Source organism: Xanthomonas sp. NCPPB 1067, from assembly GCF_020783795.1.
Classification (GTDB): Bacteria; Pseudomonadota; Gammaproteobacteria; order Xanthomonadales; family Xanthomonadaceae; genus Xanthomonas; species Xanthomonas melonis.
In genome coordinates, this window is the sequence record NZ_JAJGQG010000012.1 from 1 (window position 1) to 114,008 (window position 114,008).

The window sequence follows — 114,008 nt, forward strand, 5'->3', positions numbered from 1 at the left end:
ATCACCTCAATCCGCCGTAGCGTCTTTCCGTGTTGCGAGCCGCCCATCATAGCCGGCTTTTGCGTTTCGTCAACACCCTGGATCAGGGAATTTCCGAACCCTTCTGCGCTGTCACCGCGTTTGCGGGTCCGTTGCGTCGGGGGAGGCGAACTATAGGCCCCTAAAACCGTTTTGGGAAGAGCTTTGTGAAAGAAAAATCACCGCTGCCGCCAGAATCTTGCGCCACGCCTCAGACGCGCAGCCATCCGTGGCTTCAGCAGGCTTCTGAAGCCGCCACACGACATATAGATGTGGCGACATCCATCTGCGATTGCCGCTGCGCATCAGCCTTGCGCGCGTCAGCCGTTGACCAGCATCACCCGAGCGAAATTGCGCTTGCCGACCTGGATCACGCCCTCGAAACCTGGCGCGAACACACGCGCCGCGTCCTCGATGACCTCCCCATCGATCTTGACGGCGCGCTCCTTGAGCTTGCGCGTGGCTTCCGAGTTGCTCGGCGTGAGGCCGGCTGCGGTCAGCAGACCGGCGATACGCAGGCCCTCGGCCGGCACTGCAACCTCCTGCAACGGCAGCAGGCTGGTGTCGCCCTGCCCTGTCACCACGGCATGCCAGCCGGCAATCGCCTGCTCGGCGGTGGCCGCATCGTGAAACCGGGTGGCCAGTTCGCGCGCCAGCCGCAGTTTGACCTCACGCGGATGCAGCTCGCCGGCGGCGACCTGCTCCTTTAGACGCACCGCTTCGGCCACACCGATGTCGAAGGACAACAGATCGATCCAGCGCCAGGTCAGCTCATCGCCGATCTTCATGGTCTTGGTGACGATGTCGATGGCCGGCTCGTTGATGCCGATATAGTTGCCCAGCGATTTGGACATCTTGGCCACGCCATCCAGGCCTTCCAGCAGCGGCATGGTCAGCACGATCTGCGGGGCCTGACCGTAGTGCTCCTGCAGCCCTCGGCCCATCAGCAGGTTGAACTTCTGATCGGTCCCACCCAGTTCGACGTCCGCTTTCAAAGCCACCGAGTCGTAGCCTTGCACCAGGGGATAAAGGAATTCATGGATGGCGATCGGCTGCTGCCCGGCGAAGCGCTTGGCGAAGTCGTCGCGCTCGAGCATGCGAGCCACCGTGTGCTGGGCTGAGAGCTTGATCATGTCGGCGGCCGTCATCTGGCCGAACCACTCGGAGTTGAAACGCACTTCGGTGCGCTCGCGGTCCAGGATCTTGAAGACCTGCTCTTCATAGGTCCGCGCATTGGCCAGCACGTCCTCGCGGCTGAGCGGCTTACGGGTGACATTCTTGCCGCTGGGGTCGCCGATCATGCCGGTGAAGTCGCCGATCAGGAAAATGACCTGGTGCCCGAGCTGCTGGAACTGCCGCATCTTGTTCAGCAACACGGTGTGGCCCAGGTGCAGATCCGGCGCGGTGGGATCGAAGCCGGCTTTCACCCGTAGCGGCACACCCGATGTGAGCCGGGTTTCCAGCTGATCGAGCTTGAGGATCTCGTCGGCGCCGCGGCCGATGAGGGCGAGGGATTCTTCGATAGTGGCCAACCACGGACTCCAGCGGCGCTTGCCGTCAATAACGTGAATGATGTTAAACGCGGGTTAATTCCGCGCCAGGTGAAAATAATGAACAGGCTCAATGGTTTGACGCGCTGTTACAGCCTGTCTATGGTACCGGCGATTGGGCTCGCACTTCGAGCCAGCGAGGATATGGAACGATGCAGAACTCAGAGCAGGGCCGTGCACGCAAGCGGCGCTTTCACGAACGCCTCCACGTTCTCCACGACACTGCCCTGCATCGCAAGCTCAAGGCGCATCTTCCGGCGGCTTTCAACGACCGCTGGACGCGCCGCCACTGGATCCACGCCAGTCTGTTCGCCACCATCGGTGCGATGGTAGCGACCATCGTGCCAGGCTTCTCCAACGCGATCGATGCTCCGCTGTCCAGCCATTCCACGCTGGCGCTGCCGCTGCCACCGCTGGTACCCAGCCGCAAGCAACTGGCGCCGAGTACGGAATGGGAAATCCTGCAGGTCAAATCCGGGCAGACACTGAGCACCTTGTTCGGCGAGCTGGGAATTCCGACCGCGGTGATGTACCAGGTGCTGGCGCATCCCGGCACCAAGGAGGCGCTGACCAGGCTGCATCCGGGCGCTGAAATCGCCTTCGACATGCCCACGCCCGGCCAGTTGCGGGCGCTGCGCTTCGATCGTGACGACAGCCACCGGGTGGAACTGCGCCTGCTGGGCGACAGCGTGCGCGAGAAGGTGACCGAGCGCGCAACGACCACGCGCACCGTGGTGGCCAGTGGTGAAATCACCAGTTCGCTGTCTGCTTCGGCCGGCAAGTCGGGATTGTCGCCTGCGGCGGTGGCGATCATGACCGACGAGATCTTCAAGTACGACATCGACTTCGACAAGGATCTGCAGCCCGGCGACCGCTTCAGCGTGGTGCTGGACGAAACCTGGCGCGAAGGCGAGCGGATCGGTACCGGCGATATCCTGGCGGCCACCTTCACCACCGGCGGCAAGACCTATACCGGTTTTCGCTTCGAGCGCGCCGGCAAGCCCGCCGAGTATTACGACATCACCGGCCGGCCCTTGAAGAAGAGCTTCATCCGCATGCCGGTGGCGTATAGCCGGATCAGCTCCACCTTCGGCGCACGCCGGCATCCGGTGCTGGGCACGATGCGCATGCACAAGGGCGTGGACTACGCGGCGGCCTCGGGAACGCCGATCATGGCAGCCGGCGATGCACGGGTGGTGTTCGTCGGCACCCAACGCGGCTACGGCAATGTGGTCATCCTGGACCACGGCAAGAGCTACAGCACGCTGTACGGCCACATGTCGCGCTTCGGCAAGATCAAGGCCGGCCAGCGCATCAACCAGGGCACGGTGATCGGCTATGTCGGCATGACTGGTCTGGCGACCGGCCCCCATCTGCACTATGAATTCCGCGTGGGCGGGCAGCAGCGCAACCCGATGTCGGTGACCATGCCGCCGCCGGAGCCGTTGCAGGGCACCGAACTGGCCGCCTTCCGTGCGCAGACCGCACCGGCCATGGCGCGCATCGAGGGCATGGAAAAGCTGATCTACGCCGATGCCAGCAAGCCTGCCAAGGGCAAGTCGCGCGGCTGAGTCCGCGCAGCGGTGCGACGGTGGAAGCGGCGACGCGGGATAGATCCAGCCGAACGCCGACCCTGCATTCCGGCCACGCCGCTTGGCCGGGCAGCGGCGCAGCCGCGTGACACCGTCTGCTGCGCGCGATGCGGGTCGACACGTTGCACTCCCTGGGGTCGGAATCGCCCGCGTCCATGTTGGCGAACTGGGCGTCCTTGCTGGAGATGTCCGCCACCTGCGGAGCGCGGGGCGTCCCCAGCCGGCAACGGCACCTGTCCAGGCATTCGGCCTGACGGCGATGCGGGTCTCGCTCATCGGTGTCGAGCGTCAGACCGGTTGACGGGCACGGCCCGGCTGCACAAGCTGGCCGACCGTGCATTTCTGGCTTCGGCATGTCCGTCTTGGAACCCATTGACTCCCCGCTGTACCTGGGCCTGATGTCGGGCACCAGCGCCGATGGCATCGATGCTGCACTGGTGCGCTTTGCCGACGCCAACCATCGCCGCTGCGAACTGGTGGCGGGCACCACGGTGCCGTGGGCGCCGGCACTGCGCGATCGGCTGGTCGCGTTGGGACAGGGGGCGGAAACGGTCTGCATCGATGCGCTTGGGCGATTGGACGCCGAGGTCGGGCTGGCATTCGCCGCTGCCGCCAACCAGCTCATTGCCGAGACCGGGGTGCCACGTGAGCGTATCCGCGCGATCGGCTCGCACGGGCAGACCATTCGCCACCGACCCAACGGGAATCCGGCGTTCACCTGGCAGATCGGCGATGCCAGCCGGATCGCCGAGCACACCGGCATCACCACCGCGGCCGATTTCCGCCGGCGCGACGTCGCGGCCGGCGGCCAGGGCGCACCGCTGATGCCGGCCTTCCATCTGGCCATGCTGGGCACGGCCAACGAGGACCGTGCCGTCCTCAACCTGGGCGGCATCGGCAATCTGACCCTGATCCCACGCGACGGCACGGTGCTCGGCTTCGATACCGGACCTGCCAATGCCTTGCTGGACAGCTGGTGCCAGCAGCAGCACGGTACCGCGTTCGATGCGGAGGGCGCATTCGCCGCCAGCGGCCGGGTGGATGCCGCTCTGCTGCAGGCATTGCTGGCCGACCCGTGGTTTGCGCTGGCGCCTCCGAAGAGTACCGGGCGCGAACAGTTCCATCTGGCCTGGGTGATGCAGGCGATGGGCGAGGCCCGCCTGCGCCCGGCCGATGTGCAGGCGACCTTGCTCGAACTCACCGTTGTCACCGTGGCCGACGCCTTGCTGCGGCTGCAACCGCAGACCCGCCGGGTGCTGGTTTGTGGCGGCGGCGTGCGCAATCCGGTGCTGATGGCGCGCCTGGCGGCACGGCTGCCGGACGTGGTGGTGGAATCCAGCGCTCGCCATGGGCTGGATCCGGATTATCTGGAAGCGATGGGGTTTGCCTGGCTGGCAGCCGAGCTGCTGGCCGCGCGCCCGGCGAATCTGCCGGCGGTCACCGGGGCGGCGGGACCGCGGTTGCTGGGGGCGATCCATCCAGCCTGAGCAGCGACACGGGGAGAACGGTCGCGCTGTTTTCTCATGGTGGCCGCGTGTGCAGGTGCACGCCTGAGTTGTCGACCGACGCTGCCGCAGAACAGGAACAGGAGGACGCGCAAACCGCTGGCGATGACCTGTGCGGCCGAGCGGCCCGGGCGTCCTGGCAGGCGAGCCCTGTCAGCGCAATCGATGAGGTGTGTCTTCCGGGCCGGCACCGAACGCCCAGCGCCCGGACTGCCGCCGCCCGCTCAAGGGTTGTTCCCCGCCGGCAGCGCCTTGAGCGCAGCGATCGCCTCGGCCAGGGCATCGACTTCCGGGTGCTGCAGGCCGCCGGTGACCTCGTATTCGCTGGCGAACAGGCCCTGTTCGAGCAGATGCATGACGGTCTGGTGCTGCGTCCACCCGCGTGCGACGGAAATGCGGCGGATACGGTCCACCAGCAGCGGATCGATGTCACGCAACACCAGATCGGTCATGCCCTTCCTCGTGCACTACGCTGCCCCGCCTGCATCATCGACAACCTGGGCGGCCGTTTCAATCCGGGCGCCCATCGCGGGCATCCAGCCGCGGCCACAGCCAGGCAAGCAGGGCCAGCGTGGGAACCACGGTCAGGGCGCTGAGGATGAAGAAGGTGCTGTAGGAGGTGGCCTCGACCAGGAACCCGGACACACCGCCGGCGAATTTACCCGGCAAATTGGCCAGCGACACCAGCAAGGCGTACTGGGTGGCGGTGAAATTGCGATTTGTCAGCGATGACATGAAGGCCACCAGCACGGTGGCTGCGAAGCCCTGGAACAGGTTATCGGCGCTGAGCGCCGCATAGAACGCCCACAGCTTGGCCGGGTTGTGCGCCATCAGCAGGAACGCCAGGTTGGACAACGCCACACCCAGCGCAGCTACCAGCAACATGCGACGGAAGCCGAATGCCGCCACCGCCGCGCCACCGGCAAAGGCACCGACAATCCCGATCCACACGCCGAACAACTTGGACACGGTGGCGATGTCGGCCTTGGTGTAGCCGGAATCCAGATAGAAAGGTCCGGCCATCACGCCGATCACTTGGTCGGGGAATTTGTACAGGCCGACAAACAGCAACAGCACGATCCCCAGCGCCAGACCATTGCTGGAAAAGAAACTGGAGATGGGCTGCCAGAACGCCCCGGCCACATCGACGCGGCGGACCACCGTGGCTTCGGGTCGGTCGGGCTCGCGACACACCAGCGTGGTGATGATCGGCAGCAACATCAGCGCCGACATGCCCAGGTACGCCCAGGTCCAGTCGAGGTATTCGGCCATGTACAGCGCACCGGCGCCGCCCAGGATCAGGCCGATGCGGTACCCCAGGGTGTAGGTCGCGGCCAGCGCCGCCTGCGCGGTCTCCGGCGCGATTTCGATCCGATAGGCATCCACCACTGAATCCTGGGTGGCACCCCAGAACGAGGCGAACAGCACCCAGCTCACCAGCCCCGTCACGCTCAGGTCCGGGCGCGAGAACGCCAGCGCAACCAAACCAAGCGTGACGCCGATCTGCGCGACCAGCAGCCAGGAGCGGCGGCGGCCGAGGAAGGCCGTGAGCGGAAACGCATAGCGGTCGATCAGTGGCGCCCACAGGAACTTGAGCAGATAGAAGAAGCTGGCCAGGCTGATCAGGCCGATGCTGCCCAGGTCCAACCCGACATCGCGCAACCGTGTCGACAGCGTTTGCGAGGCGATCAGCAAGAACGGCAGGCCGCTGCCGAAACCGAGCAGTGCCATGGTCGCCGCCGATGGCGTGGCGAAGGCTTGCCGGATGCCGCGCAGGCCCTTGTACTTGGGTGCGGGCTTGCTCATGCGTGCGGCCGGTGGGATCGGATGCTGGTCGATGCAATGTGGGCAGTGTTAGCGACCGCAGCGCGGGCCGGTCTACCGTCAACGCACAATCGGCCCCCTGAGGGGTCTACGGCCATTGCGCTGCGGCGGGCTACCGCGCTCCCGCGCGCGATGCTCTCCTGCACCGCGCCAACAAAAGCACGCCAATCGTGGGTAGCGACACCCGCACTCAGTCTCGCGCCGACCAATTGCGCGCGCTCACTCACAGCGTGTAGTCCACGACGTACGGTGCGTGGTCGGAGAAGCGCTGCTCGCGGTAGATCGCGCAGGCCTGCAGGGCCTCGCGCAGGCCGGGGGTGACCAGCTGATAGTCGATGCGCCACCCCACGTTGTTGGCGCGCGCGGCGCCGCGGTTGCTCCACCAGGTGTAGTCCTGGCCCTGCGGATGCAGCACGCGATAACTGTCGACCCAGCCGCGGCCGTCGGCAGGACTGGCATCGCTGGCCACATCGGCGCACAGCCCGTTGAGCCAGTCGCGCTCGGGCGGCAGGCAGCCGGAATTCTTCTGGTTGGATTTCCAGTTCTTGATGTCCAGGGCGGTGCGCACGATGTTCCAGTCGCCGCACAGCACGTACTGCCGGCCGCTGGCCAGCCACTGGTCCAGGATCGGCCGCAGCCACTGCATCACCTGGAATTTGTAGTCCTGGCGCAATTCGCCCGACGAGCCGGACGGGATGTAGAAGGACACCACACTGAGGTTGCCGAAGCGCGCCTCGATATAGCGCCCTTCCTCGTCGAACTCGGGCCAGCCCAGCGCGGTGCGCACTTCGTCGGGTTCGCGCCTGGCGTAGATCGCGACGCCGCTATAGCCCTTCTTGGTGCTGGCGTCGCGAAACCAGGCCTTGTAGCCGGCCGGCAGGAACTCCGGGCCGGCCAGTTGGTGTTCCTGCGCCTTGGTCTCCTGGATGCACAGCACGTCCGCATCCTGGCCGACGAACCAGTCGAAGAAGCCCTTGCTGGCGGCCGAGCGTAGGCCGTTGGCGTTGAAACTGATGATGCGCATAGGTGAAGAGCTGGGATTCGGGAATGGGAATTGGAGTTCGTGAAAGCGTACCGCATCGGCGGATGCCGCAAGGCGCGACCGGCTATGCTTTCCAATCCCGAATCCCCACTCCCCGATCTCGTCACCATGACCGACCACCGCACCCGATTCCTGCAGCTGGCCCTGGCCGCCGACGCCCTGCGCTTTGGCGAGTTCACGCTCAAGTCGGGGCGGCTGAGCCCGTATTTCTTCAATGCCGGGCGCTTCGATTCGGGCGCCAAGACCGCGCAGCTGGCACAGTGCTATGCCGATGCGATCGATGCGGCCGGGGTGGACTTCGACCTGGTGTTCGGTCCGGCCTACAAGGGCATCCCGTTGGCGACCGCGGTGGCCTGCGCCTACGCCGCACGCGGCCGCGACCTGCCGCTGGCGTTCAACCGCAAGGAAGCCAAGGACCATGGCGAGGGCGGCAGCCTGATCGGTGCGCCGCTGGCTGGCCGCAAGGTGCTGATCGTCGATGACGTGATCACTGCCGGCACCGCGATCCGCGAGGCGCTGGGCATCATCCGTGCCGCCGGCGGTACCCCGGCCGGCATCGTGGTGGCGTTGGACCGGCAGGAGATCGCCTCCGAGCAGGACCGCCGCTCGGCGGCGCAGGCGGTGGCGGCCGAGGCCGGCATCGCGGTGATCGCGGTGGCCAACCTCGCCGATCTGCTTGCTTTTGCGGCGGGAAACGCCGACCTTGTCGGCTACCGGGAACCGCTGCTGGCCTATCGTGGCCGCTACGGCACCGACACCACGGGCTGACGGCAGGCGACAGGGGGCTGCGATGATGCCGAGACACCTCTCTTTGGCAGTGTTCGCCGTCGTCGTGGCGATGTTCGCCGTCGCGCCCGCCGGGGCGCAGGACAAGGCGGCGGCGAAGAAGCTGTATTGCTGGAACCAGAACGGTGCCAGGATCTGCAGCGACACCTTGCCGCCGGAAGCGGTGAACCAGGCGCGCGACGAATTCAACGCCAAGAGTGGCTTGCGCAGCGCCGAGGTGCAGCGCGCCATGAGCAGCGACGAGCGGGCGGCGGCGGCGGCCAGCGAGCAACAGCGCCAGGCCGACCTGGCTGCCGAGCAGATGCGCAAGCGCACCGATCAGGCGATGCTGATGTCGTATCAGAGCGAGGACGACCTGCGCCGGGTGTTCAACGAGCGTATCGCCATCGTCGACAACAACATCCATACCGCCCGCTTCAATGTGACCAGCCTGCGCGAGGGCCTGGCCAGCCTGCTGCGTGCGGCCGGCGACCGCGAACTGGCCGGCCAGGCGGTGGCCGACAAGCTGGCAGGCGACATCCAGCAACGCCACCGCGAACTGATGGCGCAACTGCGCCTGCAGACCAGCTTCGAGCAGCAGCGGGTGGCCCTGGACAGCGAGATCGCCGACATCTTGCAGCGCTACCGTGCCATGCAGACGCCGTCCGGCGGTGCCTCCCCCGCCGGCTGAGCCGCCCCGGTCATTCCAGCACGTGCCCCGGCGCCGCCGCAGGCGGCATTTCCCGATCCGACGCCCTGCCCGCATAATGGCCGGTCTTCCTCCTTGCCCACGAGGCTCTCCCGCATGGCCCGGATCATCGCCATTGCCAACCAGAAAGGCGGCGTCGGCAAGACCACGACGGCCGTCAATCTGGCGGCCGGCCTGGCGCGCGCGCCAAAGCGCGTGCTGCTGGTGGATCTGGACTCGCAGGGCAACGCCACCATGGGCAGCGGCATCGACAAGCGCGATGTGGCCGCCTCCACCTGCGACCTGTTGCTGGGCGAGAACAGCGCCGCCGACATCCGGGTCACCGCGCCGGAAGGCTTCGACCTGCTGCCGGGCAACATCGACCTGACCGCCGCCGAGATCCAGCTGATGGACCAGGGCGAGCGCGAGCAGCGGCTCAAGCGCGCGCTGGCGCCGATCCGCGACGCCTACGACTTCATCCTGATCGACTGCCCACCGGCACTGTCGCTGCTGACGCTCAACGCGCTGACCGCAGCCGATTCGGTCATCGTGCCGATGCAATGCGAGTACTACGCGCTGGAAGGGCTGACCGCGCTGCTGGAAACCATCGAAGCGCTGCGCGCCAACCTCAACCCGGCGCTGGAGATCGAAGGGGTTCTGCGTACGATGTTCGATATTCGCAACAACCTGGCCAATGCCGTGTCGGCCGAGCTGACCGAGCATTTCGGCGACAAGGTGTTCCGTACCATCGTGCCGCGCAACGTGCGCCTGGCCGAGGCGCCCAGCCATGGCCAGAGCATCGTGGGCTACGACCGTACCTCGCGCGGCGGGGTGGCCTACCTGGGCCTGGCCGGCGAAATCGTGCGCCGCCAGAACGACCGCAACAAGGCCGTTCGGCCCGTGGAGACCGTCTGATGAGCAAGCCGCCGCTGGCGAAGAAGCGTGGCCTGGGCCGTGGCCTGGAAGCGCTGTTGGGGCCGAAGGGCGCAGCAGCGGCAGCCGCTGCGGCACCGAGTGGCGCCGACGAGCCGGCCCTGCAGCCGGGCGACAGCCTGCGCACGCTGCCGGTCGCCCAGCTGCAACCGGGCAAGTACCAGCCGCGCCAGGAGATGGACGAGGTCAAGCTGGCCGAGCTCGCCGAGTCGATCAAGGCCCAGGGGGTGATCCAGCCGATCGTGGCGCGTGAGCTGGCGCCGGGACAGTTCGAGATCGTGGCCGGCGAGCGCCGCTGGCGCGCCTCGCAGCTGGCCGGGCTGAGCGAAGTCCCGGTGGTGGTGCGCGAGCTGGACGACCGCACCGTCATCGCGATGGCGCTGATCGAGAACATCCAGCGCGAAGACCTCAACCCGCTGGAAGAAGCGCAGGCGCTGCAGCGGCTGATCGACGAATTCTCGCTGACCCATGCCGAGGCCGCCGAAGCGGTAGGCCGCTCGCGCGCATCGGTGTCCAATCTGCTGCGGCTGCTGGAACTGCCGGTAGCGATCCGGGTGCTGCTGGAAACCCGTCGCCTGGAAATGGGCCATGCGCGCGCGCTGCTCACCCTGGCCCCGGAACTGGCCAGCAAGCTGGCGCAGGAAGCGGCAGACCAGGGCTGGTCGGTGCGCGAAGTGGAACATCGCGCGCAGCAGTTCGCCGCCGGCAAGGTGCCCGGCGCGCTGCGCAAGGGCAAGCCCGCGCCGGTGGCGCCGCAGGCCGATATCGCCTCGCTGGAAACCGAGCTGTCCGAATCGCTGGGTACCAGGGTGGTGTTCAATCACGGCCGCGGCGGCAAGGGCAAGCTGGTGATCCACTACACCGATCTGGACACGCTGGAAGGCGTGCTGGAACGCCTGCGCCTGCACAAGGGATGAGTCCACGGCCGCGCACGAGGAACGCCGATGCATCCTTCCAAGGTGGACCGTGCGCAGCTCCGGCGCCTGACCGACCTGCCCAATGTGGGGCCGGCCTGCGCACAGGATCTGCAAGTGCTCGGCATCCACGACCCGGCGCAGTTGCGTGACTGCGACGCGTTCGAGATGCATGCCATGCCCGGCTCTGCCAACGCACCGGCGTGCGGCACGACCCGTGCGTGATCGATGTGTTTCTGTCGATCGTGCGCTTCATGCAGGGCGAGCCGGCGCGCCACTGGTGGGAATTCAGCGCCGAGCGCAAGGCGATCCTGGCCAGCCGATCCGCGCCGGCGGCGGGGCCGTCACCGCGCGACCCAGCACCCCGAACTTGATGTCTTCAGGACGACTGCCATGACCATTCTCGTCACCGGCGCCGCCGGTTTCATCGGTGCCTACACCTGCCGCGCCCTGGCGGCGCGCGGTGAGGCGGTGGTGGGACTGGACAACTACAACAGCTACTACGACCCGCAGCTCAAGCGCGACCGGGTGGCGGCGCTGTGCCCCGATACCGACATCCGCGCGCTGGATCTGACCGATCGGGATGGCCTGGCCACACTGTTCGACCAGATCCAGCCGACCCGCGTGGTGCACCTGGCAGCGCAGGCCGGGGTGCGCTATTCGCTGGAAAACCCGCACGCTTACGTCGACAGCAACCTGGTCGGCTTCGTCAACGTGCTCGAACTGTGCCGGCATCGCGGCGTGCAACACCTGACGTATGCGTCCAGCAGCTCGGTGTACGGCGACTCCGCCACCCCGCCCTTCTCCGAGGACCAGCGCGTGGACCAGCCGCGGTCGTTGTATGCGGCGACCAAGGCGGCCAATGAGCTGATGGCGCATACCTACGCGCAACTCTATGGTCTGCGCGCCACCGGGCTGCGCTTTTTCACCGTGTATGGCCCATGGGGCCGGCCGGACATGGCGCCGCTGCTGTTCAGCCGCGCAGTGCTGGCCGGGCGCCCGATCGAGGTGTTCAACCACGGCAGGATGCAGCGCGACTTCACCTTCGTGGACGACATCGTGGCTGGCGTGCTCGGTGCGCTGGACACGCCCAGCGACGATCCGGTGCCGCACCGGGTCTTCAACCTGGGCAACCATACGCCGGTGGAACTGGAAACCTTCATCGAGGTGATCGCGCGGGCCGCCGGTCGTCCGGCCGAAAAGGTCTACAAGCCGATGCAGCCGGGCGACATGCTGCGCACCATGGCCGATACCCGGCGCGCGCAGGCGGCGTTCGGTTTCGCGCCGACCACGCCGGTCGAGCATGGGCTGCCGCAGGTGGTGGACTGGTGCCGGCACTATTTCGGCGACCGGGCCTGAGCGACCGACGCGCGGACAGCGGCACCGGCCTGGTCGGGCTCGGCCACGCCGCTGCGCGCCGGTACACTGCGGCGTGACGGATCGCTGGCTTCATGCCCTGGGCGGCCCCGAGTAACCTTGCCCTACACGCTTCAGGCCGCTTGTGCGCGTTCCGGCGCAGCGAAGACGAGCGCGCTTCATGCCCGGCTCAGACGCGCAGGGCACAATGCGCGATCTTTTCGCTCCGCTTTCCTCCGGTCACTACGAATCCATGAGCCAACCTCAGCTTTCCGTCGTCGTTCCGGTGTTCAACGAGCGCGATAACGTCGCGGCCCTGGTGGGCGAAATCGTCGCTGCGTTGCGCGGTCTGGTGGCCTTCGAAATCGTCTATGTCGACGACCATTCCCGCGACGACACCCTGGCGGTGCTGCAGGGCCTGAAGGCCACCACGCCGGAGCTGCGGGTGCTGCATCACGTGACCCAGAGCGGCCAGAGCACGGCGGTGCGCAGCGGCGTCAAGGCCGCGCGCGCCAGCTGGATCGCCACGCTCGACGGCGATGGCCAGAACGACCCGGCCGACATCCCCAAGCTGCTCATCGCGCGCAGCCAGGCCCAGCCGCAGGTCAAGCTGTTCGCCGGCTGGCGCGTCAACCGGCAGGATTCGGGGTCCAAGCGCTGGGCCAGCAAGTGGGCCAACGCGATCCGCTCGCGCATGCTGCAGGACAACACGCCCGATACCGGCTGCGGCATCAAGTTGTTCGAACGCGAGGCATTCCTGGACCTGCCGTACTTCGACCACATGCACCGCTACCTGCCGGCGCTGATGCAACGCGCCGGCTGGCGGACGGTGAGCGTGCCGGTCAATCACCGCCATCGCACCGCCGGCGTGTCCAAGTACAACAATCTCAACCGCGCGCTGGTGGGCATCCGCGACCTGCGCGGCGTGGCGTGGCTGATCACCCGCAGCAAGCGCACCGTGGTGGAGGAACGCTGATGGATGCGACGTTGCTGGACCAGCCACTGACCTGGCTGTACTGGACCGGCATCCACGTCACCGGCTGGAAGCTGATCGGCTACGTGGGCGCACTGATGTTCGGCGGCCGCTGGCTGGTGCAGTTCCTCGCCTCCAAACGTGCCGGCAAACCGGTGATCCCGCGCCTGTTCTGGTACATGAGCGTGGTCGGCAGCCTGATGACGCTGAGCTACTTCGTGTTTTCGGCCAAACAGGACTCGGTCGGCGTGCTGCAGAACCTGTTCCCGGCGTTCACCGCGGTCTACAGCCTGTATCTGGACGTCAAGCATCGCGGCTGGAAGCGCGATCGGGCTGGGCATTGACGGCCGGGATTGGGGATTCGTCGGTCGTCGGTCGCCGTCGCGCATACGTCGCGTTGATGGCTACATCGCTCCAGACGGGACCAGGTTGTCCGGGTGGCTGGCGGCATTGCGAGAACAAGGTGGCGCTGAGCGCCTGATTCTTACGCGGCGTTGCGCAGGTGGCCGACGTCTTGATGCGTGGCTGGATGATGTTGATGCCACGGCGGCATGGGCAGGCTGTGGGCATGTCCAGCGCGCCCCTCCCTTGTTCGGTTTTCGTGCCAGTTCCCACTGCGGCGTACTGGCATCTGTGCCTGCCCACCCATCAAGGCGTGCCGTTGTTTGCGGACTGGCGGTGCGCGCGCGCCGCCGCGGCGACCCTGGCGTTGGCACGTCATTGGCACGGCGCGCAGTTGCTGTGCTGGGTACTGCTGCCACATCGCTGGTGCGGCCTGCTGCAGGCGCCGGGCAAGGCGCTGTTGCTGCAACTGGCCAATTCCGCGCGGCTGGCAGCCGGCGAGGCGGTCAATCGTGCGCGCGGCCGCGGCGGGACGGTCTGGCAGCCGGAGATGCAGATGGCCGCACTTCCTGCAGACATCGATCGCCGACAATTCGCGCGTGGCCTGGTGGCCTTGCCGTTGCGCGCCGGCCTGGTCGACCAGATCGGCGCGTATCCGTACTGGGACGCGGTATGGCTGCAGCGCCACGGCCCGGAGGCCTTCGGGCGACCGGATGTGCCGGATGGGCGACAGCTGAGCGTCTTGGCAGCGTCAGCGCCGGCGAGCGCTGAGCATGCCTGACCGACCATCACCATCTGGCCGCGGTCGTGCCGTGCGGCGACCAACGGCACTGCCGCGGGCTTGACGACGCCGCTGGCGCTGTCGGCACATCGCGCTCAGAACGCCAGCGGATGCTCGGGCAGCAGCGCCTGCAACTCGCTGCGGAACAGCGCGCGGATACGCTCCAGTGCCGCCTCGCTGTCGGCTTCGAAACGCAGCACCAGGATCGGCGTGGTGTTGGAGGCGCGCACCAGGCCCCAGCCGTCGACGAAGTCCGCGCGCAGGCCGTCGATGGTCGACAACCGCGCCGATTCGAACGGCGATTCCTCCCCGTCCTGCGCGCGCGCGACAATACGCGCCACCAGCGCGTGCGCATCGCCTTCCACCGGCACCTTGATTTCCGGCGTGGACACGCTCTCAGGCAGGGCGTTCAGCACCTCGGACGGGCTCTCCTCGCGCTGGGCCAGGATCTCCAGCAGGCGCGCGGCTGCATAGATGCCGTCGTCGAACCCGAACCAGCGCTCCTTGAAGAAGAAGTGGCCGCTCATCTCGCCGGCCAGCTCGGCGTCGGTCTCGCGCATCTTGGACTTGATCAGCGAATGCCCGGTCTTCCACATCAGCGGGCTGCCGCCATTTCGCAACACGTAGTCGGACAGCTTGCCGGTGCACTTCACGTCGTAGATGACCAGCGCGCCGGGATTGCGCTGCAGCACATCGGCGGCAAACAACATCAGCAGACGGTCCGGGAACACCACCGCGCCTTCCTTGGTGACCACACCCAGACGATCGGCATCGCCGTCGAAGGCCACGCCGATGTCGGCGTCGAAGCGCTGCACCATCTTCACCAGATCGTCGAGATTGTGCGGCTCGCTCGGGTCGGGGTGATGGTTGGGGAAGGTTCCGTCGATGTCGCAATACAGCGGGATGACCTCGGCGCCGATCGCCTCCAGCAGGCGCGGCGCGAGCTCGCCGGCCACGCCGTTGCCGGCATCCACCACGACCTTGATCGGACGGTCGAGCTGCACGTCGTCGGCGATGCGCTGGATGTACGCATCGCCGATGTCGCGCTGCTCCAGCTCGCCGGGCGTGGCGGCGGTATGCAGGCGACCCTGGTTGATGCGCTGATGCAGTTCAGCAATGGCCGCACCGGACAGCGTCTCGCCGCCGATCACGATCTTGAAGCCGTTGTAGTCGGGCGGGTTGTGGCTGCCGGTCACTGCCACGCAGCTGCCGGCACGCAGTTCATAGGCGCCGAAGTACACCAGCGGCGTCGGCGCCAATCCGATATCGGTGACGTTGCAGCCGGCGCGGCGCAGGCCCTCGATCAGGCCGCTGGTCAGCTCCGGTCCGGACAGCCGTCCGTCGCGGCCCACCACCACATCGCGCAGACCCTGCGCCTGCATGACGCTGCCGATGGCCTGCCCGATCAATGCGGCGACGCCGGGATTGAGATCCTTGCCGACCACGCCGCGGATATCGTAGGCGCGGAATATGTCCGTGGCGACCTGCACCGCCGGCAACAGCGGCGGTGGCGCCGGTAGTGCGTCGGGCTCCACCGCCGCAGCTTCGCTGGCAAGGCTGGCGTCGTGCTGCAGGCTTTGACCGAAGGTCGGTTCATCGAGCGCCGACTCGCCGGCGACGCGGCGTCGGCGCGGCAGCGCCACCCGACCACGGCTGGCCAGCACGGACAACACGGCAATGGCCAGCAGCAGTGCGGCCACGATGGCGCAGCCGACAGCCCCCAGACCCAACGGGCCGCTGTCGCGCTGCGGGACCGCGGCCGCCACACGCAGGCCGCTGGTACCCAGCGGCTTGGCCAGCGTTTCGGCAGCATCGGCCAGCGCCGCGTCGCCCTGCTGCACGACGTTGAAACTGCCTTGGCGCAAGGCCAGGTAGGCGCTGCCGGGCACGGCGATGGCGTCCAGCGGGCCGGTCAGGCGCAGCAATGGCAGCCGTGCGTACGCCACCGCCGGCTGCGCACCCAGGCGCACCGCTGCCGCCACGCCCAGACGCACCTGCTTGGCGTCACGCACCACGCGCACCTGCGCGCGCTCGGCGAGCAGCGCCGATTCGAGCAGGCTCAGCCTTGCATAACCGAAGTCCTTCGGATTGGCATAGGCCGCGGCGAGATCGCCGGGCAGCACCTGCACGTCCTCGGCGCCCTTGAAACGCTCGCGGATGGCCGAGGCGGCCGCCAAGGCGTCGCCGTTGCCCAGCGCGGCAGCCACCGCCGGCTGCTTGAGGACGGCATCGAGTTGGCCGGCCTGCGCGGCCATCGCCTGGCTGACCTCCTGCACGGCGCGGTCGCGCGCGTGTTCCAGATCCTGCGCGATGGCCTCTTCATGCCACTGCGCATAGCTGTTCCAGCCGAACCAGGCGGCCAGCAGCAGCAACATGCCCCCCAACACCGGACCGCTCGTACGCACGCTGGACATCGACTGCCTGCGCTCGTTCGCCTTGCTCATGTGACTCCCCAGTCAGCGCACCCCGGTATGGCCGAATCCACCCGCTCCCCGCGCGCTGTCGACGAAAGTATCCACCACTTGCAAGCCCACGCGCACGATCGGAAGGATCACCAGCTGCGCGATACGGTCGCCCGGTTCGATGGTGAAGGCCTCGCGGCCGCGATTCCAGGTACTGATGAGCAGTGGGCCCTGGTAGTCGGCATCGATGAGCCCGGTGCCGTTGCCGAGCACGATGCCGTGACGGTGGCCCAGGCCAGAGCGCGGCAACACCACGGCGCACAGTTGTGGGTCGGCCAGATGGATGGCGATACCGCTGGGTATCAGCGCCGCATCGCCAGGCTCCAGGGTCATCGGCGCTTCCAGCGCGGCACGCAGGTCCATGCCTGCGCTGGCCTCGGTGGCGTAGGCCGGCAGCGGCCACACGTCGCCAAAACGCGGGTCGAGCAACTTCACCTGCAGGGAGTGGATCGGGTAGCTCATGCCTGCAACCTCTCCGCAATCAGGGCCAGCAGCTGGTCGGCCAGCTGGGTCTTGCTGCTGCTTGGGAACACGCGCTCGCCGCCCTGCCAGTAAGCGGTGGCGGCGTTATTGTCGCTTTCGAAACCGCCGCCTTCGATTCCCACCTGATTGGCGATGATCAGATCCAGCCGTTTGGCCGCCAGCTTGCCACGCGCGTAATGCTCCACGTCGTGCGTTTCGGCTGCAAAACCGACCACCAGTTTCAGTGCGCCGGTCTGGGCGGCGACCTCGGACAGGATATCCGGCGTGCGCACCAGCTCCAGAGTCAGCGTCTCGCCGGTTTTCTTGATTTTCTGCGCGACCACCCGTTTGGGCGTGTAGTCGGCCACCGCCGCCGCGCCGATATAGATGTCGGCCGGGAACGCGCCCAGCACCGCATCGCGCATCTGCACGGCCGAGCGCACATCGATGCGCTGCACGCCGGGCGGCGTGGTCTGGTGGACCGGGCCGCTGACCAGCACCACGTCGGCGCCCTGACGGGCGGCGGCGGCGGCCAGTGCGTAGCCCATCTTGCCGCTGCTACGGTTGCCGACGTAGCGCACCGGGTCCAGGTCCTCGAATGTGGGGCCGGCGCTGATCACCACACGCAGGCCCTCCAGCTGCGCGCTGCTGGGAACGAATGCCGGGGTAGCGGCAGACGGGGCGGCAGCGGGCGGGGCGGTCACGGCGTCGGCACCTGCCAGCGCAGCGACGATCGCCGCCGGATCGGCCAACCGGCCGGGGCCGGATTCGCCTTCGGCCAATGGACCGTCCTCCGGACCGACCACCGCCACGCCGCGCGCGCGCAAGGTGGCGATGTTGGCCTGGGTGGCCGGGTGCAGCCACATGCGATGGTTCATCGCCGGGGCAACGGTCAACGGGGCGGTGGTCGCCAGGCACAGCGTGGTGACCAGATCGTCGGCCAGGCCATGCGCCAGCCGCGCCAGCAGATCCGCAGTGGCCGGGGCCACGATGACCCGATCGGCCCAGCGCGCCAGTTCGATATGCCCCATCGCCTGCTCGGCGGCGCTGTCCCACAGCGTGGTGCGGGTCGGTTGCCCGGAGAGCGCCTGGAAGCTCAGCGGGGTGACGAACTGTTGCGCGCCGCCGGTCATGGCAACCTGCACCTGCGCGCCGGCGTCACGCAGGCGACGGACCAGTTCGAGCGATTTGTAAGCGGCGATGCCCCCGCCGACGCACAGCAATAAACGCTGCCCGTCCAGGGGGCGGGCCTGAGTGGAGCCGATCACGTCGGGGTCGTCCTACGGTTACAAGGACAACTAGATTAGCCGATGGCCCTGCCTGCCCTGATAGGCGTGGGCGATAAGCATCGGCAATCTGGCCATATGCACATACACGACTGGCCCAGCACCGAACGACCGCGCGAAAAACTCCTGGCGCGCGGCGCGCCCGCGCTCTCCGATGCCGAGCTGCTGGCAATCTTCGTCGGCTCGGGGCTGCGCGGCCAGGATGCGGTCAAGACCGCGCGCGAACTGCTGCATCGGCACGGCCCGCTACGGGTGCTGTTGGACCGCCCGGCTCCGGCCCTGGCCCGCCTGCCCGGCCTGGGACCGGCCTCGGCCTGCAAGCTCAATGCGGCGCTGGAGCTGGCGCACCGTCATCTGATGAGCGGACTGGAGCGCGGCGAAGCACTCAGTGACCCGCCTAGCGTGGGCCGCTACTTCTCGCAACGGCTGCGTGCCCGCGCCTACGAGGTGTTCGCGGTGCTGTTCCTGGACAACCGCCACCGCGCGATCGCGTTCGAGGAGATGTTCACCGGCACCATCGACGGCGCCGACATCCATCCGCGCGAAGTGGTGCGCAAGGCCTTGCTGCATAACGCTGCGGCGATAATCGTCGGACACAACCACCCCTCCGGTAATCCGCAACCCTCCGAGGCCGATCGTGCCGTCACCCGACGTCTGCAGCAGGGGCTTGACCTGGTGGATATCCGCCTGCTGGACCACTTCGTGATCGGCGACGGCCGCCCGGTATCGCTGGCCGAGCGCGGCTGGCTGGAATGAGTCTGCCGCCCCCGACCTGAACCATCGGCCGGATCCTGCGGCGCGCGGTCGGGTAAAATCGCTGGTTTGGTTCCAAGCAGATCCCACGTGAAAGCCCTACTCTGCGCACTGATCGGCCAAGGCATCGAAGCCTTGCGCGCCAACGGCACCCTGCCTGCCGACACCTTGCCGCCGGATTTTGTGGTCGAGCGACCCAAGACCCGCGAGCACGGCGACTTCGCCACCAATGCCGCGATGCTGCTGGCCAAGGCCGCGCGCAGCAATCCGCGCGCGCTGGCGCAGGCGCTGGTGGCTGCCCTGCCGGCCAGCGACGACGTGGCCAAGGTCGACATCGCCGGCCCCGGCTTCATCAATTTCCACCTGGCGCCCACCGCGTATCAGCGCGAAGTGGCGCATGTGATCAAGCAGGGCCACGATTACGGTCGCGGGCTGGCCGGTAACGGCCGCTCGGTGGGCGTGGAATACGTGTCGGCGAACCCGACCGGCCCGTTGCATGTCGGCCACGGCCGCGCCGCAGCGATCGGCGACAGCCTGGCGCGCGTGCTCGATGCAAATGGCTGGAACGTCAAGCGCGAGTTCTACTACAACGATGCCGGGGTGCAGATCGAGAACCTGGCGCTGTCGGTGCAGGCGCGCGCGCAGGGGCTCACCCCCGACAGCGACGGCTGGCCGGAGAACGGCTACCGCGGCGACTACATCGCCGACGTGGCCAATGCCTATCTGGCCGGCGACACGGTCGACCTGGAAGGCCACCTGGTGACCGGCACCAAGGATCCGGCCGATCTTGAATCGATCCGCCGCTTCGCGGTGGCGTACCTGCGCAACGAGCAGAACCACGATCTGGCCGCGTTCCGGGTCGACTTCGATATCTATTTCCTGGAAAGCTCGCTGTACAAGGACGGCAAGGTCGAAGAGGCGGTGCAGAAGCTGATCGCCTCCGGCCACACCTACGAGGAAGGCGGCGCGTTGTGGCTGAAGTCCACCGACTTCGGCGACGACAAGGACCGCGTGATGCGCAAGTCCGACGGCACCTACACCTATTTCGTGCCGGACGTGGCCTACCACCTGACCAAGTGGCAGCGCGGCTACGAACGCGCCATCACCGAACTGGGTGCCGACCACCACGGTTCGCTGACCCGCGTGCGCGCCGGCCTGCAGGCGTTGGAGCTGGGCATCCCGCAGGGCTGGCCGGAATACGTGCTGCACCAGATGGTCACCGTGATGCGCAGCGGCGAGGAGGTGAAGCTGTCCAAGCGTGCCGGCAGCTACGTCACCCTGCGCGATCTGATCGAGGAAACCAGCGCCGATGCGGTGCGCTGGTTCCTGATCGCGCGCAAGCCCGATTCGCAGCTTACCTTCGACATCGATCTGGCGCGCGCGCAGAGCAACGACAACCCGGTGTTCTACGTGCAGTACGCGCATGCACGCGTGTGCAGCGTGCTGCGCCAGGCACAGGAAAAGGGCTACAAGTACGACCAGGCCAATGGGCTGAACCAGCTGGCGTGCCTGGACGACGAGCATTCGCTTGCGGTGATGCTGGAACTGTCGCGTTATCCGGAAGTGGTGGAAATTGCCGGTCAGGCGCTGGAGCCGTACCAGATCGCGCAATACCTGCGTGAATTGGCGCATGCCTTCCACACGTGGTATCACAACAGCAAGGTGCTGGTGGACGATGCCGCCGAGCGCGATGCCAAACTCACACTCGCCGTCGCCGCCCAGCAAGTGCTCGCCAACGGTCTGGAGCTGCTTGGCGTCAGCGCGCCGGAAAAGATGTAGGCAGGCACGAGGCGACGCCGGGCGGGGCACTCCCCGTGCGGCAGCGCAATGCGCAAGGCGATCGCGACGGCCTTGCGCAGCGGTTGCCGTGCCAGGGCGGCAGCGACAGCGACCGCCGCAGTAAGTCGGGCATGGCGCCCGCAACGACACGATTCGGAGAAGTGGTAGATGGCAGCACGACGCGGTAAGAGTCAGGCACGGCGCAACACCAGCAATGGCACACCCGGCTGGGTGTGGTTGGTGGCGGGCGCCGCGATTGCGGCGGTGATCTTCCTGGCCGCGCCCAACCTGTTCAAGAAGGACGGCGACGGCTTCCTGCGGGCCGGCCCGCGGGCCAATCCCGACGCACAGCCCGAACCGGTGGCCGATGCCGATACCGATACGCCGGCCGAGCTGCCCAGGCCCAGCGCGCAACCACCCAAGCCGCAGGCCAAGTCGGGCGATGCGCAGACCCAGTACGACTTCTACACCTTGTTGCCTGGCAAGGAAGTCCAGATGTCCGATGCGGAACTGGCGGCCAGCGCGCGTGCCGAGGAAGCGGCACGTGCGCGCGCCGCGCTGGAAGGCAAGCCGGTGCCGCCGGCGCCGGGGGCTGCAGCCAGCGTTGCGGCGGCCACGCCGGCCCCGAGCGTGCCGGTGCCCTTGAACGAAACCGCCGCCAGCGCGCCCAAGCCGTTGCCGGAAGCGACACAGACCCGCCCGGTGGCCACGCCGGCGCCGGCCGGCACCGCAGCGCTCACCGCTCCGGCTGCAGCAGCAGCTCCCAAGCCAACGGCAACCACGACCGCCTCCGCGGCTGCCCCTGCAGCAACCGACAACACCCGTTACATCCTGCAGGCCGGCTCGTTCGGCGCTTCCGGCGATGCCGAATCGACCAAGGCCAAGCTGGCGATGATGGGCCTGGCCGCTCGGGTGGAATCGGCCGAGATCAGCGGCAAGACGGTGTACCGCGTGCGGATGGGGCCGTACGGCAGCGCCGGCGAACTGGCCGAGGCCAAGCAGAAACTCACCGGCAGCGGCTTGCCTGCCATCGCCATCAAGGCGCAGTAAGCACACGTGATGCGCGGCCTCGCCAGCGCGTTGCTGGGACTGCTCGCACTGACCGGCAGCGCGCGGGCCACCGAGCAGATCCCAGACCGCATCCAGATAGACGGCCGGCAGGCGCGCTTGCTGGCCGAACCCCTGTCCGGGCCGCTGGACGACCCCGCCATCTGGAAGCGCTTCGTCGCCACGGCCGGCACGGCACTGGGCAGTTGCACGGCCAATTGGCGTGGTTATCGCGCAGATTGGCGACTGGAAGCGCGGCAACTGGTGCTCGATCGCGTCGTGCTGGGCGCCTGCAACGATGTTCCGCCGGAGCTGCCGCTGGAGGTGTTGTTTCCCGGCCAGCGCGCGCCGGTGCCGGCGGTGTGGGTGGACGGCGAGTTGATCGTCGCATTGCCACGCGCTGCAGCGGCGCCTTCAACTGCGGCCAGCTACCTGGTCCTGCGGCTGCGTCGCGGCCAGGTGGTCGCGCAAGACACGCTGACCGAGCAGATGCTGCGCGAGCGACGCGCTGCCGCCAGCGGCAACGCTGTCCCCTGAGATCCTCTCCCATCCCCTGGAGTTCCCCATGTCCAAGACCGTCATGATCACCGGCGCCACCTCCGGATTCGGCAGCGCTGCGGTGCGCCGCTTCGCCGCTGCCGGCTGGAAGGTCATCGCCACCGGCCGGCGTACCGAACGCCTGACTGCACTCGCGGCAGAACTTCCTGCCGGCCAGGTGCATACGGCCGCTTTCGACATGCGTGATGCACAGGCCTTGTCGGCCGCCATCGACGCGCTGCCCGCCGCATTCGCCGACATCGACGTGCTGGTCAACAACGCCGGCCTGGCGCTCGGTACCGCGCCCGCGCAGCAGGCCGACCTGGTGCAATGGCAGCAGATGATCGACACCAACGTCACCGCGCTGGTCACCCTCACCCACCGGCTGCTGCCGGCACTGATCGCGCGCCGTGGCGCCATCATCAACATCGCGTCGGTGGCGGCGACCTACCCGTACACCGGCGGCAATGTCTACGGCGGCACCAAGGCCTTCGTGCAGCAGTTCTCGCTCGGCCTGCGCTCGGACCTGCACGGTACCGGCGTGCGCGTGACCTCGATCGAGCCGGGCATGGCCGAAACCGAATTCACCCTGGTGCGCACCGGTGGCAACCAGGCCGCGTCGGACACGCTGTACCGCGGCGCCACCCCGATGACCGCCGAAGACATCGCCGAGCAGATCTTCTACGTGGCCAGCCTGCCACCGCACTTGAACATCAACCGGCTGGAAATCATGCCGGTGACGCAATCGTTCGCCGGCTTCCAGGTAGCGCGCGACGACACCTCCACCTGAGGCGCAGCGCAGCGTCCGCGCACCGCAGACGCCGTACCTGACACGCCCGTTCTCGGCAGCGAAGGCGGGCGTTGTGTTTCTGTTCCTGCGCAGCGGAGGACGACCCGGCGCGGGGCGCAGATCGCCGGGGGACCGCAGACACAAAGAACCGCATCGGCATCAGCCATTGCTGGCTTATGCAGTTGCCTTGCTGTACCGCTTGCGCAGCCGCAGGAACGGGCGCTCCACCGCGTTATGCAGCACTGCGCCACCCAGCAGCGCCGCCCCGCCATACGCAGCAAACGCGAGCAGGCCACGCCCCTCCAGTGCTGGGCCGAACCACTGCTGGATGAGGTGGAATACCGCCTTGTGGGTCAGGTACAGGCTGTAGGAGATCGCCGCCAACCAGGCGGCGCCCGGCACCTGCAGCCGGCCGAATACAGTCCCGGTCGCGGTACCCGCCAGCACCAACAGAGCCAGACCGAACGAGAGCACCGGCCAGCCCACCGCGTTGCCGAGCAAGCCGGTGCGCTCGCGAAACAACCACATCGCCAAGGCCAGCACGGCCACGCCTGCAAGCGCACAGGCATTGCCACGCTGCTGCAGCCGCTGCCATGTGTGCGGACGAAACATCTTCAACACCGCCAGCACGACACCGGCAAGCAAGCCGTCCAGCCGGTTCCAGGTGGGGTAGTAGAGGTCTTCGACGAACCAATTGCGCTGCTGCCCGCCGCCGACCTGGTCCAGCGCGGTGTTGTGCAGCCACACGCTGCTGCGCAAGGCGATGCCGGCCACCACAACGGCCACGCAGAGGGCAACGAGGCGGGTAGCCGATGGGCGCCGCAGCAACAGCGTGGCCAGCAGCGGAAACACCAGATAGAAATGCTCTTCCACACACAGCGACCAGGCATGCGAAAACGCGGCCTGTTCGCCGTAATCGACCAACAGATTCAAGGTGAAGGTGACAAACATCCACCATGGTGCCAGCCCGGGCGCTTCGCGAAATCCTGGCCATGCCATGTAGACGAGCAGCACCACCGAAAATGCCGGCAGGATGCGAAACGCGCGCCGCAGGTAGAAGTCCTTGAAGTCCAGCCGCTGCCCGCGCGCCAGCGGCACGAGTACCTGGCTGCCGATCAAAAAGCCGCTCAACACGAAGAACAGGTCCACCCCCATCCAGCCGTAGCGCGACAGCCACGCCCAGTCCGGCCCCAGCCCGCCGACCACGAACGAATGGAACAGCATCACCCAGACGATGGCGATGCCACGCAACAGATCCAGAGCGGGATAGCGCATGCGGGCGAGATCAACCGGAGGAGCCCGATTGTGCCGTATGCCGGTAGCGCACAGCACATCGCTGGCAACGACGCGCTGCCACCCAGGGCTGCAGTGCGCGTTCCCAACGCTGCGGCCTGATGCGCAGCGTGCCCTGTTTATGCGACGGCGTGCTGCTCGATCCGTGCGACGGTTGTGGATGGCGCAGAAGCCGGTTCGAGCAGCTGCCAGGCCTCCAACTGATCGATCGCCGTGCGCACACCGTCTTCGTCCCCAATACGTTGACCGAGTGCGCGTGCAGCAGCGCGCATGGCCGGCGCACTCGCCTGCTGGATGGCAGCGGCCAGGGTTTCCGGCCGCAACCCCACCCGTGCGAGCGCCGGCGGTGCCACGCCACGCTGGGCCAGGCAGTGCGCCCAGAACGGTTGGTCGTATCCGAACGGCAACACCACCGAGGGGATACCGGCCGTCAGTGCCGCGCCGGTGGTGCCTGCACCGCCGTGATGCACCGCCACCGCCACGCGCGGAAACAACCAGTCGTGTGGCGCCTGTTCCAGATGGAAGAAGCGCCCGCCATCATCGTCGGCAGCGGTCTCCCCAGCCGCCAGGCCTCCCCAGCCGCTGGCCAGCAAGGCGCGCTGCCCGGTCAGACGCACCGCCGCCTTGACCGTGGCGGTGAGCTGCGCCGCGTCGGTGCTGGTCATGCTGCCGAAGCCGATATACAGCGGCGGTGGCCCGGCCTGCAGAAATGCCTGCAGATCCGCCGGCGGTTGCCACTGCGGCTGCGGAAGTTGCCAGAAACCGCAGACCTGCGCGCTGGGCGGCCAATCTGGTGGGCGTGGGCACAACTGCGAACTGTAGCCATAGATCACCCGTGGCCGGCTGCGATCCGGACCACGCCACGGGTAGGCCGGCAGGCCCAGGGCTGGCCGCACGATGTCGTTGAGCACCGGGCGCATCAGTTGCCAGCCGGCAAAACGCACCACGTGATGCAGCGCCACGCTCACCCGCCCAGGAAACCGCACGGTCGGCATCACCATCAGCGGCAGATGCCGCGAGGCGGTCAGCGGCTGCAGTTGCGCGAATGCCACCGGCAGCCGATAGGCCTGCCCCAGGCTATGGGCCAGGAAGCTGGCGCTGCCCACGCCCAGGATCAGCCCGGCATCGGCACAGGCCGCGCGGCCCTGCTCGGCCCAGTCGCGCGCCCAACTCAGCAGCGGGGCGCGCAAGCTGGTCCACATGCCGCGCCAGCCGCCGCGCATCTCGGCCACGCTCGGGTTGCCCTGCAGCAGCTGCTGGTGGTCACCACTGAGCGGAAAGAAGTCCAGCCCGTTGGCACGGATCAGCGCTTCGAAATTGCGGCTGGTCAGCACCCGCACCGGGTAGCCTCGCGCGCTCAGGCCACGCCCCAGCGCGATGATCGGGCGCACGTCGCCGTGGGTGCCCAGAGTGGCGATGACGATCGGACGATGGGCTGCGGCGTTTGCCGGGATCTCAAGCATATTCGGCTACCCCGTCGCTGGCGGTGGCGATGCTGCCATCGCGCCGCGACGCTGGCGCGGCGGCGGCGTGAAGCAAGGCACACACCCTGGCCGAATGCGTGGGCGAGAGCATCGAATGATGGTCGCTGTCCAAGCCATGCAGGTGCAGCGTACGCACGTAAGGACGCCAGGCCTGCGGCCGATAGTCCACCCAACGCGCATCGTCGCCACCGGAGCTCATGCGGATCTTGGCTTCGATGAACAGTACGTCCTGGTTCAACGCCCGGGGCCGGTGACGTCGCGCCAGATGCAGGTGGTGCTGGGTCACATCGCCCAGATCGCCCAGCAGCGTGGTGCGCTGCTCCAGCAACTGGCGCACGGCCGGCAACGCGTTCAGCCCGTAGTGATCGCATAGCAGGCTGGCCAGCTCGGCCATGGTGGTCGGCATCGGCTGATGGGGCCCCAGGGTCAGGCCGAGCGCATGCACCGATGCGCTCACGTTCTCCGACTCCGGCAATGCAGCGGCCTGATCCAGATGCGGGTAGCTGTCCAGCATCGCCAGCAGTTCGACCTCTTCGCCAAGTTCGTGCAGCTCGGCCGCGATGGCGTGGGCGATCAGCCCGCCCAGCGACCAGCCGATCAGCCGGTACGGACCCTGCGGCTGCACGCTGCGCAGACGGGCCAGGTAGTCGCGCGCAATCGCCTCGATGCTGTCCGGACGATGCTGCGGGTCGCTCAATGCCGGCGACTGCAACGCGTAGACCGGCCATTGCGGGTCGAGCTGACCGAGCAGGGTGAGATACGACCAGCCGAGCCCAATCACCGGATGGATGCAGAACAAGGGTGTGACTCCCGGCGTGCCTGCACGCAAGGGCAACAGCACGCCCAGGGGATCGTTGGCCGGCTGGGCACTGCGCCTGATCGCCTCGGCCAGCCCGGCGATCGTCGGGGCATCGAACAACGCGCCCAGTGGGAGTTCGACACCGAACAACTGCGGGAAGCGCGCGGCCATTTCCGCCGCGCGCAGCGAGTCGCCGCCCAGCTCGAAGAAGTTGTCGTCCACACCGACTGCCGCGATGCCCAGCACCTCGCGTAGCAATTCCGCCAGCTGCCGTTCCAGGGCATCGCGCGGCGCCACTCTGGCACGCGCAGGCACGCCGCCCGGCGCCGGCAGTGCGCGGCGGTCCAACTTGCCGTTGGCTGTCAGCGGCAAGGCCGGAAGCATCACCCACAGGCCTGGAATCATCGATGCCGGCAGGCACTGCTGCAGATGGGCACGCAGCGCGTCGGTCGACGGCTCTGTGCCATGCTTGCCCACCACATAAGCCAGCAGCTGCACCGTAGCATCGCCGTCGTTATGCGCCACCACCGCCACCTGCGCCACCTGGGCATGCAGCAACAGCGCATTCTCGATCTCGGCCGGCTCCACCCGATGACCACGGATCTTGAGCTGTGCGTCGGCTCGGCCGATGAATTCCAGCAGGCCATCGTCGCGTTGACGCACGCGGTCGCCGGTGCGGTACATGGTGCTGCCGTCGGCGGCGAACGGATCGCGCAGGAACCGCTCGCTGGTCAGCTGCCGCTTCCCGCGATAGCCCTTGGCGACGCCGGCACCGCCGATATACAACTCGCCGATTGCACCGGTCGGCAGCGGTTGCCGTTGCGCATCGAGTACGTAGACGCGGGTATTGAGCAGCGGCCTGCCGATCGGGGGTGCCGCCGCATCGGTCAACTGCAGCGGCATGATGGTCGACCAGATGGTGGTCTCGGTGGGTCCGTACAGCTGGGTCAGGCGCCCGACCCGGCCCAGCAACTGGCTGGCCAGTTCCGGCACCAGCGCCTCGCCCCCCACCAGCGCATGCAGGCGATCCAGTGCAAGATCCTGGTTGGCCAGCAGGATGCGCCACAGCGACGGCGTGGCCTGTACCAGGCTGACGTGCGCGTCGGTGATCAGACGCGCCAAGCCGCGCGGATCGTGACCGATCCCCGCCGGCGCGATGACCACGCGCGCGCCCACCAGCAACGGCAGGTACAACTCCAGCCCGGCGATATCGAAGGTGATGGTGGTGACGGCCAGTACGCGGTCGCGTGGGCGCAGCGCCAACTCGTGTTCCATGGCGTGCAGGAAATTGAACAGGTTGCGATGGCTGATCTCCACGCCCTTGGGCGCGCCGGTCGAACCGGAGGTGTACAACACGTAGGCCGTGCCATCCGGCGTGGCCAGCGGTGCGATCGCTTCCGGCAACACCGCCGGGCGCGGGTCCAGCCAGACCATCCCCCCCATCAGATAGCGCTCGCACAGCGCAGGCTCGCACACCAGCGCAATGGCGCCGGAATCGGCGAGCATCTGACGGTTGCGCACAGCCGGGCTCTCCGGGTCCAGCGGCAGATACGCCGCACCGCTCCACATGATGGCCAGCAGCGCCACCAGCAGGTGCTCGCTGCGCGGCAGCGCGACCGCGACGACATCGCCGGGACGCACGCCATCGGCGACCCATTGCCCCGCAACCCGCGAGGCCAGCTCGCACAGCGTGGCGTAATCCAGCGTGCGGCTGTCGTACTGCACCACGACCGCAGCGGGCATGAACTCGGCGCGCTGCAGCATGCCATGCAATAGCGTGGCCGGTTCCGGCAGCGGCGCTGCGGTGTTGTTCCAGGTGTGCAGCAGGCGCCGACGCTCCTCGGCGCCCAGCACATCGACCTGGCCAAGCGCGCATTCCGGATCGGCCAGCACGGCATCGACCAGACGGGTCAACCTGCGGCAATGTTCAGCCAGTTCGTGGCTGTCGTACAACGCCGGATTGGCATCCAGATCGAAGCGCAGGGCAGCGCCATCGCCGCGCTCGTAGCAGAAGACGGTCAGGTCGTCGGCGGGGCCATTGGAAAGATTGTGCGGCACCGCGTACGCATCGCCGAAGCGCAGGCCGTATTCGAAAGCCTCGATATTCACTGCCAGACGCGCGATCTTCTGCTCGGTTCCGAAAATCCCCATGTCGCGACGCACGTCTTCGAAGCGGTATTGCTGATGGCGCAGTGCATGCTTGACCACCGAGGAGACCTGCGTGAACAGTGCGTGGATCGGCTGCTCCGGTTGCATCTTCAGACGGATGTAGACCACATTCGCCACCATTCCAGGTGTTTTTCGATAACGCGCATTGATACGCCCGCTCACCGGCATCGCAAACACCAGGTCGTCGGCGCCGGTGTGGCGGTAGTAATAGGCCGCCACCAGTGCAATCAGGATCTGCGGCAGGCTAACGGTGTAGCGCCTGCCCAACGCACGCAATTTCGCCATCTGACGCGCAGAGAACTCCCCGGTTCCACGCAACGAGCCGGCCATCTCGTAACTGCCCGGCCGCGCCAGCGTTGCAGGTGGTGGCAAATCGGCCAATTGCTCCATCCAGTACGCGCGATCGCGTTGATAACGATCCGAATCACGGTACTGCTGTTCCAACACCGGCAATTCCGTCGCACTGGCGAAGTCGGCAGCCTCCGGCTCAGTGCCGACCAGGTAGGCGCGGTACAGCGCCGCCACGCGCTGAGCCACCATGGCCGTGGTATAGCCATCCATCACCAGATGGCTCATGTACTGCACCCACAGGTGATGATCCTCGCCAAGACGGAACAAGGCACAAAACCAGAGCGGCCCGTTGCGCAAATCTTCCGGCTGACGGATCTGCTCTTCGACCCAGTGCACAGCCGCGTTGCGCGGTGCCGGATCCTCTGCGACGTTGAAGTAAGGCATGGTGCCGGTGTATTCAGGCAGCACAATCTGCACTGGCAATCCGTTTTGCTCGGCAATGCAAAGCCGCAGTGTGTCGAACTCGCGTGCGACCTGTGCACTGGCGCGCAGGATCACCTGCGGTTCAAGCGGTCCGAATAACTCAAGCGCCTCCGATAACATCAAGGTGTTTTCGGTATACATTTTGCTGCCTACCCAAAGACCGCGCTGAGCACGCGTCAGGGGAAAGGCAGGCATGGAGGCTTCAATCTGCATTGCGTGCATTCCTCTGAAGTGGCGCACAGTCCGTCGACGCACCATCGGCCTTCATGTGGTCGATGGATGCCGAATCAGCACCTGCCCCGAAAAAAAGCGATAGATTAAGAGACACCGCCGACGATCGGCGGCTGCCGGCCATACACGATGGAGACTTACAACCAGGAAATCCGCACAATCGAAACGCCGACGTACAGGTGTCTTCTTCGAAGTGTTGAGTCAACATTAACAATTCGTGCAGGTCGGAACCGTGCAAAAAATCACGAAACCCAAGTGGCGCACGAATAATTTTCACTGAAATGTGATTGAACTGATGTCCTGGATGCATACATTCGCCCACTCCAGCGCGGCTTCCGACGAACGACGGACGTCCTGTGCCAGGTCGACGATAAAGTCCGCTGTGGAGCCTGGCACGCGCTTTACGCGATATATCCTGAGGCACACCTACCTAAGACTATTTCGCTATCGACATTTATTGATTGTTTTATTCACAAGATGATTTGAATAAAAATTCATCTGCGGAAAGATTGCGCGCTTCAGGCAGGCGATCGCGCAATGGGTTTGCGTCTTGTCGGTAAGCAGCATTGCCTGCTGACAATGCGGTTGTATGATGCGTAAAGCATGGAGTGCCGTCCCGTTTCGGCCGCTCTTCCCGCCGCCACCATGTGCGTCAGCAACATGCGTAGGACCGTAACGGCCGGCGAACGACACAGACATGTAAGAAACGGCGAGGCATCCAGAGCCAGTCGTGGTGCCGGTGGTGCGACTGCGCCGCTGTCAAGCGATGTTGCCAACGTATCGACGGCGGCCTCTGCGCCATCGTATTGCGCTACGTGGCGCTGCGGCATGCCGCAGCGCCTGCACGATCAGCCCAGCGGTTCGTCCGACAGATAGGTGTAACCGGTGAGCCCGGCTTCCAGCGCGTCGCTCAGCTCCTGCGCGCGCTCCGGCGGCAGCTGCGCGGCGGCGATGCGCTCGGCATAGGTCGCGCGCAACGTGTCCAGGTGATAGCCGACGTAATCGAGCATCACATCGGTGGTGTCGCCACGCCGTTGCTGCACGATCCGATAGCCTTGCCCGTCCACGGCCACTTCCACCGCATCGGTATCGCCGAATAGGTTATGGATATCGCCCAGGATTTCCTGGTAGGCGCCGACCAGGAAGAACCCGATGCGGTAGCTCTCGCCGGCGTTGAGGCTGTGCAGCGGCAGCGAGCTGTCCAGGCTTTCGTTTTCGACATAGGTCTTGACCATGCCGTCCGAGTCGCAGGTCATGTCGGCGATGATGCCGCGGCGCTGCGGCGCCTCGTTCAGGCGCTCGACCGGCACGATCGGGAACACCTGGTCGATCGCCCACACGTCCGGAATCGACTCGAACACGCTGAAGTTGACGAAGTACTTGTCCACCAGCCGCTCGTTGAGCTCGTCCAGCACCGGGCGGTGACTCTTCTCGTCGAAGCTCAAGCGTGCACGCACACCGTGGGCGATGGCATAGAACAGATCGTCGATGCGCGCGCGATGGGTCAGGTCGATCTGGCCAAGCGCATAGGCGCTCAGGCCTTCGGCATGGAAATGCTGGGCCTCCTGGAGCAGTTCCACCGCCGGGCGTACATCCAGTTCGTCGTGGATCTCGCGCAGATGGCGGATGGCGGCCGGCTCGTCGTCGTGCGCATCCGGCACGCGGCCCTCCGGCGCCTGCTCCACTTCCGAGACGTTGGCGATCAGCACCGCGTGGTGGGCGGTCATCGCGCGGCCGCATTCGGTGACGATGCGCGGCGGGGTCAGGCCATGTTCTTCGCAGGCGCTGGCCAGCGGCTGCACGATGTTGCTGGCGTACGAATGCAGGCCGTAGTTGATCGAGCAATAGCTGCGCGAGCGCGTGCCTTCGTAGTCGATGCCCAGGCCGCCGCCCACGTCCACATGGCTGATCTTCGCGCCCAGACGCGAGAGCTCCACGAAATAGCGCGTGGCCTCGCGCATGCCGTTGGCGATATCGCGCACGTTGGAGATCTGCGAGCCCATGTGGAAATGCAGCAGATTCAGGCTGTCGGCGTACTCGGTGTCGCGCAGCGACTTCCACAGGTCCAGCACCTGGCGCGGCGACAAGCCGAACTTGGCCTTGTCGCCGCCGCTGTTCTGCCATTTGCCTGCGCCCAGCGAGGCCAGCCGCATGCGCACGCCCAGGCCCGGCTTGACGTCCAGCGCGCGCGCCTCTTCCAGCACCAGGGTCAGCTCGGAGGGTTTTTCGATGACGATGAAGGTCTGCAGGCCCAGCTTGCGGCCGATCAGCGCCAGGCGGATGTATTCGCGGTCCTTGTAGCCGTTGCAGACGATCAGCCCGCCCGGGCGCGACAGTGCCAGCACTGCCATCAACTCCGGCTTGCTGCCTGCTTCCAGGCCGAAACCCTCGCCATGATGGCCGGCCAGGGTGCCGGCCACGCCACGGTGCTGGTTGACCTTGATCGGATACACCGCGGTGTAGCCGCCGGCGTAGTCCCACTCCGACTGCGCCTGCGCGAAGGCCGCCTGCAGCTTGCCCAGGCGCTGGCCCAGGATGTCCGGAAACCGCACCAGCAGCGGCAACTTGGCCCCGGCCGCACGCGCGGCATCCACCACTTCGGGCAGCGACACCGACGGGCCGTCGACGGTGGGGGTGACCACCACATGGCCGGCGTCGTTCACATCGAAATACCCGTCGGCCCAGTGCGGGATCGAGTAGGTCTTGCGGGCTTGGTCGAGGGACCAATCGCTCATTTCGTTGTCTCGGCTGGGGCAAAAGGGCGTGAATTGTAACGCCTGGCATGCCGAGGGTCCGTTACAATCCGCGCCGACTTCACGCCCCGCTCCTGGTCGGATCGGGGCCGGGCAAGGGTCAGCCGCTGCGCAGTTTGGCTGCACGGGGCTGCGCCCGACCCTCATCCGGCGCTACGCGCCACCTTCTCCCGCCGGGAGAAGGAACCGCCCGCTTCTTTTAGTTTAGGACGTCCGCATGAGCAGCAACGACAACTGGTACATCGAACACTTCCAGCCGACCGGCTCGGCCATCGGCTTTCGCATCAGCGGCAAGCTGGACGAGGTGCAGTCCCCGTTCCAGAAGATCGAGATCTACCAGACCACCGACTGGGGCAAGCTGATGCTCATCGACGGCGCGGTGATGCTGACCAGCCGCGACAACTTCTTCTATCACGAGATGATCAGCCACCCGGCGCTGTTCACCCATCCCGCGCCCAAGCGCGTGGTGATCATCGGCGGCGGCGACTGCGGCACGCTGCGCGAGGTGCTCAAGCACCCGGGCGTGGAAAGCGCCACCCAGTGCGACATCGACGAGCAGGTCACGCGCATGTCGGAGAAGTACTTCCCCGAGCTGTGCGATGCCAACCACGATGCGCGCGCCGAACTGCTGTTCGACGACGGCGTGGCCTACATGGCCAATTGCCCGGCCGGCAGCGTGGATATCGTGATCGTCGATTCCACCGACCCGGTCGGCCCGGCCGAAGGCCTGTTCAACAAGGCGTTCTACGAAAGCTGCTTCAAGGCGTTGAAGGACGACGGCATCCTGGTGCAACAGTCCGAGTCGCCGCTGGCGCTGCTGGACCTGATCAACGAAATGCGTACCGAGATGGGCAAGGCCGGCTTCCAGTCGTTCAAGACCCTGCCGTTCCCGCAGCCGTGCTACCCCACCGGCTGGTGGAGCGTGACCATGACCAGCAAGCAGGCAGGCGCCGATTTCGCCTTCCGCCAGGCCGATGCACAGGCCAAGGGCTTCGACACCCTGTACTACACCGCCCATCTGCACACCGGCGTGATGGTGGCCCCGCCGTTCGTGGCCAAGGCGCTGGGCGAGTAAGCACGAAACGGCGCTGCAAGGCGCCTGCAGTACTCGAACCACAACGGGCGGATGTTGCCATCCGCCCCGTTGCCGTCTCTGCCGTGCTGCGTCGCCAATCAGAAACGGACTTCGGCGCCCACGTTCAACACTTCGGCACGGTTGATGGTGATGTCTTCATCCGAGTCGTAATAATCGTTGGCGTAAAGATAGTTCGTATAGAGCACGCTCAGACTTGCGTGCCTGCCGACATCTACACCAAGCCCGGCACCGGCATATCCGCCAGAAACACGATCATTGGATTCGCCGTTGGAATTGGCCGACCAGTAGCCCAGCCGGACCACCGCAAACAGTGGACTATCTCCAAAGTTAAAGCGCGCCATCCCCCCCAGACTTCCAAACTCCACGCTAGGTACATAGGCGCCGTCGTGATCACTGATGCGGGCCAGCTTCCCCACCGCCGCTTCGACGCCGATCAGGGTCACGGGTCCAGCCCGCCAACGATAGCCTGCATTGAAGCCGAGCATGTCCTGATCGATGCCTTCATACACCTTGCCCTGACCACCCTGCACACCAAGAAAGACGCCGCTCTTCAGGCGCTGATCTTCTTCGCGCGGTGCGGGCGCCGTGTAGGCCGATGTCGGTGGCGCCGCCACCGCGGGCGTCTGCGCCGAGACAGTGGTAAATCCCTCGGCCTCGCCAGCTGCGCCTGCGCTTCCACCCACTGCGACCGGCGCGCCGCCGTTGCCGGTACCTTGCGGCGGGCGCGAAAGCGGAGCCGTCGGCGCTGCGCCCCCCTGCGGGCCAGCCTGTTGCTGCTTGTTCTGCTGGCGGTAGCTATCCCACCCGCGCGAGAGCGATTGCGCCGAGGCCTGGGCCGTGACGCCAAGCGCCGTGCAAGCCAACAGCAGTGTTGCGGTCCTTTTCATCACGTTCCCCCTGAGTGGTCGTCCATCGTTCCGCATCCTTGCGCACGCAGGCGGACCTGACGGGCGTCGGGAAGTGGTGCAGTTGCCGTCGTCTCATGGAGGCTTCCCCGTAGCACGCGATGTCGCCGGTGACACTGGCGCAGGCAGGCCTGGGCAGACCAACGCCATCGCACGTGATGCAGCCCCCTGACCGCAGCGCGCACAGTGTCTGGAGTCTCAGTGTCTGTCAAGAAGAGGTGAGACCTCCGTACTCAGGCGCGAGGTGCGCGGCACGCACCCCGTTGCATCGCCTGCCACGACACCGCGCAGCATCTGCCGCCGGGCTCCTGCAAGACACCACATGGTGCGCAAAGCACCCGGCACCTCACGCCGATTCCAAGATGTTGATTAAAAACGCCGTTCTACATCCGGAATACTTCATTTGTTAAATAACTGTAATTTCAATACCGACAAGTTTTAAAATTAGGCACTCCCGATCCCAAGCGATCACCGTGGACCTGCGTAACGCGTGACACCTCCGCGCCGCCAGCGTCCGGAGAACTGCCATGCACCACCAGCCGCTGGACGCTTCCAGCCTGCACCTCGTCGCTCCCGTCCTGCTCAAGCAGGGCACCCGGCTGCTCGAACCCGATGTCTATCGCACCCACCTGGATGGGCAACTGGCGGTGGTCAAGGACTACACCCGCTATCGCCGCACCCTGCTGGCGCCGATCGCACGGCTGATGGTGCGCCACGAAGCCGGCATGCTGCACCGGCTGCACGGCTGGAAGCATGCACCGGCTCTGCTCGGTACGCTGGGCGGGCTGGCCGTGGGCATGGAGTTCATTCCCGGCGACACGCTCAGCGCCGGTGCCGTGGTGGGCCAGGAGGTGTTCCAGCAGTTGCAGCAGGCGTTGCGCCGCCTGCACGGTTTCGGCATCACCCATAACGATCTGCATGGCACCAACGTCGTGGTCAGTGCCGGCGTGCCGGTCCTGATCGATTTCACCTCGGCGTGGCGGTTTCCGCGCTGGCTGCGGCGCGGACTGCTGGCCCGGCAGCTGCAGCGCAGCGACGTGGCCAATTTCCAGAAGATGCGCCAGCGCCTGGCAGGCATCGCACCCACCGCCGACGAAGCCGCGCGCAGCGCCGAACCGGGCTGGGTGCGCGCTATCCGCGCTGGGTGGAAGCAGCTGTATCGCCGTCTCAAGCGTGATGCTCAGCCGGCGCATCAGGCGGATTCGCGTCACTGATCTGCGCGATGTATGCAAGACGCGCCGGCGGCGTGGCCAGGCGATCTTTCACAGGACGGTGCAACGCCCGGCCGGCATCGCGCCCAGCAGTCATGAAACAGCACGCAGTGCCGCGCCAGGCCGGGTGTACGGCGTGGGCAGCGAATGGCCGCGGTGTACGACTGCCTCAGGCGCAATGCATCAGCGTCACCGGTGCCTGCCAGAGAACAGGCACCGGTATTCCATCAACGCAGCATGCCGCTACGGCGTCGTCGCTGGCGCGCGATAGGCGATCAGGTGCGGCGCTTCGGCCACGAACCGATCCAGCACACCGTCAGCGATCTTGACCGGCCCGCCGAAACGCGTAGCGCCGGGAATCGAGGGGATCGCTGCCGCCTTGGTCGCGGATGCGGCCGCATCGGCAAACAATGCCGGCGCCTCGGTACTGCCACGGCTGGCCGCCTCCAGGCCGGCCGCAGTCTGCCGCAGCGCGCGGCCCCAGCCCTCCATCGCCTCCAGCCACGGGCGCGACTGTTCCGCAAAGCCTTTGTCGGCCACGCCGTCGCGGATGAGTTGCGGGGCGGCCACCAGCTCCTCGGCAGTGCGCGCCAACTCGGCAAGCGCCTGCGTGCGCGCTGGGGCATCGCCCAGCGCGATCGCTTCGCGCACATGGTCGAGTACCGCCTTCAGCCGCGGTGCCTGCTCCTGCCATGGCTGGCTGCCGAAGGTCGGTGCCAGGTGCTGGGTATCGAAGAAGGTCAGCAATGCGGCAGTGACACGCGCATCGCCGCCGGCCAGATCGCGCGCCGCCGCATGCCAGGTGCGCTGCGCGTCGTAGCCTTTGTCGTTCCAGGCGAACGCGGTCAGGCCCATCACCGCGACCCTGCTGGGCACTTCCTGGTTCATCGGGTTGGAGACGATGCCCGACAACTCGGCCGACAGGCCGGCCTCGCGCCGCGCGTACGGCGCCATCAGCAGGCGCCCGGCCGAGGTTTCGAAATCGTTGACCGGGTAGTTGTCCCACAACAGCGTCTTGCGACCGAACGCCTTGGTGGCCGCACGCGCATCCGGGATGGAGATGGCCGGCGGCACCACGTCGGTGCCGGTCCATTGCACCACGATCTTCGGATCCAGGTGTTTGCGCAACGCTTCCTTGTAGGGGCTCTCCTTGGCATCGAAGTATTCGGTAGGCACCATGATCAATTCAGACGCCGCATCGTGGCGCGCGACCAGATCGGCCTGCACCAGATTGAGCAGATACGATTGCGCGACGCCAGCCGCCTGCGCGCCGGATGCACCGAAGGTGGCCTTGTCGCGCTCGCAGTTCCATTTGGTGTATTCGATATCGTCCAGCGCCACGTAGAAACTGCGCACGCCCAGCGCGCGGAACGCGTCGAACTTGCGCAGCAGCGCCTTGGCATCTGACGGATCGGAGAAGCACACCGTCGGCCCCGGCGAGATCGCATAGACGAAATCGACGTGATTGCGCCTGGCGCTGGCCGCCAGCTTGCCCAGTGCCTGCAAGGTCGCCTTCGGATACGGCTCGCGCCAGCGGTCGCGCGCATACGGGTCGTCCTTGGGGCTGTAGATGTAGGTATTGGCCTTGGTGCGCGCCAGGAACTCGATATGCTTGCTGCGATCGCTCATCGACCATGGCGCGCCGTAGAAGCCCTCGATCGTGCCGCGGATGGGCATGGCCGGGTGGTCCTGGATCGTGAGCGTCGGGATCGCCGGCCGCTCGACCAGCTGACGCAGCGTCTGCGCCGCATGGAACAGCCCATCGCCATCGTGGCCGGCCAGCGTGATCAACCCGCTGCCGAGCGCCGCGCTGGTCAAGGTATAGCCCTCGCTGTGCGTGTCCTGGGTGGCCTTGCTGCGCGCCAGCGCCTCGCGCACCACTGCCGCATCGCCGGTGCCGATCACGATGTGCGGGCGGTCGAACGTGGCTGGCAGGCGCGCTGCGGTGGCGATCCTGGTCACGCCGGCCGTCCCCAGGATGCGGCGTACCAACGCGACGGACTCCGGATCTGCGCCCGGCGCCACCACCAGTACCACCGACTGACCCAGCGTGACCGTGCCGCCCTCCAGCATGATCGAGACCGGCGTGGGGAAGATCGCCGGTTGGGTGACCGGCTGCGCCAGTGCGGGGACTGTCGCCGCTGCCAGGCCCGCTGCCAGCCAGACCGAGAGCGGGCGCAGGCCCGACTTCCTATCGCGTCGCTTCATCCCGAACTCCGGTATTTAATTGGTATTAGGCCCTAGAGTAGGCAAGTCGTCGTGTGGCGACAAGCGGGCCCGGCCACGGGGATATCTATACCTAAATCTCAGCCACATGCTGAATCGCGGCATGACGCCTGCGTCGATGCCGGCCTCAGATGCCAGATCCTATCTGCGGTATTGAAATGGTATGAGTGCGCACGTAGCGCGGCACCGCTCGGCCCGTCGCGGACCAGCTGCTCGAATGACGTTGCGCCCCGCGCACCATCTCGCGGCTGCATTGGCCGTCGCTGGCCGGATCCCGCCTGCCCAGGCGTGACCATCGCGCCACGCTGCAACCATGGGCGCATGGCGCCGCGTCGTGGCAATCGGGCGACGACGGATGCGGTATCGCAACAATCGGCCAATCGCCTGAAGACCAACGGCGCAATGTCGGCCGAAGGCGCTGCCGGCCGATGTCTTACAGCGCGTCGCCGTCCAGCTCGCCGGTGCGGATGCGCACCACACTGCCCAGGTCGTAGACAAACACCTTGCCGTCGCCGATCTTGCCGGTGCCCGCCGCACCGACAATGGCTTCGACCACGCGCTCGGCCTGATCGTCGGTCACCGCCACTTCGATCTTCACCTTGGGCAGGAAATCGACCACGTACTCGGCGCCGCGATACAGCTCGGTGTGGCCCTTCTGCCGCCCGAAGCCTTTCACCTCGGTCACCGTGATGCCCGCCACCCCGCAACCGGCGAGCGCTTCGCGCACATCGTCGAGCTTGAACGGTTTGACGATGGCCATGATCATTTTCATTGGTGCAGATCCAGCGGCATGACAGGGCGCGCAGCATAGCGTGGACGGCCGCAACACTCATCCATGCCGGCTGCACCACCCCGGACCACAGCCGAATGGGACTATTCTTACCGCCTGCCGACTGCCTTGCCGATGTCCCGCGTGTGCGGCCTGCATTAGGCTTTCCACGGACCTGCGGAGACAACCATGATCGATTTCAATCAGCTCGACGACCTCGCCCGCCGCCTCAGCGACCTGGTGCCACCAGGCCTGCGCCAGTCGCGCGAGGAACTGCAAAGCACGTTCAAGGGGGCCTTGCAGGCCGGCCTGGGCAAACTGGATCTGGTCACCCGCGAAGAATTCGACGTGCAGCGCGCGGTACTGCTACGCACGCGCGAAAAGCTCGACGCGCTGGAGCAGGCGGTGGCCGCGCTGGAAGCACGCGCAACCGGTGCGCCGCCCAATGCGGCGCCCGATTCCGGCACCGTCTGACCTGAGCCGCCACCATGAGCCTGGCACTGGTGCACAGCCGTGCCCGCGTGGGAGTGCACGCGCCTGAGGTTCGGGTGGAAGTGCATCTCTCCGGGGGGCTACCCTCCACCCAGATCGTGGGCCTGCCCGAAGCCGCAGTGCGCGAATCGCGCGAACGGGTGCGTGCCGCGCTGCTGTGCGCGCAGTTCGAGTTTCCGGCCCGACGCATTACCATCAACCTGGCGCCGGCGGACCTGCCCAAGGAAGGCGGTCGGTTCGACCTGCCGATCGCGCTCGGCATCCTGGCCGCCAGCGGGCAGATCGACCGGCAGGCGCTGGCCGAATACGAGTTCCTCGGCGAGCTGGCCTTGACCGGCGAGCTGCGTGGCGTCGACGGCGTGCTGCCGGCCGCCCTGGCCGCCGCACAGGCGGGGCGACGGCTGATCGTGCCGCTGGCCAATGGCGCCGAGGCCGCCATTGCCGGGCATGGCCAGGCGTTCACCGCACGCACCCTGCTGGAGGTCTGCGCGGCCCTCAACGGCAGCCAGCCGGCGCCGGCAGCCGAACTGGCAGCCCCCGCATCGGGCGCGCGCGCGCTGCCGGACATGGCCGACGTGCGTGGTCAACCGCATGCGCGCCGCGCATTGGAGATCGCTGCCGCCGGCGGTCACCACCTGCTGCTGGTCGGCAGCCCCGGCTGCGGCAAGACCTTGCTGGCCTCGCGTCTGCCCGGCCTGCTGCCGGACGCCAGCGATGCCGAAGCGCTGGAGACCGCTGCCATCGGCTCGGTCAGCGGTCGCGGGCTGGATCTCGCCCGCTGGCGCCAGCGTCCGTATCGCGCACCGCACCACACCGCCAGCGCGGTCGCCCTGGTCGGCGGCGGCACGCATCCGCGCCCCGGCGAGATCTCGCTGGCGCACAACGGCGTGCTGTTCCTGGACGAACTGCCCGAGTGGCAACGGCAGACCCTGGAAGTGCTGCGCGAGCCGCTGGAATCGGGTTTGGTCACGATCTCACGCGCCGCGCGCAGCGTGGATTTCCCGGCGCGGTTCCAGCTGGTCGCAGCCATGAATCCCTGTCCCTGCGGCTGGGCGGGGGATGGCAGTGGGCGTTGCCGCTGCAGCAGCGACAGCATCCGCCGCTACCGCAGCCGCATTTCCGGCCCGCTGCTGGATCGCATCGACCTGCATGTGGAAGTCCCGCGCCTGCCACCGCAGGCGCTGCGCAGTGGCAACCCCGGCGAAGACAGCGCCAGCGTGCGTGCCCGCGTGGTCGCCGCGCGGCAGCGGCAGCTTGCGCGTGGCGACCTGCCCAACGCACAGCTCGACCAGCCCGCGACCGACCGCCACTGCCGTCTGCAAGGCGACGACCAGCTGCTGCTGGAGCGCGCGATCGAGCACCTGCAGCTGTCCGCGCGTTCGATGCACCGCATCCTGCGGGTGGCGCGCACCATTGCCGACCTGGACGACAGTGCCGCGATCGCCACGGGCCATCTCACCGAAGCCATCGGTTACCGCAAGCTGGATCGCGCGCTCGGCACCGCCAACGCGGCCTAGTTCGCGGCCGGCCTGAGGCCTGGGTGGCCGATGCAATCGGGCCGTTACACCGGCATCGAACACGTCCGCGCGGTGCGTCGGCCGCCACCGCTGGCTGCCCCAGGGAGTGCCGTCGTCACGAACGCAATCGGAACATGCCTGGGTGCGAGGTCGTTTGAACACGCGACCGCCCGATGGGCGATGCTGGCCGGGGTCCGGGAGGCAGACGTGCGCAGCTGTTCCTCCTGGCGTCACCTGCCCTTGCGAAACGCCGTGGCGCGCAGCACACACGCCACACGGTTTCATTGCCTGTCGCACAACACCGCCACCTGCCCGAACACGCGTTTCATGGCGCTCGCCGTACAACGTCACTACCCTTACGCAGAGGCCGTCATGCGCCAACTCCCTGAGTTATCCACCGTCCCGTCGCTGGATCTGAATCGCTATCTGGGCACCTGGTACGAAATCGCCCGGCTACCGATACGTTTCGAGGATGCCGATTGCACCGATGTGTCGGCGCATTACTCGCTGGAAAGCGATGGCGGCGTCCGCGTGCAGAACCGCTGCCTGACCGCGTCTGGCGAGCTCGAGGAAGCGCTTGGTCAGGCGCGGCCCATCGATCGCAGCTGCAGCCGGCTGGAGGTGACCTTCCTACCGGAGGGACTGCGTTGGATTCCCTTCACCAAGGGCGACTACTGGGTGATGCGGATCGATGCCGAGTACACCGCGGCACTGGTCGGCAGCCCCGACCGCAAGTACCTGTGGCTGCTGGCACGGTTGCCGCACCTGGATGAGAACGTCGCGCAGGCCTACCTGGCGCATGCGCGCGAACAGGGCTTCGATCTGTCCCCCCTGATCCACACCCCGCACACGGGAAAACTGACCGAACAGCCGCTGCCGTGAGTCTGTCTATTCACCTTCAGCCCGAACGGTGCAGGTACCCGGCAGACGCTGGCCTGCCTCGGAGAACATTGCCGTAGAACAGGGGGCAGGGCAGGTCACGCGCCCCAGTCGACCTCTGCGTCCGTCCTGCTCCGCCCCCCTGTTCCGATGACGCATCCTCACCCGTTCAACGTGTCCAGATCCTTCGCTGCTGCCTGGGCGGCTTCCAGGCTGTCGAACGCGACGCCGGTGTCGCCGACCACGTACTTGATGAGCTCGCCATCGCGCGTGGTTTCCTGCATCTTGAAGATCGGTACCGCGTCGGTACCGCCGACGCGCTCTTTTTGCGTTGTCATGGTCGTTCTCCGGTGAGGGACTGGGCGCAACCGGTCTGGCCCGCCAGCCCGCAGACTGCGTGCACGCCATGACCCTAGCGCGCGCGCACGTGCGTGAGCGTGAATCCAGCGCTTCGGGCCGCTACCGGCCAGGCACGGCACGGCGACCGGAAGGAATTCATCATCAATTCGCAGCGGTGACGCGCGCAGCGCACGCGCGTGTCGTACATTCGCGATGTGCAGGCTCATCCGTCCCTATCTGTGGTCTCCATCACATCGCGCCACGTGTGCGGAGGGCGCTGCGTGGCCGCATCCGACGCGGCGCCGGCGCTGCGTACGCGTCATCCGCAGCATCGGCGCGCCGGGCTTCGGCAACGCCTGCGAGTGCTCCGGTGAAGCGCCAACGCATCATCCGGCTGACCGTGCTGCTGGTGGTGCTATGCGCCAGCCTGCCGGTTGGCCTGTCCTATTACCTTGCCTGGCGTTTGGCGCTGTCGCGGGAGGAAAGCAGACTGAGCCAGTTGGCAGCGCTGTCGATCCGGCGCACCGACGCCGCCTTTAAGGAAGCGCATGCCGTGCTGGTCGGCATGGCCAGCGCGAAGGCGCCGCCATGTTCGCCTGCGCATCTGGCGCAGATGCGCGCGTTGGTCCTGACCAGCCCATACATCGTGGAACTGGGGCACTTCCGGCAGCGCCGCCTGCGCTGTACCTCGTGGGGCAAGCTGCCCAAGGGCATTCCGCAGACTCCGGCGGATTTCGTGGTCCGCAGTGGTATCTCGGTCACCACCCGATTGCGTCCGCTGGCCAATCCGCAGCATTCGCTGATGGCACTGCAGCTGGGCGATTACAACGTGCTGATCAATCCGACCACGCTGGTCGATATCAATGTCCCGTCCGGCCTGCAGTTGGCGGTCGGCACGCCCGATGGGCACATCCTCAGCAGTACCGGCGCCGCAGCCGAGCAGCTGCTGGTGGCCACGCCGATGCAGGCCGGGACGGCCGATGTCGCACAAGAACAAGTGCTGCACGGACGCGATCGGCGGGGCGATTGGGCCGCCGTGGTCACCGCGCCGGCCGCCTCGCTGCGCGGGCCGTTGACCGCAGCGCGCTTGCAGGTGGTGCCAGTGGGCATCGCGGTGGCGGTGTTGCTGGTGGCGTTGGTGCTGTGGGTGTCGCGGCGGCGGTTGTCGCCGCTTGCCCGGTTGCGGGTGGCGGTGCGGCGCAGCGAGTTCGTGGTGCACTACCAGCCGATCATCGCGCTGGACAGCGGCGCCTGCGTCGGTGCCGAGGCGCTGGTGCGCTGGCAGCAACCCGATGGCGTGCTGGTATCACCGGACGCCTTCGTTCCCCTGGCCGAGGAGAGCGGCCTGATCCTGCCGATCACCGATCTGGTGGTGGCCCAGGTGGTCCGCGAACTCGGCCCCACCCTGGCAGCCGATCCGACCCTGCATGTGGCCATCAACGTCTCGGCCGAAGACATCAAGAGCGGGCGCGTACAGTCGCTGCTGGCCGAGGCGCTGCGAGACACCGGCGTGGACAGCGGGCAGCTGTGGGTGGAAGCCACCGAACGCAGCCTGATGGATATCGAAGCCGCGCGCGCCACCATCACTCACCTGCGCGGCGCCGGCCACACGGTGTCGATCGACGATTTCGGCACCGGCTATTCGAGCCTGCAGTACCTGCAGGGCCTGCCGCTGGATGCGCTGAAGATCGACAAGTCGTTCGTGGACACCATCGGCACCCATTCGGCCACCAGCGCGGTGACCGCACACATCATCGACATGGCCAAGACGCTGCGGCTGCGTACCATCGCCGAAGGCGTCGAGCGCCAGGAACAGCTCGACTACCTGCGCGCGCATGGCGTGGACCTGGCCCAGGGCTGGCTGTTCTCGCGTGCCCTGCCGGCGTTGGGTTTCATCGCCTACCACGCGCGCGCGCGCAGCGCCGCGCCGCGCGACCGGGCCGGCATGGTCAAGGGCGGCTGACCGCCTCGGCAATGGCGGACGCAGGTACCACCGGCCTCGCGTTCGCGCCCGTCGCGCACTGCCCTGCGCAATGGGCAGCGCTACGACTGCGCCCACGCATCTCCCGGTGCCGACGATCGCCGCTCGCATGTGTCGGTGCGCATACGCACAGGCATGCACCCCGCGCTGGCCGCAGACCCGCCCCGGTCGCCTCGCTCGCGACACGACCACCGGGCGCGCAGGCGCCATGAAGAAGGCCGCCAACGGCGGCCTTCGGTGCATCACGCGCCCTGCAAGGCAGCACTGCGCTGCCGTGCCGGCCGGGGCCGGCTGGGGAAGGCATGCCGTACGATCCGCCACATCACCTGCCCGAACTGCCGCGGCAGCGAGCCGGTGTTGTAGTGCTGGCCGTAGCGGGCACAGACCTGCTTCACCTCCACCGCAATCTGCGCATAGCGATTGGCCGGCAGGTCGGGATAGAAGTGATGCTCGATCTGGTGGCTCAGATTGCCCGACAGTACGTTCATCAGCTTGCCGCCGGTGAGGTTCGACGAGCCGCGCAGCTGCCGCAAGTACCAATGGCCACGCGATTCGTTGCGGATCGATTCCTTCGGGAACACTTCCGCATCGGCGGTGAAATGGCCGCAGAAGATGATCACGAAGGTCCAGATGCTGCGCAGCACGTTGGCGGCCAGGTTGCCCAGCAGCACGGTCAGGAAGAACGGGCCGGCCAGCGCCGGGAACACGATGTAGTCCTTGAGCATCTGCCGGCCGATCTTGCGGCCGACCGGCAGGAACGAGGCGCGCAATTCGGCGGTCTTCATCTTGCCGGCGAACCAGCGGCCCAGGCGCAGGTCCTGGATCGCCACGCCCCATTCGAACAACAGCGCGAATACCACCGCGATGAAGGGCTGCAGCAGGTAGAACGGGCGCCAGCGCTGTTCGGGAAAGATGCGCAGCAGGCCATAGCCGATGTCGTCGTCCATGCCGCGCACATTGGTGTAGGTGTGGTGCTTGAAGTTGTGCGTCTTACGCCAGTTGTCGCCGGTGGCGACGATGTCCCACTCGTAGGTGTTGCCGTTGAGCTGCGGGTCGCCCATCCAGTCGTACTGGCCGTGCATGACGTTGTGACCCAGCTCCATGTTCTCCAGGATCTTGGACAACGTCAGCAGCAACACGCCGGCGATCCATGCCGGGATCAGCACGCTGTGCACGAAGGCGCCCAGGAACAACAGCGCACGGCCGGACACGCCGGTCCAGCGCACGGCGGCCACGATGCGGCGGATGTAACGCGCATCGGCGGCGCCCACCTGGCTCAGCACGCGGGCGCGAATGGCGTCGAGTTCGTCGCCGAAGGACTGCAGTTCGGCAGCAGACAGGGCGCGGTTGTGGACTCGGCTCATGAGGATTCCTTACAGATCCAGGATCAGGTCGGTGCTCGGCGCACTGATGCACAGGCGCACCTGTGCGGTGGGTTCGTTGCTGCGCTCGCCGGTCAACAGATGGCGCGTGATGCCGGATTGGCGGGCGCAGGCGCAGCTATTGCAGATGCCCATGCGGCAGCCATGTTTCGGGCGCAGGCCGTGTGCCTCCAACCCCTCCAGCAGCGACTGGCCGCGCGGCAGGGTCAGGGTACGGCCGCTGCGTGACAGCTGGACCTGCACCTGCCCGGCATCGGCTTCTTCCAGTGCCGGCACGCTGAAGGCTTCGGCCTGGAAGGCCGCCACGCGTCCGTGCAGGCGTTCGCGCGCGGCCTGCACGAAGCCACCCGGACCGCAGGCCATCACATGACGACGCGGCAACTCGGCAATCTCGTCCAGCGCATGGGTATCCACCCGGGCTGCCGGTGCGGCACCCTCCCGGGTGGTCAGCAGGCGCACGCGCAGGCGCGGATGCGCCGCGGCCAGTGCCTCGAACTCATCCATGAAGCAGGCTTCGTCGCGCTGGCGGACCCAGTACAGCAGGTCCACGTCCATCGGCATGCCGGCCTGCGCGGCCGCCCGCAGCAGCGCCCGCATCGGCGTGATGCCGGAACCGGCAGCCAGCAGCAGCAAGGGCGTCGGCGCCGCCGGCAGCAGCATGTCGCCGAAGGCCGGGTCCAGCGAGACCACCGTGCCAAGTACGGCATCGTGGGCCAGGTAGCGGCTCACCTGCCCGCCTTCGATCGCCTTGACCGTGACCGCCAGGCGGCCGTCATCCAGCACGGTCGGGCTGTAACTGCGCAGCAACCGGCGGCCATCGATCTCCACGCCCAGACTCACGTGCTGACCGGCCTGCAGGCCCCGCCAGTGCCCGTTGGGCCGCAGCACCAGGGTGACCGCATCGCGGCTGGCCGGCACGCGCTCGATCAGGCGCGCCATCGGCCGCTCCAGCGTCCACAGCGGATTGATCCGGGTTGCCCAGAAGTCGAACAGCTGCGGCGACACCAGGTGGCGCGCCAGCCGCGCGGGCAGCGGGGACTTGGACTTGGCAGTGGGTTCCAGGCTCATGGAGCGCACTATACGCATGCATGCACATGCGTGTATACACTTGTATATTGACGAAGCGGCTATGATTCAGGCCCACGCCCGGCTGCCGTCTCATGACCTCCATCGCCCTGCCTTCCCACGACGCGCCGCCGTCACGCAAGCCGGCGATCTCACGCGAGGACCTGATCGCCGCGGCCCTGTCGCTGATCGGGCCGCATCGCAGTCTGTCCACGCTGAGCCTGCGCGAGGTCGCGCGCGAAGCCGGCATCGCGCCCAACAGCTTCTACCGGCAGTTCCGCGACATGGACGAGCTCGCCGTGGCGCTGATCGACCTGGCCGGGCGCTCGCTACGCACCATCATTGGCCAGGCCCGCCAGCGCGCCACCTCCACCGATCGCAGCGTCATCCGCGTTTCGGTCGAGACGTTCATGGAGCAACTGCGCGCCGACGACAAGCTGCTGCATGTGCTGCTGCGCGAAGGCGCGGTGGGTTCGGACGCGTTCAAGCAGGCAGTGGAGCGCGAGCTGACCTACTTCGAAGACGAGTTGCGGGTGGATCTGATCCGCCTGGCGGCCGCCGACAATGCCACCTTGCACGCGCCGGCACTGGTGTCCAAGGCGATCACCCGCCTGGTGTTCGCGATGGGCGCGGTGGCAATGGATCTGCCGCCGGAAAAGGACCCCGAGCTGATCGAGCAGATCTCGCAGATGCTGCGCATGATCCTGACCGGCGCGCGCACCTTGGGCACGCACGGCGGCTGAGCCAGTCGATCGCCGCGCCCGGCCGTGATCGCCTCTGGTTACGATGCAAGAACGCACGCAACTATGCACATCGCGCGGTTGTGCGTGCTGGTCGCATGTGGACGCCGGCACGCGCCGGCATCTGCCTGAGACGGCCGACCTCGGCCACGACTCGGCCTGGCCCGAGGTGGCGGCGGCGACGCTGGATCCTGCATGCCGGCATGACCCGCGTCGCGTGCAACACTTTCGCAACGCATGCTCATGCGCTGCTCGTCGGCGTGGCGTGCGTAACGCATATTTTCAATCCGGATACATCGTCGAGATTATCTAACGCATCCATTCAGTCGCCAGTCGCCGCTGTGGATTTCTCGTGCCATCGAAAAATCATCGATTATTTTTCATAAAGTGCTTGCATAATAAAAATCAAACAGGTAATGTTCGCGCCCTACGCAGCGACGCCTGCATCCAAACCGATTGATTTTCATGCACACCAGCCACCTCACCACGTTCGATCGACTGCCCGGCGCTCCACGCGCTGCAGCGATTGCACGCATGTCCAAGCGCGATCTGCGCACCACGACCGGCTGATGTCCTGATTCAAGGAGATCGGCCACCCGATCTCCGAGGCACGCGAACGCCCTCGGATGCTGCATCCGGGGGCGTTTTTCGTTGCGCGTTCGTCCCGCCCCTGTGAATGACCATGACGGAAACCCGGGCATGGATTGCCCGACAACAGGGATGTTGTCATGCCGCGAGGCGCGAAAGCGCTGTGCCCAGGTTTCGGGCACGGGCGGCACGTGGTCATGCACTTATCGAATTACCGTTTGAATAAAACGGTGATCGGAATCATTGCGAAGAAAATTCAGCGGCCTGGTATTTATCCAGCCGGTGCGCGCGGCCATGCCGTGGCGTATACCGAACTCTTTCCGATGTTTCTGTCTTGGGTACGGCTCCTGGAGGAGTAGCGGCGCAATCCGCAGGGCCGGTTCGATTCCGGCATACCCCCACTGGATAGCTCAGACGGTTAGAGCAGCAGATTCTTAATCTGTCGGTCGCGGGTTCGACTCCCGCTCCAACCATGACCTGTCACGTCATGCAGCACGGGACGCAAGTCCCATCAGGAAACGCCCTTGCCGGGTTGCGCGAGAGCAGTGCATCGCTCGATCGCACGCGGCAGCGGCAGCGTCGCCGGGCCTGCGCCCTGGACGTGCCCTGCCCCGCCGCCGACCCGCCGTCGCATTGGATCGCGCCGGCAGGCCCAACGCGGTGGCATGCACCGACAGCGCGCCGCGCTTCCGCTGCGCGGCCGTGACGGGCGTTTCCACCTTCTTACGCCGCGTTGCATCGGCACCGACCTCGCGATTGTCCGATCCGGATGGCGGGGCCGTATTCCACGGATCGGACCACCAGAGCCAAACCAAGGAGCAATGCCATGTTCTGGACCAAGAGGGTCGTGATCGGTGACGGCGAGCGCGGCCTGGTGTATCGCAACCGTCGTTTCGAGCGCGTGCTCGAACCCGGCGTCTACCGCATGTTCGACCCGTTGGGTCGCACCGACATCACCGTGCACGCCACCGGCAACGGCAATCACGTCGGCCGCGAGGCGGACATGTTGATCGCTACCCTGGGCGCCACATTGGCCCAGCACTGCGTGCTGGCCGACATCGGCACCGCGCAGGTTGGCCTGCTGATCCGCAACGGCAAGCTCGATGAGGTGCTGGCGCCGGGAACGCGGACGCTGTACTGGCGCGGCGCCGCGGCGATCGAGGTGCAGCCGCTGCCGCTCGGCGATGGGCTGCAGGTGCCCACCGACGTGCAGCGCCGCCTGCGCCAGCTCGGCATCCTGTCGCGCGTGGCGATCGGCATGGAGGTTCCCGCCGAATCGCTGGGGCTGGTTTTCGTCGACGGCAAGCTCATGGCTCCGTTCGGGCCCGGCGCGTATGCGTTCTGGAACTTCCAGAAGAACGTCGTCACCGACGTGGTCGATCTGCGCGTGCAGTCGGTCGAAGTCTCCGGGCAGGAACTGCTCACGCGCGACAAGGTGTCGCTGCGCGTGAACCTGGCGGCCAGCATGCGCGTCACCGATGCGGTGGCAATGCGCACGCGGGTGACCAAGGCCGGCGACTACCTCTACCGCGAGCTGCAGTACGGTTTGCGGCGCGCGGTGGCGGCCAAGACGCTGGACGAGTTGCTGGGCGACAAGGCATCACTGGATGCCGACATCTTCGGCTACGTGCGTGGCAGCCTCGGCGGCTTCGGCATCGAGGTGCTGGGCGTCGGGGTCAAGGACGTGATCCTGCCGGGCGAAATGCGCGAGATCCTCAACGCGGTGGTGCAGGCGGAGAAGCAGGCGCAAGCCAACGTCATCCGCCGCCGCGAAGAAGCCAACGCCACCCGCTCGCTGCTCAACACTGCCAGGCTGATCGACGAAAGCCCGGTACTGATGCGGTTGAAGGAGCTGGAGGCGCTGGAAAAGGTCACCGAGAAGATCGACAAGCTCACCGTGTTCGGCGGCCTGGACGGCGTACTGAAGCAATTGGTGACGATCCGATAGTCATGCAGGCGTGCGCCGGGGAACCGCCGCACGCCTGCGCAAGGGAATGAACAATGAGTACTTCACAACACTTCGAATTCCTGCATGCCGAGGGCAGCGCCACGCCAATCAAGGGTTGGGTACGCGGCGTGCCACTGGAGGCGCAGGCGCATGCACAGTTGCGCAACATCGCCGCGGTTCCGTTCGTCGGCCCGTGGGTGGCGGTGATGCCCGACGTACACCTGGGCAAGGGAGCCACCGTAGGCTCGGTGATCCCGACCCGTGGCGCCATCATCCCGGCAGCGGTTGGCGTGGACATCGGCTGCGGCATGGCTGCGGTACGTACCACCTTGCGCGCCAGCGACCTGCCGGACAGCCTGGCGCAGCTGCGCTCCAGCATCGAACGCAGCGTACCGGTGGGCAACGGGCGGGGCGGCGAGCATCGCTCGCTGCCCGACAGCATCCAGACCCGCATTGCGCAATCCGGGCTGGTACAGAGGCTGGACGCGATCAAACAGCAGCACCGGCGCATCCGTACCGACAAGCTGGAATGCCAGATCGGTACCCTGGGCGGTGGCAATCACTTCATCGAGATCTGCCTGGACGAGACCGATGCGGTGTGGGTGATGTTGCACAGCGGCTCGCGCGGGACCGGCAACCTGATCGGCACCTACTTCATCGAGCGCGCACGCGAGCAGTTGGCCCATCGTGTGCTGGGCTTCCACCTGCCCGACAAGGACCTGGCGTTCTTCCTGCAGGGCGAGCCCTTGTTCGACGAGTATGTGGAAGCGGTGTCGTGGGCGCAGGACTACGCCCGCGAGAATCGCGAAGCGATGATGGCGCGGGTGCTGGCCGAGATGCGTCACCGCCTGCCCAGGTTCCAGCTGGAAAAGCTGGCGGTCAACTGTCACCACAACTACGTGCAGAAGGAAACGCATCACGGCGAAGAGCTGCTGATCACCCGCAAGGGCGCGGTCAGTGCCCGTGCGGGCGAGCTGGGCATCATTCCGGGCAGCATGGGCACGCGCAGCTACATCGTGCGTGGGCTGGGCAATGCGGAGAGCTTCCACAGCTGCAGTCATGGCGCCGGACGGGTGATGAGCAGGACGGCCGCGCGTGCACAGATCACGCTGGCGCAGCACCGCGAGGCCACCGCACATGTGGAGTGCCGCAAGGATGCCGCGGTGATCGACGAATCGCCGGCAGCCTACAAGTCGATCGATGCAGTCATGGCCGCACAACAGGATCTGGTCGAAGTGGTGCACACCTTGCGCCAGGTGGTCTGTATCAAGGGGTAAGCGAGGGCCGCGCCTGCGGCCCTTGCTTGTTCTGACATCTCAGGCGGACCCATCCGCACGCGTGTGTAAGCAGTTCAGCCATGTCGCGGAGCCGCTCACATCCGCGCACATGCGTTTCACTCCGGCCTCGCCAAGGTTGCTCCACATCGTGGCCTGCACCGCCAGGACGCATCCAATCAGACAAGCAAGCCGGAGGCGATATGACGAATCTCGACAAGCAGGAACGCAAGGCTGAGGCACAGGATTTGAATCGTGATCCGATCACCGGGACGCCTGGCTCGCATCCGGTCGGCGTCGGCGTCGGCGGTATCGCCGGCGGCGCCGCTGCAGGCGCGTTGGCGGGCACCGTGTTCGGTCCGCTCGGCACCTTGATCGGCGCTGCGGCGGGCGTGGTCGCCGGTGCTGCCGCAGGCAAGGGAGTGGCCGAGCGCCTGGATCCCACGGTGGAAGCCGAATATTGGCGCCAGGAACACCGCAATCGCCCGTACTACAAAGAGGGCACCGATTACGATCGCGACTATGCAACCGTCTATGGCTTCGGCCTGCAGGCGCGGGAAACGCGCCCTACCAGCACCTGGGAAGAGACCGAGGCCACGTTGGCCGGCGAATGGCCGCGCAACCGCGGTCAGTCGCGCCTGGAGTGGGACGATGCCCGCCTGGCCGCACGCGACGCCTGGGAACGCGCCGATCGTACCCATACCGTCTACCGCGACGGCGATGTGCATTACTCGGATCGGCTCGATAGCGCCAGCTACCGCGACGCCGACTACTCCTACGACGACTATCGTCCGGCCTACCGTTATGGCATGCAGGCGCGCCAGCTGCACGTCGGTCGCCAGTGGGACGATCGCCTGGAACGCGATCTTGGCGATGGCTGGGATCGGTTCAAGGCCAATTCGCGCCTGAGTTGGGAAAAGGCCAAGCATGCCGTGCGCGAGGCATTCGATTCGGATCGTCACGATGAAGCATCGCGCCGTTATCCCAGCGACACGCGCATGTGACATCCGCTGACCTGCAATAGCACTGACTGAGACGGGCCCTAAGGGGCCCATTTCATTGCGCGACCCGGTGGTCGGCAACGTTGATGTCGAGTGACTCCTGCAGCGAGATGGAAGGTGGAACCTACCGGCCTCGCCACCGATCGCAACGCAATGCTGTCGCAGCTCTACTTCAACGCCAGATACAAGCCCAGCACGATGATGGCGACGACGATCAGACTGAGGATCACACGCCCGCCCCTCAGCTCCAGCAAGGCATGCCACCACACCCGGGCCTCGGGCGTACCGCTTGCTTCCTGCGGCTTACGACGACTGCTTTCGCTGTCCTGCATCCTGTTTACTCTCTCCATTACGTCCGTGCCTACCTTAACGAATGCACGTTACACAGGTGTGGAGTGGTTCAGAATCTTCCGTAAATTGCGGCGTCGCACGCCATATCCGCACAGAGTCATCGACCGGCGGCAGCCTGGCCATACGCGTGTGGTGTGCCGGTGTCTTACGCACGGGCTACGCGCGCACCCACCGTATGACGGCGAAAAGAAATCTGACTAGTTAAGCACGCAAGGCCAGCTCATGGCGTTGTAGTCGCGTTCGATGATCATCCGTTGACATACCCGCAGTTACCCTGCAGGTCAAGTTTGTTTACGTCGGAACACCCCAAGCCATGAGCAGAGATCCATCCGTCATCGATGTCCAAGCTGAAATCGCGCACTGGCAGGCGCGACATGCCCAAGGCAATCTGGGGACAGGCAAGTTCAGTGAGTTATCCCCTGTGGTCAAGATGGCCTGCGATATCTATCTGCAGGCGCCGCGTTCCAGCGACCAGGAACGGCTGCGTCTGTTTCGCGACCGTCTGGAACATCATTTCATTTCGTCCAGCACGCAATCCAACTACGAACAGTTGGCGACCGACTGCTGGCAACGCTTGAGCACACGCAACAGCTGAACATGCAAGCGTTGGATTGTGGTGAGCAAGACCCGTTACTCAATGGAGATCGTCATGAAAACCCCGTACCAAGTGCAGCAGGAGCTGGAACGACTGGAGCGGCTGGTGCCGCACATCATCAGCGACCAGGGCGACCGCGCGGAGGAAATCCTTGGCTTCCACGTCGCCAGCCTGCTCGGTAGCGCGCCCAACAGCGAGCACGCCCTGATTCGCGAGCGCACCGCACGCATGGCGCGCCAATGCCGCACTGCGCAGGATGCGGTACGAACACCACCCAGACCCTTGAGCGTTGGCCCCATTGCCCAACCGCAGTGGGCCTGACCGAGGCACTCCCGGAGCCGCATTGCGGCTCCTTTGCATTCCACCGCCGGCAGATCCCGGCGCACCCAGGACATCCATGAAATCCACTCTTGCTACTGCTTCGCTGTTGACCGCCCTGTTCCTTGTCGGCTGCGACCGCCCCGGCGGCGATGCCTCGCGCACCGCCCCGGCGGTCTCGCCCGAGCCAACCGCTGCGCCCGTATCCGGTAGCGGCGCGACCGAGCTGGCCAAAGGCGATGCCGGCGCGCTGGGCGTGCTGGCCGCCATCGACGAAAGCGAAATCGCCCTGGCCAAGCAAGCCATCGAACAGGATCTGGGCGGAGCCACCGGGCCATTCGCCGAGCAGATGCTGCACGATCACCAGGCCAACCTGGAGAAGACCAAGGCGCTGGGTGCAACCGACAGCCCCCGTGCCGAAGCGGTACGCGCCAAGGGCAAGGCGGCCGTGGATGCGCTGGCCAAGACACTCACCTTGCCCGATGGCAAGGATGCCTACCGCAATGCCTTCATGCGCACCATGGTCAGCGACCACGGCGACACCATCAAGATCATCGATGCCGAACTGCTGCCGGCCGCAGAAAGCGCACCCGTCAAACAACACCTGGAGGAGACCCGCCGCGCGGTCTCGGCGCACTTCGAACGCGCGCATGCGGTGTCTTCTTCGAGGTAACCCGCCTCGTACGCTGTCGATCGACGCGCGCCCCGCCTGGCCGGCGCGCGTACGTCCTGGCGCAATGCCCCGATATCGCAACCTGCCGACAGGGCAGTGGCATCGACGTTATCCCGTCGCTGCACACCGCCCATGCAGCGGCCCTGATCGCCGGCTTCACTCTGCCTGTGTCCGCCGTGGCCTATGGTGCAGCATCGACCCGCCCAGGACCTGCGCATGCGTTTGCTCATCACCGGTGGCACCGGCTTCATCGGCCAGGCCCTGTGCCCCACCTTGCTGGGTGACGGCCACCAGGTCAGCGTGCTGACCCGTGATGTAAGCCGAGCCCAGCGCCACGTGCCTGGCATCACTGCCGTGGACAGCCTGGATGGCGTGCAGGCCGATGCGGTCATCAATCTGGCCGGCGAACCGTTGGCTGCCGGCCGCTGGAGCGATACGCGCAAGCAACGCTTCCGCGCGTCGCGGCTGGGCACCACGCGCCTGCTGCACGACTGGATCGCGCACCAGCCCCAGGCGCAGCGCCCGGCGGTGCTGATCTCCGGCTCGGCGGTGGGGTATTACGGCGAGCGTGGCGACACCGTGCTGACCGAAGCCGATGGCGCAGGCGACGACTTTGCGGCGGTGCTGTGCCGCGATTGGGAAAGCGAAGCGGCGCGGATCGCCGCGCTGGGTCCGCGGGTGAGCTGGGTACGTACCGGTATCGTCCTGGACCGCGACGGAGGTGCATTGGCGCGCATGCTGCCGGCATTCCGGCTCGGCGGCGGCGGGCCGTTCGGCGACGGCCGCCACTGGATGAGCTGGATCCATCGCGCCGACATGGTGGCGCTGCTGGTCTGGTTGCTGCAGCACGGGCAGGCCGGTGCCTACAACGCCACCGCACCCAACCCGGTCACCAATGCGCAGTTCGCCCACACGCTGGCCGAGGTGCTGCATCGCCCGGCGCTGCTGACGCTGCCGGCCGCGCTGCTGCGGCTGGGGTTCGGCGAGATGGCCGGGCTGCTGCTGATCAGCCAGCGTGTGCTGCCGCAGCGCGCGCTCGATGCAGGATTTGGCTTCCAGTACCCACGGCTGGACGCGGCCCTGCGCGCCATCCTGCAGCGCTGAGCTCCGGTCCCGGCCATCTGCCCAGCGCGGGCCAGCCAGAGCCTGCACAGCCGCAGCGCCGCTCGGCGGGCGAACATGCACTAATGTTTGACTAACGACCATCTCCGACAATGGTGCGTATCTCGGACCGGCCCCATACGCGGCGGAATTTTCATGCACCTGCTTCTGGTCGAAGACGACACCATGCTGGCCAATGCCATCTGCGAGGGTGTGCGCCAGCAACGCTGGACCATCGATCACGTCGACAACGCCAGCGCAGCCAAGACCGCGCTGGTGGATCACCGCTACACCGCGGTACTGCTGGACATCGGTCTGCCTGGCGAATCCGGGCTGGCGGTCCTGCGCTTCCTGCGTGGCCACTACGACGCCACCGCGGTCATCGCGCTGACTGCACGCGGACAGCTCACCGACCGCATCCGCGGCCTGGATGCCGGCGCCGACGACTACCTGGTCAAGCCGTTCCAGTTCGATGAACTGATGGCGCGGCTGCGCGCGGTCATCCGGCGCAGCCAGGGCCGGGTGGTGCCACTGCTCGGCCAGGGCGATGTCAGCGTGGACCCGAGCAGCTGCAAGGTCACCAAGGCCGGCAAATGGGTAGCGCTGAGCGTGCACGAGTACCGCCTGCTGCTGGCACTGATGGAGCGCGCCGGGCGGGTGGTCACCAAGGACCAGTTGGAAGAAGCCGTGTATGGCGGCCCCTCGGAGGGCGGCAGCAACATGATCGCGGTCTATGTGCACCAGCTGCGGCGCAAACTCGGTGACGAACTCATTTCCACCGTCTATGGCCAGGGCTACATGATCGGCAAGGCACCGGAATGAGGTCTCTGCAGGCGCGCATGCTGGCGGCGCTGGCCGCCATCGTCCTGCTGAGCTGGTCTACCTCGCTGTGGATCCTGGTCGCCCTGGTCACCCAGGGACATCACAGCATGTTCGAACAGGAACTCAACCTGCTTGGCGATCAGTTGGTCAGCGTGCTGCCCGACACCTTGCAACACCGCTTCGACAGACCCGCAGCACCTCCTGCCGAGGCCAACACGGCCGCACTGGACGACGATGTCTCCTCGCGCATGAGCTTCAAACAGACGCTGATTGCAATGGTGCTCAACACGCTGCAGCTGGGCATCCTTGGCCTGCTGGTGTGGTGGGCGGTGCGCACGTCGTTGAGGCCGTTGCACAGCGTGTCGGCCGCGATTGCACAACGCACCGGCCTGGACACCGAGCCGGTACCGCTGGATCGGGTGCCGGACGAGATCCGTCCGCTGATCGATGCGTTCAACACCCTGCTGGCCCGCCTGGAAAAGGCCGTGCAGGCCGAGCGCGACTTCGTCGCCGATGCCGCGCACGAACTACGGACACCGCTCTCGGCGCTGCACACCTATGCAGAAGTGGCACTGCGCGCCCCCACGCTACAGGCCAAGGACGCAGCGCTGCAGCGGTTGCTGGAAACCGCGCGTCGCAGCAATCGGCTGGCCGAGCAGTTACTGGACCTGGCACGGCTGGATGCCGGCATCAGCTCGACGGCGTATCAACGCGTGGAGATGGGGGAATTGATCTCGCATGTGGTCGACGAATTCAGCGTGCAAGCCCACGCACGCGAGATTGGTCTGCGCATCGCGGCCGCGCCCTGCCTGCTGCGCTGCGATGTGGATGCGGTCGGCATCCTGATCCGCAATCTGGTCGACAACGCCATCCGCTACGGACGCATACGCGGCCTGGTGGAGGTGAGTTGCGGCTATTGCCTGCGCGCCGACATTCTGCATCCGTTCGTGCAGGTCAGCGACGACGGTCCCGGTGTGCCGGAGGTGGCGCACGTCTCCGTGTTCGAGCGGTTCTACCGCGTGCCAGGCAGCCAAGTGCAGGGCAGCGGCATTGGGCTCTCGCTGGTGGCGGGCATTGCCCGCCTGCATGGCGCAACGATCGAGACCGGCGAGGGCAACGATGGGCGCGGCTTCTGCGTGCGCGTGGTATTTGCCGGCGACAGTAGCCCCACCGCGCGCTGAACCCGCCACGCACACGGCGCGCATGCCGGCCATATCCAATAAGTTCCCAAACCTGTCTGTCTAGAGTGCAGTTACCGCAAGCATCCAGGATGCCTGGTGATGATGCACTCGCCCCGTCCCACCCCAATCGCAGGTTCCGGTCCGGCGCTGTCGACGCTGCACAGGACGGCCAACGACAACCCGATCGCCACTGCCGGCGATCCACTGTCATTGGCGGATTTGCGCTGCGGCCGCATCGGCATCCGTAACCGCGACGTCTGGTGCGCGCTGCCGGACATCCGCAGCGCGCGCAAGCAGCGCCGCCTGCAGCGCTGGGCCACGCACGGCGGGCTATTGGCCGCGTCGGGCATCGCCTTTGCGTTGATCCTGGTCTATGCGCTGCTGCACTGAAGCCGGCATCCGCACCGCTGGCGCCCGCCCCCGTTCGATTTTTCCCACAGGCTCGTCATCATGTCCCAGCGTCTCATTCGTTGCTGCACGCTCGCCCTCGTCGGCCTGACCCTGTTCGGCTGCGCCAGCACCGGCCCGATGCCTTACCGCCAATTGGCCTCGTCCAGCTATCTGCGCCCGCACGACGGCAGCCGTGGCAATCGCATGCCGTATGCCTACCAGAGCGAGGTGGATTGGTCGCGCTATCGCGCCGCCATCATCGAGCCGGTCGCCATCTACCGCGGCCCGGATGCGCAGTTCGAAAACGTGCCCGAGCAGGACAAGCGCATGCTCGCCGATGAGATGCAGCAGCACTTCGGCAACGCCATCGCGCGGCGCTGGCGCCCCACGCTTTCGGCCGACCGCGACACCTTGCGGATACGCATGACCCTGACCGGCGCAAAGCCCAGCAAACGCGTACTGGGAACCTTGATGAAGGTGGACCTGGGCGGCGGCTCCTACAACGTGGTGCAGGCCGCACGCGGCAAGCAAGGCGCATTCTCCGGCTCGGTGAGCTACGCGGTGGAGATCTTCGACGCGCAGACCGATCGCCTGCTCGCTGCGTATGTCGAAAAGCAGTACCCAAGTGCCATGAACATCAAGGCCAGCCTGGGCGCCTATGACGCTGCAAAGGCAGGGATTCGCAAGGGTGCCGAGCAGTTGGTCGAGGGGCTGGAGTAGGTGGGAATCGGGAATCGTGGTGTCGCAACGGTGCTGCTCCCTTCTCCCGCCAGGAGAAGGTGCCCCGCAAGGGCGGATGAGGTGACGCGCTGCGCGCTGCATCATCGCTACAACGGCGAGCACCGTGGGTTGCCCTCAGTTCGATTCTTCCGCTGAAAAAGCACGTCGGTAACGACGCGATGGCTGATGTTTTTGCTCTGCGAAGATGTCGGTCCGCCGCAGCGCATTCATCTCCCTCGTCCAAAAAAAAACCGGCGCTGTGCGAACAGCGCCGGTTTTTTGAGATGCCGCCTGCGGCACGCCCGATGGCACGACGCCTCAGCGCGTGACCCGCTTGGCGGCCTTCTTGCCCACGGCCTTGCGGGCGGCGGTGGTCTTGGCCACCGCACGCGTTGCCGGGGTCTTGGTCACCTTGGCGGCTTTCTTCAAGGCGGTCTTGGTCGCCGTTTTCTTCAGCGGTGCTTTCTTGATCGCCGCCTGCCTGGTGGCGGTCTGCTTGGCCACTGGCGTCTTCTTGGCGGGGCTCTTTGCCGCCGGGGTCTTGACCGCTGCCGATTTGGCGGCCGCCTTCTTGGCCGCCGTGCGCGCACCCACCGTCGCCACCGCAGTCTTGCGCGCGGCTTTCCTGGCCGCGGTCTTGGCCGTCAGTGCGGCCGCTTCGGCCTTGGCGTTGGCCTTGGCAGTCTCCAGCTTCTGCCTGGTATTGGCCTTGGTGGCCGCAATCTTCTTCTTGGCTGCGGCACTGGTCTTGCTCAGCTTCTGCTTGGCAGCGTCCGTGGTCGAAACCAGCTTCTGCTTGGCAGCGTCCTTGGTGGCAACCAGCTTGTCCCTGGCAGCGTCCTTGGTCGCGCCCAGCGAGCGCTTGGTCCTGGCGACGCTGCGCTTGACGGCGCCGGCCGCTTCGCCGGCCTTCTCGACCACCCGCTGCTCGGCCTGGACCACCGCCTTGCGTGCCCTTGCGACCCGCGTCTTGACCTCTTCCACCGCTGCGCCTGCCGCTTCCTGCGCAGTGCTCACCGCTTCGCTGGTGCTGCTGGCGAGAGTCTCGGTCAGTTCGGTTGCGCTGCTCTTTACGCTCTCGACGGCGTCGGACAGGGTTGCCGTCACACCATTGCCGTTGCTCATAGACCCTCCTTCAGGGCATCAGTGCGAAAAACGCGGGCGATGCGGGCGAGCATGCATATGCTGAACAGGCATCGGATGAAGCGGACGCTACGCCGGGCCACACGGGCTGTCAACGCAACCGCATCCCCCGCCGCAGGACGCTTTCACCGGCAGTTAAATTGCCGACTGGCACTCTCGTTCAGCTTGATTTACGCAGTCAGACACCCTATTCCTTTTCCACCGCGCAACCCCGGAATCCGTTCCATGCGACCGCTTCCCACCTTGCTTACGCTTTCCCTGGCCGCTGCGTTCGGCGGCTTCGCCGCAACCGGCATCAATGCCTGGCTGGACAACCGTGCCGAAGCCACGCCTTCCGGCAACGCCACCTTTAGCTTGCCGGCGGCGGCCGCATTGCCGGCTGCCGTCGCCGGACAACCGGTGCCCTCGCTGGCGCCGATGTTGCAGCAGGCGATGCCGGCAGTGGTCAGCGTCAACACCAAGCAGGTGGTGCGCGTACGCAATCCCTTCTTCAACGATCCGATCCTGCGCCGGCTGTTTCCGGAGATACCGCAGGACCGCATCAACGAATCGCTCGGCTCGGGCGTGATCATCGATGCGCAAAAGGGCTATGTACTGACCAACCACCATGTCATCGAGAATGCGGACGATGTGCAGGTCACGCTCGGCGACGGTCGCACGGTCAAGGCCGAGTTCATCGGATCCGACGCCGACACCGATATCGCGCTGATCCGCATCAAGGCCGACAAGCTCACCGACATCAAATTGGCCGACAGCAACCAGCTGCGTGTCGGCGACTTCGTGGTGGCGATCGGCAATCCGTTCGGTTTCAGCCAGACCGTCACCTCCGGTATCGTTTCGGCGGTGGGTCGCAGCGGCATCCGCGGGCTGGGCTATCAGAACTTCATCCAGACCGATGCATCGATCAATCCCGGCAATTCCGGCGGCGCACTGGTGAACCTGCAAGGGCAACTGGTGGGCATCAATACCGCCAGCTTCAATCCGCAGGGCAGCATGGCCGGCAACATCGGCCTGGGCCTGGCGATTCCATCCAACCTGGCGCGCAGCGTGGTCGAGCAGTTGGTGACCAAGGGCGTGGTCGTGCGCGGCACGCTGGGCCTGGAGACCCAGAACCTCACTGTGCAGATGTCCCAGGGCCTGGGGCTGGAATCGCAACGCGGCGCCTTGGTGACGCGCGTGCTGCCGAGGTCGGCCGCCGCTGCCGCCGGCGTGCAGCCGGGCGATGTGGTGGTGGCTGCCAACGACCAGCGCGTGGACAGCGCCGAAGCGCTGCATAACTACGAAGGCCTGCAGGCGGTCGGCAGTGCGGTGACGCTGGACATCCGTCGCGATGGCAAACCGCTCAAGCTCAGGGCCACCTTGACGGAGCAGGACCGTACGGTCACCGGCGACATGCTGGACCCGCGGCTGGGCGGCGCCACGTTCACCGACCTGCCCGAATCGCTGCGCCAATCCGGCATTACCGGGGTCATGGTCAGCGAGGTCAAACGCGGCGGACGCGCTGCCGCCAACGGCCTGGTGTCCGGCGATGTGATCGTGGCCAGCAGCGTGGGCGAGGTCGCCGACCTGGCCACCTGGCGCGCCAACTTCCAGCGCAAACCGCAGCAGCTGGTGGTACGGATCCTGCGCGGCAATGCGCAGTACGACGCACTGATGCGTTGACGGCATGTGCAGCCGCCGCCGATCCCACTAACACCTCCTACACCCCCCCGATGCTATTGCTACCGCACGACCCCACGCGAGTGGCGGCTGCCATCAACGACTGAAGGAGATACCACATGAGCCCCACCAATACCGAACAGCTGAAGGAAAACCTGAGCGAAGCCGGCAGCCACCTGAAGTCCGCTGCCAGCGCCGCCGGCGAAGCCGTCAAGGGCGCGACCAGCGCCGCCGGCGACGAACTCAAGCTCGGTCGAGCCAACGTCAAGGCCGAGCTGTCCGATACCGCCCTGGCCGGCATGGCCGCTGCCGAGTTCAGCGGCGCCGCAGCCAAGGAGCAGATGGACGTCCTGGTCGCCAAGGGCAACGATTTGCTCGATAGCGCCACCGATCTGATCCGCGAACGTCCGCTGGCCGCTTTCGGCGTGGCATTCGCCGCTGGCTGGGTGATCGCCAAGCTGGCACGCAGCAACGACAACTAAGCCGTGAGCGATCAGGCTTCCACAGCCGCCGGGGCCGACGCGCCGGACGCGCGCGAGACGACGCCGGGGCTGGACGAGAGCGTTCGCGCAGTTGGCGCTGCTGGCCGCGCCACCCTGGGTTCGGCCAAGGACACCAGCCGCGCGTTGCGCCGGCTGGTGTCGGCCGACCTGCAGTTGGCGCGCAGCGCCTTTGGCCGTGGCCTGGCCTGGGCCTGCGTGGCGGTGGTGTTCGGTGCGTCGTCGTGGCTGTTGCTTGCCGGGGCGATCATTGCATTGCTGCAGCGCGCGGGGCTGTCGTGGTTCCAGGCGATGTTCTTCACTGCACTTGCCAGCCTGTTGGTGACCGGCATCGCGGCGTGGCGCGTGTTCTTCTATTTCGACCACACCGGCATGAACGCCACGCGGCGGCAGTTGATCAAGCTGGGCATTTTTGACGACAGCGGCGATGAGGACGCAAACGCGTCGCATGCCAGTGGAGGACGCGCATGAAATTCGGCACCTTGCGTCAGCGCGTGGAGCGCGCTGAATTTCTGGTCGAGGGCCGAGCGCAGGAGACGCGCGCGCACTGGGGCGAATTACGGCAGACCTGGCGGGCCGGGTGGTCGCCGCTACGGATTCTCACGGTCGGCTTCGGGCTGGGCTTTGTCACTGGTCGCAACGAGCCGCAGGCCGCGCTGGGCAGCATCGCCGGCAAGCTGGGAGGCATTCCCAAGATTCTGCAGATGATCAGCACGATCTCCGCACTGTTTACCGCGCACCGTGCGCAGGAGGCCTCCGAACAGGCCGAGCGCGCTGCCGACAATGCCGAAGAAGTGGCGGCCGATCCACCGGTGACGGTGGTGCAGGTGCCGGTGGAACGCGCGGCCTGAGTCAGCGCGATAGTGGGGTTCTGGTGACGGCAGTCGCCGGGACCGCCGGCCGGTCGCACGGTGACATCGAACGCACGGTTCCTGTGCGCGCCGTTGACGCAATGTGCCGATAATGACGCTCCGCTGGCAGCATGCCAGTCCGCCGCCAGGGTGCGCATGTCTCTTTCCGTCGATTCGCTGGACCCTGCCGCACCGGCAGATCCACTGCCGCCACCGCCGGCGCCGCGCCCCCGCGCACCCGCTTCACTGGTCGTGCTGGCGACCCTGGCGGTCGGTTACACGCTATGGGCAGCGCAGACCATCATCCTGCCGATCATGCTGGCCGCTTTCTTCGCGCTGATCGGCAATCCCATCCTGCGTGGACTGCGCAAGCTGTACATCCCGCGTTTCCTGGGTGCATTGCTGGTGCTGTGCCTGGGACTTGCCGCCACTGCTGCGTTGGCAGTGCAACTGGCTGGGCCGGCATCGGAATGGGTGCAGCAGGCGCCGCGGCAGATGCGCCAGATCGCGCGCGACGTGCGTGATTTCACCAAACCGGTGATGCAGGCCAACCAGGCCGCAGAAAACTTTGCCCGTGCTGCCGGCGGCGGCCAGCAACGCGGCGTGCAGATCGTGCGCACCCAACTGGACGACCCGTACAAGGCGCTGGTGCGCATGCCCAAGCTCGCTGCTTCGGTGCTGGCGGTGGTACTGCTGACCTTTTTCTTCATGGTCTATGGCGAAAGCCTGCAGCGGCATGCGATCGCCCTGCTGCCCAACCGGCAGCAGCAACGCTTCACCACCGAGATCATGCTGGACATTGAGCGCGAGGTGTCGCGCTATGTGCTCACCATCAGCGTGATCAATACGCTGGTGGGCCTGGTGTTCGCCGGGATCCTGTACGTGCTGAAGATCCCGCTGCCCGAGGCGCTGTTGTGGGGCACGGTGGTGGCGCTGCTCAACTTCGCGCCCTATGTCGGCCCCTTGATCGGGGTGATGCTGATGCTGCTGATGGGATTCGTGGAATTCCGCAGCACGGTCTCCTCGCTGCTGCCGGCGATCCTGTATCTGGCGTTGCATACGATCGAAGGACAGGTGGTCACTCCGATCGTGCTGGGCCGCCGCATGGCGATTTCGCCGCTGATGCTGATCCTGGCACTGATGTTGTTCGGCTGGCTCTGGGGCATGGTCGGCCTGTTGCTGGCGGTGCCGCTGCTGGTGTGTATCAAGATGGTGCTGAGCCGGGTCGAAGGCATGCAGCGCTGGGCGAGGCTGCTTGAGTAGCCGGGATTGGGGGTTGGGCATTCGGGATTGGTAGAGGCAACCGCGCAGTTGCCGTTGCCCGATCCTGATTCCCCAATTCCGGCGCAAGCCCGTAAAATCTTGCGATGAGCTTCCACGTCCGCGCCATCACCCTCGACCTCGACGATACGCTGTGGCCGTTTGCACCGATCGGTGCGCGCATCGACCAGGTGTTGTATGAGTGGATGTGCGAGCACAGCCCGGCGACCGCGCAGCGGTTCCCGGTGGACGCGATGCGGGAACTGCGCGAGCGCAGCTTTGCCGACAATCCGCAGCTGCATCACGACCTCAGCGCATTGCGCCGGCTGACGCTGGAAATGGCCTTGCGCGAAAGCGGTGGCGATCTGGCACTGGTGGAGCCCGCCTATGAGGTGTTCTATGCCGCACGCAACCAGGTGGAATGCTATCCGGATGCGCTGGACGCGCTGGCGCGGCTCGCCCGTCACGTGCCGGTGGCCGCGCTCAGCAACGGCAATGCCGACCTGCAGCGCATCGGCCTGATGCATCACTTCGTCTTCCAGCTGGGCTCGCGCGAGCACGGCTGTGCCAAACCGGAGGCAAGCATCTTCCTGGCGGCCTGCGCGCGCCTGGAGGTACCGCCGGCCCAGGTGCTGCATGTGGGCGACCACGTCCGCATGGATGTACTGGGCGCGCTCAATGCAGGGCTGCGCGCGTGCTGGATCAATCGTGACGGCGCGCCATGGCCGCACCCGACCCAGCGGCCGGACCTGGAGTTCGACAGCCTGACCGGGCTGGCCGATTGGCTGGATGCCCAGTACCCGAATCCCGACGCCGCACGCGACGGCCTCTGTATCCCCGCCTGAGTTCACCCCGCCGGCGCACGGCGCCATCGAAGGATGTCCATGTCGCACCTCACCGGTTTCACCGATCCCAGCGCTGCCGCGCTACCGCTGCATGTCCTCGATCGCGAAGGGTTTAGCCGCTGGTGCGCCGAGCAGGCCACCAGCGTGCTGGCGTGGGCGCAGGCGCAGCGGTTCGATGCCGCTCCCGGCAGCGTATTGCTGCTGCCTGGCGAACAGGGACTGGCAGGGGCCGTGATCGGCATCGGCGACCGTGCCGATGCCTACGCCTACGCGCATGCGCCGATGACGCTGCCGCCGGCCAGCCGCTGGACGCTGGCCACGCCGCTCGATGCTGCCGAACAGGCCTTGCTGCATCTGGGCTGGGGCCTGGGTGCCTACCGCTTCGCGCGCTACCGCAAGGTGCCGCGCGCACCGGCCGAGCTGGCGGCCACGCCCTCGGCGCAGACGCGGGCCCTGATCGAGGCCTGCCTGCGCGTGCGCGACTGGGTCAACACGCCCACCGAAGACATGGGACCGGAGCAGTTGGAAGATGCCGCCCGTGCGGTGGCGCAGGCGCACGGCGCACAGGTGGAGGCGATCGTCGGCGATGCCTTGCTGGCGCAGAACTTTCCCACCATCCATGCGGTGGGCCGCGCCTCGCACCGCGCGCCGCGGCTGATCCAGCTGCAATGGGGCGATGCGGCGCATCCGCATCTGGTGCTGGTCGGCAAGGGCGTGTGCTTCGATACCGGCGGGCTGGATCTCAAGCCCGCCGACGGCATGCGCAACATGAAGAAGGACATGGGCGGCGCCGCGCATGCCCTGGCGCTGGCCGGCCTGGTGATGGCCCAGCAGTTGCCGGTGCGGCTGACCCTGCTGATCGCCGCCGTGGAAAATGCGGTTGGCCCGAATGCGTTCCGTCCCGGCGAGATACTCACCACCCGCGCCGGCGTCACGGTGGAAGTGGACAACACCGATGCCGAGGGCCGGCTGGTGCTGTGCGACGCCTTGAGCTACGCCACCGAGCAGAAGCCTGACCTGATCCTGGATTTCGCCACGCTCACCGGTGCCGCACGCATCGCGCTGGGCCCGGATCTGCCGGCGTTGTTCGCCAACGACGATGCGTTGGCGCAGGCCTGGATCGATGCTGGCGAGCAGACCCGCGACCCGGTCTGGCGCATGCCGCTGTGGCGGCCATATCTGCGCTATCTCAACAGCCATGTGGCCGACATGGCCAATGCCGGTTCGCGCATGGCCGGCGCGGTGACTGCGGCGCTCTACCTGGAACGCTTCGTGGCCCCGGGCCAGCCGTGGGCGCATCTGGACGTCTACGCCTGGAACGACAGCGACCGCCCGGGGCGCCCGGCCGGCGGCGAAGCGCTGGCGCTGCGCTCGGCGTTTGCGATGCTGCAGCAGCGTTACGGCGGCTGAGCGAAGCGCAACCCGCCTCTGCATGGGGCATGGCGGTGTCTGCCTAGCGCCTGCATGCCCAGAGCGCTCGTTCGGCAGCTGGCGAGAAAAGCTGAGCTTGCCTGGCGACAAGGCAGCACGGCCTACAGTTGGTGTCGTCGAGCCCGTGCCTGGGCGATCGAGGCAGTGGCATCACGCATTGGACGCGCCGGACGAAGGATTATTCCCTACCTGCGCAAACCGATCGCAACGCATGCATGGTCGTGGAATCAACGGGTCTGCGCATCGTCCCACCCCATCCAACCCTTCCGGAGCCAGCCATGACGTTGCCACCTCCCCCCGACCGACGTCCGCGCCGCCCGGTGCTGCCGTTGCTGGGCATCGCCGCCATTGCCGGCGGTCTCGCCGTTGCCTTCGCCTGGACGGCGGGCTGGATCGGCGGCGACCGGCTCACCGCCGCGCGCATGACCGATACCATCGAAGCCAGCGGGCCGCCGCATCCGGGCTTCCGGCGTGCGCATACCAAAGGTGTCTGCGTGAGCGGACAGTTCCAATCCAGCGGCAAGGCCACCTGGCTGTCGTCGGCACGCATCTTCAGCCAGCCCAGTACGCCGGTGCTGGGCCGTATGTCCATCGGCGGTGGCGATCCGCATGGCCCTGACGGGCAGGCGCGCGTACGCAGCATGGCGCTACTGCTGCGCAGCGACGACGGGCAGGAATGGCGGACCGCCATGAACAGTTTTCCGTTCTTCGTGGTCGCCACGCCGGCCGGTTTTCAGGCCTTGAACGTGGCCTCCCGGCCCGACCCGGCCACCGGCAAACCGGACCCGGCCAAGCTGGCGGCCTTCGGCAAGCAGTATCCGGAGGCGGCCAAGTTCCAGCAGTGGGCCAAGACCGCGCCCTGGTCCGATAGTTGGGCCAACACGCAATACAACGGCGTCAACGCGTTCCGCGCGGTTGCGGCCGACGGGCGCGAGCGTTACATCCGCTGGTCGATGCACCCACATACCCCGTTCAAGGAGTTGAGCGCGCAGCAACGCCAGCAGGCCGATGGCGATTTTCTGGCCACCGACCTGGACGCACGGCTGGCGGAGGGGCCGCTGCGCTGGGATATGGTGCTGACCGTGGCCGAACCGGGCGATCCGGTGGACGACCCGTCGCAGCCGTGGCCGGAGGACCGCAAGCAGATCGTGGCCGGCACGCTGACCCTGGAGCATGCGCAGCCGCAGGCCGCCGGGCCGTGCCGCGATCTGAATTACGACCCGCTGATCCTGCCCAAGGGTCTGGCGGCCTCCAACGACCCGATCCTGGCCGCGCGCTCGTCGGTGTATGCGCAGTCGTTCAACCGCCGCGAGCGCGAGATCGCCAGCGGCCAGGGCAGTGCCGCCACCGGCCAGGGAGCACGCCGATGAGCCGCACGACACATTTCAATCTTCCCGCACGCGTGCTGCACTGGCTGATGGCCGCGATGATCCTGACCATGCTGTTCGTCGGCGTGGGCATGGTCGCCTCGGTGACGCAACGGCCGTGGCTGATCGACCTGCACCGCCCGCTGGGCATCGCGATTCTGATTCTGGTGGTGCTGCGCCTGATCAACCGCTTGCGCCATCGTCCGCCGCCGCTGCCCGCCGATCTGCCGGCGTGGCAGAAGGCCGCCGCGATCGCCTCGCACTGGCTGCTGTATGCCTTGATGCTGGGCATGCCGCTGATCGGCTGGGCGATGCTGTCGGCTGGCGGCTACCCGATCGTGCTGTGGCCGGGCGCGAACCTGCCGGCGATCGCACCGCACGACCCTGCGTTGTATGCCTGGCTGCGCAGCGCGCATGGCTGGCTGGCGTATCTGCTGTTCGCGACGGTGCTGGCCCACCTGAGCGCGGCACTGTTCCACGCCTGGGTACGCCGCGACGGGGTGTTTTCCAGCATGGCGCGTGGGGAGCGGTCTGCGCGTTGATGCGGTTGTGGTTGATCGTGGGGTGATGGTGAGCTGCTGGAGCACTGAAGATGGCCGGCTGCAGCGCTAGCTCCCTTCTCCCGAGGTGAAGGGGCCAATGTTTAACGCTGTTGTTTTGTGTTGGCCGCTGGCGCAGGCGCTTCGATACCTTTACCGGTCGCCGCCCAGTAGATGCCGCCGTACAAGTGATCCAGATAGCGTGGATCGTTGTAGGCCTCGGCCTGGTGTCCCAGGGCCGTTGCGAACACGCGGCCGCCTTCGAAATGGTGGTACCAGGCCACCGGATGCGGCTTGCCCATGCCCTTGGCGACCTGGCCCGGCCAGATCAGCGTGGGATCGTAAGTGGTTTCGTCCACCGTCATCAGCGTGACCAGGTCGTCGCTGTACGGCGGATCGTACTCGTACCACTCGTCGCTCCACACCCAGCGTTTGGGCAGGCCGGCCGTTGCCGGAAAGTTGGCGTCCACCACGTCGACCATCGCGGTCTGCAGGTAAGGATGGGTGCGGAACGAGCGGCCGATGAGATGGTCGTACCACTCCCATTCGCCACGCTTGATCGCAAACGCCTTGTGCACGGCGACCACGCCGCCGCCATTGCGCACGAACTTTTGAAAGTTGGCGCGCTGGGCCGGATCCAGCTCGGTGGCCGGCGTGTTGAGCAACACGATGGCGGCGTATTGCGACAGGTCGCCATCGAAGGCCTTGGCATTCCATGCCCACACCATCTCGACATAGTGCTTGCGCGCCATCGCTTCGAACTGCGGTTTGGCAACGGGGATATAGTCGTGGTGATACTGGTTGGGAATGGCTGCTACCAGGATCTTGAATTGCTCGGCAGATGCGGTGAATGCGCACACCAGCAGCAGGCCCGACAGCCACAGAAACTTCATGCGTTTGCTCGCCCTGGTTGGAATCGTTCTGCAGTGTACCCGCGCGCAGGCGGCATGCTTGCGCACACATCCGCGCGCGGTGATCGGAGGGCTGGCGCCTGACGGAGGCTGGAAAGTGAGTGCGACGCCCGCATGCACTCATGCGACTGGGCGGCGCTACAACCAGCCTTTCTGCCGCGCCAGCCGGTAGGCTTCGATGCGGTTGGCCACGCCCAGCTTGCCGATGCATTCGGACAGATAGTTGCGTACGGTGCCGTGCGACAACTGCAGTTGCTGGGCGATCTCGCTGGCCGAGCGGCCTTCGCCGGCCAGGCGCAGCACGGTGCGTTCGCGCTCGCTCAACGGGTCCGCTTCCACCCAGGCATCCACCGCCAGTTGCGGATCGATCACCCTTCCGCCGCGATGCACCTGACGCAGGGCGCCGACCAGCTGTTCGGCCGGCGCATCCTTGAGCAGGTAGCCGGCCACACCGGCATCGAGCGCGCGCCGCAAGAATCCGGGGCGCGCGAACGTGGTGACGATCATGACCCGCACCGGCAGCGAATGGCGCTGGATACGCTGCGCCAACTCCAGGCCACTCAGGCCGGGCATCTCGATATCGGTGACCAGCACATCCGGCTGCAGCCGCTGCAGCTCGCGCCACGCGCTCTCGCCATCGCCAGCGCTGCCGACCACGGCAAGATCGTCTTCCAGCCCCAGCAAGGCCACCAGCGCGCCACGCAGCAAGGCTTGGTCTTCGGCCAACAACACCCGGATCATCGCTCGCGCTCGCATGCCTGCACGGCAGCGCACGATACCAGCGCGGGCGCATGCCGTGTACATGCGCTGCGATCGCCACGGCGCGTTACGGCAGCAGTGGGGCCGGCTGCGACGCGTCGACCGGCGCGCACACCGAAGGCGGCAATGGCACCCGTGCGCGCAGACGCATGCCACGTGGCAACGCCTCCACCTCCAGCCCGCCTCCCAGGGCCTGCAGGCGCGCGCGCATGCCGTCCAGGCCGTTGCCGGGCACGATGACTCCGCCGCGCCCATCGTCGGTGATTTCCAGCAGCGCCTGCGCACCATCGGCACGCAGGCTGACGCGGACGCGCTTGGCCTGCGCATGGCGCTGCACATTGGTCGCCGCCTCGCGCACCACCAGTGCCAATGCGGTCTCGTGCTCGGACGGCAGCGGCAGCACCTCCAGCCGGTCGTCGAGCACGATCCCGTCGATGTCCAACAGCACGCGTGCGGACGCCAATTCGGCCACCAGCCCGGCGGCGCGGATGCCGGTGACGGCACGGCGTACCTGCGCCAGCGCGTCGCGCGAGATCTGCGCCACCGCATCGATCTCGCCGCGCGCCGCCTGTGGGTCGCGCTCGATCAGCCGCGCGGCCAGATCGGATTTGAGTGCCACCAGCGACAAGGTGTGGCCGAGCAGGTCGTGCAGATCGCGGCCGATGCGTTCGCGCTCGGCGGTGGCCGCCAGCCGGCGCACCTCGTCCTGCGATAAGCGCAGCAGCGCATCCTTACGCTCGTTGATGCTGTACACCGCGCCGACCGCGGCCATGCCCAGCACCGACACCGGCAACCACACCAGCGCCTGCCAACCCAGCCCGAGCCAGCGCGCCCAGGCCAGGTACAGCGCATTCATCAGTAGCAGGATCGCGAAATGCCGCCACAACCCATGCCGCGCGGAAGGGCGCAGGCTCAGGCAGGAGAACACGAAGTAACTGATGCCCGAGGCGTACACCGGCAGCAGCACGGCACTGAGTCCCCCCATCGCCAGGGCATAGCGATGCGAGGTGCCGCGCGGCGCCAGCAGCATGCGGGCGTACAGCAGCAGGAACAGCGGATACGACAGCGCCGTGCACCACAGCCAGGTCGCATCGTAGCCGCGCGGCGAAAACACCGGCACCACGAACACCCAGGCCGACCACAGCAGGTGCACGCAGTCCATCCACGGCGACTGGCCCTGCGCCAGGCGCGCGGCCACTTGCGAATCGGCGGCCGGACGAAGCCAGGCCGGGAGCCTTGCATGCATCGGAATGAATCCCTGTCGAGCGGCCGATTCTGCCACTGCCGCGTCCGCCTGGGCACGTGCCGGTGCACGGGCGGTGGTGTCCCCGGAGGTTGCGCTCCCGTCCAGCGTCCGAACAGTGCGGGGCCACCGGGTGTGCCTTTCATCCAGGTCGGGTCGGTGCATGGAAAGATCCAGCGGTGATGCGGCACCACAAGCCTGAGCGGCCAGGCCAGCCGCGCACAGTCGCGCCTGTCACGGCGTGCGGATGACAGCTGTCACTGGCGGGCGCAGGGGTCCGGCCGCATGCTGCACAGCGTCCGGCCGCGGCGACGATCGTCCCGACCATTTGTCGTCGCGTTGCGGCTGGTGACTTCCGGCAGCTTGCGGCGCGCGTTGCGGGCGGTCACATTCTGCGCAGCCCTCTGTCCTGGTCATCGATGAACACATCCGCCGATCTGCTCAAGCAACTCCGCATCGACCGCCAGCGCCCCGCCGCACCGCCGCCTGCGCGACGTACCGGCTGGATCATCGCCGCCATCGTCCTCGTCCTGCTGCTGGCAGCGGCGGCATGGTGGTTCACCCGTACACCGGTGCTGAAGGTACAGACCGCGCCGGTGGTGGCGATCAGCGCCGGCAGCAGCAGTGCCTCGGTGCTGGATGCGTCCGGCTACGTGGTGGCACGGCGCATGGCCACGGTATCGGCCCAGGTCACCGGCAAGGTGCGCCAGGTGATGATCGAAGAAGGCATGCGGGTGGAAGAAGGCCAGGTGATGGCCACCCTCGACCCGCTGGATGCCGATGCGCAGCGCACGCTGTCGGCCTCGCAGCTGTCGGCCGCGCGCAGCCAGGTCGACAACATGCAGGCGCAGCTGACCGTGGCCAATGCCGATGCCACGCGCCTGCAGTCGCTGGTGGGCGCGCAGCTGGTCTCGCGCTCGCAGTACGAACAGGCCGCCGCGCAGCGCGACGCCCTGCGCGCGCAATTGCAGAACGCACAGCGTAATGTGAAGGTGGCCGCCGATCAGCTGGCCATCGCCGGGATCCGTTCGGACTTCAATGTGGTGCGTGCACCGTTCGCCGGCGTGGTGACGGCCAAGGCCGCGCAGCCGGGCGAGATCGTCTCTCCGCTGTCTGCTGGTGGCGGCTTCACCCGCACCGGCATCGGCACCATCGTGGACATGGACTCGCTGGAGATCGAAGTGGAAGTGGGCGAGTCGTACATCGGCCGCGTGCAGCCGAAGATGCCGGTGGAAGCGGTGCTCAATGCCTATCCGGACTGGAAGATCCCCGGCGAGGTGATCGCCATCATTCCCACCGCCGACCGCGGCAAGGCCACGGTGAAGGTGCGGGTGGCCTTCAAGGTCAAGGACGCGCGCATCGTGCCGGAGATGGGCGTACGGGTGAGCTTCCTCGAACAGGCCAAACCGCAGCAAGCCGCCAAGCCTCAGGGCGTGCGCGTGCCGGCTGCTGCGCTGGTCGAACGCGGTGGCAGCACCATGGCGTTCGTGGTCGGCGAGCAGAATCGGGTCGCCGCCAGGACCGTCACCCCCGGCATGGCGATGGGCGACGACCGCCAGGTGCTCTCCGGATTGGCCGCGGGCGACAGCGTGGTGCTGAGTCCGCCGCAGGCGTTGAAGGACGGCGACACGGTGAGCGACGCGCAACCGGACGCGACCGAATGATGCACGGCCTAGCGGCAGCGCGCAGCACACCGCGCTCGCGACGTGAGCATGCGTCGTCGCTGCAGCAACGAATGGATGAACCACTGAAAGACCGTGCTCGGTCCTTGCGACGGGAACAGCGCTGCGCTGGATCCGGGTCTGGCCGGGCACCCTACCGAAGCAGCGTTCGTTCGGGAGCGTTGCGCAATCGATGATCGACCCTGGAAGCCTCGATCGCGGGTGAGCCGCCTCCATCGCCTCGACACATTGCGACACCGCTCGTGCATTCGCATCACCGCTCATGCAGTCGCCGTACCGTCCGTGCCTCTCCTTCTCTCGCTCGCCAGGACTCGCCATGACCGCTCTCGTCAGCTTGCGCAACATCACCAAGACCTACCAACGCGGCCCCGAGCAGGTGCAGGTGTTGCACGGGATCGATCTGGAGATCGCCAGCGGCGATTTCGTGGCCCTGATGGGACCCTCCGGTTCGGGCAAGACCACCTTGCTCAATCTGATCGGCGGCCTGGACAGCCCGAGCGGTGGCGAAATCGAAATCGAGGGCGAGCGCATCGACCGCATGAGCGGCGGCCAGCTCGCCACCTGGCGCAGCCACCATGTGGGCTTCGTGTTCCAGTTCTACAACCTGATGCCGATGCTCACCGCACAGAAGAATGTGGAGCTGCCGCTGCTATTGACCTCGCTCAATGCCGCGCAACGCAAGCGCAATGCGGAGATCGCGCTCACCCTGGTCGGCCTGCAGGAACGTCGCAACCACAAGCCCAGCGAGCTGTCCGGTGGTCAGCAGCAGCGCGTTGCCATCGCACGCGCCATCGTGTCGGACCCGACGTTCCTGATCTGCGACGAACCCACCGGCGATCTGGATCGCCAGAATGCCGAGGAAATCCTGCGCCTGCTGCAGGAACTCAACCGCGAACACGGCAAGACCATCGTCATGGTGACCCACGATCCCAAGGCCGCCGAGTACGCCACGCACACCATCCATCTGGACAAGGGCGAGCTGGCCGATGCGCCGCTCGTGCTCTGAAGGAGCGCTGCCATGAAGTATCTCTCGCTGGTGTGGGCGCAGCTGTTCCGCAGCAAGACGCGCACGCTGCTGACCTTGTTGTCGGTGGTGGCGGCATTCCTGCTGTTCGGCATGCTGGATTCGGTGCGCGTGGCCTTTACTTCCGGCGGCAGCGTCAGCGGGGTGAACCGGCTGGTGGTGGCCTCGCGGCTGTCGATCACCCAATCGCTGCCGATCCGCCTGGAAGAGCAGGTGCGCCGCGTGCCGGGCGTACGCGATGTGACCTCGGCAATGTGGTTCGGCGGCATCTATCGCGATCCGAAAAACTTCTTCCCGAATTTCTCGGTGGCGCCGAACTTCTTCGACGTCTACAGCGAGTACGAGTTGCCCAAGGACCAGCTCAAGGCCTTCCAGACCACGCGCACCGGCGCAGTGGTGGGCGAAACCCTGGCCAAGCAATTCGGCTGGAAGATCGGCGACACCATCCCGCTGCAGGCCACCATCTTCCCGCGCGGTGGCAGTAACGACTGGCCGTTGCAGCTGGTCGGCATCTTCCGCATGAAGGACCGCACGGTGGCGGCCAACCAGGAACGCCAGTTGATGATGAACTGGAAATACTTCGATGAGTCCAACGACTACATCAAGAACCAGGTGAGCTGGCTGACGGTGACGCTGAGCGATCCCGACCAGGCCTCGCGCGTGGCGCAGGCCATCGACGCACTGTCGGCCAATTCGGATCACGAAACCAAGTCGCAGACCGAATCGGCGTTCCAGCAGGCCTTCGTCAAGCAGTTCGCCGATATCGGCCTGATCGTCACCTCGATCATGGCGGCGGTGTTCTTCACCTTGTTGCTGCTGACCGGCAACACCATGGCGCAGGCGGTACGCGAGCGTATTCCGGAACTGGCCACGCTCAAGACGCTGGGCTTCCAGGACCGCACGATACTGAGCCTGGTGATGTTCGAATCGGTGCTGCTGATCGGCCTGGGCGGCGTGATCGGCATGGGCCTGGCGGCACTGGTGATCCCGGCGGTGTCCGCGCGCAGCGGCGGCCTGATGCCGACCCAGAGCGTGCCACTGCAGACCTGGCTGGTGGCGCTGTGCCTGATGGTCGGGATCGGCCTGGTGGTAGGTGTGCTGCCGGCATTACGCGCGCAGCGCTTGAAGATCGTCGATGCCCTCGCCGGCCGCTGACAGGAGCACGCAGATGCAACGCAAATGGAAGAATCGTGGTGCGAACCTGCTGTCGGTGGTGCTGCTGGCAGTCGGGCTGGGAATCTGGATCGCGTTGCCGTGGATCGGCGTACTGGCGATCGCGGTGGCACTGGCGCTATGGCTGGTGGCCACGCGCAGCGGCCGCCTGTCGCTGGCCGCAGCGCGCATCGGGATCGCCAGCCTGCCGCAGCGCTGGGGCTCCACCTCGGTGATCGTGGTCGGCATCGCCGGCGTGGTCGGCGTGCTGGTGGCGATGCTGGCGATGGGCCAGGGCTTCCAGGCCACGCTCAACAGCACCGGCGACGACACCACCGCGATTGTCTTGCGCGGCGGCTCGCAGGCGGAGACCAACTCGGTGATCACCCGCGACCTGGTGCCGCTGATCGGCGCCCTGCCCGGTATCGCCAGCGATGCCAACGGGCGCCCGCTGGTATCGCCGGAACTGTCGCAGGTGGTCAACATCGCGTCGCGCTCCGATGGCACCGACGTCAACGCACAGTTGCGTGGCGTGGGCGAGCAGGCCTGGGCGGTGCACCAGAAGGTCAAGATCGTGCAGGGCCGCCGCTTCAACACGGGCTTGCGCGAACTGGTGGTCGGCAAGGGCGCGCTGAACCAGTTCCGTGGCCTGGAGCTGGGCAAGACGCTCACCCTCGGCAACCAGCAGTGGACCGTGGTAGGCGTCTTCGCCTCCGGCGATGCGCACGATTCGGAGCTGTGGACCGATGCGCAGACCCTGGCCACCGCCTACAACCGCAGTGCCTACCAGTCGATCAACGTGCGCACCACCGGCAAGCCCGGCTTCGCGCAGTTCAAGGCCGCCATGGCCGCCGATCCACGGCTCAAGCTGGACGTGGAGACCACCCGCGCGTACTACGGCAAGCAGGGTGGCGGCTTGAACAGGTTGATCAGCATCCTGGGCACGGTGATCGGCGCGATCATGGCGGTGGGCGCGGTGTTCGGCGCGCTCAACACCATGTATGCAGCAGTGGCCACGCGCGCGCGCGAGATCGCCACGATGCGCGCGATCGGCTTCCGTGGCACGCCGGTGATCATGGCGCTGATGCTGGAAACCATGCTGCTGGCGCTGCTGGGCGGGTTGCTGGGCGGGCTGATCGCCTGGGCGGTGTTCAACGGCTACACCGTGTCAACGCTGGGCAACAACTTCAGCCAGGTGGTGTTCCAGTTCAAGGTGTCGCCGGAGCTGCTGTGGAGCGGTCTGAAATGGGCGCTGGGCATCGGCCTGGTCGGTGGACTGTTCCCGGCGTTGCGGGCGGCACGGCTGCCGATCACCACTGCCCTGCGCGAGGTGTAAGGCGGGCCTTGGCCCGCCCGGGATTGGAGATTGGGGATTCGTGACAGCCACAGCGGAGCAAACGCTGCTGCGGCTGAACGTATTGCAGGCTGTCATGGTTTTGTCACCGCAGTGCGGTAGATGCGCGGATCGGGCAGGCCGTAGTCTGCCCGGCCGTTTGCTCCGTTGACGTATCGCCATGACGCGCCTGCTCCTGCTGGCCTGCGCCTGCCTGTGGCTGGCCGGCTGCTCTTCGTCCTCCACCTCGCTCAGCGAGCGTCTGGTCGCGCCCGGCGGTGTGTCGCCGTTGCTGGACGAAGAGCGCATCGCCGCCGCCATCGCCACGGTGCCCAACCGCAGTGGCCATGTGGTCACGCGCGACCGGGTGCCGATCTTCTGGCGCGCCATCGATCCCGGTCAGTACGCCATGCACTACCGCTACCTGGGCCAGCGCCACGACCCGGCGCACGCGCTGGATGTGGACTTCAGCTTCAGCGTTCCCACCGCCACGCCAGCGCCGCCGCGCGGCACCATCGTCCTCCTGCACGGCTGGATGATGGATGGCGATTCGCTGCTGCCCTGGTCGCTGCAGCTGGCGCAAGCCGGCTACCGCGTGATCACCGTCGATCTGCGCAACCACGGCCATTCCGGTGGCGGACCCGCGGGCTACGGCACGCGCGAATCCGACGACGTGATCGATGTGCTGGCCGCGCTGCGGCCGCAGGGCGAAGTCCAGGGGCCGCTGTATCTGTTCGGGATCTCCTACGGCGCGGCCACCGCGCTGTTCACCGCCGACAAACTGGGGGATCGCGTCGCCGGCGTGGTGGCGATGGAATCCTTCGCCAATGCCGGGCGCGGCATCCGCGACATGGTGCCGCACCTGCTGGCCAGCCGGCCCAGCGGCTGGCGCGGGCAGGCGGTCGCGGCGTACGCGCGCTGGCGCTACGCCGACCAGAACATCGACGCGGTGATCGCCGCCGCCGACGCGCAGCTCGCGCTGGATCTGGATCAGGTCGACGTCGCACGGGCCCTGGCGCGCACACGCAGCTGCGTACTGCTGTTGCATGGCGACGCCGATCGGCATATCCCGGTGGGGCATGGGCGGGCACTGGCAACCGCCAGCGCGCGTGCGCACTACCTGGAACTGGCGGGCGAGGACCATCTGAGCCTGCCGCTGCGGCTGGACCTGCTGGGCGAGCCGATCGATCGCTGGCTGGCGCAAACCCGGCAGGAGCCCGGCCATTGCCCCGCACCGCAGCCACTGCCGGCACCCACCCTGGCGGTGAGCACCGCGGCCACATTGCCGGCGCGCAGCTGATCGTGCGGCGTGTGGGTGGCCACGCTTGCGCCGCGGCGTTGCTGCGCGCATGGCAAAGCGCGACAAGCCGCAGCGCGCAATGCCTGCTCACCAGATCGCAGGAGGCTGCCAGGTGCGCCGCTGGCCGCAACGCCCGCACCTCGCCGGCTCAGTGCGGCGACGCGGTCCGCCGTGCATGCAGCACGCTGTCGCCGACGAATAACAACAGACCCAGCCAGATCGCGGCGAAGCCGATGGCCCGCGCCTGGTCGAACGGTTCGTGGAAGAACCATACCCCCAGCAACAACTGCAGGCTGGGCGCGATGTACTGCAGGATCCCCACCAGCGACAACGGAATGCGCCGCACGCCGTAGGCAAATCCGATCAAGGGCAGTGCACTGACCACGCCACCGAAGATCAGCAGCAGATCGGTGCGCAGGCTCCAGCCGCTGAAGAACCCGCCGCCATGCCCGTACTCGCCCCAACCTGCCAGCAGCAACGCCGGCACGAACAGATACACGCTTTCCACGCCCAGGCCGGCCACCGGATCCACCGCCACCAGTTTGCGCAGCAAGCCATAGATACCGAACGAGGCGGCCAGGCCCAGCGCGATCCATGGCGGCGCACCGGCATCGAGGGTCAGCCACAGCACGCCCACTGCCGCGCACGCCACCGCCACCCATTGGATGCCGCGCAGGCGCTCCTTGAGCACCAGTACGCCCAGCAACACACTCAGCAACGGGTTGATGAAATAGCCCAGGCTGGCTTCGATCACATGACCGGCGTTGATCGCCCAGATGTACAGGCCCCAGTTGAATGCGATCGCCACGCTGCTGGCGGCCAGCATCCGCAGCGCGCGTGGTTGCGCGGCAATCGTGCGCCACCAGCGCAGGCCCGAGGTCGCCAGCAGCCACGCCACCACCAGCACCGCGCTCCACACGATGCGGTGCGCAATGATCTGCAGCGAGGGCACCGCCTTGAGCAGATGCCAGTACACCGGCACCACGCCCCACAGCACGAACGCGGAGGCGGTGATCAACAAGCCACGGCGCGCTTCGGCTGGCGACACCGGATTCGGTGTACTCATCGCCGCGCCCTGGCCAGGGTGACCACCAGCACGCCCGCCAGGATCACCGCCATCGCGCCGATATCGTGCGCGGTGAAACGCTCATGTCCCAGCCACGCGCCCAACGCCACTGCAATCACCGGATTGACGTAGGCGTAGCTGCCGGCCAACGCCGGCCGGACATGGTGTAACAGCCACACATAGGCGGTGAACGCCACGATCGAGCCGAACACGCACAGATACGCCACGGCGATCAGCCCGTGCGGTGTCGGCCATGCACGCGGGCGCTCGCCGATCAGCAGGCCGGCGCTCACCAGCAACACGCCGCCACACAGCATCTGCCCGGCCGCAGTCATGAAGGGCGACGGCAGATCGCGCCCACGCGACCACACCGAGCCGAATGCCCAGCCGATCGGGGCGATCAGCAACAACACCAATCCGCCCGGCGTGGCGGTGAGGCTGCTGCCGGCATTGAGCCACACCACCCCCACAAATCCGATCACGATGCCCAGCCATTCGCCGCCGCTGGCATGCTGCCCGCGCAAGGCGCCGAACAAGGCCATCCACAGCGGCACCGACGCCACTGCGGTGGCGGCCAGGCCCGAGGACACGCTGCGCTCGGCCAGCACCACCATGCCGTTGCCCAGCAGCAACAGCGCCGCGCCCATCAGGGCCACGTTCTTCCATTGCGCGCGCGTCGGCGCCGCCACCCCGCGCCAACGCAGCACGCCGTAGAGCACGCTACCGGCGACGATGAAGCGCGCACCCGATACCATCGTCAGCGGCTGCGCACCGCCCTCCAGCGCGAACCGGATCGCCAGATAGGTCGAGCCCCAGACCACGTAGACCAGCAACAATGCAACAACGACCAATCCGCTGCGCGCAGGCGCGGCAGCGTCGTGAGAGGAAGACATGGGGAAGCGTCAACGGCAGCGGAAGCTTCAATTCTAGATCACCTGCACGCGCCCACGCCTTACAGGCAGTGCACGTTGCGCGCGCTATCGTCGCGGCGACTCTCTTCACCATGGAATCTCCATGCAGCCTCGTATCCCCTGGCTGGCCCTGCTCGCCCTTGGCCTGTTCTCCACCACCGCAGTCGCCGCACGCGCACCCGAGCCCTGGGAGCTCACCGGCCATGCGCTGCTCGATGCCGGGCTGGACGGCTCGCTGGCGCCGGAGATCGACGCACCCGACCAGCCCGAGCTCAAGGTCATGGTCTCGGCCAGCCGCGCCGGCGCCTACCTGCTGGGCGTGGCCAGCGCCAGCTATCGCACGCAGTGGTGCCTGCCGGCGGGCAAGGTCGGCCCGCCGGATCTGCGCGCGATCCTGGCCGATCTAGCCGCGCTGCCGGACACACGCCTGGACGAGCCGGCGCCTGGGCTGATCGTCCAGGTCCTGGCCAAACGCTATCCGTGCCGCAACTAGAACGCTGGAACGAAGGCGAGCACCGATCCCGCTACAACAGGCCCGGAGCCACTGCTCCCCTGGCATCGAGGCCGACGCGATGTATGCATACAGGTCCGAAAGCGATCGGCCCCGGGCCCCGAGCCGTCAGGCCTTACCTGCGTGCCGCGTCGCTGCGCGCACGGATCGCCTTGAATTCGGAACCATCCTGCCAACTCGGCCACTGCCGGCCATTGGCCAGCGCCGCGCCTACGTCGTAGACGAGCGTGGTATCGGCCGCATGCCCGGTGGCGTCCCATTGCGGGGTCCAGCGATCGCAGGGCTGGTGATAGCAATCGGCGAAGTACTTCTCGCGCAGCGCCTTGCCCTTCTCGATGCCGCCTTCGAGCATGTCCAGGCCCGGGCCGGCGGTGATCGCCGGCACGCCCATGCGCGCGAAGGCGAAATGGTCGGCGCGGTAGAAGAAGCCCGCTTCCAGATTCGGATCCGGCGAATACGTGCGGCCGCGCGCCTTGGCGGCCGCTTCCAGATCGCCTTCCAGCGACACCCGTCCGCGTCCCCACGAGGCGATGTCGCGGGTGGGACCATCGGGGCCGAACATCTCCATGTTGAGCACCGCCACCGTCTTGTCCAACGGCGCCAGCGGATGGGCGGCGTAGTAGCTGGCGCCGAGCAGGCCCTTTTCTTCGGCGGTCAGCGCGATGAAGTACAGCGTGCGCTGCGGCTTGGGGCCAGCGGCGAACACGCGTGCCAGTTCCAGCACGCTGGCCACGCCGGTGGCGTTGTCCACCGCACCGCGCCGTAGCGTATCGCCGGTGGCATCGGCCTTGCCGATGCCGAACGCGTCCCAATGCGCGGAGAAGATCACCGTTTCGTCCGGATGCTGGCTACCGGTGAGCTTGGCCACCACGTTATGGGTGACCACGCGCTCGCGCTTGAGCTTGAAGTCCACCGACAAGGCCGCATCGCCCAACGCCATCGGCGCGAAGTCGCGTTGCTGCGCACGCGCCTTGGCCTGTTCGAAGTCCAGCCCGGCCTGCTTGAACAGCGATTGCGCCAAGGCGCGCTGCATCCAGCCGCGCACCTGGACATGTTGCGCGCGGGCATCGGCATCGCTGCGCTCGATATCGAACAGCGGCGACAGGCCCGAGCTCTGCACCGTGGCCCAGCCGTATGCGGCCGGCGCCGTTTCGTGCACGATCAGCACGCCCGCCGCGCCGCGCCGCGCGGCTTCTTCGTACTTGTAGGTCCAGCGGCCGTAATAGGTCACCGCCTTGCCATCGAACGCACCCGGCTGCGCGCTCTCGAAGTCGGCATCGTTGATCAGCACCACCGCAATCTTGCCGCGCAGATCCACGCCCTTGTAGTCGTCCCACTGCCGCTCCGGCGCGCTGATGCCGTAGCCCACGAACACCAGCGGCGCACGCTTCAGCGCCACTGCGGCCTGCGGACGCAGGCTCTGCAAGGTCACATCGGTGCCGTTGACCAGGGTCTGGGTCTTGCCGCCCACGCGCAGGCTGGCACGCACCGGGCCGTCCACCTGCGCGCGCACCAGCGGCACCGCCTGCGTCCAGCCACCCTGCTCGCCGCCGGGCTGCAACCCCGCCGCCTTGAACTGCTCGACCAGATAATCGACCGTTCGTTGCTCTCCGGCACTGGCCGGCGCGCGGCCTTCGAAGTCGTCCGATGCCAGCAGGCGCACGTGCCGCGACAGCGCCTCGGCATCGATGCCGCCACCGGGCAGATCGTTGGCGGCCTGCGCCACACCTCCGACGAACAGGCAGGCGGACAGCAGCAGGATACGCATCGGATTCACGGGAAGGCCTTGCAACGGATGGATGACAGACAGTTTACAAGCGCGCGCCCGAGAGCGGTCATTGCAACGACGCGCCAGCCGCCAGCGGCGCGGCCCCGCGTCGCATCGGCATCGGCCTGTTACGCGTTGGTCGTCCGAAATCTGCGCAGCGCAAACCTCAGCGCGCTGCACGATCCAGCCAGCACCCCAATCCCTGTGCATTGAGCTCGATATCGGTGGCCAGCAGGCGTGCCACGGCCGCATCGTCCAGCCTGCAACCGTGCTGGCGCGCGCGTTCCAGATACAGCGCGGTCAATGCCGCCACCATGCAGCGGTGACGGTCCGCGCGTGCCGCGCAACCCAACGCGATCTCGGTCATCGCATGGATCTGCTGCGCCAGCGCCTGCGCCAGGCGCGCCGGCGGCGCGACCCGTCCATAGTGGGTGAGATACATCGCCTGCGGCCCGGCCTCCATCAGGCGTGCGATCGACTGCAGCATCGCCTCGGGTTCGAACTGCACCGGCGAGGAGGTCGGCAGGATAAAGGCGCCCTGCTCACTGTCGAGCTGGCGATACGACAGACCGAAGGTATCGCCGGTGAACCAGCTGCGGCTGCGCGCGTCCCACACGCACAGATGATGCCGCGCATGGCCGGGCGTATCCACGGTGCGCAACCCACGCTCGCCGAGCAGCACCACCTGCCCGTCGGCGGCCTCCACCACCCGCTCGGCCGGCACCGGCACGATCCGGCCATAGCTGCGCGCCATTTCTTCCTGCCCATACACCGCCGTGGCGCCGGCGATCAGCCGCGTAGGGTCGATCATGTGCGGCGCACCCCGCGGATGCACCAGTACGCGCGCATTGGGCAGCTGCTGCAGCAAGGCACCGGCGCCGCCAGCGTGATCCAGGTGCACATGGGTCAGGATCAACCAGTCCACCTGCGCCGGCGTCAGCCCGGCGACCTCCAGCGCCGCCAGCATGTGCGGCACCGACAGCGAGGTACCGCAGTCGATGAAGGCAGCGCGTTGCGCCTCCACGATCAGATACGCCGCATCGAACTGTGCACCGCCGAAACCGGTATCGATGGTGTGGATGCTGCTATCGACCGATGCTGCCATGACCGCTCCGTGCTTGCCCCACGAGTGACGACACGACCCTACCATCATCGGCCGGCCACGCCTGCGAACAGCCCAGCCAGCCGGCCGGAAGACGCATCCCACGCCGTCGACTCCGCGACAACCACGCTCGCCAGGCGTCAGGCAGGTGGACGCTGCTGCGGCAACGCATGCTGCGCCTACACTGCCGGACGAGGATGGATCATTCGACTGGTTCGAGCACCAGGCGGGTGCAGGACCCGATCTGACGCATCACGCCCGATGCACACGGTATGCCTCTTCGACAAGGCCTTGCCTCGTGCAGGCGAGGCACGATCAGGCCTGGCGCAGCGCCTGCATGGCGGCGAGAATCACGTCGGCGTCGGCCTGGGCATGCACACCCGGCAATTGCAGATCGCTGGACTGTTCGGCCTGCTTCAGCCGTGCGATCAACTGCCCTGCCTCACGCGGCGAGGCGAAGCCATCGCTCTGCAGCAGCAGTGCGCCGCTGCCATCGTTCAACTTGAAGTAGAACTGCCCATCGCGCTCGCGGTACTGCTTGAACACCGGCAAGGCGAATTTTTCGCCAGTCTCCGCTGCGGCAATTCCTGCCTGGCTGGACAGGTCGCGCAAGCCCACCGCCTCGCGCAGCCGTGCCAGCAGCGGCGTGGCGTAGCGTGCGCGCAGGCGCGCGCCACCCGCGCGCAGGATCGCCTCGATCGCCGCCGGCTCGGCCATCAGCGCCTCGTAACGCGCGCGTAGCGGCGCGATCTCCTGATCGATGCGTTCGAACAGCTGCTGCTTGGCATCGCCCCAGCCGATGCCCTGGGCAAACGCCTGCGCAAAGGCCGCCGTTTCCTGCGGCGTCGCGAAGGCCTGGTACAGCTGAAACAGCGCCGACCCTTCGGTGTCCTTCGGCGTTCCTGGCGCACGCGAGTCGGTCAGGATGGAGAACACCAGCTTGCGCAACTCCTCGCGCGGAGCGAACAGCGCAATGGTATTGCCGTAGCTCTTGCTCATCTTGCGGCCATCCAGGCCCGGCAAGGTGGAGACCTGCTCGTCGATCGCCGCTTCCGGCAAGGTGAAGAAGTCGCTGCCGTAGACATGATTGAAGCGCTGGGCGAAATCGCGCGCCATTTCGATGTGCTGGATCTGATCGCGCCCCACCGGCACCTTGTGCGCGTTGAAGATCAGAATGTCTGCCGCCATCAGCACCGGATACATGAACAGACCCGCCGTCACGCCGGCATCCTCGTCTTCACCGTCGGCGCGGTTCTTGTCCACTGCCGCCTTGTAGGCATGGGCGCGGTTGAGGATGCCCTTGCCCGCCACGCAGGTCAGCAGCCACATCAACTCGGTTGTCTCGGGCACATCGGACTGGCGATAGAACCACACTTTGTCCGGATCCAGTCCGCACGCCAGCCAGCTCGCTGCGATTTCCAGGGTCGAGCGCTGGGTGCGCGCCGGGTCCTGCGCCTTGATCAGGCTGTGCAGATCGGCCAGAAAGTAGAAGCTTTCCGCGTCGGCGGCGGCACTGGCCTGAATCGCCGGGCGGATCGCACCGACGTAGTTGCCCAGGTGCGGCGTGCCGGAGGTGGTGATACCGGTGAGAACGCGAGTGGTCATCTGCAAGGAGCCAGGGAATCAGCTCACTAGTTTAACGGTTTCGCGGCGTGCCACCCGCCGCCACGCCTGCTGCCGGCCAAAACAAGGACGGGCCGCAATGCGGCCCGTCTCACCTGACCTCGGCTCGGCCTGACGGCGAGCGAGGGGACGACTCAGCGGTCGTCGCGCAGCGATTGTTCGAAGGCGCGCACCTCGGTCTGGGCACGGTCGCGGTCCCAGCCGTAGCGCTCCTGCAACTTGCCCTGCAGATATTCGGCATTGCCCTCGGCAACCTTGAAGTCATCGTCGGTGAGGTCGCCCCATTTGGCCTGCATCTGACCCTTGAGCTGCGTCCACTTGCCGGAAATGATGTCTTTGTTCATTGCGGTTCTCCGCTGCGTGCGGTCGCGATTGACCGTGGGATCAGCATGCGGCGCGAGGCGTTGCGCGTTGATCAAAAGATGTCGAGCCTTCGCTCACCGTGATGAACGAATGCCATCATGACGATGCCTGTCGCCGCCGGCTGGCGCGCTCCCAGAGCGCCAGTGCCGCAAAAAACAAAAACGGGCCTTTCGGCCCGTTTTCATTACACCGCTGCAGCGGGCGGATCAACGACGCGCGGCGTCTTCGACCTTCTCGCCAGCGCCCTGCACGTCCTTGCCCGCACCTGCGACGGTGTTGCAGCCCGACAGCATGCCGACCGAGAACACCGACAGCACCAGCAGCACAATTGCACGCTTCATAACAAACTCCTTCGTGGGTAAGCGGCGCGTTGCCGCAGATCAGTCAAATCGAACAGCCACCACACAGCGGTGGCAAATCAGCACTTGCCGTCGCTGCATTTTTCAGCGGTTTTCTCGACCTTGTCGCCTGCGCCCTGCATATCCTTGCCGGCACCGGCCACGGTATTGCAGCCCGTCATCACGCCGGCCGAAAACAGGCCCAGCACCATCAGTGTCAGCAGTCGCTTCATCAGGTCTTCCTCGGTCTGCGCCTGGTGCGAAGGCACCTCGCTTGGCGCCAAATCTGACTGCGCGCCCGTGGATTTGATGTGAACGGCAACGCGCCGCGTTCAGCGATGAATCAATCTCGCATCAGGGTCGATTTGCCGAACAGGCTCTCCACCAGATCTACCGCCAGCTCGGCGGTGGCGTTGCGGTTGTCCAGCACCGGATTGAGTTCGACGATATCCAGCGATCCCATGCGGCCCGTATCGGCGATCATCTCCATCACCAGCTGCGCCTCGCGATAATTGGGGCCACCCGGCACGGTGGTGCCCACGCCGGGGGCGATGCTGGGATCGAGGAAATCCACATCGAAACTCACGTGCAGGTGGGTATCGTCGCTCATGCCCTGCAGCGCGGCCTCCATCGTGCGCTTCATCCCGGCCTCGTCGATGTAGCGCATATCGTAGACGTCGATGCGGTGCTGCTTGATCAGCCGCTTCTCTTCCGGGTCCACCGAACGGATGCCGATCTGCCGCACCTGCTCGGGCAGCAATGCCGGCGCGCTGCCGCCCAGGTGGGTCAAGGCCTGCGGGCCCAGGCCACACAGGCAGGCCACCGGCATGCCATGCACATTCCCCGACGGCGTCACCTCACTGGTGTTGAAGTCCGAATGCGCGTCCAGCCACAGCACCCGCAGCGGGCGACCCTGCTCGCGACAATGCCTGGCCACCGCGGTGATCGAGCCGATGCCCAGGCAGTGATCGCCTCCCAGCATGATCGGCATGCGGCCGGCACGCAGCTCGGCATAGCTGGCATCCATCAAGGCCTGGTTCCAGGCCACCACTTCGTCCAGATGCCGGTAGCCGGCCTGCGGCAGCTGCCATGGGTTGCGTGGTCCGTCCAGATTGCCCAGATCGCGCACGTCCACCCCGCGGCCGATCAAGGCCTCCTGCAGCCCGGCGATGCGCAGCGCTTCGGGCCCCATCCGGGCGCCGCGATGTCCGGCGCCGATGTCGGTGGGGACGCCAATCAGTGAAACCGGCACGTACTGCATTGCCATGCATTGCTCCAGCGGAGAGAAAGCCGTGCAGTCTAGTGTCCGCCCCGTGCGCTGACGCGCGGCAGCGCAGCACGGCGTGGTGCCTACCGCCGTCCCGCACCGGCATGCCCTGGGTTTAGATCTGCCGCGACGCGCCGTTACTGTGTCGTGCCGGGTCGGCTGGCGCGTCGGACTTTGCGGATTCTGCTTGTCTGACCGCCCAGTTAAGCACCTGAGGCTGGTGTGACTGCTTGCTAATACCTGGATGGTATGGTGCGCCCGCCAGCGCAGACCAACGCATCACGCACGCGCTCGGGCCATCAGCAACAGGGGATCTTCATGCCGCATAACGCCGTCAACCAGGTCGTCAAGGCTGCCGTGGGCGACGTCGCGCGGGCGTCGCATCACTACGATCTGCAGCGTATCGGGCGCGAATTCGCACAGACCATCGAGCGCGAGCGCGGCATCCGCCTGCTGATGCTGTCCACCGCCGACGGGCGCGCCATTGCCGAACAGTCCAGCCTGGAGGCCGACGGGCGCCGCCTGGCCGCAATGGCCAATTCGTTCCTGACCCTGGGCGAGACCCTGGCGCGCGAATCCGGCCTGAGCGAAGCCGACTACGCCACCGTCAGCACGCGCGGCGGGCAGTTGGTGCTGATCCGCATTCGCGCCGACAGACCATTGACGCTGACCGCCGTGGGCGGCAGCGACATCAACGCCGCCGCCCTGCTGTTCAACGCGCGCGACTGCGCCGGGCGGCTGGCCACTGCGCTGGCGCAGCCTGCAGGCTGACGTGCCTGGCACCGTTCGTGCTTGCGTCAGCGCACCGATTTTCTCAACGTTTGCAAGGGGACTACCAATGTCGAAACTCAATCTGGAACATCTGCATTCGCTCGCCGGCTTCGTTGGCGCCGCCCTGGTCGACAGCGACAGCGGCATGGCGCTGGGCATGACCGGCGGCAGCGACCTCAACCTCGAGCTGGCCGCGGCCGGCAATACCGAAGTGGTGCGTGCCAAGCGCCGGATCGCCGAGCAGCTCGGGCTCAACGACACCATCGAAGACATCCTGATCACCCTGGCGCGCCAGTACCACCTGCTGCGTCCGCTCGAAAGCAACGGCACCTTGTTCCTGTACGTGGTGCTCGACCGTGCCAAGGCCAACCTGGCGATGGCGCGTCATGAATTGAAGGCCTTCGAGAAAACGCTGGATTTCGGTTGATGCCGGCACGGCGGTGCGACTGCCGCGCCCGTCCTGCCTGCCGGCGCGCACCGGCAGGCGCTTCAATCCCCATGCGCCACGACGGCGCCATTCCATGACCACACCCATCCACGCCATGCGGGTCGCCACGGCAGGCCTGGACCTGCTGCACACCACGCGCCTGAAACTGGCGTGTTCGCTGCTGCTTGCCGAACGCATCGACGTGCAGCTGGGCGAGTGGCCGCAGCATGCCGCCGACGTGGTGGTGCTGGGCCTGGAAACCGCCGAGGGTCTGGCTGCGTGGCAGGCCCTGCAAGGCCAGCCAGTGCGGGTGTTGGTGGTTTCGCGCACGCCGATTGCCGGGGCGTGGCTCAGGCACGGCGCCACCGTGCGCGAACTCAACGAGCAGGTGCGCCTGCTGCTGTCCTCGCCGCACATCGCGCACGTCGCCGAGCCGGCACTCTTGATCCGGTATTGCCGCGGCGAGTTCGGCGCGGCACCGGTCCTGCTGCGGCAAGCAGACCTGCAGGTGGCGGTGGACCCGGCCAATGGCTGCGTGCAGCTGCCGGCCGGCGTCCGCTTGTCTACGTTGGTGGCCGCGCTGGATCGTCCCGGCTGGCAGGTGGTGGCCGGTGCCTTCGATCCCAGCCTGACGCAGCGCATCTCCTTCGAAGCGTTGTATTTCGCCCTGCCCGAGCAGCTGCGTCCCGCGCTGCCGGCGGTGGAGCCCAGCCACGCGGTGCAACTGCGGCAATGGCCGGAGCTGAGCGCCGACACCAGCTCGCCGGCGCAGCTGCTTGCCATCGCCCACCTGCATGCCCGGCCATGGCGCCCGCAGGCGCTGGCCACCGCTTGCAAGCTCCCGCTGCAAACGGTGGAATGCCTGTTCGCCGCCGCCTTCGCCAGCGGTCTCGCCCAAACCGCTCAGATTCCCGTGCCTGCACCACCGCCCCCCCCGGACAACGGTAACGCGCGTTTCTTCTCCTGGGTTGCACGCCGCTTCGGCCTTTCCCTCTTCCAGGCGCAGTCATGAGTCTTCCAGCCAACAAACTGGTGTTCGTGGGCGGCATGGGCGCCGGCAAGACCACCGCGGTGCGCGCCATCTCCGACGTGGAACCGGTCAGCACCGAGATGCCGCTCAGCCAGGAGGCCTACGGCGACAAGACCTATACGACGGTGGCACTGGACTACAGCTCGATCGAGCTGGAAGACGGCGAACTGCTGCATGTCTACGGCGTTCCCGGGCAGAAGTATCTGGACTTCATGTGGCCGCTGGTGTGCGACGGCGCCTTGGGCGTGATCGTGCTGGCCAGTGCACGCGACCCGCAGATGCGCGACGCCACGCTGGCATTGCTACGCGAATTCACCCAGATCGCCCCCGGCGCCAGTCTGGCGGTGGGCATCACCATGACCGACGAGGTCGAACACTTCCTGCTGCCGCCATTCCGCGACGCATTGGTGGCCGAAGGCTTCCGCATTCCGGTCATGCGCGTGGACGCGCGCTCGGCAACCCAGATCACCTTCCTGGTGAAATCGCTGCTGTCCTATCGCTATACCTCTGCGACCTGAGCGGGTCGCTCATCCGGGCGTAGCGCAGCCAACAGCTGTCCACGCGCGAACTCGCAAGTGTGATGGCAGACGCCATGCCCGAAACAGGCGGCAACTGCCCAGCGGCAATGCAGTCGCAGTGAGGCCGCAACGATGCGGCGATGAAAACAAGGAATCCGGTCACGACGTGCCTTGTCGGGCGTCACGCGGGGGATGCCGCCTCTAGGGTGGCGGCGACGCGTCCATCTTCCTTGCCGTCAGAAACGCGACTCACTCGTGTTACGAATGTGCGCTACGTCTGACTTGTTCAGTATGACCAGCAGACAGGAGCGTTGACATCGGGACATTCCTGACAGCGCGCAAGACATACCCGCGATACGGAATCGGTGATAGCGGCGGCGTGCCTGGACGCCGCGGCATCGGCACCGTGGCCGCGGTTGGACAGCGACTGTCGTGCAGTCCCTGCCGCGCAATGGACGTGGTACCTCGCCGATCCGGCGATAGCCGCTGGCAGGGCCCGCCCACCTGCCGGATGCAGGTCCGCCGGCGCCGTTCGCACTTCGCCGCTGTCAGGCGGTATCGCCGCGCTGCGGATCCCCCGTCGCGATCGGATAAAGTAGCGCGATGACAATCGAACTGAAGCCCGGCGGGCTATTGATCGCGATCGAAGGCATCGACGGCGCCGGCAAGACCACGCTGGCGCGCAGCCTGGCGACCACCTTGCAGACGGCCGGCGCACGCGTAGTGCTGAGCAAGGAGCCGACCAATGGCCCCTGGGGCACGCAACTGCGCCAATCCGCCGCCACCGGCCGCCTGAGCGCCGACGAAGAAGCAGAGCTGTTGATCCGCGATCGCCACGAACACGTGGACACCCTGATCGCCCCGGCGCTGGCACGTGGCGACATCGTGATACTGGACCGTTACTTTCCGTCCATGGTCGCCTACCAGGGCGCCGCCGGCCTGCCGCTGGACGAGCTGCTGGAGCGCAACGCCTTCGCGCCGCGTCCGGACCTGCTGCTGTTGCTGGATCTGCCGCCGTCCACCGGGCTGTCGCGCATCCGCGCCCGCGGCGATGCGCCCAATCATTTCGAAACCCAGGACAACCTGGAACGTTGCCGCGCGATCTTCAACGCCCTGCAATTGCCGGGCAAGCATGTGGTGAACGCCAGCGCGGACGCCGACAGCGTGCTGCGCCAGGCACTGGCCAGTGTCGTTGCCGCCGCCGCCGAGCGCCTGCGCAGCGACGCAAACGCCGAGACAGGCAGCGCCGCGCTGCAGCTGCTGTCGGCCGGCCGGCCGGCCTGAGCCCAGCCTGGCTGAGCCATCAGTCTTTCGACGGTGGCGCGCAATCCACCGCCGCTGCCGTCTTCGTCCAGATAACGAAAACAAGGCAGCCGGGAATGACAAAGCCGGTGCCTGCGCGCAGCGCGGGGTGCCGTTGCCTGCAGACGATCGCATCGACGCGACAGCCGCAGCCACGCCGCACAGAGCCAGCACATCGGAAAAGGGGGAGACGATCTGCGGGATGGTGCCGGCACCCGGATTCGAACTGGGGACCTACCGCTTACAAGGCGGTTGCTCTACCAACTGAGCTATGCCGGCGAAGGCAGGCGCGTTGCGCGCCGGTGCGCATTCTAGCGCAGCGCGGCGCAATCTAGCGACCGCTGGCGCGTTGCGCCGGCGGTGCCCTGCAACGCCGCGGCCGCCGCCGTGCTGCGCACATCGATCCACCAGCGCGACTGACCGTTACCGCTGGGCACCAGTTGCGCCGGAAATCCCGCGTTCACCAGGCTCGCCTGGCGCCGCTCGGCGCGCTCGCGGCTCTGGTATTGCCCCAGAGCCACGGTGTTGTCCTCGCCTTGCGCGATCACGTAGTAGTCGCCGATACCGGCCGCCGCGATGCGCTTGACCAACGCCTGCGCCGCAGCGCGATCGCCGACGTTGGGCAACATCACCCGGAATGTGCTCACCCCTGCATCCGTGTCTTCGCGCACGCTGCTGCGGCTGACCTGGCCACGGATCCGCGCCAGTGCGGCCTCGGCGTCGGCGCGTGTCGCGTACGACCCGAGGCTGACGCAGCGTTCGGATGCCGCAGGCGGCACCGGCACTGCCGTATCAGACGTCGTGGCGGCGGCCGCCACGCCGGTGGCGCTGCTCCCGCGCTCTGGCAGAGCGGCATCCCGGGCGGTGGCGGAGGAATCTTCGGCGGTGGCGGCCACCGCTGCGGCAGGGGCCTGGCCCTCGGCCGACGCGCCAGAGGCGGCAGCGTCGCCCGTCTCGCCCGCCCGCGGCTGCCCGCCTGTGCCGGGCGCGCTGCGCGCCGATTGCGGCACGATCTCCAGCCGCGCCACACCGGACGGCTGCGCGGGCGCGGCCGGCGGTGCCGGAGGCGGCTGCATCGCCCACCACAAGGCCACCCCGGCATTGAGGACGATCAGCACCACGATGAGCGCACGGACGTACATGCCCGGATTCTACGTGCAGGACGAATCGGTCGCCCAGATCGCCAGGCCATCCAGGACCAGCGCAGCACGCAGGCTGGCGCCGGGCAGCAATGGCAGCAACGCCGGTGCACCGCCGCCGTGCAGCAGCAAGCGCACCGGTTTGCCCAGGTGGGTCTGGGCGTGTTGCAGGCTGCGCTCGATCAAGGCCACTGCCGCACCGTCGCAGCCGGAGGCCAGCGCATCCTCGGTCGCGTCGGCCAACTCGACATACGTGCCGCCGCTGGCCGGCAACTGCACCGCCCGCGCATGCAGCGCTTCGCGCATGGTGGTGGGCGAGGCAGCGATACGTCCGCCGTGGTGCCGCCCGTCGGCGTCGAGAACATCGATGGTCAGCGCGGTGCCCACCCCTGCCACCAGCACCGGCGCGTCGCCGCGCGCGCCGAGCAACGCCAGAAAGCGGTCCACTCCGAACCGGCCCGGATCGGCATAGGCGATGCGGATACCCGCGCATTCGGCTGCGGTGCGGACGATGCGCACCTGCTCGAAACGCTCCTGCAGGCAGCCCAGCACACGCTGGGTCAGGACCGGGGCCGCCACGCTGGCCACATGCGCGATGCGCCCGGATGGCAGCGCCGACAGTGCGGCGGCATCCATCGCCTCGGCGCCATGCGCCCATGCCTGCACCTCGCCGGCACGATCGCCGCGCAGCGGCGCGTACTTGAACCGCGAATTCCCCAGGTCGAACAACCATTCGCTCATGCAGGTCTCACACTGACTTCTCCGGAGTGGAACAGGCGCATCGCCGTTCCCGATTGCACCTGCAGCGCGCCGTCGGCCGCCAGGCCCAGCGCAGTGCCGTGGTGGCGGACGCCCGCCTCTTCCACCTGCACGGCACGGCCCCGCAGGACATCCAGGGCCGCATAGCGGGGCAGGAATGCCGCCAGTCCCTGCGCCTCGAACAGCTCCAGCGCCGGCAACAGCGCAGACAGCACGGCCGCCACCACCGCATCGCGCGACACCGCGCGGCCGGCCAGGGTATCCAGATCCACCCACGGCTGGTCGATCGTGGCGGCCGCCGCCGGCGGCATATGCACGTTCAATCCCAGTCCGATCACCGCGCGCGCGGTGCCGGCCATCTCGCCACCGCCTTCGATGAGCAGGCCGCCCAGCTTGCGCTCGCGTGCCAGCAGATCATTGGGCCATTTCAGCCCGACCTCCGCGAACCCGCATCCACGCAAGGCCTCGGCGACCGCCACGCCCACTGCCAGGCTGAGCCCGGCCAGCTGCCCCAGCCCACCACCGAAGCTGCGCGAGACCGACAGATACAGATGCGCGCCCAATGGCGAGGCCCACTGGCGGCCGCGACGGCCGCGCCCGCCGGTCTGGCGCTCGGCCAGCAGGACCTCCACGCCCTGCGCGGGCGCCGGACGCGCCAGCAAGGTGGTATTGGTCGATTCCAGGCTCCAGGCCACCTCCAGCGACGCAAGCTGTGCCAGCGCGTCGGCGGCCATGGCGGCGCGGATGCGCCCGGCATCCAGCAGGTCCAGCGGCGCAGTCAGGCGATAGCCGTCACCGGGCTGACCGTCGATGTCCACGCCGGCCGCGCGCAGGTTCTGGATGCGCTTCCACACCGCAGCACGGGTCATCCCGGCATCGCGCGCCAGCGCATCGCCGGACTGCCGGCCGCTCGCAAGTTTGGCCAGCAACGCGCGGTCGTCCACGGCAACGGTTCCCAAATCGATGCTCGGAAGTATGCGCCAAGCCCTCCCGGCCGCCCAGCGCGGCTTGCGTGCGCAAGTGAAAACCGCGTTATGATCGGCGACTCACGCCGCTTGCCCTGGATGTGGACGATGCGCCGACTCACGGTTTGCCTGCTGCTGTCGTTGGCTCCGCTTGCCGCACTGGCATCGGACCAGCTGGCCGACGGCGATCACGACACCTGCGTCAGCGCCAACTCGGCCGCCCGCGGCAGTACACCCCGCGGCGAGCCCGCCGCACCGGCACGCCCCCAGCCGCACAAGCCCGCACCATCCAACGGCGGTGGCGGCGATGCCGACGGGCTGTTCCCGCGCGTGCGCATGATGCCGCACTGGCATAGCTTTCTGCCGGGCATGTTCCGCTGATCCAGTGGTTGACGCGCTGGCTACGCCGGCAGCCTCGCGAGATTCCGGATGCAGCCTGGCAGCCGGTCTGCACCGGCTGCCCCTGGGTTGCCGCGCTGGATCCGGAGCGTCAGCAGCGCCTGCGCGCGCTGACCGCGCAGTTCCTGCACCAGAAGACCATTTCGCCGGTCGATGGGCTGCAACTGCAACCGCAGGATGACGTGTTGCTGGCGGCCACCTGTTGCCTGCCCTTGCTGGACATCGGCGCGGCCGGATGGCGCGGCTGGTCGCAGCTGATCGTCTATCCGCACGCCTTCCGCGTGCAGCGCACCCACGTGGATGCGGCCGGGGTCATGCACGCCTGGGACGACACCTTGATCGGCGAGGCCTGGGAACAAGGTCCACTGATCGTCAGCTGGGCTGATGTGCAGGCCGATCTGCGCGATCCGCATGCCGGCTTCAATGTGATCGTGCATGAGATGGCGCACAAGCTCGATGCCCTGGATGGTGCACTCGACGGCACACCACCATTGCCGCGCGAGGCACAGCGCCATTGGGCACGCGACTTCCAGCACGCCTACGATGCATTCTGCCGTTGCGTGGATGCCGGCGAAGAGACCGAGATCGACCCTTACGCCGCCGAAGCGCCGGAGGAATTCTTCGCAGTGGTCAGCGAGTATCACTTCTCCGCACCGCAGGTCCTGCAACGGGTGATGCCGGCTGTGGCCGCGCATCTGGTGCGGCTGTACGGACCATCGCCGTTCGCCTCGCATCCATCGATGTGAGATCGCCGCGCGATTACATCGTTTACACCAGGCCAAGATCCCGCGGCGCGGCCCCCGGAAACACGCGCTCCAGCTGTGCCGGCGACAGCCCCCACAGCCGCTGCAGCACGCCACCGAACAGGCTGCGGTAGTTGGTCAGCACCGGATAGTCGCGGTTCTGCAGCAGCTGCGCCTGTTCGACCGCGACCTGCTCGCCGGCGATGCGACCGCCGCGCACGCGACCGCCCAACACCCAGTACGCGGTGCCGTGGCCATGGTCGGTGCCCTTGCTGCCGTTCTCGCGGAAGGTGCGGCCGAACTCGGAAATGACGACCACCACGGTCTCGTTCCAGGCCGGCCCCAGGGCGTCGGCGTATGCCGCCAGTCCCTCGCCGAGGTTGCGCAGGTTGTTGGCCAGCCCGCCCGTCACGCTGCCCTGGTTGGCATGCGTATCCCAACCGCCGACATCGACGAATCCCAGGCGGTAACGCTCGCGCATCAGACTCGCCATGCGTCGGGTTTCATCGGCAAATGTCCGCGCGCTGGCGGCGCCACGGCCGGCCTGCTCCATCTCCTCGCGCAGCTGCGCGGTGACCTGCTGACGCAAGGCCAGGCCGTCGCGCGCGGCGGCGGCCAACGGTGTGGCATCGTACATCTGCGCCAGGATCTGCGCCTGGCGCGCATCCAACCCGCCCTTGCCGATTCCCCGCAACGAAACATTGGGTAGATCGCCGCCGCCCTGGAAGGTCAGTGGCAGCGAATCGGTGAAGGCGATCGCCGGCACCGCGCTGAGCACGCCCGACAACCGCGCCATGAAGCCGGACCGGTAGTCGCGGTGTTTGCCGGCCTGGCCGGATTCGATGTCGTCCTGGGTTTCGAAATGGCTACGCGAGGTGTCGTCGGTGCCGGCAAACGGCACGAAGGCCAGCTGCCCGCGCTGCCACAACGGCAGCAAGGCCTCGCGCATCACCGGGTTCAATCCCCACTGCGCATCCAGTGCAATGGCGCTGCTGGCGTTGGCCGGATCCGGCCGCGCGATCGCCAGCGTGGGCCGCGATTGGTAATAGAAGTCGCTGGCATGCGGGACCAGCAGATTGTTGCTGTCGTAGCCGCCGCGCAGGAACACCACCAGCAGGCGGGCGCTGTCGCGTGGTGCGGCGAACAGACGGCCGGCCCAGGGCAGGCTCGCAGCGGCGGCAGAGGCGAGCAGAAATTGACGACGTTGCATGGATGTCCTCCTGCGACGGTGACCGCACCGCATGCGGTGCATCAGCGGTAATTGAAATCCGGCGAAGACAATAGAAAGCCATTCCATTCCGCCGGCGAGCGCGCCTGCTGCAGTGCCTGGCGCGTGCCCGCCGACAGCGATGGCGCCAACCAGCGATACGACGCACGCGTCTGGATCTGCATCAGTGGGGGCAGTGGCGTGGTGGTGTCGCCGTCGCGTCTGAACAGCTGTTTGGGCCCACTGCCCAGCGCGCGCGCCACTTCGAACCGGCGCGCCAGTTGTCCCGAGCTGGTCCACGCCTGCGATTGCAGCGACCATCCATCCGGGGTGATGCGTCCGAACAGCGGCTCGCCCAGTTGCTGTACCCAACTGACCATCGGGCCGGCATTGATCACCGGCTGACCGTCGTAGGCCAGCCGCATCGCCGACACCACGAAACGATTGGGATCCTTGAACTTGCGTGGTTGCGCCTGGACGAATTCCGCAGAGGCCAGCATGGTCTGCATCACTGCGGCGATATCGCCGTCGCTGCGCTGGAAACTGTCGGCCATGCGCGCGACCAGCGCAGCGGGTGGCGTATCGCTCACGAAATACTCCGCCAGGCGCTGCGACACGAAACGCGCGCACGCCGGCTGGCGCACCAGCAGGTGCACCGCTTGTTCGATCTCATCCAGCCCACCTGCGGCGATGCGCTGGCCGAGCAAGCGTTTGTCACCAGGCTGGTGTCGGGCAGGATTAAATTCGAACAAGCCCTTGCGCACGACCGCCGGCTGGCCGGGCCTGATCGCCGGCAGCGGCGGCGCACCGTCTGCCTTGATCGGGACCAGGCCGGCACCGGTGAGTATCAGCGCCAGCTGCTGCACGTCCTGCTGCGTGTAGCCGCCGTGCACACCGAGCGTGTGCAGTTCCATCAGTTCGCGCGCGTAGTTCTCGTTGACCTTGCCCTTGGCATTCTTGGCATTGTCCAGATACTCCAGCATCGCCGGGCTTTGCAGCGTCGCCATCACCAGATCGGCGAACCGACCGGTGGCGTTGGGACGAATCGCGTTCTCCATGAAGTCGGCTGCCATCCACTTCACGCGCCCTTTGTTGGCATACACGCTGAAGTGATTGAGCCAGAACCACACCAGCTGCTCACGCAACTGATCCGGCGCGTACACCGCGCGCAGCAACTGGGCCTGACGGGCCTGGCTGAGCATCTGTCCGCCACGCGCCTGCCACTCCTTGCGCAGAGCCGTCTTCTCGTCGCCGTCGGGCATGGCCTGCAGTCGCAGCTTGTCGGCCTCGTACTGGGTCAGCAAGGCGACCAGCGGCGTGTGCAGCGCATCGAAACGCTGCAATTGCGCACGCACCGGCTCCGGTAACACCGCATCGTCGCTGGGCTGCAGCAGCGCTGCGGCATAGCGCGCGCGACCGAGGCGCTGCAGCTGGCTGGCGCTCTCGGCGTCCACGCCATAGGTGGCACGCTGCAGCCAGCGCGTCTGCGTTGCCGTCACCGGCGCTTCGGCGGCGCGGCCCACCGTTGCACCTGCGCAGCCGGCAAGCAGCAATGCGGCGCTCCAGCGCCGTATCACTGCGTAGCGCGTCTCCGTGCCAGGCGCCCGTCCCACGCACTCGAACATGCGGTTCTCCATCGCAACTGCCTGCAGATCGGACAAGTATGGTCAAGCCAACGCACGAGGCGTTAAACGGTTGTCCGGGCACCAGGCACCGTTGCCGAAGAGTTCATCCGGCTGCGCCGGCCGTCACAGTCCCGGCGGCAGGGTCACATCGAAACGCGCGCCGCCCAGTTCCTGCGAGCGCACCACCTGCAGTTCGCCGCGATAGGCCTTGATCAGGTCCTGCACGATCGACATGCCGATGCCATGCCCATGCACGCGCTCATCGCCGCGCACCCCGCGCTGCAGGATCTTGGCCACGTCCTCCGGCGCGATGCCGGGCCCATCGTCTTCCACCGACAGGATCAGGCCGGCACGCCGGCTTCCGGTGGTGGGGCCCGGCTGGGCGGTCAGCAGCACCCGGCTGCGTGCCCACTTGAAGCCATTCTCCAGCAGGTTGCCGAGCAACTCCTGCAGGTCGCCCGGTTCGCCGTGGAAGCGCGCCTCCGCAGAGATATCGAATTCGCACAGCACGCCCTTGGCCGAATACACCTTCTCCAGCCCGCGCACGATCTCTTCGGCGGTGGGTTCGATCGGCAACGGGGCAGCGAACAGCTTGTGGCCGCTGGAGGCGGCGCGCGCCAGCTGATACGACACCAGATCGTTCATGCGACGCAGCTGCACGTCCATCTCCTCATGCAGATCGCGCTCGGAGGCGCCGCTGTCCAGCTGTGTGCGCAACACCGCGATCGGCGTCTTGAGGCTGTGCGCCAGGTCGGCCAGCGTATTGCGCTGACGATCCAGATTGTCGCGCTCGCTTTCGATGAAGGCGTTGATGCTTTCGGTCAGCGGCTCCAGTTCGCGCGGATGCTGCTCGCTCATGCGCTGGATTTCACCGCGCTGTACCTTGGTCAGCTCGTTGATCACCCGCCGCAGCGGGCGCAGGCTCCATTGCAGGATGAAAGCCTGCAACACCAGCAGCACCACGCCGGCGCTACCGAGATAGAACCAGACCGCGCCGCGGAACACACGCAGCTGCGCACCCATCGAGCGCGCATCTTCCATCACGTAGATGGTGTACGGAATCTCGCCGCCATGCTCGCGCTCGACGTAACTCACTCCCAGCCCGTAGCGGTAGACCTGCCCGACGCTGCCGTCGATCTGGGTCATCTCCAACGGGCCGATGAACTCTTCCTGGCGCGGTTCGAGCATGCGACCGTGCGGAATGTTGGGCCCCTCGGCCGACATCGAGGTCCAGCTCTCGTCCGGGCGCACCACCTCGACATACAGCCCGCCACCAGGTACATCGAAGCGCGGATCGGGCGGCTGCCCGCCGATATACAGCGAGCCGTCGCGAACGAAATCGATATTGGCCGCGTAGGCGGAGGCGTAGTTCTTCAGCCGTTCGCGCAGATTGCGCTCGGCCGTGTCGGCGAATGCCACATCCAGCGCATAGCCGGCCAGCGCCAGGAAAGCCACCAGGCTGAGGCTGGCGGCCAGCAGCTGACGCGCCTGCAGGGAGCGCGGCCGCCAGCGTTTGTACCACTTGGAGCGCACCGACACCTAAGGTCTTCCTGCTTGCCGCTGCGCAGGCTCAGCCTTCGGTGCGCGGGATGGCGAAGCGATAGCCGCGGCCGCGGACGGTCTCGATGGGCTTCAACTCGCCATCGGGGTCGAGCTTCTTGCGCAGGCGCCCGATGAACACTTCCAGCACATTGGAATCGCGATCGAAATCCTGCTGGTAGATGTGCTCGGTCAGGTCGGCCTTGGAGACCAGTTCGCCGGCATGCATCATCAGATACTCCAGCACCTTGTACTCATAGCTGGTCAGATCGACATTGGCGCCATTGACGCTGACCGTCTGTGCAGCCAGATCCAACGCCACCGGCCCGCATTCCAGCGTCGGCTTGCTCCAGCCAGCGGCACGGCGCAGCAGTGCATTGACCCGAGCCAGTAGTTCCTCGACGTGGAAGGGCTTGACCAGGTAATCGTCGGCGCCCTGCTTGAGGCCTTCGACCTTGTCCTGCCAGCTCGAGCGCGCCGTGAGGATCAGCACCGGGAATTTCTTGCCTTCGTCGCGCAACGCCTTGATCAACTCCATGCCCGACATCTTGGGCAGGCCCAGATCGATGATGCCGACGTCGAACGGCACCTCGCGTCCCATGTACAGGCCTTCTTCGCCGTCCTGTGCGGCGTCGACAGCAAAGCCTTCACGCTTCAGGCGCGCGGCAAGGGTCTCGCGCAGCGGAGCTTCGTCTTCGACCAAAAGAATACGCATGCACTCTCCCTAGTTACGTTGGCGGCCAGCGGCCGGGGGAATTTATGAGACTGAACGCCTAACTATCCACGCTCAGTGGTTATCGTCGCGTGGTGGCGTGTCGGAGGGCGGCGGCATGCGCGACGGCTGGGCCTGGCTCTGCTGTTCCGACTCGTACACCGTGTGCACGCGCCCATCCTTCATGTACTTGACCCGGTTGAGATTGCCGCCATCGAATGGCACGCGTTCGGCACCCAGGATCTGTCCACCGGTGGAGCGCTGTACATGCCGGATGGTGTCCGACAAGGTCCGGCTGCTGCCGCGCGCCGAGGCCGGCATGGCCTCGCGCCCGCCCTGGCCCATTGGCGGATAGCCCTGCCCCCACGCCGACGGCGCGGCCATGGCGACCCAGAGGGCGACCAGGGCGGTGTAGCGAGCGCGGCAGGTGGAGTAGGTCACAGCTGAATCCTAGCGGGTTGTTCAGGAACATTCAAAATTCGTGAAATCGGCAACGTATCACACTGTTGCCCGGTACCAGAATCGAGCCAAATTCTTGATTTTGTGGAGTGAATCCGATCTGAACTTTTTAGCACGGTGTTAACGCCATTCAGCCAAATGAACGCAGTATCGTGCCTATCGATCCCCTCGTCCTGACCAGAACGGCCAGCGGATCCCTTGCCGGGCGAACTAATGCAAGCCGCGGGCCATTCAGGCGACCACGCGCCACGGCCGCTCGTCGGTTCGCTGCAACGCCTGTTCGATGAGCTCCCAACCGGCGCCTGGACGGTGGGCGCCTTCGCTCAGGACCTGCCGAAACGCCCGCCCTCCCGGCTGGCCATGGAACAGACCCAGCAGATGGCGCGTCATGTGCTTGAGCGCCAGGCCCTGTTCGAGCTGCGATTGCACGTAGGGCTGCAGCGCGCGCAGCAAATCTTCGCGCGTGCGCTGCGGGCGACCGCTCATGGCGACCTCCAGGCGGTGCAGCACGTAGGGATCGTGGTAGGCCGCGCGGCCGAGCATGACGCCGTCGGCCTGCCGCAGGTGCGCCAGGGCGGCATCGACGGAGGCGATTCCGCCATTGACCACCACCGGCAATGCCGGACGTTCCTGCTTGAGCCGGTATGCCCAGTCGTAGCGCAGCGGCGGCACCTCGCGGTTTTCCTTCGGGGACAGGCCCTTGAGCCATGCATTGCGGGCATGCACCACGACCATCGCCGCACCCGCATCCACCACTTGATCGACGAAGCTGGCGAACACCGCATAGTCGTTGTCGTCGTCGACGCCGAGCCGGCATTTGACCGTGATCGGCAGATCGGTGGCCGCGCACATGGCCGCGACGCAGTCGGCCACCAGCGCCGGCTCGCGCATCAGGCAGGCGCCGAAACGCCCGGCCTGCACGCGATCGGATGGGCAGCCGCAATTGAGGTTGATCTCGTCGTAGCCCCATTCCTGGGCGATGGCAGCGGCCTGCGCCAGCAGCGCCGGCTCGCTGCCGCCGAGCTGCAGCGCGAGCGGGTGCTCGACCGGATCGAAGCCGATCAAGCGCATGCGATCGCCATGAATCACCGCATTGGCATGCACCATTTCGGTGTATAGCCGTGCCGATGGCGCCAGCAGGCGGTGAAACACCCGGCAATGCCGGTCGGTCCAGTCCATCATCGGAGCGACGGACAGGCGCAGGGAAGCGGCATAACGATCGGAAGAGGCGGTCATCGACGATTGGCCACGGCAGGCAGCCATTGGAATGCGAAGCAGGATCAACAGCTTACACGGGCGTCGATGAATCTGCGGCGGTGCGGAACGGGGTGATGGGTGCGCGACGAATGGGGCGCTGCATGAGCGTTACCGGCCAGGCGGCGCACCCGGCCGCCCATTTCCTGCCCGGGTGCACCCGCTCCACGTGGCGGTGGATCGGCTGACGGGGCAGTTGATACGGATGCCGCGGGGGAGGCCACCTGCCGAAACCGGCGGCGCATGCGACCGCCTGGCGCTGTCGTGTTCCGCCGGCCGCCAGCCACAGGTCATCGGGCTGGATGTCCTTGAACGGGCAAGATGCCTGTCGGCGCTGCGCGGCCAGGAGCGGCAGGGGCATGGTCAGTGAAACTTGCAGCCTCGTGGGCTGCACGGGCAGGCGGCGCGCGCCTGCCTGGACAGACCGCGATCAGGGGTTGCGGAAGCCCACGCGCTCTTCGGCGCTCAGCGGCTTGCCGAGTGCGTGGTACGACGCGACCAGGGTGATCAGGGCCGTGCCCATCACCGCATAGAAGGTCCACGAAGTCGCCAGCACGTGCACCTGGCCGAACACCAACGCGACGACGGCAGTGGCGGTGCACAGCACCATGGCCAGCAGCGACATCAGGAAGGGAATGGAAGGATCGAGCTTCATGGTCCGGGGGTTCCAAGGTGCGATAGCTGCAGCATCGGCTTTCCCGGACGGTTCTTGAACTCTTTTTTGCGCGGTTTTTCCAGGGCTTTTCGGCCAAGTCAGCGGACGCTCAGTTTTATGTCAAAGCCTTGGCGCACCTCGCAGTAGGCGTCGGAATTTTCCTGACGCGGCGGCAGCGACGCCACCACATCCGCCAAGGTTTCAACACGGTAGCGGCGGAAAACCGACGGCCGATGCAGCGGGAGGTGATGGCGTGCGAACGCTTCTATGCAGTCGCCGGTGGCGGTGCCGATCCGGTATGCCGACCCTCTCCCCGGGCAGCGACGCAGTCGCCGGTGACCAGCGCCGCTTGGCCCTCGGAGGTCGGTGCTTGCAGGCCCGCACGCGGATCCACAGCGAACGGTCGACGGCGCCGTCCAAGGCAGGCGACATCCTCGGCGGCGGCTCGTATCGCTGTCGGCGCTGCGCGATTACGCTGGCGTCGACTTCCGCTCTGTCGGAACGCGCCGTCGCCACCGCTGCCGGCTGACCAGGATGCACCCCGGTACTCAGTGGAACAACGTTTGGGCTGGCGACGCCGTCGCGCCGGGTCCGCCGTGAATGATCGCCCCAGCACGAGGCGGGATACGGGCCGACGACTTACCCAGGCGGTGCGCAACCGGTCTGTCGATGCATCGGCATGGCCGCACGCAGGAACGCCGACACCACAGCGGCGCGCTCAGCGCGCCGGAGCAGTGGCGAACTCGCCGCGTTGCAGCTTGGTCACGTCGTTGCCCTGGCCGTCCTTGAGGCTGAGATCCGCGCCCTTGGCCGCCAGGTCCTTGAGCACGTCGGTGCGCTGGAACAGTGCCGCGTACATGGCCGCGGTCTGTCCGGCATTGTTGCGCTGGTCGGGTGCGCAATCGGCCTGCATCAGGCGCTTGGCGATCGCCAGTTCGCCCTTGAAGATCGCCCCCATCAACGCGGTGTTGCCGCGCTTGTCCTGTGCGCAGGGGTCGGCCCCGGCACTGAGCAGTTGTTCCACCGCCGGCCGCTGGCCGTGATAGGCGGCCAGGATCAATGCGGTGTAGCCCTTCTCGTCGCGGGTATTGAGGTCGTAGTGCGAGCGGATGAATTCGGCCAGCATGTCCTGGCGGCCTGCGCGCGCGGCATCGAAGAAATACTCGCGCAGTTGCCGCTTGATCTGCTCTGGGCTTGCCGCGGCGGTCGGTGCCGCTGCCGGCGTGGCCGCCGGCGGGGCGGCCATGGCTGGCGCGCTGATCGCGCTCAGCAAGACCAACATCAGCGTGCGCATGGCACTCTCCTGAACAAGGACGGCACCGCGGCCCGGCCGCGATGCCGTCGGGTGGATCAGTCCTGCAGGCTGGAGGCCAGCTGCTTGACGCGGGCCAGATCGCCCTTGGCGACGCGGGCCACGCCGGTGCCGTACTCCGGATCGGCCTTGTACAGGAACGACAGGATGATGTGCTTGCTTTCGGTGTCGGTGTTGGCAAGCGACTCGCCGAAGCTCTGCACCAGGTCCGCACGATCCTTCTTGCTGTAGGAGCGATACAACTCGCCTGCCTGCTTGAAGTTCTGTTCGCGGGCGATCTTGGCCTGCTGGGTGGTACCCGACAGCGGCAGTTCGCTGTAGCGCGCCGCGGTGTCCTGCGGACGCGGCTCCAGGCGGCTCGGCTCGTAATTCACGCCGCTGGTGGTCTGGCCGATGTTGCCCTGACCATCCTGGTTGCCGTTGTTGACGGCCACGCGCGGACGGTTGACCGGCAGGCTCAGGCCATTGGCACCGATGCGATACAGCTGGGTGTCGGCGTAGGAGAAGATGCGACCCTGCAACAGGCGGTCTTCCGACGGCTCGATGCCCGGAACCAGATTGGCCGGCGCCATCGCGACCTGCTCGGTCTCCTGGAAGAAATTGTCCACGTTCTTGTTCAACACCATCTGGCCGACCTTCTGCTCCGGCACGTCGGGCCAGATCTTGGTGGCGTCGAGCGGGTCGAAATCGAACTTGGCCAGGTCTTCGGGCTTGAGCACCTGGATGTACAGGTCCCACTTCGGGTAGTCGCCCTTCTTGATCGCGCCGACCAGATCGTTGGTCAGGTGGCTGTAGTCCTTGGCCTGCACCGCGGCGACCTGCTTGGGATCGAGGTTCTTGATGCCCTGCAGCGTCTTCCAGTGGAACTTGACGTAATGCACCTCGCCCTGCGCGTTGACCAGCTTGTAGGCGTGCACGCCATTGCCGTCCATGAAGCGGTAACCAGCGGGCGTGCCTTCATTGGAGTACAGCAGGGTCAGCGTGCGGGTGCCTTCGGGCACATGCGAGAAGAAATCGAAGCGCCGCGAATCGTCGTCCAGGTTGGTGCGCGGATCCGGCTTGAACGCATGCACCATGTCCGGGAACTTGATCGCATCGCGGATGAAGAAGGTGGGGAAGTTGTTGCCGACCAGGTCCCAGTTGCCTTCGCTGGTGTAGAACTTGGTGGCGAACCCGTGTGGGTCGCGCAGGGTTTCCGGCGAATGGTTGCCATGCACCACCGAGGAAAAGCGCACGAACACCGGCGTTTTTTCGCCAGCGCTGAACACCTTGGCCTTGGTCAGGTTGGACAGATCGGCGGTGGCGGTGAACTCGCCTTTGACGCCGGTGCCGCGCGCATGCACCACGCGCTCGGGAATGCGCTCGCGATCGAAGCGCTGCAGCTTCTGGATCAACTGCACGTCCTGCAGCAAGGTCGGACCGGCGGCACCGGCGGTCTGCGAGTTCTGGTTGTCGCCGACCTTGGCGCCATTGTCGCGGGTCAGCGCGGATTGGGCGAAGACCGGCGGCGCGATCAGCGTGGGGGCTAGCAGGGCTAGCACCATGAGGGATCCAGGGCGCATGGCGGCAGCTCGTGTTGAGGGAGCTGAATCATCGCCAGCGAGCGGTAGCGTGAGAAGTCGTTAGTTCCGATCGCTACGATAGGCGAACATGATGATGACTGCGTTGCGTGATATGCATCGCGTTCGATGTGGCAGCGTGTTGCAGATAACAGCGCTTTCTGGGCCGCGCTGCGTTATCGATGTTCGCATCGCATGACGAAATTGCCGACGGCGATGCATCAATGCTGCGACGCAACGCCGTTGCCTGGAGTTATTCAATGCCTCACTTCAGCCAGCTCACGAAGCAGGCGGCTCCTAAACATTCCCAGGCTGCGTGCGCACGGCATCTGGGCACTTGTAACGAACCAATGTCTTCCCTGGCATGGTCACCGTGTCCTTCAACTGCATCCCGTCCGGGGACAGCGTGAACTGTGCAGTGCACAGCCACGTCTCGCCTTCACCCGAGAGCTCGACGATCAACGCAATCTCCGCATCTCCCCGAACCACAACCGCCTTGATTGGTCCGTCACTCTCCCAGTAGGTGATATGCCCAGCCGCAATGCGCAGCGTCAAATCGTCCGCGTCCGACCCACAAGTCTCGGCGCTGCCAGCCCACTGGCCAACCAAGCGGTCCGGCACCGTGGACATGCCATTGCTCGCATGCGCCAAGATCGGGAGGAACAGTGCCAGGGCATAAAAGCGAGTGTTCATGGCTCCCCTTGGCGGGCCAGTAAGTTGGGCGGGCAGGTGCGGTGCAGCAGCAATGCATTGTTGATGCGCGCGCAGCGGGTAACTTATTCACCCGCTGCGCGCTTTGTCGCTGCAGGCCAAGCGCGATGACCGGTGTCAGCGCCCGATCACCCGCTTGAACGGCGGCAAGGCATCGATGATGCGTTTGCCATAGCGGCGGCTGAGCAGGCGCGAGTCGAGGATGATGACGCGGCCGTGGTCGCTGGAACTGCGGATCAAACGGCCGGCGAACTGGGTCAGCGTGCGCAGTGCATGCGGGATCGCGATCAGGTTGAAGGCGTTGTGGCCGCGGCTTTCCAGCCATTCGCTCAAGGTGGAGGTCTGCGGGTCGGTGGGCACGGCGAAGGGCACCTGGGTGATGACCACGGTGGTGCAGGCGTCGCCCGGCAGGTCCAGCCCTTCGCCGAAGGAATTGAGCCCGAACAACACCGAGCCCTCGCCAGCGGCGATGCGGCGCAGGTGTTCGGTGATCAACTGCGACTTGTTGCCCTCGCCCTGCACCAGCACGCGGTTGCGCTGCGCCAGCGGCATCAGGTCGGCCACTTTTTCCATCTTCCAGCGCGATGTGAACAGCACGATGCTGCCCTTGGCGTTCCAATCCAGTTCGCGCACCAGATATCTGGCCACTTCCTTGGGATGGCCTTCGCGGTCGTCCGGCGTGACCGGGAAATTGGGCACGATCAATTCGGCCTGGTTGGGCAGGTCGAACGGCGAGGCGAGCGAGGCCATCTCGGCGTGATCGGGCAGGCCGTTGTCGATGGCGAAGGACTGGAAATCGCCGCCGCCGGTGAGCGTGGCCGAGGTCATCACCACCGAATCGACCTCGTTCCAGATCATCGTACGCAGCACTTGCGCGGCCGACACCGGCGAGCAATGGCAGATCAGATCGCCATCGCGCGAGAGGGTGATCCAGCGCGCCATCGGCGGCTGGCCTTCCTTGTCTTCGCGGCGCCAGCCGCTCCACAGATTGTGCTGCTGCTCGGCCATTTCCAACGCCAGGCCGAGGTTGCGCTGCAGGCGCTCGCGCGCGGCATCGTCCTGCTTGCCCTTGGCGACGGCGCCATGCGCGGCGTGTACCCAATTGAACAGTGCGCGGGTTTCTTCGCCCAGTTCTTCGATGGCCGGGCCCCACTGCGGCGGCAGCTTGCCGTTGGCCGCACGCCACAGCGGATCGCGCTCGCCGGGCTCGGGCTTCCACACGCGTTCGACCTCGGCATGGAAGGCCTTGAGCAGTTTGGACACGCGTGCGGCCACGTCGATGGCTTCGTTGGGCAGCAGATTGCCGATCCGGTCCTTGTCCACCGCGCGATAGGCGGCGGCGATGAGGATCTGCATGCGCCCGGTGCGACGGGCCATGTCGTCCAGCGGCAGGTTGGCCGCACCCTGATCGATCGCCACGCCGGCGATGTGGTGACCTTCGTCGAGCACCAGCAGCATGTCCGAGGGCGGGGCGATCAGCGGCTGGCCGCTTTCGGCATCGCCCAGCGACAGCGACGACAGCAGCAGGGCGTGATTGGTCACCACGATCTGCGCCTCGCGTACGTCGGTGCGGGCCTTGAGCACCGGGCATTGCGCGGCGTAGCTGCACCTCCGCCCGGCACAACCGGAGGCCGGGGTGGTGATGCGCATGCGCAGTGGCACCGAGACCTGCTCGGGGGCATCGTCCAGATCGCCGTTCCAGGTGCGCGCGGCATAGGCCTTGGCGAGCCGCTTGGCCAGATCCGCATCGGCCGGGCTGAGCGGGCGCTCGTACAGCGCCTGCTCGTCTTCGAACATGGCGTTCTGGCTGGTGTCGCCTTCCAGTTCGGCGGCATTGCGGGTGCACAGGTAGCGGGTACGGCCCTTGGCCAGCGCCACGCTCGCCTCCAGCCCGGTGGCCTTGAGGAAGGCCGGAATGTCGCGTTCCACCAACTGCGATTGCAACGCGACGGTGCCGGTGCTGATCACCAGCTTCTTCTTGGTGGCCAGGGCGATCGGCACGCCGGCGGTGAGGTAACCCAGGCTCTTGCCGACGCCGGTGGGCGCCTCGGCGATGCCGATGCCGCCGGAAGTGGCCAGCGCACGCGACACCAGACCGATCATCTGGCTCTGCGCGCGGCGGGTGGCGAAGCCGGGCGTATTGGCCTGCAGCTTGGCGTAGGCATCGCGGATGCCGGCCTTGATCGGGTCGGTCAGCACGCGCTGGGTGGGAACGGGCGCAGACGGCGCGGCCGGTGGGGCGAGATCACTCATCGCGTCATTTTCGCATGGACCGGCGCAGCCGCTGCGACCGATCGGCCGCGCAGCTGAACATGGTTGCCGGGCGTCCTGCGGCGAGTCGCCGGGCTGCATCGCGCGCATGGGCGCCGGGGGCGCTCTGTCGCCGCTTCGATACCGGTGCGCCGGCCCGTGCGCGGGCCGGTATCCGGGGCAGGATCAGCCGCGCTGACCCGCGCCCATGTCCGGCCGCTGCAGGCTGCGCGCCAAGGTCCATACCAGCAGGCCGATGCCGGCCGCCTGCACGGCCGTCAGCACGAAGCTGCCGACGCCCATCAGCATGGCGATCCGGCGCACGTTGCCCTGCTGCATCAGCAGCATGGGAATCGCCTGCAACGCGACCTCGGCCAGGACGCAGCCCAGCAACAGCCACGCCCCGGCCAGCCCGGCGCGCCGCAGCGGGCCAACCGGTGCACGCCACAGCAGCACCAGACCCAGCAGCACGGCGATCAGCAGCGGAACCCGCGACAGCAGGCTGGTGATCAGGCCAAGCAGCAGCTCGGTGGTCATCATGGTCCGGCTCAGTCGGCGCTGATCAGCACGGCCTCGCGCGCGCGCAGCGCCGCGTAGACCGGATCGGTCTGCGGGCGCACGCCATGCCACAGCGCGAAGCTTTCGGCCGCCTGTTCCACCAGCATGCCCAGGCCGTCGATGGCATACCGGCACTGCGCCGCGCGCGCCCAGGCCAGGAACGCGATGGCGGTGTCGCCATAGTTGAGATCCACCGCGGCGGTGAGGCTGTTGACCAGGCCCAGCGGCAAGGCGAACGCGCCGGCGTCGCGGTCGCGGCCGGCGGCAGTGGCATTGACGATCAGTTCGAAGTCGCCCAGCTCGCGCAGGTCTTCGATGTAACGCGAGGTCACCCGCGCCGGTTCGCCCAGTGCATCGCACAAGGCATCGGCGCGCTCGGGCGAGCGGTTCACCACCACCATTGCGGTGATACCGGCTTCCAGCAGCGCTGGTGCCACGCCGCGGGCAGCACCACCGGCGCCGAGCAGCAGCACGCGGCGGCCGCGCAGATCCAGGCCGTGGCGCTCGGTGAGATCGCGCACCAGGCCGGCACCGTCGGTGTTGTCGCCCTGCCACTGGCCGTCGTTGCGCACCAACGTATTGACCGCACCGGCCAGGCGCGCGCGCGCGCTCAAGCTGCTGGCCAGCGCATAGGCGTCCTCCTTCAGCGGCAGGGTGACGTTGGCGCCCTTGCCGCCTTCGTCGGCGAAGCGTTGCAGCGCCGCGGCGAAGTCCTCCTGCGGCGCATCGATGGCGGTGTAGTCCAGCGCAATGCCGGTCTGCTTGCCGAAGTCGGCATGGATGGCCGGCGACAGCGAATGGGCAACGGGGTGACCGAACACGGCATAACGGGATGCGGGCATGAAACGCTCTCTGGTTGACTAGACTGTGCGTGGGACAGGACAGGAACACCGCATGCGACTTCGATGGACGCTGCCCGCGCTGGCGGCGAGTTTACTCTTCGCGCCGTTGGCGTCGGGGCTGGCCGAATTCGGCATCGAAGGCATGGGCGTGGTCTCCACCCCGGCCAACGAGGCGCGCGCCACGCTCAGCCCGGACGGGCAGCGCATCGTCTGGGCCAGCGACCGCGCCGGAGGCGCCGGCGGCTGGGATCTCTGGCAGGCGCACCTGCGCGGCGGGCGCTGGCAGGACGCGCAACCGCTGCCGATCAATACCGCCCAGGACGAGAGCACGCCGCTGTTCAGTGCCGACGGACGCTGGCTGCTGTTCGCCTCGTCGCGGCCGGGCGGCGCCGGTGGCGACGATCTGTACCGGGTTCCGGTGGACGCACAGGGCAGCCTCGGTGCGGTGCAGTCGCTGGGCGCGGCGATCAACAGCCCGGGCAACGAGCGTGCGCCCACGCTGTCGCTGGACGGCACGCGCCTGCTGTTCGCCAGCGACGGGCACGGCGGTGCCGGCGGCCTGGATCTGTTCGTGGCGCGCTGGGATGGGCGGGCCTTCGCGGCAACGGAGCCGTTGCGCGGGATCAATACCGCCGCCGACGAGGCGGATGCGGCCTTGCTTGCCGATGGCCGTGGCCTGGTCTGGGCGCGCGGCCGTGCAGACGGCCCTGGCCAGTTGCTGCTGGCCGCCTGCAAGGACGGCGCTTACGGCCCTGGCCAGCCGCTGCAGCTGTCGTTCAACGGGCCGCAGGAGCGTACCTTCGGCGCGGTGGTGGACACGGCCAAGCCGGGCGAACTGCTGGTGACCGGCAGCGCACGCGCACCACGCGCCGGGCAGCTGGACATCTACCGGATGAAGGTGCCGGCAGTCGATGGAGAGCTCAGCTGCCGCTGAGCGGGGCGGCGATCGGTGAGCAGCAGGGCAATGGCGAGCCGTGCGCCACACCGCCGCAGCCTGTGCGCACCGGCCGTTCCCACCGCAGCGCGCCGCACGACTGCTCGCTGCGCACTGTCGCCGCTATCAGTACACGTCGCGCCGGTAACGGCCGGCTGCGGTCAGCGATTCCAGGCGGGTCTGGCCCAGGATGTCGCGCAATGCGGCGTCGACCGCACGCGCCATGCTGTCCAGGCTACCGCAGACGTGGATCACCGCACCGCGGTCGATCCAGTGCCGCAACGCATCGCCGGCTTCACGCAGCCGATGCTGCACGTAGCGCTTGTCCGCCTGATCGCGCGAGAACACCTGATCCAGTTGCTGCAGATGCGCACTCGCCTGCCAGGCGCGCAGTTCGTCGGCGAACAGCCGGTCGTGCGCGGCCTGGCGTTCGCCGAACAGCAACCAGTGCCCGTGCACGCCGGCCAGCTCGGCCTCGCGCAGCAGGGCGCGCAGGCCGGCGATGCCGGTGCCGTTACCGATCAGCACCATCGGTGCCGCATCGACGCGATGGAAGCCGGGATTGGTGCGCAGGCGCGCCTGCACCGGCGCGCCGAGCCCGGCGTGCAGGATCAGCCAACCCGAGCCCAGGCCGGGGCGGCCATCGGCAGCGGTCGTCAGCCTGACCACGGCGGTGGCGACACCATCGGCTGCCACGCTGGCCAGCGAATAGTCGCGCGTGGGCAGCCAGCCGCACGCATCCAGCCAGGCCTGGGGATCCGGCCCCGGCACCGGCGGCGTGGCCGGTGCCGCCGGAAGCACGCGCTCGGCAGCGGCGCGGTGCAGCGGCAGCAACTGCGCCTCCACGTGTACCGATGCCTCCGCCGGCAGGCCCCAGGCCGCCAGGCAGGCACGCACCTGCGCGTCGGCATGCGCGGGCTGCACTTCCAGGATGTCCCCGGCCTGCCAGTGGGCATCGGCCGGCGGCTGCAGGTCGATGCGCCAGATCGGCCCGCCTTCGCTGCCAGGGTTGAGGAGGCTGCGCGACTGCAGCAGCCAGGCCGTGCGGCGCGGCCGCGGTGGTGGCGCCGCAGCCAGCGGCGTGCCGGCGATCTGCTCCAGTTGCGCATGCCACTGCGCCAGCGCCTGCGGGTCGAGCTTGTCGATTTCCACCGCCGGAAACAGCGCGCGCGCGCCCTGTGCCTGCAGCCAGTGCTCGGTCTGCCGCGAGAACCCGCAGAACCGTGCGTACTGGCGATCACCCAATGCCAGGACCGCATAGGCCAGCTGCGGCAATGCCACGCGCTGACGCAGCAGCTCGCGCTCGACGCTACGCGCCGCATCCGGCGGCTCGCCATCGCCGAAGGTACTGATCACGAACAAGGCATGCCGGGTCGCCTGCAGGCGCTGCGCATCCACCTGCGCGAGCGGGCACACCTGCACTGGCAGACCGGCCGCCTGCAGATGGCCGGCCGCCTGCCAGGCCAGGCGTTCGGCAAAACCGCTCTGGCTGGCGAAGGCGATCAGCCACGGCTCGGCCTGCGATGCCGGCGGTGCGCTCTGCAGCACCGCGCGTGCGGCACGCAGCGCGCGCTTCTTGCGGCGTCGATCCAGATACAGCATCCAGCCGCTGACGAAGAACACCACCATGCCCAGGCTGGCCAGCATCAGCACGATGCGTCCGGGCAGCCCGAAGAAGCTGCCGGTGTGCAGCGCGAACATGCTGAGCATCCACTGCTGCCCGCGCGTCAGCAGCGCATAGTCGCGGCGCTGCAGTAACGCGCCGCTGCCGGGGTCGATCTCCAACGTATCGAAGGCACGGTCGTGATCGGGGTGGTCGGGCAGGAAGCGGGCGATCAGCGGTTGCCCGGAACGGGCGGGAATGCGCAGATCCACCGCCCCATGCTGGGTGGCCGCGATGCCATCGAGCGTACGCTGCACGCCAGCGAAATCCACCGTTGCAGCACGTTGTTCGGCATGTTCGCTGCGGGGCGCCGGCTCGGCGCCCAGCAACGCCGCCATGCCGTCGCGATACCAGGGATAGGACCAGGTCAGGCCGGTCAGCGCCACCAGCAGATAGACCAGCAGGCACCAGGTGCCGAACACCGCGTGCAGGCTCCACAGAAAGCTGCGTCCCTGCCGCCGCCATTCCACCGCCAGCCAGGTGCGTGGGCTCCACCAACGCCGCGGCCAGCGCAGATACAGGCCCGAGGCACAGAAGAACAGCAGGATCAGCGCGCACGCTCCGGTCACCGCTTGACCGCGCTTGCCGGCAGCCAGATGGCGGTGCAGGTCCTCGATGAAGGCGAACGCATCGCTCAGCCGCGGGGCGGCCATGCGCTCGCCGGTGTAGGGATCGAAATACACCCGCGCACTGCCTTTGGCAGGCAGGCGTGCGTTGGACGGCCGCGTCCCGGTGGGATCGATCAACATGCGCGTGACCGCCGGGCCCTGCACCGGATCACTGCGGTCCAGCTCGAGCCGCTGCAGCAGGACATCTACAGGCAAGGCCCGCTCGCCCGCCGCGTTGCGCTCGGCCAGCTGCGCCACTGCAGGATTGGCCAGCCGCACGATCTCGTCCTCGAAGGAGAGCAACGCACCGGTGACTCCCATCACCGACAGCACCAGGCCGGCAGTGATGCCGAGCAACCAATGCAGCTGGAACAGCAGCGTTTTGATCAAGACAGCAACGACCCGAGAGCGGCCGCCCATTGTAGATGAGAATGCGTCTCGCTGCGGCGATCGGCGCGAGCAACCCGGTGCCGCAGGGTGCAATCAGCAGCACCCGCACCTGCGGTCCAACCCAGCTGCCGCGGGGGTCTCAGTCAGTGTCGCGTAACCAGCGCGCGACCTGCGGAGCGAAATAGGTCAGCACACCGTCGGCGCCGGCGCGCTTAAACGCCATCAGCGCTTCCAGCACGCATTTGCGCTCGTCCAGCCAGCCATTGGCGGCAGCGGCCTTGAGCATCGCGTACTCGCCACTGACCTGATAGGCGAAGGTGGGCACGCGGAATTCGTCCTTCACCCGCCGCACCACGTCCAGGTACGGCATGCCCGGCTTGACCATCACCATGTCCGCGCCCTCTTCCAGGTCCAGCGCGATCTCGCGCAGCGCCTCGTCGCCGTTGGCCGGGTCCATCTGGTACGTGGTCTTGTCGGCCTTGCCCAGATTGCCGGCGCTGCCCACCGCATCGCGGAACGGGCCGTAAAAGGCCGAGGCGTACTTGGCCGAGTACGCCATGATGCGCACGTTGAGATGCTGCTCGGCATCGAGCGCGCGGCGGATCGCGCCGATGCGGCCGTCCATCATGTCCGAGGGCGAGATGATGTCCACGCCCGCCTGCGCGTGCGACAGCGATTGCTTCACCAGCGCTTCGACGGTGATCTCGTTGAGCACATAGCCCTTGTCGTCGATCAGCCCGTCCTGGCCGTGGGTGGTGTACGGGTCCAGCGCCACGTCGGTCATGATCCCCAGTTCCGGAAAGCGCGACTTCAGCGCACGCACTGCGCGCTGGGCCAGACCGTCCGGATTCCAGGCCTCGGCCGCATCCAGGCTCTTGCCGGCCGGGTCGATCACCGGGAACAGATCGATCACCGGAATCCCCAGTTCCAGCGCGTTTTCCGCCTCGCGCAGCAGTTCGTCCAGCGACAGGCGCTCCACGCCCGGCATCGAGGCGATGGGCGCGCGGCCCGGCAGTTCGTGGACGAATACCGGCCAGATCAGGTCGTCGGTGGTGAGCGTGTTTTCGCGCATCAACCGGCGCGAGAACGCATCGTGGCGCATGCGGCGGGGGCGATAGTGCGGGTGGGCCATGACCAGGCTCCTGGAGACAGCCCCCAAGTTTACGCCCGCCTTCTGCCGCAGGACGCGCTGCGACGCAGTGTCGCAGCGCTGCAACGGCAGGCCACGCAGGTTGTTGGCCTGCGCGCCACAACGACACGTGC

105 protein-coding genes, 2 tRNA genes and 1 pseudogene are annotated in these 114,008 nt (G+C 67.0%); 58 read left to right on the plus strand and 50 right to left on the minus strand.

The window, feature by feature from the left end; translation table 11 throughout:
- Positions 1 to 338 precede the first annotated feature (338 nt).
- Positions 339 to 1,550, minus strand: a complete 1,212-nt coding sequence (gene tyrS, locus LL962_RS10885; RefSeq protein WP_104588902.1) for a tyrosine--tRNA ligase — start codon at positions 1,548 to 1,550, stop codon at positions 339 to 341.
- 170 nt (positions 1,551 to 1,720) lie between these two features.
- Between tyrS and LL962_RS10890 the strand changes: the two genes are divergently transcribed.
- Entirely contained in the window at positions 1,721 to 3,139 is a 1,419-nt protein-coding gene (locus LL962_RS10890; protein ID WP_228316909.1) for a M23 family metallopeptidase, read from the plus strand.
- A 374-nt stretch (positions 3,140 to 3,513) separates the two neighbouring features.
- Complete coding sequence (locus LL962_RS10895; protein ID WP_228316910.1) at positions 3,514 to 4,647, plus strand: anhydro-N-acetylmuramic acid kinase; 1,134 nt, start codon at positions 3,514 to 3,516, stop codon at positions 4,645 to 4,647.
- Between the two features lie 242 nt (positions 4,648 to 4,889).
- Here the strand turns inward: LL962_RS10895 and LL962_RS10900 are convergent, their stop codons facing one another.
- The 3 genes from LL962_RS10900 to LL962_RS10910 form a co-directional block, all read right to left on the minus strand.
- Complete coding sequence (locus LL962_RS10900; RefSeq protein WP_047692723.1) at positions 4,890 to 5,117, minus strand: hypothetical protein; 228 nt, start codon at positions 5,115 to 5,117, stop codon at positions 4,890 to 4,892.
- A gap of 58 nt (positions 5,118 to 5,175) precedes the next feature.
- Positions 5,176 to 6,471 carry an AmpG family muropeptide MFS transporter gene (locus LL962_RS10905; RefSeq protein WP_228316911.1) on the minus strand — a complete coding sequence of 432 codons (1,296 nt, stop codon included), beginning with the start codon at positions 6,469 to 6,471 and terminating at the stop codon, positions 5,176 to 5,178.
- A gap of 241 nt (positions 6,472 to 6,712) precedes the next feature.
- Positions 6,713 to 7,513, minus strand: coding sequence for an exodeoxyribonuclease III (locus LL962_RS10910; protein WP_228316912.1), 801 nt, complete (start codon positions 7,511 to 7,513; stop codon positions 6,713 to 6,715).
- 126 nt (positions 7,514 to 7,639) lie between these two features.
- On the opposite strand from LL962_RS10910, the gene pyrE reads away from it, so the two are divergent.
- The 9 genes and pseudogenes from pyrE to LL962_RS10955 all read left to right on the plus strand — a co-directional run bounded on the left by pyrE (position 7,640) and on the right by LL962_RS10955 (position 14,283).
- Positions 7,640 to 8,299 (plus strand): orotate phosphoribosyltransferase, encoded by a 660-nt coding sequence (pyrE, locus tag LL962_RS10915; RefSeq protein WP_104588896.1) that lies wholly within the window; start codon positions 7,640 to 7,642, stop codon positions 8,297 to 8,299.
- Between the two features lie 22 nt (positions 8,300 to 8,321).
- Positions 8,322 to 8,987 (plus strand): hypothetical protein, encoded by a 666-nt coding sequence (locus tag LL962_RS10920; protein WP_228316913.1) that lies wholly within the window; start codon positions 8,322 to 8,324, stop codon positions 8,985 to 8,987.
- A 114-nt stretch (positions 8,988 to 9,101) separates the two neighbouring features.
- Complete coding sequence (locus LL962_RS10925; RefSeq protein WP_104588895.1) at positions 9,102 to 9,899, plus strand: ParA family protein; 798 nt, start codon at positions 9,102 to 9,104, stop codon at positions 9,897 to 9,899.
- Positions 9,899 to 10,834: a ParB/RepB/Spo0J family partition protein gene (locus tag LL962_RS10930; RefSeq protein ID WP_104588894.1), complete on the plus strand. Its 936-nt coding sequence runs from the start codon at positions 9,899 to 9,901 to the stop codon at positions 10,832 to 10,834. Before LL962_RS10925 ends, LL962_RS10930 begins: the two co-directional genes overlap by 1 nt.
- A gap of 27 nt (positions 10,835 to 10,861) precedes the next feature.
- Positions 10,862 to 11,205, plus strand: a pseudogene (locus tag LL962_RS10935) (helix-hairpin-helix domain-containing protein).
- A gap of 19 nt (positions 11,206 to 11,224) precedes the next feature.
- Positions 11,225 to 12,190, plus strand: coding sequence for an NAD-dependent epimerase/dehydratase family protein (locus LL962_RS10940; RefSeq protein ID WP_228316914.1), 966 nt, complete (start codon positions 11,225 to 11,227; stop codon positions 12,188 to 12,190).
- Between the two features lie 250 nt (positions 12,191 to 12,440).
- The gene (locus LL962_RS10945) at positions 12,441 to 13,163 is read left to right on the plus strand and encodes a glycosyltransferase family 2 protein (protein WP_104540963.1); all 723 of its coding nucleotides are present in this window, start codon (positions 12,441 to 12,443) and stop codon (positions 13,161 to 13,163) included.
- On the plus strand, positions 13,163 to 13,504 hold the full coding sequence (locus LL962_RS10950; RefSeq protein WP_104588891.1) for a lipid-A-disaccharide synthase N-terminal domain-containing protein: 342 nt from the start codon (positions 13,163 to 13,165) through the stop codon (positions 13,502 to 13,504). Before LL962_RS10945 ends, LL962_RS10950 begins: the two co-directional genes overlap by 1 nt.
- A gap of 185 nt (positions 13,505 to 13,689) precedes the next feature.
- Complete coding sequence (locus tag LL962_RS10955) at positions 13,690 to 14,283, plus strand: hypothetical protein (protein ID WP_343237484.1); 594 nt, start codon at positions 13,690 to 13,692, stop codon at positions 14,281 to 14,283.
- Positions 14,284 to 14,378: 95 nt separating this feature from the next.
- Here the strand turns inward: LL962_RS10955 and LL962_RS10960 are convergent, their stop codons facing one another.
- The 3 genes from LL962_RS10960 to coaBC are packed head-to-tail and all read right to left on the minus strand — an operon-like array spanning position 14,379 to position 18,475.
- Positions 14,379 to 16,727 carry a phosphomannomutase/phosphoglucomutase gene (locus LL962_RS10960; protein WP_228316915.1) on the minus strand — a complete coding sequence of 783 codons (2,349 nt, stop codon included), beginning with the start codon at positions 16,725 to 16,727 and terminating at the stop codon, positions 14,379 to 14,381.
- A 12-nt stretch (positions 16,728 to 16,739) separates the two neighbouring features.
- Entirely contained in the window at positions 16,740 to 17,207 is a 468-nt protein-coding gene (gene dut / locus LL962_RS10965; protein WP_104588890.1) for a dUTP diphosphatase, read from the minus strand.
- Positions 17,204 to 18,475: a bifunctional phosphopantothenoylcysteine decarboxylase/phosphopantothenate--cysteine ligase CoaBC gene (gene coaBC / locus LL962_RS10970; RefSeq protein ID WP_104588889.1), complete on the minus strand. Its 1,272-nt coding sequence runs from the start codon at positions 18,473 to 18,475 to the stop codon at positions 17,204 to 17,206. The genes dut and coaBC overlap by 4 nt, the downstream gene beginning before the upstream one ends.
- Before the next feature lie 96 nt (positions 18,476 to 18,571).
- Between coaBC and radC the strand changes: the two genes are divergently transcribed.
- The 5 genes from radC (at position 18,572) to LL962_RS10995 (ending at position 23,399) form a co-directional block, all read left to right on the plus strand.
- On the plus strand, positions 18,572 to 19,249 hold the full coding sequence (gene radC, locus LL962_RS10975; protein WP_255626274.1) for a RadC family protein: 678 nt from the start codon (positions 18,572 to 18,574) through the stop codon (positions 19,247 to 19,249).
- A gap of 87 nt (positions 19,250 to 19,336) precedes the next feature.
- Entirely contained in the window at positions 19,337 to 21,025 is a 1,689-nt protein-coding gene (gene argS / locus LL962_RS10980) for an arginine--tRNA ligase (RefSeq protein ID WP_228316916.1), read from the plus strand.
- 168 nt (positions 21,026 to 21,193) lie between these two features.
- Entirely contained in the window at positions 21,194 to 22,075 is an 882-nt protein-coding gene (locus LL962_RS10985; protein WP_228316917.1) for an SPOR domain-containing protein, read from the plus strand.
- A 9-nt stretch (positions 22,076 to 22,084) separates the two neighbouring features.
- Positions 22,085 to 22,609, plus strand: coding sequence for a hypothetical protein (locus LL962_RS10990; protein ID WP_255626276.1), 525 nt, complete (start codon positions 22,085 to 22,087; stop codon positions 22,607 to 22,609).
- Between the two features lie 28 nt (positions 22,610 to 22,637).
- Complete coding sequence (locus LL962_RS10995; protein WP_104588884.1) at positions 22,638 to 23,399, plus strand: SDR family NAD(P)-dependent oxidoreductase; 762 nt, start codon at positions 22,638 to 22,640, stop codon at positions 23,397 to 23,399.
- A gap of 174 nt (positions 23,400 to 23,573) precedes the next feature.
- Here the strand turns inward: LL962_RS10995 and LL962_RS11000 are convergent, their stop codons facing one another.
- From LL962_RS11000 to speA, 4 genes are all read right to left on the minus strand, one after another.
- Positions 23,574 to 24,674 (minus strand): acyltransferase family protein, encoded by a 1,101-nt coding sequence (locus tag LL962_RS11000; protein WP_228316919.1) that lies wholly within the window; start codon positions 24,672 to 24,674, stop codon positions 23,574 to 23,576.
- 137 nt (positions 24,675 to 24,811) lie between these two features.
- On the minus strand, positions 24,812 to 26,155 hold the full coding sequence (locus LL962_RS11005; RefSeq protein WP_228316920.1) for a glycosyltransferase: 1,344 nt from the start codon (positions 26,153 to 26,155) through the stop codon (positions 24,812 to 24,814).
- Positions 26,148 to 30,113, minus strand: coding sequence for an amino acid adenylation domain-containing protein (locus LL962_RS11010; RefSeq protein ID WP_441004866.1), 3,966 nt, complete (start codon positions 30,111 to 30,113; stop codon positions 26,148 to 26,150). Before LL962_RS11010 ends, LL962_RS11005 begins: the two co-directional genes overlap by 8 nt.
- Before the next feature lie 884 nt (positions 30,114 to 30,997).
- Positions 30,998 to 32,884 carry an arginine decarboxylase gene (gene speA / locus LL962_RS11015; RefSeq protein WP_228316922.1) on the minus strand — a complete coding sequence of 629 codons (1,887 nt, stop codon included), beginning with the start codon at positions 32,882 to 32,884 and terminating at the stop codon, positions 30,998 to 31,000.
- 235 nt (positions 32,885 to 33,119) lie between these two features.
- Here speA and speE point away from each other — a divergent pair, with 235 nt between their 5' ends.
- On the plus strand, positions 33,120 to 33,977 hold the full coding sequence (gene speE, locus LL962_RS11020; protein WP_228316923.1) for a polyamine aminopropyltransferase: 858 nt from the start codon (positions 33,120 to 33,122) through the stop codon (positions 33,975 to 33,977).
- Between the two features lie 98 nt (positions 33,978 to 34,075).
- Here speE and LL962_RS11025 read toward each other — a convergent pair whose 3' ends face one another.
- On the minus strand, positions 34,076 to 34,885 hold the full coding sequence (locus LL962_RS11025) for a hypothetical protein (RefSeq protein ID WP_228316924.1): 810 nt from the start codon (positions 34,883 to 34,885) through the stop codon (positions 34,076 to 34,078).
- 545 nt (positions 34,886 to 35,430) lie between these two features.
- On the opposite strand from LL962_RS11025, the gene LL962_RS11030 reads away from it, so the two are divergent.
- Positions 35,431 to 36,117, plus strand: a complete 687-nt coding sequence (locus LL962_RS11030) for a kinase (RefSeq protein ID WP_228316925.1) — start codon at positions 35,431 to 35,433, stop codon at positions 36,115 to 36,117.
- Positions 36,118 to 36,357: 240 nt separating this feature from the next.
- On the opposite strand, the gene LL962_RS11035 is transcribed toward LL962_RS11030, so the two are convergent.
- Positions 36,358 to 38,322 (minus strand): beta-N-acetylhexosaminidase family protein, encoded by a 1,965-nt coding sequence (locus LL962_RS11035; RefSeq protein WP_228316926.1) that lies wholly within the window; start codon positions 38,320 to 38,322, stop codon positions 36,358 to 36,360.
- A gap of 451 nt (positions 38,323 to 38,773) precedes the next feature.
- The gene (locus LL962_RS11040; protein WP_104588876.1) at positions 38,774 to 39,112 is read right to left on the minus strand and encodes a P-II family nitrogen regulator; all 339 of its coding nucleotides are present in this window, start codon (positions 39,110 to 39,112) and stop codon (positions 38,774 to 38,776) included.
- 186 nt (positions 39,113 to 39,298) lie between these two features.
- On the opposite strand from LL962_RS11040, the gene ubiK reads away from it, so the two are divergent.
- The 3 genes from ubiK (at position 39,299) to LL962_RS11055 (ending at position 42,000) form a co-directional block, all read left to right on the plus strand.
- On the plus strand, positions 39,299 to 39,583 hold the full coding sequence (gene ubiK, locus LL962_RS11045; protein WP_104588875.1) for a ubiquinone biosynthesis accessory factor UbiK: 285 nt from the start codon (positions 39,299 to 39,301) through the stop codon (positions 39,581 to 39,583).
- 14 nt (positions 39,584 to 39,597) lie between these two features.
- Positions 39,598 to 41,118 (plus strand): YifB family Mg chelatase-like AAA ATPase, encoded by a 1,521-nt coding sequence (locus LL962_RS11050; RefSeq protein ID WP_228316927.1) that lies wholly within the window; start codon positions 39,598 to 39,600, stop codon positions 41,116 to 41,118.
- Between the two features lie 372 nt (positions 41,119 to 41,490).
- Positions 41,491 to 42,000 carry a lipocalin family protein gene (locus tag LL962_RS11055; protein WP_228316928.1) on the plus strand — a complete coding sequence of 170 codons (510 nt, stop codon included), beginning with the start codon at positions 41,491 to 41,493 and terminating at the stop codon, positions 41,998 to 42,000.
- A 158-nt stretch (positions 42,001 to 42,158) separates the two neighbouring features.
- Here the strand turns inward: LL962_RS11055 and LL962_RS11060 are convergent, their stop codons facing one another.
- Positions 42,159 to 42,335, minus strand: a complete 177-nt coding sequence (locus LL962_RS11060) for a hypothetical protein (RefSeq protein WP_104587654.1) — start codon at positions 42,333 to 42,335, stop codon at positions 42,159 to 42,161.
- A gap of 371 nt (positions 42,336 to 42,706) precedes the next feature.
- Here LL962_RS11060 and LL962_RS11065 point away from each other — a divergent pair, with 371 nt between their 5' ends.
- Positions 42,707 to 44,299 (plus strand): EAL domain-containing protein, encoded by a 1,593-nt coding sequence (locus LL962_RS11065; RefSeq protein ID WP_228316929.1) that lies wholly within the window; start codon positions 42,707 to 42,709, stop codon positions 44,297 to 44,299.
- A gap of 260 nt (positions 44,300 to 44,559) precedes the next feature.
- Here LL962_RS11065 and LL962_RS11070 read toward each other — a convergent pair whose 3' ends face one another.
- Together LL962_RS11070 and LL962_RS11075 are read right to left on the minus strand one after the other, a co-directional pair.
- Positions 44,560 to 45,681, minus strand: a complete 1,122-nt coding sequence (locus LL962_RS11070; RefSeq protein WP_104587656.1) for a fatty acid desaturase family protein — start codon at positions 45,679 to 45,681, stop codon at positions 44,560 to 44,562.
- Positions 45,682 to 45,690: 9 nt separating this feature from the next.
- Positions 45,691 to 46,767 (minus strand): ferredoxin reductase, encoded by a 1,077-nt coding sequence (locus LL962_RS11075; protein WP_228316930.1) that lies wholly within the window; start codon positions 46,765 to 46,767, stop codon positions 45,691 to 45,693.
- Between the two features lie 92 nt (positions 46,768 to 46,859).
- On the opposite strand from LL962_RS11075, the gene fabR reads away from it, so the two are divergent.
- The 5 genes from fabR to LL962_RS11100 all read left to right on the plus strand — a co-directional run bounded on the left by fabR (position 46,860) and on the right by LL962_RS11100 (position 52,318).
- The gene (gene fabR / locus LL962_RS11080; RefSeq protein ID WP_104587658.1) at positions 46,860 to 47,507 is read left to right on the plus strand and encodes an HTH-type transcriptional repressor FabR; all 648 of its coding nucleotides are present in this window, start codon (positions 46,860 to 46,862) and stop codon (positions 47,505 to 47,507) included.
- Between the two features lie 987 nt (positions 47,508 to 48,494).
- Positions 48,495 to 48,565, plus strand: a tRNA-Lys gene (locus tag LL962_RS11085).
- Positions 48,566 to 48,918: 353 nt separating this feature from the next.
- Positions 48,919 to 50,040: a slipin family protein gene (locus LL962_RS11090; RefSeq protein WP_228316931.1), complete on the plus strand. Its 1,122-nt coding sequence runs from the start codon at positions 48,919 to 48,921 to the stop codon at positions 50,038 to 50,040.
- 53 nt (positions 50,041 to 50,093) lie between these two features.
- Entirely contained in the window at positions 50,094 to 51,317 is a 1,224-nt protein-coding gene (locus tag LL962_RS11095; RefSeq protein ID WP_228316932.1) for an RtcB family protein, read from the plus strand.
- A 200-nt stretch (positions 51,318 to 51,517) separates the two neighbouring features.
- On the plus strand, positions 51,518 to 52,318 hold the full coding sequence (locus LL962_RS11100; protein WP_228316933.1) for a hypothetical protein: 801 nt from the start codon (positions 51,518 to 51,520) through the stop codon (positions 52,316 to 52,318).
- A 164-nt stretch (positions 52,319 to 52,482) separates the two neighbouring features.
- Here LL962_RS11100 and LL962_RS11105 read toward each other — a convergent pair whose 3' ends face one another.
- On the minus strand, positions 52,483 to 52,647 hold the full coding sequence (locus LL962_RS11105) for a hypothetical protein (RefSeq protein WP_167395345.1): 165 nt from the start codon (positions 52,645 to 52,647) through the stop codon (positions 52,483 to 52,485).
- 332 nt (positions 52,648 to 52,979) lie between these two features.
- Between LL962_RS11105 and LL962_RS11110 the strand changes: the two genes are divergently transcribed.
- From LL962_RS11110 to LL962_RS11145, 8 genes are all read left to right on the plus strand, one after another.
- On the plus strand, positions 52,980 to 53,261 hold the full coding sequence (locus tag LL962_RS11110; RefSeq protein WP_104587662.1) for a hypothetical protein: 282 nt from the start codon (positions 52,980 to 52,982) through the stop codon (positions 53,259 to 53,261).
- 54 nt (positions 53,262 to 53,315) lie between these two features.
- On the plus strand, positions 53,316 to 53,582 hold the full coding sequence (locus tag LL962_RS11115; protein WP_167395346.1) for a hypothetical protein: 267 nt from the start codon (positions 53,316 to 53,318) through the stop codon (positions 53,580 to 53,582).
- 76 nt (positions 53,583 to 53,658) lie between these two features.
- Entirely contained in the window at positions 53,659 to 54,252 is a 594-nt protein-coding gene (locus LL962_RS11120) for a DUF4142 domain-containing protein (protein WP_104587664.1), read from the plus strand.
- Between the two features lie 216 nt (positions 54,253 to 54,468).
- Positions 54,469 to 55,356: a TIGR01777 family oxidoreductase gene (locus LL962_RS11125; RefSeq protein ID WP_228316934.1), complete on the plus strand. Its 888-nt coding sequence runs from the start codon at positions 54,469 to 54,471 to the stop codon at positions 55,354 to 55,356.
- A gap of 153 nt (positions 55,357 to 55,509) precedes the next feature.
- Positions 55,510 to 56,175, plus strand: coding sequence for a response regulator transcription factor (locus LL962_RS11130; RefSeq protein WP_104587665.1), 666 nt, complete (start codon positions 55,510 to 55,512; stop codon positions 56,173 to 56,175).
- The gene (locus tag LL962_RS11135) at positions 56,172 to 57,356 is read left to right on the plus strand and encodes an ATP-binding protein (RefSeq protein WP_228316935.1); all 1,185 of its coding nucleotides are present in this window, start codon (positions 56,172 to 56,174) and stop codon (positions 57,354 to 57,356) included. Before LL962_RS11130 ends, LL962_RS11135 begins: the two co-directional genes overlap by 4 nt.
- A gap of 99 nt (positions 57,357 to 57,455) precedes the next feature.
- Positions 57,456 to 57,746, plus strand: coding sequence for a hypothetical protein (locus tag LL962_RS11140; protein WP_228316936.1), 291 nt, complete (start codon positions 57,456 to 57,458; stop codon positions 57,744 to 57,746).
- Between the two features lie 60 nt (positions 57,747 to 57,806).
- Positions 57,807 to 58,466, plus strand: coding sequence for a DUF3313 domain-containing protein (locus tag LL962_RS11145; protein ID WP_228316937.1), 660 nt, complete (start codon positions 57,807 to 57,809; stop codon positions 58,464 to 58,466).
- Between the two features lie 318 nt (positions 58,467 to 58,784).
- Here the strand turns inward: LL962_RS11145 and LL962_RS11150 are convergent, their stop codons facing one another.
- Positions 58,785 to 59,591, minus strand: coding sequence for a histidine biosynthesis protein HisIE (locus tag LL962_RS11150; RefSeq protein ID WP_228316938.1), 807 nt, complete (start codon positions 59,589 to 59,591; stop codon positions 58,785 to 58,787).
- A gap of 243 nt (positions 59,592 to 59,834) precedes the next feature.
- On the opposite strand from LL962_RS11150, the gene LL962_RS11155 reads away from it, so the two are divergent.
- The 9 genes from LL962_RS11155 to LL962_RS11195 all read left to right on the plus strand — a co-directional run bounded on the left by LL962_RS11155 (position 59,835) and on the right by LL962_RS11195 (position 68,064).
- Complete coding sequence (locus LL962_RS11155) at positions 59,835 to 61,271, plus strand: Do family serine endopeptidase (protein WP_228316939.1); 1,437 nt, start codon at positions 59,835 to 59,837, stop codon at positions 61,269 to 61,271.
- Positions 61,272 to 61,387: 116 nt separating this feature from the next.
- Entirely contained in the window at positions 61,388 to 61,750 is a 363-nt protein-coding gene (locus tag LL962_RS11160; RefSeq protein ID WP_228316940.1) for a hypothetical protein, read from the plus strand.
- Positions 61,751 to 61,753: 3 nt separating this feature from the next.
- On the plus strand, positions 61,754 to 62,239 hold the full coding sequence (locus tag LL962_RS11165) for a phage holin family protein (protein WP_228316941.1): 486 nt from the start codon (positions 61,754 to 61,756) through the stop codon (positions 62,237 to 62,239).
- Entirely contained in the window at positions 62,236 to 62,619 is a 384-nt protein-coding gene (locus LL962_RS11170) for a hypothetical protein (RefSeq protein WP_104587673.1), read from the plus strand. Before LL962_RS11165 ends, LL962_RS11170 begins: the two co-directional genes overlap by 4 nt.
- 156 nt (positions 62,620 to 62,775) lie before the next feature.
- Positions 62,776 to 63,882, plus strand: a complete 1,107-nt coding sequence (locus LL962_RS11175) for an AI-2E family transporter (RefSeq protein WP_228316942.1) — start codon at positions 62,776 to 62,778, stop codon at positions 63,880 to 63,882.
- 104 nt (positions 63,883 to 63,986) lie between these two features.
- Positions 63,987 to 64,724, plus strand: coding sequence for an HAD family hydrolase (locus LL962_RS11180; RefSeq protein ID WP_228316943.1), 738 nt, complete (start codon positions 63,987 to 63,989; stop codon positions 64,722 to 64,724).
- Between the two features lie 39 nt (positions 64,725 to 64,763).
- On the plus strand, positions 64,764 to 66,134 hold the full coding sequence (locus LL962_RS11185) for a leucyl aminopeptidase family protein (protein ID WP_228316944.1): 1,371 nt from the start codon (positions 64,764 to 64,766) through the stop codon (positions 66,132 to 66,134).
- Positions 66,135 to 66,433: 299 nt separating this feature from the next.
- The gene (locus LL962_RS11190) at positions 66,434 to 67,525 is read left to right on the plus strand and encodes a catalase family peroxidase (protein WP_228316945.1); all 1,092 of its coding nucleotides are present in this window, start codon (positions 66,434 to 66,436) and stop codon (positions 67,523 to 67,525) included.
- Positions 67,522 to 68,064: a cytochrome b gene (locus LL962_RS11195; RefSeq protein WP_228316946.1), complete on the plus strand. Its 543-nt coding sequence runs from the start codon at positions 67,522 to 67,524 to the stop codon at positions 68,062 to 68,064. Before LL962_RS11190 ends, LL962_RS11195 begins: the two co-directional genes overlap by 4 nt.
- A 101-nt stretch (positions 68,065 to 68,165) precedes the next feature.
- On the opposite strand, the gene LL962_RS11200 is transcribed toward LL962_RS11195, so the two are convergent.
- From LL962_RS11200 to LL962_RS11210, 3 genes are all read right to left on the minus strand, one after another.
- A complete protein-coding gene (locus LL962_RS11200) occupies positions 68,166 to 68,954 on the minus strand; it encodes a ThuA domain-containing protein (RefSeq protein WP_228316947.1) in 789 nt (262 codons plus the stop codon).
- A 156-nt stretch (positions 68,955 to 69,110) separates the two neighbouring features.
- Positions 69,111 to 69,713: a response regulator transcription factor gene (locus LL962_RS11205; protein WP_104587679.1), complete on the minus strand. Its 603-nt coding sequence runs from the start codon at positions 69,711 to 69,713 to the stop codon at positions 69,111 to 69,113.
- Between the two features lie 85 nt (positions 69,714 to 69,798).
- Positions 69,799 to 70,977 carry a sensor histidine kinase gene (locus LL962_RS11210; RefSeq protein ID WP_228316948.1) on the minus strand — a complete coding sequence of 393 codons (1,179 nt, stop codon included), beginning with the start codon at positions 70,975 to 70,977 and terminating at the stop codon, positions 69,799 to 69,801.
- A 416-nt stretch (positions 70,978 to 71,393) separates the two neighbouring features.
- Between LL962_RS11210 and LL962_RS11215 the strand changes: the two genes are divergently transcribed.
- The 5 genes from LL962_RS11215 (at position 71,394) to LL962_RS11235 (ending at position 77,465) form a co-directional block, all read left to right on the plus strand.
- Complete coding sequence (locus LL962_RS11215; RefSeq protein WP_228316949.1) at positions 71,394 to 72,638, plus strand: efflux RND transporter periplasmic adaptor subunit; 1,245 nt, start codon at positions 71,394 to 71,396, stop codon at positions 72,636 to 72,638.
- Between the two features lie 334 nt (positions 72,639 to 72,972).
- Complete coding sequence (locus LL962_RS11220) at positions 72,973 to 73,662, plus strand: ABC transporter ATP-binding protein (protein ID WP_104587681.1); 690 nt, start codon at positions 72,973 to 72,975, stop codon at positions 73,660 to 73,662.
- A 12-nt stretch (positions 73,663 to 73,674) separates the two neighbouring features.
- Entirely contained in the window at positions 73,675 to 74,835 is a 1,161-nt protein-coding gene (locus LL962_RS11225) for an ABC transporter permease (RefSeq protein WP_228316950.1), read from the plus strand.
- Positions 74,836 to 74,848: 13 nt separating this feature from the next.
- A complete protein-coding gene (locus LL962_RS11230) occupies positions 74,849 to 76,168 on the plus strand; it encodes an ABC transporter permease (RefSeq protein ID WP_228316951.1) in 1,320 nt (439 codons plus the stop codon).
- A gap of 178 nt (positions 76,169 to 76,346) precedes the next feature.
- Positions 76,347 to 77,465 carry an alpha/beta hydrolase family protein gene (locus LL962_RS11235; protein ID WP_228316952.1) on the plus strand — a complete coding sequence of 373 codons (1,119 nt, stop codon included), beginning with the start codon at positions 76,347 to 76,349 and terminating at the stop codon, positions 77,463 to 77,465.
- A 148-nt stretch (positions 77,466 to 77,613) separates the two neighbouring features.
- On the opposite strand, the gene rarD is transcribed toward LL962_RS11235, so the two are convergent.
- Both rarD and yedA read right to left on the minus strand, forming a co-directional pair.
- Entirely contained in the window at positions 77,614 to 78,531 is a 918-nt protein-coding gene (gene rarD / locus LL962_RS11240; RefSeq protein ID WP_228316953.1) for an EamA family transporter RarD, read from the minus strand.
- Entirely contained in the window at positions 78,528 to 79,424 is an 897-nt protein-coding gene (gene yedA / locus LL962_RS11245; protein ID WP_104587685.1) for a drug/metabolite exporter YedA, read from the minus strand. Before yedA ends, rarD begins: the two co-directional genes overlap by 4 nt.
- Positions 79,425 to 79,545: 121 nt before the next feature.
- Between yedA and LL962_RS11250 the strand changes: the two genes are divergently transcribed.
- A complete protein-coding gene (locus LL962_RS11250) occupies positions 79,546 to 79,935 on the plus strand; it encodes a Rap1a/Tai family immunity protein (RefSeq protein ID WP_104587686.1) in 390 nt (129 codons plus the stop codon).
- Positions 79,936 to 80,068: 133 nt separating this feature from the next.
- Here LL962_RS11250 and LL962_RS11255 read toward each other — a convergent pair whose 3' ends face one another.
- The 7 genes from LL962_RS11255 to rocF all read right to left on the minus strand — a co-directional run bounded on the left by LL962_RS11255 (position 80,069) and on the right by rocF (position 86,414).
- Positions 80,069 to 81,721 (minus strand): M28 family metallopeptidase, encoded by a 1,653-nt coding sequence (locus LL962_RS11255; protein ID WP_228316954.1) that lies wholly within the window; start codon positions 81,719 to 81,721, stop codon positions 80,069 to 80,071.
- Positions 81,722 to 81,887: 166 nt separating this feature from the next.
- Positions 81,888 to 82,826 carry an MBL fold metallo-hydrolase gene (locus tag LL962_RS11260; RefSeq protein ID WP_228316955.1) on the minus strand — a complete coding sequence of 313 codons (939 nt, stop codon included), beginning with the start codon at positions 82,824 to 82,826 and terminating at the stop codon, positions 81,888 to 81,890.
- 312 nt (positions 82,827 to 83,138) lie between these two features.
- Positions 83,139 to 84,428, minus strand: a complete 1,290-nt coding sequence (locus LL962_RS11265; protein ID WP_228316956.1) for a tryptophan--tRNA ligase — start codon at positions 84,426 to 84,428, stop codon at positions 83,139 to 83,141.
- Positions 84,429 to 84,580: 152 nt separating this feature from the next.
- Positions 84,581 to 84,790, minus strand: coding sequence for a CsbD family protein (locus tag LL962_RS11270; protein WP_104587690.1), 210 nt, complete (start codon positions 84,788 to 84,790; stop codon positions 84,581 to 84,583).
- Positions 84,791 to 85,015: 225 nt separating this feature from the next.
- The gene (locus LL962_RS11275; protein WP_104587691.1) at positions 85,016 to 85,150 is read right to left on the minus strand and encodes an entericidin A/B family lipoprotein; all 135 of its coding nucleotides are present in this window, start codon (positions 85,148 to 85,150) and stop codon (positions 85,016 to 85,018) included.
- 77 nt (positions 85,151 to 85,227) lie between these two features.
- A complete protein-coding gene (locus tag LL962_RS11280) occupies positions 85,228 to 85,380 on the minus strand; it encodes an entericidin A/B family lipoprotein (protein ID WP_011348912.1) in 153 nt (50 codons plus the stop codon).
- Between the two features lie 110 nt (positions 85,381 to 85,490).
- Positions 85,491 to 86,414 (minus strand): arginase, encoded by a 924-nt coding sequence (gene rocF / locus LL962_RS11285; RefSeq protein WP_104587692.1) that lies wholly within the window; start codon positions 86,412 to 86,414, stop codon positions 85,491 to 85,493.
- 318 nt (positions 86,415 to 86,732) lie between these two features.
- On the opposite strand from rocF, the gene LL962_RS11290 reads away from it, so the two are divergent.
- From LL962_RS11290 to tmk, 5 genes are all read left to right on the plus strand, one after another.
- Entirely contained in the window at positions 86,733 to 87,185 is a 453-nt protein-coding gene (locus LL962_RS11290; protein ID WP_104587820.1) for a roadblock/LC7 domain-containing protein, read from the plus strand.
- Between the two features lie 67 nt (positions 87,186 to 87,252).
- Entirely contained in the window at positions 87,253 to 87,612 is a 360-nt protein-coding gene (locus LL962_RS11295; RefSeq protein WP_104587693.1) for a hypothetical protein, read from the plus strand.
- 94 nt (positions 87,613 to 87,706) lie between these two features.
- Complete coding sequence (locus LL962_RS11300; RefSeq protein ID WP_228316957.1) at positions 87,707 to 88,624, plus strand: hypothetical protein; 918 nt, start codon at positions 87,707 to 87,709, stop codon at positions 88,622 to 88,624.
- Positions 88,621 to 89,160, plus strand: coding sequence for a GTP-binding protein (locus LL962_RS11305; RefSeq protein WP_104587695.1), 540 nt, complete (start codon positions 88,621 to 88,623; stop codon positions 89,158 to 89,160). Before LL962_RS11300 ends, LL962_RS11305 begins: the two co-directional genes overlap by 4 nt.
- 603 nt (positions 89,161 to 89,763) lie before the next feature.
- Positions 89,764 to 90,444, plus strand: coding sequence for a dTMP kinase (gene tmk / locus LL962_RS11310; protein WP_228316958.1), 681 nt, complete (start codon positions 89,764 to 89,766; stop codon positions 90,442 to 90,444).
- 221 nt (positions 90,445 to 90,665) lie between these two features.
- Here tmk and LL962_RS11315 read toward each other — a convergent pair.
- The 4 genes from LL962_RS11315 to birA form a co-directional block, all read right to left on the minus strand.
- Positions 90,666 to 90,741 (minus strand) — tRNA-Thr (locus LL962_RS11315).
- A gap of 32 nt (positions 90,742 to 90,773) precedes the next feature.
- Positions 90,774 to 91,604, minus strand: coding sequence for an SPOR domain-containing protein (locus LL962_RS11320; protein WP_228316959.1), 831 nt, complete (start codon positions 91,602 to 91,604; stop codon positions 90,774 to 90,776).
- A 9-nt stretch (positions 91,605 to 91,613) separates the two neighbouring features.
- A complete protein-coding gene (locus tag LL962_RS11325; RefSeq protein WP_228316960.1) occupies positions 91,614 to 92,342 on the minus strand; it encodes a type III pantothenate kinase in 729 nt (242 codons plus the stop codon).
- The gene (gene birA / locus LL962_RS11330; protein WP_255626278.1) at positions 92,339 to 93,319 is read right to left on the minus strand and encodes a bifunctional biotin--[acetyl-CoA-carboxylase] ligase/biotin operon repressor BirA; all 981 of its coding nucleotides are present in this window, start codon (positions 93,317 to 93,319) and stop codon (positions 92,339 to 92,341) included. The genes LL962_RS11325 and birA overlap by 4 nt, the downstream gene beginning before the upstream one ends.
- Before the next feature lie 75 nt (positions 93,320 to 93,394).
- Between birA and LL962_RS11335 the strand changes: the two genes are divergently transcribed.
- Both LL962_RS11335 and LL962_RS11340 read left to right on the plus strand, forming a co-directional pair.
- Positions 93,395 to 93,706 carry a hypothetical protein gene (locus LL962_RS11335; protein ID WP_228316961.1) on the plus strand — a complete coding sequence of 104 codons (312 nt, stop codon included), beginning with the start codon at positions 93,395 to 93,397 and terminating at the stop codon, positions 93,704 to 93,706.
- A gap of 8 nt (positions 93,707 to 93,714) precedes the next feature.
- Positions 93,715 to 94,470, plus strand: a complete 756-nt coding sequence (locus LL962_RS11340) for a M90 family metallopeptidase (RefSeq protein ID WP_228316962.1) — start codon at positions 93,715 to 93,717, stop codon at positions 94,468 to 94,470.
- A 22-nt stretch (positions 94,471 to 94,492) separates the two neighbouring features.
- Here the strand turns inward: LL962_RS11340 and LL962_RS11345 are convergent, their stop codons facing one another.
- The 13 genes from LL962_RS11345 to aroE all read right to left on the minus strand — a co-directional run bounded on the left by LL962_RS11345 (position 94,493) and on the right by aroE (position 109,150).
- Positions 94,493 to 95,677 carry a DUF1501 domain-containing protein gene (locus tag LL962_RS11345; RefSeq protein WP_228316963.1) on the minus strand — a complete coding sequence of 395 codons (1,185 nt, stop codon included), beginning with the start codon at positions 95,675 to 95,677 and terminating at the stop codon, positions 94,493 to 94,495.
- Between the two features lie 41 nt (positions 95,678 to 95,718).
- Positions 95,719 to 97,299, minus strand: coding sequence for a DUF1800 domain-containing protein (locus tag LL962_RS11350; RefSeq protein WP_441004867.1), 1,581 nt, complete (start codon positions 97,297 to 97,299; stop codon positions 95,719 to 95,721).
- 123 nt (positions 97,300 to 97,422) lie between these two features.
- Positions 97,423 to 98,793, minus strand: coding sequence for an ATP-binding protein (locus LL962_RS11355; protein WP_208621454.1), 1,371 nt, complete (start codon positions 98,791 to 98,793; stop codon positions 97,423 to 97,425).
- Between the two features lie 76 nt (positions 98,794 to 98,869).
- Positions 98,870 to 99,553, minus strand: coding sequence for a response regulator transcription factor (locus LL962_RS11360; RefSeq protein WP_002808458.1), 684 nt, complete (start codon positions 99,551 to 99,553; stop codon positions 98,870 to 98,872).
- Between the two features lie 72 nt (positions 99,554 to 99,625).
- Positions 99,626 to 99,934, minus strand: a complete 309-nt coding sequence (locus LL962_RS11365) for a hypothetical protein (RefSeq protein WP_104587822.1) — start codon at positions 99,932 to 99,934, stop codon at positions 99,626 to 99,628.
- 306 nt (positions 99,935 to 100,240) lie between these two features.
- Complete coding sequence (gene dusA / locus LL962_RS11370; RefSeq protein ID WP_228316964.1) at positions 100,241 to 101,245, minus strand: tRNA dihydrouridine(20/20a) synthase DusA; 1,005 nt, start codon at positions 101,243 to 101,245, stop codon at positions 100,241 to 100,243.
- A 448-nt stretch (positions 101,246 to 101,693) separates the two neighbouring features.
- On the minus strand, positions 101,694 to 101,918 hold the full coding sequence (locus tag LL962_RS11375; protein WP_167395351.1) for a hypothetical protein: 225 nt from the start codon (positions 101,916 to 101,918) through the stop codon (positions 101,694 to 101,696).
- A 718-nt stretch (positions 101,919 to 102,636) separates the two neighbouring features.
- Complete coding sequence (locus LL962_RS11380) at positions 102,637 to 103,212, minus strand: ankyrin repeat domain-containing protein (protein WP_228316965.1); 576 nt, start codon at positions 103,210 to 103,212, stop codon at positions 102,637 to 102,639.
- A 56-nt stretch (positions 103,213 to 103,268) separates the two neighbouring features.
- A complete protein-coding gene (gene katB / locus LL962_RS11385) occupies positions 103,269 to 104,774 on the minus strand; it encodes a catalase KatB (RefSeq protein WP_208621451.1) in 1,506 nt (501 codons plus the stop codon).
- A 312-nt stretch (positions 104,775 to 105,086) separates the two neighbouring features.
- Positions 105,087 to 105,482, minus strand: a complete 396-nt coding sequence (locus LL962_RS11390) for a hypothetical protein (RefSeq protein WP_228316966.1) — start codon at positions 105,480 to 105,482, stop codon at positions 105,087 to 105,089.
- 135 nt (positions 105,483 to 105,617) lie between these two features.
- Positions 105,618 to 107,753 (minus strand): ATP-dependent DNA helicase DinG, encoded by a 2,136-nt coding sequence (gene dinG, locus LL962_RS11395; protein ID WP_228316967.1) that lies wholly within the window; start codon positions 107,751 to 107,753, stop codon positions 105,618 to 105,620.
- Between the two features lie 183 nt (positions 107,754 to 107,936).
- The gene (locus LL962_RS11400; protein WP_228316968.1) at positions 107,937 to 108,290 is read right to left on the minus strand and encodes a hypothetical protein; all 354 of its coding nucleotides are present in this window, start codon (positions 108,288 to 108,290) and stop codon (positions 107,937 to 107,939) included.
- A gap of 8 nt (positions 108,291 to 108,298) precedes the next feature.
- Entirely contained in the window at positions 108,299 to 109,150 is an 852-nt protein-coding gene (aroE, locus tag LL962_RS11405; protein WP_228316969.1) for a shikimate dehydrogenase, read from the minus strand.
- 52 nt (positions 109,151 to 109,202) lie between these two features.
- On the opposite strand from aroE, the gene LL962_RS11410 reads away from it, so the two are divergent.
- Positions 109,203 to 110,084, plus strand: a complete 882-nt coding sequence (locus tag LL962_RS11410) for a TolB family protein (protein WP_228316970.1) — start codon at positions 109,203 to 109,205, stop codon at positions 110,082 to 110,084.
- Between the two features lie 126 nt (positions 110,085 to 110,210).
- Here the strand turns inward: LL962_RS11410 and LL962_RS11415 are convergent, their stop codons facing one another.
- Both LL962_RS11415 and hemB read right to left on the minus strand, forming a co-directional pair.
- A complete protein-coding gene (locus tag LL962_RS11415) occupies positions 110,211 to 112,745 on the minus strand; it encodes a PepSY domain-containing protein (RefSeq protein WP_228316971.1) in 2,535 nt (844 codons plus the stop codon).
- A 139-nt stretch (positions 112,746 to 112,884) separates the two neighbouring features.
- The gene (hemB, locus tag LL962_RS11420; RefSeq protein ID WP_104587717.1) at positions 112,885 to 113,877 is read right to left on the minus strand and encodes a porphobilinogen synthase; all 993 of its coding nucleotides are present in this window, start codon (positions 113,875 to 113,877) and stop codon (positions 112,885 to 112,887) included.
- Positions 113,878 to 114,008: the final 131 nt, after the last annotated feature.

Coding starts and splice junctions, on each gene's coding strand:
- LL962_RS11135 (WP_228316935.1), top strand. CDS start 56,172: ATGAGGTCTCTGCAGGCGCGCATGCTGGCGGCGCTGGCCGCCATCGTC.
- LL962_RS11200 (WP_228316947.1), bottom strand. CDS start 68,954: ATGAAGTTTCTGTGGCTGTCGGGCCTGCTGCTGGTGTGCGCATTCACC.
- LL962_RS10990 (WP_255626276.1), top strand. CDS start 22,085: ATGCGCGGCCTCGCCAGCGCGTTGCTGGGACTGCTCGCACTGACCGGC.
- LL962_RS10955 (WP_343237484.1), top strand. CDS start 13,690: ATGATGTTGATGCCACGGCGGCATGGGCAGGCTGTGGGCATGTCCAGC.
- speE (WP_228316923.1), top strand. CDS start 33,120: ATGAGCAGCAACGACAACTGGTACATCGAACACTTCCAGCCGACCGGC.
- speA (WP_228316922.1), bottom strand. CDS start 32,884: ATGAGCGATTGGTCCCTCGACCAAGCCCGCAAGACCTACTCGATCCCG.
- LL962_RS10950 (WP_104588891.1), top strand. CDS start 13,163: ATGGATGCGACGTTGCTGGACCAGCCACTGACCTGGCTGTACTGGACC.
- LL962_RS11365 (WP_104587822.1), bottom strand. CDS start 99,934: ATGGCCGCGCCGTCGGCGTGGGGGCAGGGCTATCCGCCAATGGGCCAG.
- LL962_RS11145 (WP_228316937.1), top strand. CDS start 57,807: ATGTCCCAGCGTCTCATTCGTTGCTGCACGCTCGCCCTCGTCGGCCTG.
- LL962_RS10910 (WP_228316912.1), bottom strand. CDS start 7,513: ATGCGCATCATCAGTTTCAACGCCAACGGCCTACGCTCGGCCGCCAGC.
- rocF (WP_104587692.1), bottom strand. CDS start 86,414: ATGGCAATGCAGTACGTGCCGGTTTCACTGATTGGCGTCCCCACCGAC.
- LL962_RS10905 (WP_228316911.1), bottom strand. CDS start 6,471: ATGAGCAAGCCCGCACCCAAGTACAAGGGCCTGCGCGGCATCCGGCAA.
- LL962_RS11180 (WP_228316943.1), top strand. CDS start 63,987: ATGAGCTTCCACGTCCGCGCCATCACCCTCGACCTCGACGATACGCTG.
- LL962_RS11090 (WP_228316931.1), top strand. CDS start 48,919: ATGTTCTGGACCAAGAGGGTCGTGATCGGTGACGGCGAGCGCGGCCTG.
- LL962_RS11270 (WP_104587690.1), bottom strand. CDS start 84,790: ATGAACAAAGACATCATTTCCGGCAAGTGGACGCAGCTCAAGGGTCAG.
- LL962_RS10995 (WP_104588884.1), top strand. CDS start 22,638: ATGTCCAAGACCGTCATGATCACCGGCGCCACCTCCGGATTCGGCAGC.
- LL962_RS11040 (WP_104588876.1), bottom strand. CDS start 39,112: ATGAAAATGATCATGGCCATCGTCAAACCGTTCAAGCTCGACGATGTG.
- LL962_RS11255 (WP_228316954.1), bottom strand. CDS start 81,721: ATGCGTATCCTGCTGCTGTCCGCCTGCCTGTTCGTCGGAGGTGTGGCG.
- aroE (WP_228316969.1), bottom strand. CDS start 109,150: ATGCCCGCATCCCGTTATGCCGTGTTCGGTCACCCCGTTGCCCATTCG.
- LL962_RS11170 (WP_104587673.1), top strand. CDS start 62,236: ATGAAATTCGGCACCTTGCGTCAGCGCGTGGAGCGCGCTGAATTTCTG.
- LL962_RS11125 (WP_228316934.1), top strand. CDS start 54,469: ATGCGTTTGCTCATCACCGGTGGCACCGGCTTCATCGGCCAGGCCCTG.
- LL962_RS10890 (WP_228316909.1), top strand. CDS start 1,721: ATGCAGAACTCAGAGCAGGGCCGTGCACGCAAGCGGCGCTTTCACGAA.
- LL962_RS11295 (WP_104587693.1), top strand. CDS start 87,253: ATGTCGAAACTCAATCTGGAACATCTGCATTCGCTCGCCGGCTTCGTT.
- LL962_RS10940 (WP_228316914.1), top strand. CDS start 11,225: ATGACCATTCTCGTCACCGGCGCCGCCGGTTTCATCGGTGCCTACACC.
- LL962_RS11350 (WP_441004867.1), bottom strand. CDS start 97,299: ATGTTCGAGTGCGTGGGACGGGCGCCTGGCACGGAGACGCGCTACGCA.
- LL962_RS11010 (WP_441004866.1), bottom strand. CDS start 30,113: ATGCCTGCCTTTCCCCTGACGCGTGCTCAGCGCGGTCTTTGGGTAGGC.
- LL962_RS10960 (WP_228316915.1), bottom strand. CDS start 16,727: ATGAGCAAGGCGAACGAGCGCAGGCAGTCGATGTCCAGCGTGCGTACG.
- dusA (WP_228316964.1), bottom strand. CDS start 101,245: ATGACCGCCTCTTCCGATCGTTATGCCGCTTCCCTGCGCCTGTCCGTC.
- LL962_RS10925 (WP_104588895.1), top strand. CDS start 9,102: ATGGCCCGGATCATCGCCATTGCCAACCAGAAAGGCGGCGTCGGCAAG.
- LL962_RS11335 (WP_228316961.1), top strand. CDS start 93,395: ATGATCGGCGACTCACGCCGCTTGCCCTGGATGTGGACGATGCGCCGA.
- LL962_RS11185 (WP_228316944.1), top strand. CDS start 64,764: ATGTCGCACCTCACCGGTTTCACCGATCCCAGCGCTGCCGCGCTACCG.
- LL962_RS11120 (WP_104587664.1), top strand. CDS start 53,659: ATGAAATCCACTCTTGCTACTGCTTCGCTGTTGACCGCCCTGTTCCTT.
- LL962_RS11225 (WP_228316950.1), top strand. CDS start 73,675: ATGAAGTATCTCTCGCTGGTGTGGGCGCAGCTGTTCCGCAGCAAGACG.
- LL962_RS11305 (WP_104587695.1), top strand. CDS start 88,621: ATGAGTCTTCCAGCCAACAAACTGGTGTTCGTGGGCGGCATGGGCGCC.
- LL962_RS11095 (WP_228316932.1), top strand. CDS start 50,094: ATGAGTACTTCACAACACTTCGAATTCCTGCATGCCGAGGGCAGCGCC.
- ubiK (WP_104588875.1), top strand. CDS start 39,299: ATGATCGATTTCAATCAGCTCGACGACCTCGCCCGCCGCCTCAGCGAC.
- LL962_RS10945 (WP_104540963.1), top strand. CDS start 12,441: ATGAGCCAACCTCAGCTTTCCGTCGTCGTTCCGGTGTTCAACGAGCGC.
- radC (WP_255626274.1), top strand. CDS start 18,572: ATGCACATACACGACTGGCCCAGCACCGAACGACCGCGCGAAAAACTC.
- LL962_RS11100 (WP_228316933.1), top strand. CDS start 51,518: ATGACGAATCTCGACAAGCAGGAACGCAAGGCTGAGGCACAGGATTTG.
- LL962_RS10985 (WP_228316917.1), top strand. CDS start 21,194: ATGGCAGCACGACGCGGTAAGAGTCAGGCACGGCGCAACACCAGCAAT.
- yedA (WP_104587685.1), bottom strand. CDS start 79,424: ATGTCTTCCTCTCACGACGCTGCCGCGCCTGCGCGCAGCGGATTGGTC.
- LL962_RS11265 (WP_228316956.1), bottom strand. CDS start 84,428: ATGACCACTCGCGTTCTCACCGGTATCACCACCTCCGGCACGCCGCAC.
- hemB (WP_104587717.1), bottom strand. CDS start 113,877: ATGGCCCACCCGCACTATCGCCCCCGCCGCATGCGCCACGATGCGTTC.
- LL962_RS11150 (WP_228316938.1), bottom strand. CDS start 59,591: ATGAGCAACGGCAATGGTGTGACGGCAACCCTGTCCGACGCCGTCGAG.
- LL962_RS11030 (WP_228316925.1), top strand. CDS start 35,431: ATGCACCACCAGCCGCTGGACGCTTCCAGCCTGCACCTCGTCGCTCCC.
- LL962_RS11375 (WP_167395351.1), bottom strand. CDS start 101,918: ATGAAGCTCGATCCTTCCATTCCCTTCCTGATGTCGCTGCTGGCCATG.
- LL962_RS10900 (WP_047692723.1), bottom strand. CDS start 5,117: ATGACCGATCTGGTGTTGCGTGACATCGATCCGCTGCTGGTGGACCGT.
- LL962_RS11290 (WP_104587820.1), top strand. CDS start 86,733: ATGCCGCATAACGCCGTCAACCAGGTCGTCAAGGCTGCCGTGGGCGAC.
- LL962_RS11140 (WP_228316936.1), top strand. CDS start 57,456: ATGATGCACTCGCCCCGTCCCACCCCAATCGCAGGTTCCGGTCCGGCG.
- dut (WP_104588890.1), bottom strand. CDS start 17,207: ATGAGCTACCCGATCCACTCCCTGCAGGTGAAGTTGCTCGACCCGCGT.
- LL962_RS11195 (WP_228316946.1), top strand. CDS start 67,522: ATGAGCCGCACGACACATTTCAATCTTCCCGCACGCGTGCTGCACTGG.
- LL962_RS11175 (WP_228316942.1), top strand. CDS start 62,776: ATGTCTCTTTCCGTCGATTCGCTGGACCCTGCCGCACCGGCAGATCCA.
- LL962_RS11390 (WP_228316966.1), bottom strand. CDS start 105,482: ATGAACACTCGCTTTTATGCCCTGGCACTGTTCCTCCCGATCTTGGCG.
- LL962_RS11155 (WP_228316939.1), top strand. CDS start 59,835: ATGCGACCGCTTCCCACCTTGCTTACGCTTTCCCTGGCCGCTGCGTTC.
- katB (WP_208621451.1), bottom strand. CDS start 104,774: ATGGTGCTAGCCCTGCTAGCCCCCACGCTGATCGCGCCGCCGGTCTTC.
- LL962_RS11360 (WP_002808458.1), bottom strand. CDS start 99,553: ATGCGTATTCTTTTGGTCGAAGACGAAGCTCCGCTGCGCGAGACCCTT.
- LL962_RS10895 (WP_228316910.1), top strand. CDS start 3,514: ATGTCCGTCTTGGAACCCATTGACTCCCCGCTGTACCTGGGCCTGATG.
- LL962_RS11060 (WP_104587654.1), bottom strand. CDS start 42,335: ATGACAACGCAAAAAGAGCGCGTCGGCGGTACCGACGCGGTACCGATC.
- rarD (WP_228316953.1), bottom strand. CDS start 78,531: ATGAGTACACCGAATCCGGTGTCGCCAGCCGAAGCGCGCCGTGGCTTG.
- LL962_RS11280 (WP_011348912.1), bottom strand. CDS start 85,380: ATGAAGCGACTGCTGACACTGATGGTGCTGGGCCTGTTTTCGGCCGGC.
- LL962_RS10920 (WP_228316913.1), top strand. CDS start 8,322: ATGATGCCGAGACACCTCTCTTTGGCAGTGTTCGCCGTCGTCGTGGCG.
- LL962_RS11115 (WP_167395346.1), top strand. CDS start 53,316: ATGAAAACCCCGTACCAAGTGCAGCAGGAGCTGGAACGACTGGAGCGG.
- LL962_RS11130 (WP_104587665.1), top strand. CDS start 55,510: ATGCACCTGCTTCTGGTCGAAGACGACACCATGCTGGCCAATGCCATC.
- LL962_RS11190 (WP_228316945.1), top strand. CDS start 66,434: ATGACGTTGCCACCTCCCCCCGACCGACGTCCGCGCCGCCCGGTGCTG.
- LL962_RS11105 (WP_167395345.1), bottom strand. CDS start 52,647: ATGCAGGACAGCGAAAGCAGTCGTCGTAAGCCGCAGGAAGCAAGCGGT.
- LL962_RS11210 (WP_228316948.1), bottom strand. CDS start 70,977: ATGCATGCAAGGCTCCCGGCCTGGCTTCGTCCGGCCGCCGATTCGCAA.
- dinG (WP_228316967.1), bottom strand. CDS start 107,753: ATGAGTGATCTCGCCCCACCGGCCGCGCCGTCTGCGCCCGTTCCCACC.
- LL962_RS11345 (WP_228316963.1), bottom strand. CDS start 95,677: ATGCAACGTCGTCAATTTCTGCTCGCCTCTGCCGCCGCTGCGAGCCTG.
- LL962_RS11380 (WP_228316965.1), bottom strand. CDS start 103,212: ATGCGCACGCTGATGTTGGTCTTGCTGAGCGCGATCAGCGCGCCAGCC.
- LL962_RS11000 (WP_228316919.1), bottom strand. CDS start 24,674: ATGCGCTATCCCGCTCTGGATCTGTTGCGTGGCATCGCCATCGTCTGG.
- LL962_RS11005 (WP_228316920.1), bottom strand. CDS start 26,155: ATGCTTGAGATCCCGGCAAACGCCGCAGCCCATCGTCCGATCGTCATC.
- LL962_RS11410 (WP_228316970.1), top strand. CDS start 109,203: ATGCGACTTCGATGGACGCTGCCCGCGCTGGCGGCGAGTTTACTCTTC.
- tmk (WP_228316958.1), top strand. CDS start 89,764: ATGACAATCGAACTGAAGCCCGGCGGGCTATTGATCGCGATCGAAGGC.
- LL962_RS11075 (WP_228316930.1), bottom strand. CDS start 46,767: ATGAGCCTGGAACCCACTGCCAAGTCCAAGTCCCCGCTGCCCGCGCGG.
- LL962_RS11275 (WP_104587691.1), bottom strand. CDS start 85,150: ATGAAGCGTGCAATTGTGCTGCTGGTGCTGTCGGTGTTCTCGGTCGGC.
- pyrE (WP_104588896.1), top strand. CDS start 7,640: ATGACCGACCACCGCACCCGATTCCTGCAGCTGGCCCTGGCCGCCGAC.
- LL962_RS11025 (WP_228316924.1), bottom strand. CDS start 34,885: ATGAAAAGGACCGCAACACTGCTGTTGGCTTGCACGGCGCTTGGCGTC.
- LL962_RS11050 (WP_228316927.1), top strand. CDS start 39,598: ATGAGCCTGGCACTGGTGCACAGCCGTGCCCGCGTGGGAGTGCACGCG.
- LL962_RS11320 (WP_228316959.1), bottom strand. CDS start 91,604: ATGTACGTCCGTGCGCTCATCGTGGTGCTGATCGTCCTCAATGCCGGG.
- LL962_RS11400 (WP_228316968.1), bottom strand. CDS start 108,290: ATGATGACCACCGAGCTGCTGCTTGGCCTGATCACCAGCCTGCTGTCG.
- LL962_RS11205 (WP_104587679.1), bottom strand. CDS start 69,713: ATGATCCGGGTGTTGTTGGCCGAAGACCAAGCCTTGCTGCGTGGCGCG.
- LL962_RS11220 (WP_104587681.1), top strand. CDS start 72,973: ATGACCGCTCTCGTCAGCTTGCGCAACATCACCAAGACCTACCAACGC.
- LL962_RS11230 (WP_228316951.1), top strand. CDS start 74,849: ATGCAACGCAAATGGAAGAATCGTGGTGCGAACCTGCTGTCGGTGGTG.
- LL962_RS11055 (WP_228316928.1), top strand. CDS start 41,491: ATGCGCCAACTCCCTGAGTTATCCACCGTCCCGTCGCTGGATCTGAAT.
- LL962_RS11110 (WP_104587662.1), top strand. CDS start 52,980: ATGAGCAGAGATCCATCCGTCATCGATGTCCAAGCTGAAATCGCGCAC.
- LL962_RS11325 (WP_228316960.1), bottom strand. CDS start 92,342: ATGAGCGAATGGTTGTTCGACCTGGGGAATTCGCGGTTCAAGTACGCG.
- LL962_RS11215 (WP_228316949.1), top strand. CDS start 71,394: ATGAACACATCCGCCGATCTGCTCAAGCAACTCCGCATCGACCGCCAG.
- LL962_RS10930 (WP_104588894.1), top strand. CDS start 9,899: ATGAGCAAGCCGCCGCTGGCGAAGAAGCGTGGCCTGGGCCGTGGCCTG.
- fabR (WP_104587658.1), top strand. CDS start 46,860: ATGACCTCCATCGCCCTGCCTTCCCACGACGCGCCGCCGTCACGCAAG.
- LL962_RS11070 (WP_104587656.1), bottom strand. CDS start 45,681: ATGAGCCGAGTCCACAACCGCGCCCTGTCTGCTGCCGAACTGCAGTCC.
- LL962_RS11250 (WP_104587686.1), top strand. CDS start 79,546: ATGCAGCCTCGTATCCCCTGGCTGGCCCTGCTCGCCCTTGGCCTGTTC.
- LL962_RS11260 (WP_228316955.1), bottom strand. CDS start 82,826: ATGGCAGCATCGGTCGATAGCAGCATCCACACCATCGATACCGGTTTC.
- LL962_RS11035 (WP_228316926.1), bottom strand. CDS start 38,322: ATGAAGCGACGCGATAGGAAGTCGGGCCTGCGCCCGCTCTCGGTCTGG.
- LL962_RS11160 (WP_228316940.1), top strand. CDS start 61,388: ATGAGCCCCACCAATACCGAACAGCTGAAGGAAAACCTGAGCGAAGCC.
- LL962_RS11300 (WP_228316957.1), top strand. CDS start 87,707: ATGACCACACCCATCCACGCCATGCGGGTCGCCACGGCAGGCCTGGAC.
- LL962_RS11235 (WP_228316952.1), top strand. CDS start 76,347: ATGACGCGCCTGCTCCTGCTGGCCTGCGCCTGCCTGTGGCTGGCCGGC.